The sequence below is a fragment of the Mesorhizobium sp. M0030 genome (assembly GCF_040323695.1).
GTDB lineage: Bacteria > Pseudomonadota > Alphaproteobacteria > Rhizobiales > Rhizobiaceae > Mesorhizobium.
In genome coordinates this window covers 1-84,090 of the sequence record NZ_JAMYVE010000018.1, presented here as the reverse complement: position 1 = coordinate 84,090, position 84,090 = coordinate 1, and the positions used below count along the sequence as shown (strand labels likewise).

Annotated in this window: 85 protein-coding genes, 2 tRNA genes, 1 pseudogene and 2 riboswitches; of the genes and pseudogenes, 50 read left to right on the top strand and 38 right to left on the bottom strand. The window is 63.8% G+C overall.

The window, feature by feature from the left end:
* The 3 genes from NKJ80_RS28405 to NKJ80_RS28395 form a co-directional block, all read left to right on the top strand.
* A partial coding sequence (locus NKJ80_RS28405) for a KUP/HAK/KT family potassium transporter (protein ID WP_502900880.1) occupies positions 1-254 on the top strand: 254 nt, incomplete at its 5' end.
* A 141-nt stretch (positions 255-395) separates the two neighbouring features.
* On the top strand, positions 396-2,315 hold the full coding sequence (locus NKJ80_RS28400; protein ID WP_352498763.1) for a potassium transporter Kup: 1,920 nt from the start codon (positions 396-398) through the stop codon (positions 2,313-2,315).
* Positions 2,316-2,351: 36 nt separating this feature from the next.
* Positions 2,352-3,392: an SDR family oxidoreductase gene (locus NKJ80_RS28395; protein ID WP_023668370.1), complete on the top strand. Its 1,041-nt coding sequence runs from the start codon at positions 2,352-2,354 to the stop codon at positions 3,390-3,392.
* A gap of 50 nt (positions 3,393-3,442) precedes the next feature.
* On the opposite strand, the gene NKJ80_RS28390 is transcribed toward NKJ80_RS28395, so the two are convergent.
* The gene (locus NKJ80_RS28390; protein ID WP_023668371.1) at positions 3,443-4,333 is read right to left on the bottom strand and encodes an SDR family oxidoreductase; all 891 of its coding nucleotides are present in this window, start codon (positions 4,331-4,333) and stop codon (positions 3,443-3,445) included.
* Between the two features lie 138 nt (positions 4,334-4,471).
* Between NKJ80_RS28390 and NKJ80_RS28385 the strand changes: the two genes are divergently transcribed.
* Both NKJ80_RS28385 and NKJ80_RS28380 read left to right on the top strand, forming a co-directional pair.
* A complete protein-coding gene (locus NKJ80_RS28385; RefSeq protein WP_023668372.1) occupies positions 4,472-4,879 on the top strand; it encodes a winged helix-turn-helix transcriptional regulator in 408 nt (135 codons plus the stop codon).
* A gap of 75 nt (positions 4,880-4,954) precedes the next feature.
* Positions 4,955-6,190, top strand: a pseudogene (locus NKJ80_RS28380) (FAD-dependent oxidoreductase); the annotation flags it as partial.
* Here NKJ80_RS28380 and NKJ80_RS28375 read toward each other — a convergent pair.
* Both NKJ80_RS28375 and NKJ80_RS28370 read right to left on the bottom strand, forming a co-directional pair.
* Positions 6,153-6,893, bottom strand: a complete 741-nt coding sequence (locus tag NKJ80_RS28375) for a glutathione S-transferase family protein (protein WP_084630617.1) — start codon at positions 6,891-6,893, stop codon at positions 6,153-6,155. The pseudogene NKJ80_RS28380 and the gene NKJ80_RS28375 sit on opposite strands and share 38 nt — an antisense overlap.
* Position 6,894: 1 nt before the next feature.
* On the bottom strand, positions 6,895-7,200 hold the full coding sequence (locus tag NKJ80_RS28370) for a Rieske (2Fe-2S) protein (protein WP_023668375.1): 306 nt from the start codon (positions 7,198-7,200) through the stop codon (positions 6,895-6,897).
* A gap of 95 nt (positions 7,201-7,295) precedes the next feature.
* On the opposite strand from NKJ80_RS28370, the gene NKJ80_RS28365 reads away from it, so the two are divergent.
* The 3 genes from NKJ80_RS28365 (at position 7,296) to ilvC (ending at position 9,606) form a co-directional block, all read left to right on the top strand.
* Entirely contained in the window at positions 7,296-7,754 is a 459-nt protein-coding gene (locus tag NKJ80_RS28365; RefSeq protein ID WP_023668376.1) for a MarR family winged helix-turn-helix transcriptional regulator, read from the top strand.
* Between the two features lie 143 nt (positions 7,755-7,897).
* Entirely contained in the window at positions 7,898-8,563 is a 666-nt protein-coding gene (locus tag NKJ80_RS28360) for a TetR/AcrR family transcriptional regulator (RefSeq protein ID WP_352498762.1), read from the top strand.
* A 23-nt stretch (positions 8,564-8,586) separates the two neighbouring features.
* Positions 8,587-9,606, top strand: coding sequence for a ketol-acid reductoisomerase (gene ilvC / locus NKJ80_RS28355; RefSeq protein ID WP_013531065.1), 1,020 nt, complete (start codon positions 8,587-8,589; stop codon positions 9,604-9,606).
* Positions 9,607-9,687: 81 nt separating this feature from the next.
* Here ilvC and NKJ80_RS28350 read toward each other — a convergent pair whose 3' ends face one another.
* Both NKJ80_RS28350 and NKJ80_RS28345 read right to left on the bottom strand, forming a co-directional pair.
* Positions 9,688-9,972 carry a PilZ domain-containing protein gene (locus tag NKJ80_RS28350; RefSeq protein WP_023685169.1) on the bottom strand — a complete coding sequence of 95 codons (285 nt, stop codon included), beginning with the start codon at positions 9,970-9,972 and terminating at the stop codon, positions 9,688-9,690.
* Between the two features lie 169 nt (positions 9,973-10,141).
* The gene (locus NKJ80_RS28345) at positions 10,142-10,720 is read right to left on the bottom strand and encodes a BA14K family protein (protein WP_023805505.1); all 579 of its coding nucleotides are present in this window, start codon (positions 10,718-10,720) and stop codon (positions 10,142-10,144) included.
* Between the two features lie 157 nt (positions 10,721-10,877).
* On the opposite strand from NKJ80_RS28345, the gene NKJ80_RS28340 reads away from it, so the two are divergent.
* Positions 10,878-11,990, top strand: coding sequence for an endonuclease/exonuclease/phosphatase family protein (locus NKJ80_RS28340; RefSeq protein WP_023746877.1), 1,113 nt, complete (start codon positions 10,878-10,880; stop codon positions 11,988-11,990).
* A gap of 5 nt (positions 11,991-11,995) precedes the next feature.
* Positions 11,996-12,715 carry an NUDIX hydrolase gene (locus NKJ80_RS28335; RefSeq protein WP_023712689.1) on the top strand — a complete coding sequence of 240 codons (720 nt, stop codon included), beginning with the start codon at positions 11,996-11,998 and terminating at the stop codon, positions 12,713-12,715.
* Here NKJ80_RS28335 and NKJ80_RS28330 read toward each other — a convergent pair.
* The 4 genes from NKJ80_RS28330 to NKJ80_RS28315 all read right to left on the bottom strand — a co-directional run bounded on the left by NKJ80_RS28330 (position 12,712) and on the right by NKJ80_RS28315 (position 16,293).
* Positions 12,712-12,954 carry a hypothetical protein gene (locus NKJ80_RS28330; RefSeq protein WP_023690325.1) on the bottom strand — a complete coding sequence of 81 codons (243 nt, stop codon included), beginning with the start codon at positions 12,952-12,954 and terminating at the stop codon, positions 12,712-12,714. The two genes, NKJ80_RS28335 and NKJ80_RS28330, sit on opposite strands and share 4 nt — an antisense overlap.
* Positions 12,955-13,083: 129 nt before the next feature.
* The gene (locus NKJ80_RS28325; RefSeq protein WP_352498761.1) at positions 13,084-14,301 is read right to left on the bottom strand and encodes an ABC transporter permease; all 1,218 of its coding nucleotides are present in this window, start codon (positions 14,299-14,301) and stop codon (positions 13,084-13,086) included.
* Complete coding sequence (locus tag NKJ80_RS28320; protein ID WP_023685174.1) at positions 14,298-15,002, bottom strand: ABC transporter ATP-binding protein; 705 nt, start codon at positions 15,000-15,002, stop codon at positions 14,298-14,300. Before NKJ80_RS28320 ends, NKJ80_RS28325 begins: the two co-directional genes overlap by 4 nt.
* 4 nt (positions 15,003-15,006) lie before the next feature.
* Positions 15,007-16,293: an efflux RND transporter periplasmic adaptor subunit gene (locus NKJ80_RS28315; protein WP_023698352.1), complete on the bottom strand. Its 1,287-nt coding sequence runs from the start codon at positions 16,291-16,293 to the stop codon at positions 15,007-15,009.
* Positions 16,294-16,406: 113 nt separating this feature from the next.
* On the opposite strand from NKJ80_RS28315, the gene NKJ80_RS28310 reads away from it, so the two are divergent.
* Entirely contained in the window at positions 16,407-17,315 is a 909-nt protein-coding gene (locus tag NKJ80_RS28310) for a PhzF family phenazine biosynthesis protein (protein WP_023668384.1), read from the top strand.
* A 352-nt stretch (positions 17,316-17,667) separates the two neighbouring features.
* Here NKJ80_RS28310 and NKJ80_RS28305 read toward each other — a convergent pair whose 3' ends face one another.
* Positions 17,668-18,750 carry a transposase gene (locus NKJ80_RS28305; protein ID WP_502902242.1) on the bottom strand — a complete coding sequence of 361 codons (1,083 nt, stop codon included), beginning with the start codon at positions 18,748-18,750 and terminating at the stop codon, positions 17,668-17,670.
* Between the two features lie 244 nt (positions 18,751-18,994).
* On the opposite strand from NKJ80_RS28305, the gene NKJ80_RS28300 reads away from it, so the two are divergent.
* Positions 18,995-19,070 (top strand) — tRNA-Lys (locus NKJ80_RS28300).
* Positions 19,071-19,268: 198 nt separating this feature from the next.
* Here the strand turns inward: NKJ80_RS28300 and NKJ80_RS28295 are convergent.
* The 8 genes from NKJ80_RS28295 to NKJ80_RS28260 form a co-directional block, all read right to left on the bottom strand.
* Complete coding sequence (locus NKJ80_RS28295; RefSeq protein ID WP_023690936.1) at positions 19,269-19,538, bottom strand: hypothetical protein; 270 nt, start codon at positions 19,536-19,538, stop codon at positions 19,269-19,271.
* Between the two features lie 74 nt (positions 19,539-19,612).
* Positions 19,613-20,623 carry a nicotinate-nucleotide--dimethylbenzimidazole phosphoribosyltransferase gene (gene cobT / locus NKJ80_RS28290; RefSeq protein WP_023727705.1) on the bottom strand — a complete coding sequence of 337 codons (1,011 nt, stop codon included), beginning with the start codon at positions 20,621-20,623 and terminating at the stop codon, positions 19,613-19,615.
* A gap of 24 nt (positions 20,624-20,647) precedes the next feature.
* Positions 20,648-21,415, bottom strand: coding sequence for an adenosylcobinamide-GDP ribazoletransferase (locus NKJ80_RS28285; RefSeq protein WP_352498760.1), 768 nt, complete (start codon positions 21,413-21,415; stop codon positions 20,648-20,650).
* Complete coding sequence (locus NKJ80_RS28280) at positions 21,412-22,725, bottom strand: cobyrinic acid a,c-diamide synthase CobB (RefSeq protein WP_352498759.1); 1,314 nt, start codon at positions 22,723-22,725, stop codon at positions 21,412-21,414. The genes NKJ80_RS28285 and NKJ80_RS28280 overlap by 4 nt, the downstream gene beginning before the upstream one ends.
* Positions 22,722-23,534, bottom strand: a complete 813-nt coding sequence (cobA, locus tag NKJ80_RS28275) for a uroporphyrinogen-III C-methyltransferase (RefSeq protein ID WP_023690317.1) — start codon at positions 23,532-23,534, stop codon at positions 22,722-22,724. Before cobA ends, NKJ80_RS28280 begins: the two co-directional genes overlap by 4 nt.
* Positions 23,531-24,295 carry a precorrin-4 C(11)-methyltransferase gene (gene cobM / locus NKJ80_RS28270; RefSeq protein ID WP_023690316.1) on the bottom strand — a complete coding sequence of 255 codons (765 nt, stop codon included), beginning with the start codon at positions 24,293-24,295 and terminating at the stop codon, positions 23,531-23,533. The genes cobA and cobM overlap by 4 nt, the downstream gene beginning before the upstream one ends.
* On the bottom strand, positions 24,292-24,678 hold the full coding sequence (locus tag NKJ80_RS28265) for a cobalamin biosynthesis protein (RefSeq protein WP_352463128.1): 387 nt from the start codon (positions 24,676-24,678) through the stop codon (positions 24,292-24,294). The genes cobM and NKJ80_RS28265 overlap by 4 nt, the downstream gene beginning before the upstream one ends.
* Entirely contained in the window at positions 24,675-25,901 is a 1,227-nt protein-coding gene (locus NKJ80_RS28260) for a bifunctional cobalt-precorrin-7 (C(5))-methyltransferase/cobalt-precorrin-6B (C(15))-methyltransferase (RefSeq protein WP_023690314.1), read from the bottom strand. Before NKJ80_RS28260 ends, NKJ80_RS28265 begins: the two co-directional genes overlap by 4 nt.
* Positions 25,902-26,109: 208 nt before the next feature.
* Between NKJ80_RS28260 and NKJ80_RS28255 the strand changes: the two genes are divergently transcribed.
* On the top strand, positions 26,110-26,883 hold the full coding sequence (locus NKJ80_RS28255) for a cobalt-precorrin-6A reductase (RefSeq protein WP_033001520.1): 774 nt from the start codon (positions 26,110-26,112) through the stop codon (positions 26,881-26,883).
* Here the strand turns inward: NKJ80_RS28255 and NKJ80_RS28250 are convergent.
* From NKJ80_RS28250 to NKJ80_RS28210, 9 genes are all read right to left on the bottom strand, one after another.
* Positions 26,847-27,611: a precorrin-3B C(17)-methyltransferase gene (locus NKJ80_RS28250; RefSeq protein ID WP_023670833.1), complete on the bottom strand. Its 765-nt coding sequence runs from the start codon at positions 27,609-27,611 to the stop codon at positions 26,847-26,849. The two genes, NKJ80_RS28255 and NKJ80_RS28250, sit on opposite strands and share 37 nt — an antisense overlap.
* Positions 27,608-28,381: a precorrin-2 C(20)-methyltransferase gene (locus NKJ80_RS28245; protein ID WP_031197672.1), complete on the bottom strand. Its 774-nt coding sequence runs from the start codon at positions 28,379-28,381 to the stop codon at positions 27,608-27,610. The genes NKJ80_RS28250 and NKJ80_RS28245 overlap by 4 nt, the downstream gene beginning before the upstream one ends.
* Positions 28,378-29,010, bottom strand: coding sequence for a precorrin-8X methylmutase (locus tag NKJ80_RS28240; RefSeq protein ID WP_352498758.1), 633 nt, complete (start codon positions 29,008-29,010; stop codon positions 28,378-28,380). The genes NKJ80_RS28245 and NKJ80_RS28240 overlap by 4 nt, the downstream gene beginning before the upstream one ends.
* Positions 29,011-29,012: 2 nt before the next feature.
* Positions 29,013-30,476 carry a precorrin-3B synthase gene (gene cobG, locus NKJ80_RS28235; protein ID WP_023733812.1) on the bottom strand — a complete coding sequence of 488 codons (1,464 nt, stop codon included), beginning with the start codon at positions 30,474-30,476 and terminating at the stop codon, positions 29,013-29,015.
* Positions 30,473-34,153 (bottom strand): cobaltochelatase subunit CobN, encoded by a 3,681-nt coding sequence (gene cobN, locus NKJ80_RS28230; RefSeq protein WP_352498757.1) that lies wholly within the window; start codon positions 34,151-34,153, stop codon positions 30,473-30,475. The genes cobG and cobN overlap by 4 nt, the downstream gene beginning before the upstream one ends.
* Positions 34,154-34,171: 18 nt before the next feature.
* Positions 34,172-35,224: a cobalamin biosynthesis protein CobW gene (gene cobW, locus NKJ80_RS28225; protein ID WP_023829424.1), complete on the bottom strand. Its 1,053-nt coding sequence runs from the start codon at positions 35,222-35,224 to the stop codon at positions 34,172-34,174.
* Between the two features lie 2 nt (positions 35,225-35,226).
* A complete protein-coding gene (locus NKJ80_RS28220; RefSeq protein ID WP_023685191.1) occupies positions 35,227-35,652 on the bottom strand; it encodes a DUF1636 family protein in 426 nt (141 codons plus the stop codon).
* A gap of 38 nt (positions 35,653-35,690) precedes the next feature.
* A riboswitch (cobalamin riboswitch) is annotated at positions 35,691-35,897 on the bottom strand.
* 58 nt (positions 35,898-35,955) lie between these two features.
* Entirely contained in the window at positions 35,956-36,648 is a 693-nt protein-coding gene (locus NKJ80_RS28215) for a DUF6348 family protein (protein WP_023690307.1), read from the bottom strand.
* A 29-nt stretch (positions 36,649-36,677) separates the two neighbouring features.
* Positions 36,678-37,901, bottom strand: a complete 1,224-nt coding sequence (locus NKJ80_RS28210; RefSeq protein ID WP_286438805.1) for a winged helix-turn-helix domain-containing protein — start codon at positions 37,899-37,901, stop codon at positions 36,678-36,680.
* 327 nt (positions 37,902-38,228) lie between these two features.
* Here NKJ80_RS28210 and NKJ80_RS28205 point away from each other — a divergent pair, with 327 nt between their 5' ends.
* From NKJ80_RS28205 to NKJ80_RS28075, 27 genes are all read left to right on the top strand, one after another.
* A complete protein-coding gene (locus tag NKJ80_RS28205) occupies positions 38,229-38,594 on the top strand; it encodes an NADH-quinone oxidoreductase subunit A (RefSeq protein WP_023670825.1) in 366 nt (121 codons plus the stop codon).
* Positions 38,585-39,166, top strand: a complete 582-nt coding sequence (locus tag NKJ80_RS28200; protein ID WP_023670824.1) for a NuoB/complex I 20 kDa subunit family protein — start codon at positions 38,585-38,587, stop codon at positions 39,164-39,166. Before NKJ80_RS28205 ends, NKJ80_RS28200 begins: the two co-directional genes overlap by 10 nt.
* 4 nt (positions 39,167-39,170) lie before the next feature.
* Positions 39,171-39,773: an NADH-quinone oxidoreductase subunit C gene (locus NKJ80_RS28195; RefSeq protein WP_023685194.1), complete on the top strand. Its 603-nt coding sequence runs from the start codon at positions 39,171-39,173 to the stop codon at positions 39,771-39,773.
* 33 nt (positions 39,774-39,806) lie between these two features.
* Positions 39,807-40,184 (top strand): four helix bundle protein, encoded by a 378-nt coding sequence (locus tag NKJ80_RS28190; protein ID WP_031193090.1) that lies wholly within the window; start codon positions 39,807-39,809, stop codon positions 40,182-40,184.
* A gap of 66 nt (positions 40,185-40,250) precedes the next feature.
* Positions 40,251-41,441: an NADH-quinone oxidoreductase subunit D gene (locus tag NKJ80_RS28185; protein WP_023685196.1), complete on the top strand. Its 1,191-nt coding sequence runs from the start codon at positions 40,251-40,253 to the stop codon at positions 41,439-41,441.
* On the top strand, positions 41,441-41,953 hold the full coding sequence (locus NKJ80_RS28180; protein WP_352498756.1) for a DUF7674 family protein: 513 nt from the start codon (positions 41,441-41,443) through the stop codon (positions 41,951-41,953). Before NKJ80_RS28185 ends, NKJ80_RS28180 begins: the two co-directional genes overlap by 1 nt.
* Positions 41,954-43,285 (top strand): NADH-quinone oxidoreductase subunit E, encoded by a 1,332-nt coding sequence (locus NKJ80_RS28175; RefSeq protein WP_023733805.1) that lies wholly within the window; start codon positions 41,954-41,956, stop codon positions 43,283-43,285.
* Entirely contained in the window at positions 43,285-43,488 is a 204-nt protein-coding gene (locus NKJ80_RS28170) for a hypothetical protein (RefSeq protein ID WP_352463135.1), read from the top strand. Before NKJ80_RS28175 ends, NKJ80_RS28170 begins: the two co-directional genes overlap by 1 nt.
* Positions 43,489-43,491: 3 nt before the next feature.
* Complete coding sequence (gene nuoF, locus NKJ80_RS28165; RefSeq protein WP_023670819.1) at positions 43,492-44,796, top strand: NADH-quinone oxidoreductase subunit NuoF; 1,305 nt, start codon at positions 43,492-43,494, stop codon at positions 44,794-44,796.
* Positions 44,797-44,868: 72 nt separating this feature from the next.
* Complete coding sequence (locus NKJ80_RS28160) at positions 44,869-45,561, top strand: helix-hairpin-helix domain-containing protein (protein ID WP_023830502.1); 693 nt, start codon at positions 44,869-44,871, stop codon at positions 45,559-45,561.
* Positions 45,510-45,854 carry a pentapeptide repeat-containing protein gene (locus tag NKJ80_RS28155; protein WP_352498755.1) on the top strand — a complete coding sequence of 115 codons (345 nt, stop codon included), beginning with the start codon at positions 45,510-45,512 and terminating at the stop codon, positions 45,852-45,854. The genes NKJ80_RS28160 and NKJ80_RS28155 overlap by 52 nt, the downstream gene beginning before the upstream one ends.
* Positions 45,854-47,935, top strand: a complete 2,082-nt coding sequence (nuoG, locus tag NKJ80_RS28150; RefSeq protein WP_352498754.1) for an NADH-quinone oxidoreductase subunit NuoG — start codon at positions 45,854-45,856, stop codon at positions 47,933-47,935. The genes NKJ80_RS28155 and nuoG overlap by 1 nt, the downstream gene beginning before the upstream one ends.
* 2 nt (positions 47,936-47,937) lie before the next feature.
* Positions 47,938-48,981, top strand: coding sequence for an NADH-quinone oxidoreductase subunit NuoH (gene nuoH, locus NKJ80_RS28145; protein WP_023685202.1), 1,044 nt, complete (start codon positions 47,938-47,940; stop codon positions 48,979-48,981).
* On the top strand, positions 48,981-49,472 hold the full coding sequence (gene nuoI, locus NKJ80_RS28140; RefSeq protein WP_023815530.1) for an NADH-quinone oxidoreductase subunit NuoI: 492 nt from the start codon (positions 48,981-48,983) through the stop codon (positions 49,470-49,472). The genes nuoH and nuoI overlap by 1 nt, the downstream gene beginning before the upstream one ends.
* A gap of 123 nt (positions 49,473-49,595) precedes the next feature.
* Positions 49,596-50,216, top strand: coding sequence for an NADH-quinone oxidoreductase subunit J (locus tag NKJ80_RS28135; RefSeq protein WP_023690957.1), 621 nt, complete (start codon positions 49,596-49,598; stop codon positions 50,214-50,216).
* A gap of 1 nt (position 50,217) precedes the next feature.
* Positions 50,218-50,526, top strand: coding sequence for an NADH-quinone oxidoreductase subunit NuoK (gene nuoK, locus NKJ80_RS28130; protein WP_023670810.1), 309 nt, complete (start codon positions 50,218-50,220; stop codon positions 50,524-50,526).
* A gap of 10 nt (positions 50,527-50,536) precedes the next feature.
* Positions 50,537-52,510: an NADH-quinone oxidoreductase subunit L gene (gene nuoL / locus NKJ80_RS28125; protein ID WP_352498753.1), complete on the top strand. Its 1,974-nt coding sequence runs from the start codon at positions 50,537-50,539 to the stop codon at positions 52,508-52,510.
* A complete protein-coding gene (locus tag NKJ80_RS28120; RefSeq protein ID WP_023690959.1) occupies positions 52,510-54,015 on the top strand; it encodes an NADH-quinone oxidoreductase subunit M in 1,506 nt (501 codons plus the stop codon). The genes nuoL and NKJ80_RS28120 overlap by 1 nt, the downstream gene beginning before the upstream one ends.
* A gap of 18 nt (positions 54,016-54,033) precedes the next feature.
* On the top strand, positions 54,034-55,470 hold the full coding sequence (gene nuoN, locus NKJ80_RS28115; RefSeq protein WP_352498752.1) for an NADH-quinone oxidoreductase subunit NuoN: 1,437 nt from the start codon (positions 54,034-54,036) through the stop codon (positions 55,468-55,470).
* A gap of 4 nt (positions 55,471-55,474) precedes the next feature.
* Complete coding sequence (locus NKJ80_RS28110; RefSeq protein WP_352498751.1) at positions 55,475-56,296, top strand: biotin--[acetyl-CoA-carboxylase] ligase; 822 nt, start codon at positions 55,475-55,477, stop codon at positions 56,294-56,296.
* Positions 56,297-56,328: 32 nt separating this feature from the next.
* Positions 56,329-58,002, top strand: a complete 1,674-nt coding sequence (locus NKJ80_RS28105; protein ID WP_023690300.1) for a ribonuclease J — start codon at positions 56,329-56,331, stop codon at positions 58,000-58,002.
* 97 nt (positions 58,003-58,099) lie between these two features.
* Entirely contained in the window at positions 58,100-58,504 is a 405-nt protein-coding gene (gene mce / locus NKJ80_RS28100; protein WP_352498750.1) for a methylmalonyl-CoA epimerase, read from the top strand.
* Positions 58,501-58,785, top strand: a complete 285-nt coding sequence (locus NKJ80_RS28095) for a DUF1467 family protein (RefSeq protein ID WP_023823104.1) — start codon at positions 58,501-58,503, stop codon at positions 58,783-58,785. The genes mce and NKJ80_RS28095 overlap by 4 nt, the downstream gene beginning before the upstream one ends.
* 731 nt (positions 58,786-59,516) lie before the next feature.
* Complete coding sequence (gene proS / locus NKJ80_RS28090) at positions 59,517-60,845, top strand: proline--tRNA ligase (RefSeq protein ID WP_023735912.1); 1,329 nt, start codon at positions 59,517-59,519, stop codon at positions 60,843-60,845.
* Positions 60,842-62,173: a lipoprotein-releasing ABC transporter permease subunit gene (locus NKJ80_RS28085; RefSeq protein WP_352498749.1), complete on the top strand. Its 1,332-nt coding sequence runs from the start codon at positions 60,842-60,844 to the stop codon at positions 62,171-62,173. The genes proS and NKJ80_RS28085 overlap by 4 nt, the downstream gene beginning before the upstream one ends.
* Positions 62,170-62,853: an ABC transporter ATP-binding protein gene (locus NKJ80_RS28080; protein ID WP_023685211.1), complete on the top strand. Its 684-nt coding sequence runs from the start codon at positions 62,170-62,172 to the stop codon at positions 62,851-62,853. Before NKJ80_RS28085 ends, NKJ80_RS28080 begins: the two co-directional genes overlap by 4 nt.
* A gap of 460 nt (positions 62,854-63,313) precedes the next feature.
* The gene (locus NKJ80_RS28075; RefSeq protein ID WP_352498748.1) at positions 63,314-64,564 is read left to right on the top strand and encodes a site-2 protease family protein; all 1,251 of its coding nucleotides are present in this window, start codon (positions 63,314-63,316) and stop codon (positions 64,562-64,564) included.
* Positions 64,565-64,583: 19 nt separating this feature from the next.
* Here NKJ80_RS28075 and lipB read toward each other — a convergent pair whose 3' ends face one another.
* Positions 64,584-65,327, bottom strand: a complete 744-nt coding sequence (gene lipB, locus NKJ80_RS28070) for a lipoyl(octanoyl) transferase LipB (RefSeq protein WP_023727687.1) — start codon at positions 65,325-65,327, stop codon at positions 64,584-64,586.
* 254 nt (positions 65,328-65,581) lie between these two features.
* Between lipB and NKJ80_RS28065 the strand changes: the two genes are divergently transcribed.
* A tRNA-Leu gene (locus NKJ80_RS28065) sits at positions 65,582-65,666 on the top strand.
* A 200-nt stretch (positions 65,667-65,866) separates the two neighbouring features.
* Here the strand turns inward: NKJ80_RS28065 and NKJ80_RS28060 are convergent.
* A complete protein-coding gene (locus NKJ80_RS28060) occupies positions 65,867-66,100 on the bottom strand; it encodes a GcrA family cell cycle regulator (RefSeq protein WP_081726058.1) in 234 nt (77 codons plus the stop codon).
* Between the two features lie 235 nt (positions 66,101-66,335).
* The gene (locus NKJ80_RS28055; protein WP_023685214.1) at positions 66,336-67,415 is read right to left on the bottom strand and encodes a sensor histidine kinase; all 1,080 of its coding nucleotides are present in this window, start codon (positions 67,413-67,415) and stop codon (positions 66,336-66,338) included.
* A gap of 400 nt (positions 67,416-67,815) precedes the next feature.
* Here NKJ80_RS28055 and NKJ80_RS28050 point away from each other — a divergent pair, with 400 nt between their 5' ends.
* Positions 67,816-68,748, top strand: a complete 933-nt coding sequence (locus NKJ80_RS28050) for a TauD/TfdA dioxygenase family protein (protein WP_023727685.1) — start codon at positions 67,816-67,818, stop codon at positions 68,746-68,748.
* A 27-nt stretch (positions 68,749-68,775) separates the two neighbouring features.
* Here NKJ80_RS28050 and sucD read toward each other — a convergent pair whose 3' ends face one another.
* The 5 genes from sucD to NKJ80_RS28025 all read right to left on the bottom strand — a co-directional run bounded on the left by sucD (position 68,776) and on the right by NKJ80_RS28025 (position 73,994).
* Positions 68,776-69,675 carry a succinate--CoA ligase subunit alpha gene (sucD, locus tag NKJ80_RS28045; RefSeq protein WP_023712719.1) on the bottom strand — a complete coding sequence of 300 codons (900 nt, stop codon included), beginning with the start codon at positions 69,673-69,675 and terminating at the stop codon, positions 68,776-68,778.
* A 128-nt stretch (positions 69,676-69,803) separates the two neighbouring features.
* On the bottom strand, positions 69,804-70,988 hold the full coding sequence (locus tag NKJ80_RS28040; protein ID WP_023731222.1) for a malate--CoA ligase subunit beta: 1,185 nt from the start codon (positions 70,986-70,988) through the stop codon (positions 69,804-69,806).
* A gap of 18 nt (positions 70,989-71,006) precedes the next feature.
* Positions 71,007-71,981, bottom strand: a complete 975-nt coding sequence (locus NKJ80_RS28035; protein ID WP_352498747.1) for an HpcH/HpaI aldolase/citrate lyase family protein — start codon at positions 71,979-71,981, stop codon at positions 71,007-71,009.
* Positions 71,982-71,991: 10 nt separating this feature from the next.
* Positions 71,992-73,182: an aminotransferase class V-fold PLP-dependent enzyme gene (locus NKJ80_RS28030; protein ID WP_023731220.1), complete on the bottom strand. Its 1,191-nt coding sequence runs from the start codon at positions 73,180-73,182 to the stop codon at positions 71,992-71,994.
* Between the two features lie 146 nt (positions 73,183-73,328).
* Positions 73,329-73,994, bottom strand: a complete 666-nt coding sequence (locus tag NKJ80_RS28025) for a response regulator transcription factor (RefSeq protein ID WP_023670791.1) — start codon at positions 73,992-73,994, stop codon at positions 73,329-73,331.
* Positions 73,995-74,260: 266 nt separating this feature from the next.
* Here NKJ80_RS28025 and mgtE point away from each other — a divergent pair, with 266 nt between their 5' ends.
* On the top strand, positions 74,261-75,679 hold the full coding sequence (gene mgtE / locus NKJ80_RS28020; protein WP_023670790.1) for a magnesium transporter: 1,419 nt from the start codon (positions 74,261-74,263) through the stop codon (positions 75,677-75,679).
* 158 nt (positions 75,680-75,837) lie between these two features.
* Positions 75,838-76,224, top strand: a complete 387-nt coding sequence (locus tag NKJ80_RS28015; protein ID WP_006203215.1) for a MerR family transcriptional regulator — start codon at positions 75,838-75,840, stop codon at positions 76,222-76,224.
* A 311-nt stretch (positions 76,225-76,535) separates the two neighbouring features.
* Here NKJ80_RS28015 and NKJ80_RS28010 read toward each other — a convergent pair whose 3' ends face one another.
* Together NKJ80_RS28010 and NKJ80_RS28005 are read right to left on the bottom strand one after the other, a co-directional pair.
* Positions 76,536-77,042, bottom strand: coding sequence for a methyltransferase family protein (locus NKJ80_RS28010; RefSeq protein ID WP_023670789.1), 507 nt, complete (start codon positions 77,040-77,042; stop codon positions 76,536-76,538).
* Entirely contained in the window at positions 77,039-78,049 is a 1,011-nt protein-coding gene (locus tag NKJ80_RS28005) for an acetyltransferase domain-containing protein (protein ID WP_023670788.1), read from the bottom strand. The genes NKJ80_RS28010 and NKJ80_RS28005 overlap by 4 nt, the downstream gene beginning before the upstream one ends.
* A 233-nt stretch (positions 78,050-78,282) precedes the next feature.
* Between NKJ80_RS28005 and NKJ80_RS28000 the strand changes: the two genes are divergently transcribed.
* Complete coding sequence (locus NKJ80_RS28000) at positions 78,283-79,482, top strand: MFS transporter (RefSeq protein ID WP_023670787.1); 1,200 nt, start codon at positions 78,283-78,285, stop codon at positions 79,480-79,482.
* 7 nt (positions 79,483-79,489) lie between these two features.
* On the opposite strand, the gene NKJ80_RS27995 is transcribed toward NKJ80_RS28000, so the two are convergent.
* On the bottom strand, positions 79,490-80,665 hold the full coding sequence (locus NKJ80_RS27995) for an aromatic ring-hydroxylating oxygenase subunit alpha (RefSeq protein ID WP_023670786.1): 1,176 nt from the start codon (positions 80,663-80,665) through the stop codon (positions 79,490-79,492).
* Positions 80,666-80,799: 134 nt separating this feature from the next.
* On the opposite strand from NKJ80_RS27995, the gene NKJ80_RS27990 reads away from it, so the two are divergent.
* The 5 genes from NKJ80_RS27990 to cobO all read left to right on the top strand — a co-directional run bounded on the left by NKJ80_RS27990 (position 80,800) and on the right by cobO (position 83,910).
* The gene (locus NKJ80_RS27990; protein WP_031199063.1) at positions 80,800-81,492 is read left to right on the top strand and encodes a gamma-glutamylcyclotransferase; all 693 of its coding nucleotides are present in this window, start codon (positions 80,800-80,802) and stop codon (positions 81,490-81,492) included.
* Positions 81,493-81,559: 67 nt separating this feature from the next.
* A riboswitch (cobalamin riboswitch) is annotated at positions 81,560-81,754 on the top strand.
* Positions 81,755-81,790: 36 nt separating this feature from the next.
* Positions 81,791-81,970, top strand: coding sequence for a CbtB domain-containing protein (locus tag NKJ80_RS27985; protein ID WP_023670784.1), 180 nt, complete (start codon positions 81,791-81,793; stop codon positions 81,968-81,970).
* 15 nt (positions 81,971-81,985) lie between these two features.
* Positions 81,986-82,789, top strand: a complete 804-nt coding sequence (locus NKJ80_RS27980; protein ID WP_352498746.1) for a CbtA family protein — start codon at positions 81,986-81,988, stop codon at positions 82,787-82,789.
* The gene (gene cobU / locus NKJ80_RS27975; protein WP_023731213.1) at positions 82,782-83,294 is read left to right on the top strand and encodes a bifunctional adenosylcobinamide kinase/adenosylcobinamide-phosphate guanylyltransferase; all 513 of its coding nucleotides are present in this window, start codon (positions 82,782-82,784) and stop codon (positions 83,292-83,294) included. Before NKJ80_RS27980 ends, cobU begins: the two co-directional genes overlap by 8 nt.
* Before the next feature lies 1 nt (position 83,295).
* On the top strand, positions 83,296-83,910 hold the full coding sequence (gene cobO / locus NKJ80_RS27970) for a cob(I)yrinic acid a,c-diamide adenosyltransferase (protein WP_352498745.1): 615 nt from the start codon (positions 83,296-83,298) through the stop codon (positions 83,908-83,910).
* The last annotated feature ends 180 nt before the right edge of the window (positions 83,911-84,090 follow it).

The following is an 84,090-nucleotide window of genomic DNA, read 5'->3' as shown; positions in this document are numbered from 1 at the left end:
CCTTCGGCTATATGGAGCAGCCCAACATTCCGCGCGCGCTGGCGATCTGCCGCAAGCAGGGCTGGAAGTTCGACATCATGACGACTTCGTTCTTCCTGTCGCGGCGCTCGCTCAAGGCATCGCCCAATTCCGGCATGCCGGTGTGGCAGGACAAGCTGTTCATCGGGCTCGCCCGCTCGGCGGCCGATGCGACGGAGTATTTCCAGATCCCGACCGGACGTGTGGTCGAGATCGGCACGCAGGTGGCGATCTGAGGTTTCCGGCAGCCTTTGACGCCACGCACCGGTCATTGCGGGGCAAGCCCTGCGCTGGGAACATGGTAGCCCTACCGTCACGGCACTTGATATTGCATCGCAGCAAGCGTAGAGCACCGCGCGCTTATCGGAGTGTCGTCCATGGCCCTTACCAATGCTGGTATTGAGGCAGAACCCGTCGAACAATCGAGCCATCCCGAAATCGAACAGCACAGCACCAAAGTTCTGATGCTGGGCGCGCTCGGTGTGGTCTATGGCGACATCGGCACCAGCCCGATCTACGCCTTCCGGGAAGCGCTTGTTGCGTCCTCCGGCGGGGAAACCGCCGAGCGCGGCGATATTCTGGGCGTGCTGTCGCTGATCATCTGGTCGTTGACGATTATCGTCACCATCAAATACATCATGTTCGTGCTCAGAGCCGACAACCGAGGCGAGGGCGGCGTGCTGTCGCTGATGGCGCTGGCGCGCGGCAGTTTCCCGACCCGCTCGGCGATCATCCTGGCCATCGGTGTTGTCGGCGCGTCATTGTTCTTCGGTGACGCCGTCATCACGCCGGCAATCTCGGTGCTTTCGGCGGTTGAAGGCATGAATGTCGTTACCCCGACCTTCCAGCCCTATGTCGTGCCGCTGACGCTGGTCATCCTGGCGATCCTGTTTTCGGTGCAGCGCTTCGGCACCGGCGGCGTGGCGCTGATCTTTGGCCCGATCACGGCGGTCTGGTTCCTGGCCATCGGTCTTTCGGGCTTGAACCACATCATCGCCGATCCCGAAATCCTGTGGGCGGTCAGCCCGCACTACATCGTCGCCTTCCTGATCAATTCGCCCGATGTCGCCTTCGTCACCATCGGCGCCATCTTCCTCGCCGTCACCGGCGCCGAAGCGCTTTATGCCGATCTCGGCCATTTCGGCCGCAAGCCCATCGTGCTCGCCTGGCTGGCCATCGTGTTTCCCTGCCTGCTGCTAAACTATGCCGGGCAGGGCGCTTTCGTGCTGGCGAAGAACGGTCACGTCGGCCATCCATTCTTCGAGATGAACGAAGGCTGGACGCTGATCCCGATGGTGGTATTGGCAACCGCGGCGACGGTCATCGCCAGCCAGGCGGTCATATCGGGCGCCTTCTCGCTGACCAGGCAGGCGGTGCAGCTCAATATGCTGCCGCGCCTCGAAATCCTGCACACGTCGGAACGGCAGTCGGGCCAGATCTACATGCCGCGCGTCAATGTTTTGCTGGCGTTGGCGGTGATGTTGCTGGTCGTCGGTTTCGGCGAATCGAGCAAGCTCGCCTCCGCCTATGGCATCTCGGTGACCGGCAACATGTTGGTGACGACGGTGCTGCTGTTCGTCGTCATGACCCGCATCTGGAAATGGCGGCTGTGGGTGGCGGTCGCCATGACGGCGCTGTTCGGCTTCATCGACATCGGCTTCTTCGCCTCCAACATCGTGAAGGTGTTCGAGGGCGGCTGGGCGTCGCTTGCGGTGGCCTTCACCATCGTTCTGGCGATGTGGACCTGGGTGCGCGGCAGCCGCTATCTGTTCGACAAGACCCGGCGCAACGAAATCCCGCTCGATTTCCTCGCCGGCAATCTGCTGAAGAAGAAGCCGCAGCTGGTGTCCGGCACCGCCGTGTTCCTGACCAGCGATCCGCAAAGCGCGCCGACAGCGCTGATGCACAGCCTGAAGCACTACAAGGTGTTGCACGAGCAGAACGTCATTCTGTCGGTGGTCACCGCACCGCAGCCGCTGGTGCCCGACAGCGAGCGGGTCAAGATGGAGACAGTCAACGAGTTGTTCATGCGGGTGACGCTGACCTTCGGCTATATGGAGCAGCCCAACATTCCGCGCGCGCTGGCGATCTGCCGCAAGCAGGGCTGGAAGTTCGACATCATGACGACGTCGTTCTTCCTGTCGCGGCGCTCGCTCAAAGCATCGCCCAATTCCGGCATGCCGGTGTGGCAGGACAAGCTGTTCATCGGGCTCGCCCGCTCGGCGGCCGATGCGACGGAGTATTTCCAGATCCCGACCGGACGTGTGGTCGAGATCGGCACGCAGGTGGCGATCTAAGGGGTCTCGAAGGGATAAATCGTCGAGGAGGCTAATATGAGCGGCGAATTGGTGCTGGTCACCGGCGGGTCCGGCTTCCTCGGCGCTCACTGCATCCTCGAACTGTTGAAGGCCGGCTACCGCGTCCGCACCTCCGTGCGATCGGCCAGGCGCGAAGCCGATGTGCTCGCCATGCTCAAGGCAGGTGGCACGGAGCCCGGTGACGCCCTTTCATTCGCCCATGCCGATCTGATGGCCGACGCAGGCTGGCCGGCGGCGGTGGCCGGCTGCGATTACGTGCTGCATGTCGCATCGCCTTTTCCGCCCGGCGTGCCCACGCATGAGGATGACCTGATCCTTCCGGCGCGCGAGGGCGCGTTGCGCGTGCTGCGGGCGGCGCGGGATGCCGGGGTCAGGCGCGTCGTGCTCACCTCATCCTTCGCGGCCGTCGGCTATGGCAAGATGCGCGCGGATGGGCAGCCTTTCAACGAGGAAAACTGGACCGATCCGGCAGGCAAGGTCAGCGCCTATGTGAAGTCCAAGACGCTCGCCGAGCGCGCGGCCTGGGATTTCATCGCCGAGCAGGGCGGCGCGCTGGAGCTTGCGGTCGTCAATCCCGTTGGCATCTTTGGACCGGTGCTCGGCGCGGACCATTCGACCTCGACCGAATTTGTCCAGCGCATGCTGAACGGCGCCGTGCCTGGGCTGCCGCGCCTGTCCTTCGGCGTCGTCGACGCGCGCGACGTGGCGGATCTGCATGTTCGCGCCATGACCCACCCCGCCGCCAAGGGCGAACGGTTCCTCGCTGTCGCCGGCGATTTCATGACAGTGCGCGAGATCGCGCAGACCCTGAAGACGCGGCTCGGGCCGGCGGCGTCGCGCGTCTCGACGCGGGAGTTTCCCGATTGGCTGGTGCGCATCATCGGGCTGTTCAATCCGGAAGCGGCACAACTCGCAACGGAACTGGGCAAGATCAAGAACGCCACCAACGCCAAGGCGGTGCGCGTGCTCGGCTGGGCGCCACGCTCGCGCGAAGATGCGTTGACTGCCACGGGCGAAAGCCTGATCCGGCTGGGACTGGTCAAGCGACGTAAGTAATTGTGCGGGAGGCCGAACCTTAAGGGCTCGGCGTCCCGCAACGGCAGCTTTCAGCCGGCCAGTGCAGCCTTGTTCGTCTCCAGAAACTGCTTCAGCGGCACCGACTTTCGGCCGGAGAGTTTTTCGACCGCGTCGGTCACCATGCCGAGGTCACCGGCGCGGGCGGCGGCGTCGAATGAAACCAGCACCTTGGCGAAGGGTTCAGGCAGGCCGGCCGACTTCATTCCCTCGGTCAGGGCTTCGTCGGAAAGCTGGATGACCTTGATCGGCTTGCTGGTGACCTCGGTGACCAACGCCGCCACTTCGGCAGCCGTATACGCACTGGGGCCGGTGAGCGTGTAAGTCGCGCTTTCGCTGCTGTCCGAGGCGAGCCCCGCTGCGATCGCCGCCGCGAAATCGTCGCGCGTGCCGTAGGAAATGGCGCCGTCGCCGGCGGAGGTGTACCACTGACCCGACGCCAGAACCTGCGGCAACGCCATGAACAGGTTCTCGTTATACCAGCCGTTGCGGAATATCGTGTAGGGGATCCCGCTCGCCTTGATCGCCTGTTCGGTGTCGTAGTGGTCGGGCGCGAAAACAACCGGCGAACCAGGCTCGGGGTTGGGCATCGAGGTGTACAGCAGGTGGCCGACGCCAGCCTGTTTGGCCGCCGTCACCGCCGCAAGCTGCTGCTCGCGCCGCTTCCCCTGTACCTCAAGTTCGTTGGTCGAGATGACGAGTGCCCGGTCGGCTCCCGCGAAGGCCTCGGCAAGCGATTGCGGGTCGTTGAAGTCAGCGGCTCTGACGACGACGCCGCGCACCGCCAGATCGGCAAGGTTGGCGGGTGTACGGGTGGTGGCGATGATGCGGTTTGCGGGGACCTTTAATGTGTCCAGCAGGTGGTTGATGACGCCGCGGCCAAGCTGGCCGGAAGCGCCGGTGACGAGAAGGGTTGCGGTCATGGGGGATCCTGAAATTGCGCCGGGTGGCGGGTGCTTCTGACAGTCTCAAAAAGAGACCAGCACTAAAATAAGAATTGACCGGCCACCGTAAAGAAGGCAGTTTTTAGGGAGGTAGGCACCGCCAGGGAACCAGCAGCCATGGACGGCAAGGTCGTCAATCTGAGAACCAAGCTCAATATATTCAAAGCCACCAGCGATGGCGCAAACATTGCCGATTGCCCGGTTCGCGACGTGATGCAGGGCGTGAACGGCAAATGGAGTTCGCTGCTGATGGCGGCGCTCGCAGAGCAGCCCTATCGTTTCGGCGAGTTGCGGCGCCTGGTGCCCGACATCTCGCAGCGCATGCTCACCCAGACGCTCCACGATCTGCAGCGCGACGGCTTTGTTCATCGCGAAGTGTTCCCGACCAAGCCGCCAAGCGTCGAATACAGCCTGACCGATCTCGGCCGTTCGATGTTCGGCGCCTTGCATCAATTGATCCTGTGGGCCGAACTCAACCATGGTGCGGTGCGCACGGCGCGCGCTTCCTTCGACGCCGGTGGCTGATATTTTGGTCCATGCAGCAAAGGCTTGATTTGACAATGGCGCTGAAGGATTGTCCGGCCAGTGGTTGGGCGGGCAATGGAAAAATCTCTCGACATCGCGATTGCGGGCGCCGGCCCGGCGGGGCTCGCCACCGCGCTCTATCTCAAGCGCGCGGGCCACAACGTCACCATCTTCGAACGTTTCGAGGAACCCAAGCCCGTCGGCTCCGGACTGATCCTGCAGCCGACCGGGCTGAGCGTGCTCGCCGATCTCGGCCTGCTCGACGACATTCTGGCGCTGGGGAGCCGCATCGAGCGTCTGCATGGCGCCGATGCCTCGACCGGCCGCACCGTGCTCGCCGTGCGCTACGATGAGCAGCCTGGCGGCTGTTTCGGGCTGGCGGTACACCGGGCGGCATTGTTCAACGTGTTGTTTCGCGCCGCGCAGCGCCAAGGTATCGCCATCGAAACCAGTGTCGAGATCGAGGCGCTGGACGTCGGTGAGCGGGCGATCCTGATCTTCGACAAGAGCCGAACGGTGGGGGGCCGCAGGGCAGGGCCGTTCGACCTCGTGGTCGACGCCAGCGGCTCGCGTTCGAAGCTGCGCCGGTGCCTCAACGATCCGGCCCAGCCGCGGCAGCTCACTTACGGCGCGTTCTGGGCCTCGCTCGGCTGGCGCGAAGGCTTCGACGAAAATGCGCTGCTGCAGCGCTACGACAAGGCCAGCGTGATGATCGGCGTCCTGCCGATCGGCCGACCGGAGCCGGGCGGGGAAAAGATGGCGGCGTTCTTCTGGAGCCTGAAGCCGGCGGATGCCGAAAACGTGCGCGCGGCAGGGCTCGACGCCTGGAAGGCGAGACTGGTCTCGCTGTGGCCACAGTGCGAGGCGTTCACCAGCCAGATCGACAGCTTCGACCAGCTGTCGCTGGCGCGCTACGGCCACCACACGATGAAGCTGCCGGCCGGCCGCAGGCTGGCCGTCATCGGCGATGCCGCGCATTCGACCAGCCCGCAGCTCGGGCAAGGCGCCAACATGGCGCTGCTCGACGCGGCAGCACTCAGCCATGCCTTGGCACAAACGGGCAACGTCGAGGCAGCGCTGGAAAGCTACGCCCGGGCGCGGCGATGGCATGTCCGAATCTTCCAGCTGCTGTCGCTGGCGCTGACGCCGTTCTACCAGTCGGACGGCACGATGCTGCCCTTCTTCCGCGACAGGCTGGTGGCAACCATCGCAAAGGTGCCGCCACTGCCAAGCGTGCTCGCCTCGATGGTGGCCGGCACTTTGATCGATCCGTTCAGGCGGATCGGGCTAGAGGAGGTGCACTGGCCAGATCATCCGGCGAGATCAGGGTCGAGAGAAACGAATTTCTCGCACGCAGGAATAGACGCAGCCGCTGCGGATAGTCCGGCGCCACGGCACCCTTGATCGAGGCGCGTTCGCTCAACGCCTTGCGCCAGGCCTGGACCAATGGCTTGCCGTCCAGAATGCCGAAATTGCCGATCCGGTAGAAGGCGTCGAGATAGCGGAAGACCGGGCCGTAGACGGCATCGACGAGGCAAAAGCGCTGGCCGCTGAACCACGGTCCGGCCTGGTCGGCCAGTTCGTCCTCCAGACGATCGAACATGGCCGAAAGTGCCGTGGACTCTGCCAGGAAGGCGGCCTCCGTCGAAGCCGAGTAGAACCGGCCGATGGTGTTCAATGTCGCCGAGCCGAACTCGATCCAGGCGCGATGCCGGGCACGGGCGTAGGCGTCGGCCGGATGCAGAGGATTGGCTTGCGTCTCCTCGAGGAATTCGAGAATGACGGCGGATTCGAAGATCACCGTCTCCTCGCCATTTGCCTGGACGATCAGCAGCGGCACCTTGCCCAGCGGCGAGATCGCCTTGAACCAGTCCGGCTTGTTGGCGAGGTCGATGGTGACGCGTTCGAACGGCACGCCCTTCTCAGTCAGCGAGATCGCGGCGCGCTGGACATAGGGGCACAGATGGTGGCTGACCAGAATGAGCTTGCCAGTCATTTCATTCTTCTCAGGCATGTCACTCTCCCCAGACATAGTTCAACGCGCCGTCCTCTACGCGCGTCGACAGGAACATCAGTCGCGACGCTTTTGGCGCCGGACCTTCAAGCCGATCGCCGCTTTCCATATCGAAGGCGGCACCGTGCCATTGGCAGACCAGCTTGCCGTCCTTGCAGTCGAGCGGCCCGCCGAAATGCAGGCAGACATTGGCGGCGGCACGGACACGCTCGCCGCTGCGCCAGACATGGACCTCGCGGCCGAAGAACGGTGCGATCAGGCTGCCCGTCTGTGGGACGTCGGCGACTTTGCAAATTTCGTGTTTCATGGATCTTTCCCGGATCGATGCAGTTGCATGCATATAGATGCAAGTGCATTGACCGTCAAGCTTGATGCAACTGCATCTACCGCCTAGGATGGGTCATGACCAAAACAACCACGCCTTCGCCCGAAGCCGTCAAGGCCTGGGCCCGCCTGATGCGGGTTTCGCGCCAGCTCATCGAAAAGGCGGAAGAGGCTTTGAAGACTAGCGGCTTGCCGCCGCTCGACTGGTATGACGTGCTGCATGAACTCGCCGAGGCGGGTGAGGGCGGGCTGCGGCCATTCCAGCTGACTGAGCGCACACTGTTTGCGCAGTATAACATCTCGCGGCTTCTGGCGCGCCTCGAGGCAGACGGACTGGTCGAGAAGCTCAGGGCTGCCGATGACGGCCGCGGCCAGACCATCCGCATCTCGGCCAAGGGCCGTCAGACGCGGCGACGGATGTGGGCTGTCTATGGACGGTCGATTGCGGAATTGGTCGGCGCAAAACTCTCCGCGGAGGAGCTGAAGATACTGGCGAGCCTGCTTGGAGAGCTGCGCCATCCGCCCGCCGATGATTGATCCGTCAGAATCTCGTGGTTTGCTCGGCGGCTCTCACGTCGACGATTTTTCTACCTGACCCCTTGCGTCGAGCATAGGATTGCGCAATATGCCGAACCGTAACGTACGGTACGCCGTTTGAGGCGACCCGGCGACCTCATCGAATGGGCAGGAAATTGTTGCAGGCAAGGGCCGAGATCGATACCAGCGAAGTGCTGACAGAGCGGCAAAAGGCCGTCCTGGACGCGGCCTTGCGGCTGCTGGTCGAGGAGGGCGACAATCTGACCATGACGGCGGTGGCGCGCCGCGCCAGCTGCTCGAAGGAAACGCTCTACAAATGGTTCGGCGACCGCGACGGACTGCTGACGGCGACCGTGCAGTGGCAGGCATCGAAAGTGCGCGTGGTGCCGGTCGACGGTGAGCGGCTCGATCTTGCCTCGCTGACGGCAAGCCTGGAAGGCTTCGCCTCGGACTGGCTGAAGGTGATTTCGAGCGATACCTCGATCGCGCTGAACCGCGTCGCGGTCGGCCATGCCGGATCCGGAAAGGACGATCTCGGCGCCATCGTGCTGGAGAATGGCCGTTTCGCGCTGGCCAGACGGCTGAAGCCGGTGCTGCTTGCCGGCAAGCAGGCCGGGCTGCTCGACTTTACGGATGCCGAAATCGCGTTCCGGACCTTTTTCGGGCTGGTCGCCCGCGACGTGCAGATCCGTCTCCTGCTCGGCGACAGGCTGGAATTGACTGAAGCGGCGATCGGCGGCGATGCCGTCCGGGCAACGCAGCAGTTTCTCGCTCTTTATGGAGCAAAAACCGGGCCGCAAGGCCTCTAATCTCTACGGGAAGGAAGCAAAAGATGCGTGTCTATTACGATCGCGACGCCGATCTCAATCTGATCAAGGGCAAGAAGGTCGCCATCATCGGCTATGGCAGCCAAGGCCGGGCGCATGCGCTCAACCTCAAGGATTCGGGCGCCAAGGAAATCGCCATCGGCCTCAAGGCGGGATCGGCGACGGCCAAGAAGGTCGAGGCCGACGGGCTCAAGGTGATGAGCGTGGCGGACGCTGCCAAATGGGCCGATTTGATGATGATGGCGACGCCTGACGAATTGCAGGCCGACATCTACAAAAACGAAATCGCGCCGAACATTCGTGACGGCGCCGCGATCGCCTTCGCGCATGGCCTCAACGTGCATTTCGGCCTGATCGAGCCGAAGTCGACCGTCGACGTCGTTATGATCGCGCCGAAAGGGCCCGGACACACGGTGCGCGGCGAATACCAGAAGGGCGGTGGCGTGCCTTGCCTGGTCGCCGTCAACCAGGATGCTTCCGGCAACGCGCTCGATCTCGCTCTGTCCTACGCCTGCGGCGTCGGCGGCGGCCGTTCGGGCATCATCGAGACCAATTTCCGCGAGGAATGCGAGACCGATCTGTTCGGCGAGCAGGTCGTGCTCTGCGGCGGCCTGGTCGAACTGATCCGCGCCGGTTTCGAGACGCTGGTGGAAGCCGGCTATGCGCCCGAAATGGCCTATTTCGAGTGCCTGCACGAGGTCAAGCTGATCGTCGACCTGATCTATGAAGGCGGCATCGCCAACATGAACTACTCGATCTCGAACACAGCCGAATGGGGCGAATATGTCTCTGGCCCGCGCATCATCACCGCCGAGACCAAGGCCGAGATGAAGCGCGTGCTGAAGGATATCCAGACCGGCAAGTTCACCTCGGAGTGGATGCAGGAATACCGCGCCGGCATGTCGCGCTTCAAGGGCATCCGCCGCAACAATGACAGCCACCAGATCGAGGAAGTCGGCGCCAAGCTGCGCGCCATGATGCCCTGGATTTCCAAGAACAAACTGGTCGACAAGGCCAAGAACTAACCCGCAATCTTCAGGATTGGGAGCAAGGAGCCGGCGGAGCGATCCGCCGGCTCTTTCATGCCGGTTTATCGATCAGGACGCTCAGCCATAGTGCCAATGCGGCTTCGGCTCGGTGCCGGTGAACTCGACGCCGATGCGGTCGTCGCGGCGCCAGCGCACGATGGCCTTGTAGCCGATGCCGTCGACCGGCACATAGAGCAGGAACTCGTCCGGCACGCGCGCGTCTATCGACACTTTCAGTTCGGCGCCGCCGGCATGCATGTTGCGGACCGTGCACTTGACCTCGGAATTGGTGAGGCCGGTCAGAATCGTCGCGCCTTTCAGCACGCGCTGCCGGTGTTTGTTTCGCAACTCGTTGTCGGCCATGACGGCACGTCCTTCGCGACCGGATCGGCGCGATCGTCAGATGGGGCACGATATCACGGATAGGCTGAGCCGATAAACATATGGTTAGCGGTGACCGAGACCAGCCGTCTTTCCCAAATGAAAACGGCGCCGCGATGGGGCGGCGCCGTCGTGTATTGTCGTTTATAGTTCAGCTGTAGGGCGACCAGCATTGCTGGCGCGGGCCACCATAGGGCTGGAACGTGTTGTCCCAGGCCCGGTAGGACCGATAGCGGTCGTAGCACCACTGTACATGGGCGCTGGACAGACGCTGCGTGCGGTAATAGCGGCGGGGCGCCGGCTGCACGTAGTAGCCGTCATTGTAATAGCCGTTGTTGTAGTAGCCGTTGTTGTAGATACTGCCGAGGCCCAGACCCAGGCCGAGGCCGAGAACTGCTGCGGCGCCGGTGTCAAAATCACGGCCGCGATGGTGGCGGTGATGGCGCCAGCGCCAGTTGTCGCCGCCGTTCCAGTTGCCGTTGTTCCAGTTGCCTGACCGGGCAAAGCGACGGCCGTCGTGGCGGCGCCACTGCCAATCGTTGAAGGAGCGGCGGTCATTGCCGCCCGCCCAGCTGTCGCGAACCGGTGTGATGTCAGACAATGCGGTGCTTGCCGGCACCGACAAGTCCGGCTGCAGGATCGGGCCCGCGGCGGATGGCGCCGTGAGACCCGAGAAAAGACCGAGCGCTAACAGCCCGGATTTGACTGTGGACGAAAAGAGCGAGCTCATTGCACTCTCCAAGTGATACAGGCCCCACGCCCGGATACCCCAGGGAAGTGGCCTATTGATGGACCTTGGCGTCTGAACGGAGGATGAACAGAAAGGTTCCATCAGCCATGACGAGCAGCCCTTGTTTTCATTGGCGCTTGCAGGCAAAGGTCAGTCCATGTCGCTGCGCCTCGCCACTTTCAATGTCGAAAACCTGATGAACAGGTTCGATTACTCGGGCTTCCGCAACCAGCTCAACGAAGACCGCACGCTGGCGCTTTTCGACATCCAGAGCGAAGCCGAATACCGGATGCTGGAGCAGGCGCGCGCCATCGCGCAATCCGACGATACGCGCCAGTTGACCGCGCTCGCCATTGCCGCCACCCGTGCGGACATCATCTGCATGCAGGAGGTCGACAACATCGAGGCGCTGAAGGCCTTCGAGTACGGCTATCTCTTCAAGATGGTGGGCGAGGGTTACCGGCAGAAATACACCACCGCCGGCAATGATTCGCGCGGCATCGACGTTGCCGTGATGATGCGCAACGAGACCGCGCAAGGTCAGCCGATCGAGTTCGTGCGCATGACCAGCCATGCCTATGTCACGTTCGAGCAGTTCGGATTGCACACGCCTGAACTCGAGGCGCTCGGCAACCTGGCCAATGAACGCATCTTCCGGCGCGACTGCCTGGAGGTCGACATCAAGGTCGGCGGCGTGCCGCTGACGCTTTACCTCGTCCATTTCAAATCGATGGGCTCGCCGCGCAATGGGCTCGACGGCCGCGAGGCGACGATGCCGGTGCGCATCGCCGAGGCGCAAGCGGTGCGCCGCATTATCGACGAGCGCTTCGGCAAAGAGCACGCAGCCGACAAAAACTGGGCGATCTGCGGCGACATGAACGACTACCGGCAGCGGGTGAAGATCGAGGGCGACGCTATCGACGGCTACCGCTTCCAGGTGATCGACGAGAGCCAGTCCTGTATCGATGTGCTCACCGCCGGCGGCTTTTGCGAGAATGTCGTCGAACGCCGGCCGGAGATGGACCGCTGGAGTTTCTACCACACGCGCGGGCCGAAGGAGCGGCATCTGTGCCAGCTCGACTACATCCTGCTGTCGAAAGGGCTGGCGGCGAAGAATGCGACGGCGGTTCCCGACATCATCCGCAACGGCCAGCCCTGGCGCACCATCTTTCCGGCCGGACAGGCGGTGGAGCGCTTTCCGCGCGCCGGCTGGGACCGGCCGAAGGCGTCGGACCATTGTCCCGTCGCAATTACCCTGGACATGGCTTGAGCACGGTGAGCTTCGACCTGCCGCGCAACGTCATCCTGCCCGTCGACGAAATCGACGTCCGGCTCGACCCCGGCCCGCATCCGTTCGAGCGCGACAACGCGCAGGCGATCACTGACAACTGGCGGCGCGAGGTCACGGCCAATCCGGCGTTGTTCGACGGCACGGTGGTGCTGCTCTCGGCGCTCGCCTGGCGCGACAAGCGGATCGTCGGGCGTTGTCACGCGGTGAAGTACTCGACCTTCCTGCTGTGGCGAAAGAACCGGCAGGGGACGGGCGCCGAGCATGCCTATGGCCACGCCATGCTGGTCGCCGGCGACAACGCCCTGGTGGCGATCCGCATGGGCGCGCACACGGTCCCGGCCGGCAGTGTCTACTTCGCTGCCGGCTCGTTCGAGCCGATCGATTTTCGCGATGGCCGCGTCGATGTCGATTTCAACATGATCCGTGAAGTGCGCGAGGAGACCGGGCTTGACCTGACAGGCGCTGCGCGCGGCAAGCGCTACCATGCGCTGTCGACTTCGACCGGCACGGTCCTCTTCCGCCGCTACCACGTCGATGCGCCGGCCGACGAGGTTGCGCGGCGCATCGGCGCCTTCGTCGCGACCGAGACCGAGCCGGAGATCGAGGGGCCGGTGATCATCCGCCACGCCGCCGACCTGCCGGAAGGGCTGGCACCGCATATGAAGCCGCTGGTCGAGTGGCATTTTGGCGGTGGCGGGGGCTAACGGCGCGGATTGTTCTGCGCCGCCTTGCGGTCGTTGCGGGCGGCGACGAGGAACAGGATAACGCCGATGCCCAGCAATCCACCCATGACCATGCCCATCGTCTGGCCGACGACTGCCTGAAAATCGGCGGTGACACGATCGGGATTGGCCATGCCGTAGCGGGCGAGATACCACCAAAGTCCCGCAAGGGCGCCTTCGATGATCACCATCGTCAGAATTAGCCGCGCCTTCTTGCTCATTGCAACTCCTTGACTAGATGCTTTGCTCTAAAATTAGCATCGCAGACCGGACGACAACAAGTATTGCCGATGTCGACAAGCACCCATCCTTGTGGATAGCGGTTGGTTGCGGTGGAGCTGATCTGGCGCTTATTCGTGGCGCAGCGCGTCGATCGGGTCGAGCCTGGCGCCGCGCAGCGCCGGGAAGAAGCCGAACACCATGCCGATCAGCGCCGAAAAACCGACGGCGAGCAGGATGACCGCCGGGCTCGGCGCAAACGGTATGGCCAGCGTTGCCGAGGCGAGGCCGGCCAGCGCCAGGCCGATCAGGATGCCGATAATGCCGCCGAGCAGCGACAGCACCGTCGCCTCGACCAGGAACTGGATGAGGATGTGCTTTTCATGCGCGCCGATGGCGAGCCTGATGCCGATCTCGCGGGTGCGCTCAGTGACCGAGACCAGCATGATGTTCATGATCCCGATGCCGCCGACCAGCAGGCTGACGCCCGCGACGGCGCCCAGCATGCCGGTCATGGTGGTGGTGGCGCTGGCCATGGCGTCGGCGATCTGGGTCATGTCGCGGATCGAGAAATCCTCTTCGCGGTCCGGCGTGATGCGGCGGGTGTCGCGCAAAATGTCCTCGACTCGCGGCTGCAATTCGGTGGTCGGCGTGCGGTCGTCGGCGGCGACGTAGATGTTGTCGATGTCGCGGTTGCCGGCGATGCGGCGCTGATAGGCGGCAAGCGGCATCAAAACGACATTGTCCTGGTCCTGGCCGAAGCCGGTATAGCCCTTGGGTTCGAGCAGGCCGATGATCTTGCACGAGGTGCGGTTGACGCGGATGATCTCGCCCTCGGGTTCGCCGGCGCCGAAGAATTGCTGGCGCACCGTCTCGCCGATCAGGCAGACGCCGGTGCCCGAGCGTGTCTCCGAATCGCTGAATGGGCGGCCCGACACCAGCTTCCAGTCGCGGGCGTCGAGATAGGCGCTGTCGGTGCCGGTGACGCCCGAGGTCAGGCTCTCGGTGCCGAAGATGACGCGGACTTGTTTCTGCGACGCCGGCGCGATGGCGCGCGCACCGGTCAGGTGGGCTACGAGGGCGGCTACATCCTTGTCGGCCAGAGGCCGTACCGCCTGGTCGAGCCCGCCTGGTCCGCCAGTGCCTGCCGGGCGGCCGGAACGGACGACGAGCAGGTTCGAGCCGAGCTTGGCGATGTCCGACTTGACCTTGGCGGTGGTGCCGGAGCCGATGGTCAGCATGGCGATGACGGCGGCGACACCGATGACGATGCCGAGCAGCGTCAGGAACGAGCGCAGCACATTGCGGCGGATGGAGCGCAGAGAGAGGCGGACGGTTTCCCAGATCATGACGCCAACTCCGACTTGGCCGTGTCGGACGCGACGTGGCCGTCGAGGAAGCGGATGGTGCGCTCGGCATAATCGGCGACATCGGCCTCGTGGGTGACCATGGCGATGGTCAAGCCGAGCTCCCGGTTCAGCCGCGTCAACAGCTCCATGATCTCATGCGTGCGGGCGGTGTCGAGATTGCCGGTCGGCTCGTCGGCGACGAGCAGCGTCGGCCTGGTGACGATGGCGCGCGCGATCGCCACGCGCTGTTGCTGACCACCGGAGAGTTCGGCCGGCGTGTGATGTTCGCGCCCGACCAGGCCGACCTCCGCCAGCGCCTGCATGGCAAGATCGCGGCGCTCGCGGGCCGGCGCGCCGCGATAGATCAGCGGCAGCTCGACATTTTCCGCCGCCGTGGTGCGCGGCAACAGATTGTAACCCTGGAAGACGAAGCCGATATAGAGATTGCGCAGAAGCGCCCGGCGGTTGCGGTCGAGCCGCCCGGCGTCGATGCCCATGAAGGAGTAGGTTCCGGCCGTCGGTGTGTCGAGGCAACCGATGATGTTCATCGCGGTCGATTTGCCCGAACCGGACGGGCCCATGATGGCGACGAATTCGCCACGCTGGATGGCGAGGTCGACGCCGGCCAGCGCATGGACCTTGGCTTCGCCCTGGCCATAGCTCTTCCAGACCGTGTCGAAACCGATGAGGCCCGCGGCCATGGCGTCAGCTCCGCAGCTGCGAGGTCGTGATAACCTCTGCACCTTCATCCAGCCCGGAGGTGATCTCGGTCAGTTCGCCGTCGGTGGAGCCGATCTTGACGTTGACCGGGTGCGGCCGGCCGTTCTCCAGCACATAGAGCGTGCGTGAGCCGTCGGTGGGCGCCTTCACCGGCTGGCGGCGGTTGCCGCCACGACCCATGCGGCCGGTGAACAGATCGCTGAGGCTCCACGTGCGGGCAGCAGGTGCCGATGGCCGATAGCGAAACGCTGTTGAAGGCACGGTGAGCACGCTCTTGGCCTGCCTGGTGACGACCGAAACCGTGGCGGTCATGCCGGGCCGCAGCAAAAGCTCGTTATTGTCGACTTCCAACCGTGCATTGTAGGTGACGACGCCGTCGGTGGTGACCGAGGCGTAGGAGATGTCGCGGATCTCGGCGTCGAACGGCCGCTCCGGAAAGGCATCGACGGTGAAGCGTGCATGCTGGCCTGGTTTGACCGCGCCGATATCGGCCTCGTCGACCGCCGCCACCAATTCCATGTTCCTCAAATCGGCGGCGATGATGAACAGAACCGGCGCCTGCAGCGAGGAGGCGACCGTCTGGCCGGGGTCGACGGAACGCGTCAAGACGATGCCGTCGATCGGCGCATAGATGGTGCTCTTGGCAAGGTCGGTCTGCTGCGCCTTGAGATCGGCCTGGGCGATGGCGAGATTGGCCTGCGCACTATCGAGCGCCGCCTTGGAGCGGTCGCGCGTGGCAGTCGCCGCCTCGAGCGACTGATCGGTCGCCATGCCACGCCTGGTCAGTTCGGCCGCGCGGGTGAGGGCGCTTTCGTTCTCCTTCAGGGTTACCGTGGCGTCCTCGACATTGGCGGCAGCGGCCTTGGCCGAGGCTTCGGCGCGTTCGATCTGGACCTCAAGTTTCACCGTGTCGAGCGTCGCCAGCACATCGCCCTTCTTGACCTGCTGGTTCTCTTCGGCCGACACCGAGCGGATGATGCCGGACAGTTCGCTTGAAATGTCGACCTGGGTGAGGGGCTGCAGCGTGCCGGTCGCCGATACCGCGACGGTGAGGTCGGCAATGGTGGCCGGCGTTGTGGTGTAGTCGATCTTGGCCGGGGAGCCGGCATACCATTGGAAGCCGGCGAGGCCGCCGGCAACGGCGATCAGCGCCAGCAGCGCGTAAAGCCAGCCACGACGGCGCGTCTTGCGCACACCACTCTGGTCAAGCCCAAGCGCCGCCTCGATGGCGGAATCCGATTCCGTCTTTGGCAGATTGACAAGCTGGTCCACGCCGGACCCCTATGAAAGCGTAATGTCCCTATATGTGCACAGATCAGGCTTGGTGGTTCGAATATCAAATTAAATTTCGGCCATGTTCGGATTGAGGCGGAAGGTTTTTCAAGATGCAGACCCGCAATTACTTGCTCTACGATGTGTTTACGACGGAGCGGCTGGCCGGCAATCCGCTGGCTGTCGTGCTCGACAGCCAAGGGCTGGATACAGCCGCCATGCAGGCCATTGCGCGCGAGTTCAACCTGTCCGAATCGGTCTTCGTGCTGCCGCCGGACAATCCAAAACATCGCAACCGCATCCGCATTTTCACGCCCGACTATGAGATGCCGTTCGCCGGACATCCGACAGTTGGCGCCGCGATCGCGCTGGCCGAACTGACAGGCGAGGGCGAAGCCGGCATCTTCGTGCTGGAGGAGAATATCGGCCCGGTGCGCTGCGCCGTCAGCCGGCACGATGGCGCCACCTTTGCCGAGTTCGACCTGGCGAAGCTGCCGGAGCCGCTGAAGCTCGATGCCGACCCGGAGGCGATCGGCGCCGCCCTCGGGCTGGCGCCGCACGAGATCGGCTTCGAGAATCACCTGGTGTCGTTCTGGTCGGCAGGCGTGCCTTACGTCACCATTCCGGTTGCCAATCTGGAGGCTGCCGGCCGGATCAAGCTCGACAACCAGGTCTGGTCGGAACTGGCGCCGCGCAAGAGCGAATGGGCCTTCGCCAGCCCGTATGTCTATTGCCGCCAGACGGTGAACCATGACAGCGCCTTCCATGTCCGCATGATCGTGCCGGGCACGCCGTCCTATGAAGACCCGGCGACCGGGTCGGCGGCGGCGGCCTTTGCCGGCGCCATCATGCAGTTCGATGGCCCGACCGACGGCATTTCGCAGCTGTGGATCGAGCAGGGGCTGGAGATGGGCCGGCCATCGCGTATCCGGCTCGAACTCACTGTCGAGGGCGGAAAACTGGCCTCGGCGCGCATCGGCGGCCATGCGGTAAAGGTGGCGGAAGGCAAGCTGTTCGTTTGAGTGGCCCGTGGCTGAGATCGTCGCTGTCGGCGATCCTTCACGCCCCCCTCTGTCCTGCCGGACATCTCCCCCACGAGGGGGGAGATCGGATGTCGCATTGGCTTTCGCCAATCTCCAACGCCGAAAGACAGGCGAAACGGCAAGGCTGCCAATCTCCCCCCAAGTGGGCATAGGCGCTAAGATAGCTTTGGCATGGACTGAAACTTGCGCTTTCGTGGTGGTTCGCGCCAGCGATATCGCAAGGCATGGAGATTTTGGCGCAGGGCCGCCAAGGAAGGTTGAGTAAAGATGGTAGCGATCAGAGAGGCGACGATCTGGCGGGTGGCGCGCCACAGCAGCGGGCGCCCGTCGCTCAAGGGGGAGAGACACCCAACTCCTGCGAGAGGGGTTCGGTCACAAGCGCGATGAGGAAGTGTGCAAGGATCCAAGGCTTTGCGATCCTTGGGTCTTTGGCGGGAGGAGAGCGCAGCCCGATCAGGCTCTTCAGTCGCTTGAAGGCGAGTTCGATGCGCCAGCGCATGCGGTAGAGCTTGAGGACCGTATCGGCGGGAAACTCCTCCCGGTCAAGCGAGGTCACAAGCAGGACGAAGCCGGCCGCAATCAGCGTCTGCGGTTGAACCTTGTTGCCCTTGGCCCTGGCTTCCTTGTTGATTTTGCGCCGCGCTTCTTGTGCCGCGGCCTCGGATTTGCGCAAGGCGATCAGGCGCATATTCACAGGCTCGCCCTTCTTGAGTGCCAGCCGGGCAGGCGTTTCGCAGACTTCCTCCCGGCAGCTCTCCAGGTAGCCGATGAGATCGAACGCCCTGCCGTTGGCGTCGAGCCATCGCGCGTTTTTCCACGACGCGCGCACAACAACATCGCCGCCTTGCGCCATCACCTTTGCGATCCGCTCGGCCTGCAGATAGGCGCGGTCACCGATGCGGATCTCGCCCGGCACCACCGGCACGCGGTCGATCAACTCGGCCTCGCTCTGATCGGTGATCTCGATGAAGTCGAACTGCTCGCGCTCAAGCTCGAAGGTGCAGTGCATGCGCCAAAGACCATTGTTCTTCTTCTCATACGCACCGGCCTTGGCAACCGCTGTCGCATCGAGGATGCGAACCAGTCGGCCTTTGGCCAAACCTGCATCCTCGCGCTTCAAAAGGTGCCCAATCAACTGCTGCAGCCATGGTCCTGCATTGCGCAGCCGGCCAAGCAACGCCACGTCCGAAATGTCGGCAATCCCGCTCGCCGCCGCCCAGGCCACGACGCCCCGCATGCCAACCTTGCCAAGGCAGTAAGCCAGTGTCAGGCGCAACAGATCGCTCGCCGACCTGACGCCCCGCGGGCGCAGGAACGCCTTCGTCTCGCGGGCACTTCCTGCGATCAACTCTTCGCCGCCCAGAAGCTCAATCGTCTCGGCCCAGCCGTCACCAACAAGCGATTCGTGTGTCATCGCAGCGTAGAATCACACCCGATTCAGCAGGGCAATACCTATCTTAGCGCCTATGCCCTTGCGGGGGAGATGGCCGGCAGGCCAGAGGGGAGTGCTGTCCCGCCGACGACTCTGGTTTTTTTCTTCGCTGCAACACTCGAAACCGAAGCCCGGAGCGATTTGTCGGGAAATGATTCCGGCAGGGCTGGACAGGACCGGTATCGGCGGCTATATGCCCGCCAACGCCGGTTTTTGCCGGCCGAGTGGGTGCGTAGCTCAGTTGGTAGAGCAGCTGACTCTTAATCAGCGGGTCCACAGTTCAATCCTGTGCGCACCCACCAAATTTCTAGAAAAGTTGGTGGAAGACCTTGGTATCAGAGACGCTTTAACGCGTCTTCGGCATGCGTCGGTGGTGGCGCGAGCCTGCCGAGGGCATTCCGGTGTAGACTTGCTATTCCGGTGATCCTCTGAGCCGCGCGCCCAGAAACGAGGCGACCGGTTCCACGGCGCAATGTCATTTCGGCCTACAATTTGCCGTGTCAAAGGCCGCGATTGCTACGTCGAAAAACCCGACGCAGAAATCTGCCGAACCGAAAAGCGATCCCGCCATCCGTGCTCTGACGTCCATCAGCATCGACGCGGGCTTTTCTTCTTGAGAAGTCGCTGATCAGCCACCAGAAGAATACCAGAAAGACAACGAGGATAGCGGTGTCGAGCGGTCCATAGGTTGTGTATCCGCTACGCCGATACACACCGGCAAGAACCGCGGCGATAGCTATAGCAGCAGCAAGCGGACGGAGCTTCATCATCCTCCAACTCTACTGAAGAGTTTTCAGGAATAAAAGATGCTTCTTACCAAGGCGGTCCCCTAAACCGCTCTGGTTTACTTCTCCGACACGCCAGCCTCGGCAAAACTCGCCATCCTCGCATGGCATTCCAGTGCCGAGCGGACGATGTTGACGGCGAGGCAGGCGCCGGAGCCTTCGCCGAGCCGCATGCCGAGGTCGAGCAGCGGCGGCAGGCCGAGCGCTTCGAGCAGGCGGCGGTGGCCGGATTCGGCCGAGACATGGGCGGCGATGGTGTGGGCAAGGCCGTTGGGGTGCAGCCGCGCCAGGGGTGCTGCGGCGGCCGTGCAGACGAAGCCGTCGAGCAGCACCGGGACGTTCTTGCGGCGGGCGGCGAGCGTGGCGCCGAAGATGGCGGCGAGTTCGCGGCCGCCAAGGGCGGCGGCGATCTTCAGCGGGTCGGACAGCGCGTCGGCATGGCGCTTGAGGCCGGATTCAATGGCGGTGACCTTGCGCTTCAGCCCGGCATCGTCGACGCCGGTGCCGCGCCCGGTCCATTTTTCAGCGCCGCCGCCGAACAGGGCGGTCGAGATGGCGGCCGCCGGCGTGGTGTTGCCGATGCCCATCTCGCCGAAACAGACGAGGTCGAGGTCGTTCGTCACCGCGTCGTAGCCTGCCGAGACGGCGGCGAGGAAGGTTTTTTCGTCCATTGCCGGCACGTCAGTGAAGTCGCCGGTCGGATGATCGAGATCGAGCGGGATGACGTCGAGTTCCGCGCCGGCGATGCGGGCCAGCTGGTTGATGGCGGCGCCGCCGCCGGCGAAATTCGCCACCATCTGCACCGTCACTTCCGACGGGAAGGCCGACACGCCTTGCGCCGTCACACCGTGGTTGCCGGCGAACACGAAGACTTTGACGCGGTCGAGTTTCGGCATGTCGCGACCCTGCCAGCGCGCCAGCCAGGCGGCGAGAGTTTCCAGCCGGCCCAGGCTGCCTTGCGGCTTGGTCAGCGTGTCTTGGCGGCGGGCGACGGCGTTGGCGGCGGTATCGCTGCCGGCAGGCAGATCGAGACAGGCGGCGCGCAGTTCGTCGAATGATTTGAATGGCATGGGGAAGGAATCTCCGGGGAAGAATCAGGACAGGGAAACGGAAGCGACGAGCAGGACAGTGATCTCGCCCAGCTGCTGCAGGGCGCCGATCGTGTCACCGGTGTGGCCGCCGATCTGGTTGAGGGAGAGCGCGCGCAAGGCGCTGAACACGAGAGCGAGCAGGATCAGTGCGGCACAGGCGCCGCCGAGCCCCAGCGTCAGAAGGGGGATGGCGCCGAGCACGGCGCCGAGAACAGCTGTCTGGGCCGAGACGGTCCCGGCGCCGGCAGACAGGCCGTCACTGCGCGCCGCCGGCGCCAGATGCATGAACGCGCCGAGCAGGCCGCGCGATGCGGCGTGGGCGGCGATCAGCGCGAAGAGCACGCCTGTCGGATTGGCCAGTTGCGACAGCGCGCTCCAGCGGATGAGCATCGACAGGCCAAGAGCTGCTGCGCCATAGGCGCCGATGCGGCTGTCGCGCATGATCTCCAGTTTTTTATCGCGTGTCTTGCCGCCGCCAAAGCCATCTGCGACATCGGAAAGCCCGTCCTCATGCAGGCAGCCCGTGGCGAGCAGGGTTGCTGCAAGCGCAAGGGCTGCTGCCGGGCCGGGGGCAAGGCCGAGCTGTACGCCCGCGGCGTAGACGACAGCACCAGCCACAGCGACGGCGAGGCCGGCGACAGGCGCCGCCCAGATCGCATCGGCCAGGCTGCGGCCACGAAGGTCGAAGACCGGCAGCGGCAGCCGGGTGAAGAAGACGAGGCAAAGCGCGACGTCGTCGAGCGCTTGCCGGGGCGAGGGCACGGAGGTCATGCACCCCTCGCAATGGCGTGGAAGAAGGTGCCGCTGACATGGCCGCGGCGATAGCCGGAGGCGCCGAGCGGATTGCCCTGACCGTCGGCGAGATCGGCCAATGGCTCGTCATTGCCGGTCGCAATCATCTGCGCATAGTGGAATTCATGGCCACGGATCAGCGCGCCTTGCGGCCCCAGCGGACAGGCGACGCGCAGGCGTGCCTCGCGGTAGCCGAGGTTCATCTTGCGCTTGGCAAAGCTGGTGGAATGGCCGAGCAGGCCAAGCATGGCGTGCGTCTCGCCGGCCGCGTCCTCCAGCGCTTCGCCCAGCACCATGAAGCCGCCGCACTCGCCATGGATCGGCTTGGTCTCGGCAAACCTGGCCATGCCAGCTCGGAAACTGGTCGCCGCCGCGAGGCTGCCGGAGTGGAGCTCGGGATAGCCGCCGGGCAGCCAGCAGACATCGCAATTCTGCACCGGTGCTTCGTCGGCTAGCGGCGAGAACGGCACGATCTCGGCGCCGGCCTGACGCCAGTGGGCGGCGACGTGCGGATAGAGGAAGGTGAAGGCGGCGTCTTCGGCGAGCGCGATTCGTTGGCCGGGCGGCTGCAAGGCATGTTCGAAACTGCCTGATGCCGGCGAAAACGGCGCGGCCAGCGCCATGATGGCGTCAAGGTCGAGGGATTTCTCGACCATGTCGGCGAGGCGGTCGAGATGCGTCATCAGGTCGGCATATTCGCCGGCCTGGACGAGGCCGAGATGGCGCTCCGGCAAATTGAGCGTGGGATCGCGCAGGATGGCGCCGACGACCGGCAGGCCGAGCGTTTCGATCGCCTCGCTGCACAGCTTGCGGTGGCGCTCGCTGCCGAGACGGTTGAGCACGATTCCGGCCATGCGCACATCCGGGTCGTAGGTGGCAAAACCCTTCGCGACGGCGGCCGCCGTCGTCGACTGTCCCGAGACGTCGAGCACCAAAAGCACCGGCAGGTGGTAGAGCCGCGCCAGATCGGCGGCCGAGCCGGTGCGGCCTTGTCCGGCCGGGATGCCGTCGAACAGGCCCATGGCGCTTTCGAGGAAGATAAAATCGGCGTCCTCGGTGGCATTGCTGGCCAACGCGTTGAGCAGGTCAGGCGACATCGCCCAGCTGTCCAGGTTGACGCCGGACAGGCCAGTGGCGGCGGTATGAAAACCCGGATCGATATAGTCGGGGCCGGACTTGGCGCCGCGCACCTTGATGCCGCGCCGGGCGAGCGCGCGCAAAATGCCGATGGTGACGCTGGTCTTGCCGGAGCCGGAACGCGGCGCGCCGATGATGATGGCGCGGGTCATGCGTTACCCGCCAGTGCTGCGCGCATGGCGACGATGCCGCCGACGACAATGAGGGCCGGCGAGGCCAATTCCGCCGCGGCGGCCGCTTCGGAAATGGTGGCGAGTGTCGCGACGACGGTCCGCTCCTGCGGTGTCGTCGCCGAAACGATGACAGCCGCCGGCGTCGACGGCGCCAGCCCGCCTTCGAGCAGCGACGCGGCGATAACAGGCAGATTGGCCATGCCCATATAGATGACCACCGGCTGGCCGGTGCGGGCGATCGCGCCCCAGTCGAGATCGTCATCTGTGCCGGCGGCATGACCTGTCGCCAGGATGATCGCCTTGTTGATGCCGCGCATGGTTGCGGGAATGCCGGTGGCGGCCAGCGCGCTCAGCCCCGATGTCAGGCCGGGCATGACGCGGAAAGGGATTTTTTCGCGCGCCAGCGCCAGCGCCTCTTCGCCGCCGCGGCCGAAAATATAGGGATCGCCGCCCTTCAGCCGGACGACGCGGCGGCCCTCGCGTGCCAGCCGCACCAGCAAAGCGGTGATATCGTCCTGCCTCATGGACGGTTTGCCGCCGCGTTTTCCTGCAAAGAACAGCTGGGCATTGTCCGCAACGGCGACAACGTCAGAGGAGACCAGCGCGTCATAGACCACAGCGTCGGCCTCGGCCAATGCCGCCAGCACTTCCAGCGTCAGGCAGCCGGGATCGCCGGGACCGGCGCCGGCCAGCCAGACATGGCCCGGCTCAAGCCGGCGCGGCTTGAAGTTCAGCCGTGCAAGCGCCTGTTCGAGCGTCGGGTTTTCGCTTTTGGTCTTGCCGCTCACAATCCGTCCCGCCCGCGAAAACGCCGCTGGTAGTGGGCGTCGTACAATGAACTCTCGCCAAAACCTTCCGCTGCCAGCGAGCGGCCGACGAAGATGATCGCCGTGCGCTCCATGGGATCGGCGGCGAGCAGCGCCTCGATGGTCGCTAGCGTGCCGGTCAGCACGCGCTCGTCCGGCCATGAAGCGCGAAAGACGATCGCCACCGGGCAATCGCCGCCATAATGCGGCGACAATTCGGCGACGACGCGATCGATGGCGTGGATGGCGAGATGAATGGCCAGTGTGGCGCCGGTGCGGCCGAAGCCGGCCAGCGTTTCGCCCGGCGGCATTTTCGAGGCGCGGCCGGAGACGCGGGTCAGCACCAGGCTTTGCGCCACCTCGGGAATGGTCAGTTCGCGGCGAAGGGCTGCGGCTGCGGCGGCGAAAGAGGGAACGCCCGGCGTCAGCGTGTAAGGAATGCCGTGTTTTTCCAGCCGGCGGATCTGCTCGGCCACGGCGCTCCACACCGAGAGGTCGCCGGAATGCAGGCGGGCGACATCGTGGCCGGCCTGGTGGGCTGTCACATATTCGACCTCGATTTCGTCGAGTGACATCGGCGCCGTATCGATCAGTTTGGTCCCCGGTGCGCAGTGTTGCAGCAATTCCGGCGCGACGATCGAGCCGGCATGCAGACAGACCGGGCAGCTTGCCAGCAGCTTGGCGCCGCGCAGTGTGATGAGGTCGGCGGCGCCGGGACCGGCGCCGATGAAATGCACGGTCATGGCGCGTCTCCGCTGATGGCGATGGCGCAGGTGACCGGGCCGAGCACGGTGCGTGGACCAAGCAGCTTTGCACCGGGGCCGGCAACGGCAAGGGCGGAGGCTTCTGAGACGGAGGGTGTGCCGGCGAGATCCTGCGAGAGATCGGATTTGCTGAGTGCCTCCGGCGAGACGGCCTGAAGTGCTGCGTCATCAACGATGATGACGGGAAGGTGAAGCGTGCGGCCAGCGGCAGAGATCGCTTCTTCGTCTTTCTTGAGCGCGGCGGTCGCCAAGGCCGACAGCGCCGTTATCGCCAGCCCGTGCGCTTCGAGGGCGGTTTCGATCGCCGCGAGCACGTCTTCGACGCTCACGCCCTTCCGGCTGCCGATGCCCGCCACCATCATGGCTTCACCCAGCTCCACTGGGTGACCGGCATGGCCGGGCGCCAGGCCTGCATCGAACCGACAGGAGAAGCGCGGGAAATGGTGATGCGGGTAAGGTCGCCGCCGCGCTTGATGTGCTCCGCGAGAAGCAGCGCCTCCATCTCCAGCGTCACCGCATTGGCAACGAGACGGCCACGGGATGGCAGCGCCTTGATGGCGGCGTTCAGTACGCCGGCGTCGCTGCCACCTCCGCCGATGAAGATCGCATCCGGCGTGTCCAGCCCGGCCAGTGCCTTGGGCGCCGACCCTTCCACCACGACAAGACCGGGCACGCCGCAATGCGCGGCGTTGCGGACGATGCGGGCGGCGCGGTCGCTGTTGGCCTCGATGGCGATGGCGCGCATCGAGGGGTGAGCGAGCATCCATTCGATGCCGATGGAGCCGGAACCGGCGCCGATGTCCCACAGCAATTCGCCACGCCTCGGCGCCAGCGCCGCAAGCGTGATGGCGCGGATGTCGTGCTTGGTGATCTGGCCGTCGTGCTCGAACAGATGGTCGGCGCGGCCAACGGTCAGCGGCAGGATGCGGGCCTCTTGTGTCGATTCAAGCTCAAACGCCAGCACGTTGAGCGGATTGATGTCTCTGAGATCGAAAGCGTCGGCACGTGCCGAGCGAAGCTTCTCGTTCGGTCCGCCCAGCGCTTCCAGAACGGTCAGCCGCGAACCGCCGAAGTCGAGCTCTACGAGCAGGCGCGCTATTGTCGCTGGCGCGTCGCCGTCCGATGTCAGCGCCAGGATGCGCGCCCTGGGATGCAGCAGCGGCCGGATCAGGTCGAGCGGCCTTCCATGCAGCGAGATCGTCTCGATGTCCTGCAACGCCCAGCCGAGCCGGGCGGCAGCCAGCGAAATCGCCGATGGCGCGGGGATGACATGCATCTCTTCAGGCTTGACCTTGCGGGCAAGGGTGGCGCCGACCCCGTGGAAGAATGGATCACCGGAGGCGAGCACGCAGACGCGCCGGCCGGCCAGCGCCAGCACGTCTGCCATGTCGGCATCGAATGGCACCGGCCATGGGCGCTGCTCACCCTTGATGAGCGAAGCCACCAGCGCCAGATGCCGCTTGCCGCCGAAGACGGTCTCGGCGTCAGCGATCTGCCGCTTGGCCTCGTCGCCGAGACCCGCTAAACCGTCCTCGCCGATGCCGACGATTGCGAGCCATTTTGGCGTGGGCTGTTTTTTTGACATGTCGCGCCGCCCCTCATTCGCCTGAGGCGTTCGTCGTTCGAAAAGTCAAGCAATTGACTTTTCGTCTGCCAGCCAGACCACTCCTCACCTCCCCGTGTGGTGACGGGGAGAAGGGAGACGCTCCGGCGCTGACGCCTCCCTCTCCCCGTTCTTCACGGGGAGAGGGTAGGGGTGAGGGGCAGCGCCGACGCTGTTCAACATGGTGCTCATGAAGAAGATTCTGATCCTTGGCGGCACGACAGAAGCGCGCCAATTGGCCGAAAAACTGGTGGAAGATTTCCGTGTCACCCTGTCGCTGGCCGGCCGCACCGAAAGCCCGGTCGCGCAAGGCGTGCCGGTGCGCAGCGGCGGATTTGGCGGCGCCGACGGGCTGGCCGCCTATCTCAGGGAGGCGGGCATCGACCTGCTGATCGACGCCACACATCCCTATGCGGCGCAGATATCCGCCAATGCGGCGCAAGCCTCGCGCCTGACCGGTGTGCCGATCCTGGCGCTGCGCCGTCCCGGCTGGAAGCCTGTCGACGGCGACCGCTGGACGCAGGTCGATAGGACAGGCGATGCGGTGCACGCGCTTGGATCGACGCCGCGCCGCGCCTTCCTGTCGCTCGGCCGGCAAGAGGTCGCGGCTTTCGAGGCGGCGCCGCAGCATCACTACCTCATCCGCAGCGTCGATCCGGTCGAGCCGAAACTGGCGGTGCCGGATGCGGCCTACCTGCTGGCGCGTGGGCCGTTTCGCGAGGCGGATGAACGCGCTCTGCTCGAGGAGCACCGCATCGATGTCGTCGTATCCAAGAACAGCGGCGGCGAGGCCACCTACGGCAAGATCGCCGCGGCGCGGGCGCTCGGTATCGAGGTGGTGATGGTGCGCAGGCCCTTCCTGCCGGAGGTGCCTTCGACCGAGACCGTCGATGAACTCGCCGCTCTTGTTGATAAATTTTGGGTCGATCATTTGCTCGACCCCGTCGCGGAGCGCGGCGTGTAGACCAGCGCCGGTTTGTCGCCGCGCTTGATGATCCGTGTTTCCGGCGAACCGATGATGATGCAGGTCGCCATGTCAGCTTTTTGCGCGTCGACATCGGCCAGCAAAAAGACCTCGATGCGCTCGTCCGGGCGGCCGGCGGCGCGGCCGAAGATGACCGGCGTGGTGCCGGGCAGGATGGCGGCCAGGCATTCGAAGGCACGGCCGAGCTGCCAAGGGCGCGCCTTGCTGATCGGGTTATAGAGCGCGATGACAAAGCCGGCGCCGGCCGCCGCCAGCAGGCGCAGTTCGATCAAGTCCCACGGCTTCAGATTGTCGGACAGCGAGATGGCGCAGAAATCATGGCCGAGCGGCGCGCCGATGCGGGCGGCAACCGCCAGCATGGCGGTGACGCCCGGCACGACAGTGACATCGACGGTGCGCCATTCGGCCGGACCGGCCTCGATCGCCTCGCAGACGGCGGCCGCCATGGCGAACACGCCGGGATCGCCGCCGGAGACGACGGCGACGTCATGGCCGTCCGCCGCCTTTACCAGCGCGTCCTTGGAGCGGGCGAGTTCCTCGCGATTGTCCGAGGCGACGCGGGTCTGGTCCGGGCGCAGCTCCAGCCGGTCGAGATAAGGCTTGTAGCCATAGAAGAACTTTGCCTCGGCGACGGCGCGGCTGGCTTGCGGCGTCACCTGATCGGCATTGCCGGGCCCAAGGCCGATGACGGTGAGGCGGCCGCTCATGGCTTGGCTCCCATAACGCCAGGCCGGCCGGACCAGCCGGCGACCAGCACGATGGCGAAATAGGGGGCCTTGTCGTCCGGCTTGTCGGCAAGCTTCATCGAGATGCTGCCGGCCATGGTGCCGCGCTCGACATAAACGGCGCGGGCGAGCTTGCCGGTGGCGTCCAGTGCCCGCCTGATCTTGGACAGATTGCGGCCGACCTTCATGATGACGGCGGCATCCGTGTCGGCGAGACGGCGTGTCAGCTCGAACTCGCTCATCGTGCCGGGCAAAACCGTCAGCACATCGTCGCCCTGGACGATAGGCACGCCGGTCTGCGACCAGCAGCCGGACATGGCGGTGACGCCGGGGATGACCTCGGTTGGGAAGCGATGGGCGAGGCGGACATGCAGGTGCATGTAGGAGCCGTAGAACAGCGGGTCGCCTTCGGAGAGCACGGCGACCATGCGGCCGGCTTCGAGGTGTTCGGCGACCTTCTCGGCCGACTCCTCGTAGAAATCGGTGATCTGCGAACGGTAGTCGTCGTGATCCTTGTCGATCTCGGTGGTGACGGGGTAGAGCAGCGGCAGTTCCAGCATATCCGGCCGGAAGCGCGCCTCGACGATGGCGCGCGCATTGCTGTTGTTGCCGCGCTTGGCGAAGTAGGCGACGACATCGGCCTCGGCCAGAACGCGCGCGGCCTTCAGCGTCAGCAGCTCGGGGTCGCCAGGCCCCGTGCCGACGCCGACAAGACGGCCTTTTGCCAGATCTTCTTTGACGGCTGCGTTCACAGGCCGGGCCTCGCCAGCGAATTGAGCGCGGCTGCGGTCATGGCGCTGCCGCCAAGCCTGCCGCGCACGATGGCGTAGGGTACGCCATAGGAATTCTCGGCCAGCGCATCCTTGGATTCGGCGGCACCGACGAAGCCGACCGGCATGCCGATGATGGCTGCCGGCTTCGGCGCGCCGTCGCGCAACTTTTCCAGGAGATAGAACAGTGCCGTCGGCGCATTGCCTATGGCGACCACCGAACCGGCCATACGCTCGCCCCACAGATCGATTGCCGCCGCCGAGCGGGTGTTGCCGATCTCCTTGGCGATGTCGTGCGTGCGCGGGTCGCGCAAGGTGCAGATCACCTCGTTGCCGGCCGGCAGCCTGGCGCGGGTGACGCCATGCGAGACCATTTCGGCATCGCAGAAGATCGGCGCGCCGGCCGCCAAGGCGCTGCGGGCGGCGGCGACGAAATCGCTGGAGAAGACAAAATGACTTGATGCTTCGACCTGGCCGCAGGCATGGATCATGCGGATGGCGACGTCGGCCTCGGCCTCGGAAAAGAGGGACAAATCGGCCTCGGCGCGGATGATGGCAAAAGAGCGCTCATAGATGGCGTTGCCGTCATGGATGTAATCGTAGGCGGCCATGCTTATTCCTGTCGGTAGCTTTCGGCGATTGCCGCCGGCCCGAGCCTTGTCAGGCAAGCGGCGGCGGTTTCGCCCTGAAATCGTGCGCTGCGGACCATCGCCGCGACGCGACTGACGCCGCGTGCGGCGTCATAGCCCGGCCTGTAGCCCGCAGGAAGGGCCTTTGCCGTCGCGTTCACGACAAGTCCGGCTCCGTTTTCGCCGCCGACGATTGTTAGCGCGGCAGAGCCGGGGTGAGCGCAGCCCTTGGCGCAGCCGGAAATGTGCAGTGTGAAGTCGAGGATATCAGCGTTTTCGGCGGCGATTGTCTCGGCGATGTCGCGCGTGGCGATGCGGCCGGAGGCACACGCAGGGGTGCCGGGGCAGGCGGCGATGCGGGTGCGCGGGTCGGCGGCGGTGGTGACGAAGCCGAGCGCGGTGGCGGTGGCTTGCAGGAGGTGGTTTGCGGACGATGGTTGGCCGAGGAAAAGCAAGGCGCGGCCGGGGGCGAGGCGGATTTCGGCGACGCCGAGGGACAGGGCGCTTTGGGCGAGGGCGATGAGTTTTTCGGCCGGCATGCTGCCATAGGGGAGGGCTATGCCGAGAGCGGTGGTGTCGTTGGATAAGGGGAAAAGACCGATAGGCCGGCGATCCTGCACACCCCCCTCTGTCCTGCCGGACATCTCCCCCGCTTGGGGGGAGATTGCGTCTTCGTGGGCGATTTCGCCAATTTTCAGCGTCGAAAGTGGAGAGCCGCCGGCGACCCTGCTGATCTCCCCCCTTGAGGGGGAGATGTCCGGCAGGACAGAGGGGGGTGCGAAGGAATGCCAGCTTGCGAGAGAGGCCAATTGCCTCTCCGACAAATCCCGAGAATGTGCGTCACGCCCCTTCTCGGCAACCATCCTCAGCACAGCAACCGCAATATCGCGCGCTGCATCCTCATCGGCCGTCGCAAGCGGCCTCGCGCTTTGGCCATCGCCGGCAACAGACAAAGCCCACAGAACGCTAGCGCTGAATCGCACCGCCTTCAGCCTGACATCGGCCGTCACCCCATCCATCGTCAACTGCCCGCCGCCATCGACAACCACCGAAACCTTCGGCCCGAGCCTTGGCGTCAGCCCAGCTTCCTCGACCGCAGCCCTGACCCGCTCAGCCAAAGATCGCGGATCGGCAATCTCCCGCGGATCGATGCCAGCCAGCGGCCCGGTCTCGACCGGCACGCCGGTACGCACTGCAATCCCCAGTGCATCGACCTCCGCCGCCAACAGCACCGCACTTTCCGCCGTCAGGCCGCGTATCTGCAGGCTGCCTCGTGCGGTCACTTCCATGATGCCGTTGCCGCGCTTCAAGGCGGATTCGCAGAGTCCGATCAGCGACTTGGGGGAAAGCCCTCCAGCAACCGGGTTGAGCCGCACCAGCAGGCCATCGCCGGTCTGCATCGGCGCCGAGAGAGCCGGACAGGCGCCGCGGCGCGAGAAGGCGTTCATGCCGCGACCCCGAGCGCCTCGGCCTCGGCGATCAACGCCGCGAGATCGTCGTCGATCGCGTTGCGCAAGGGATGCCAGAGACCACGCCGGCGCGCCGACAGGAAGCGTTCGGCGATGACTTTGGCTGCGGCCGGGTTTTCGCGCAGGATGAAGGCGCGGACATCGGGATCACCGACATAGGCATCATGCACGGCCTCGATCAGCGCGCCTGAAATGGCGTGCGTGGTTTCAGCGAAGCCGATGAGGCGGTCGACCGTTTCGGCGAATTCGGAGGCGCCGCGCGGGCCGTGCCGCATCTGGCCGGCGATGAAACGCGCATTGACGGCTCGCGCCCGCACAACCCGCGACACAGCCTCGCCGACCGAGCGCGGCTTCGGCTTGTGCGGGTCGGTGGTGTCGAGCACGATGACGTCGGCATTTCGGCCGAGCGTCGCAAGTGCAGCCGAAAAGCCGCCGATGAAGGCGACGTCGGCGGAGCCCTCGAGAATGTCGCGGCCGGGATCGTCGCCGGTGTGGACGAGCAGATCGGCCTCGGCGATGCGGGTCTCGAAAGCGCCGGGGGAGGCAATGCCTTCGCCCTCGGCGCCGCCATAGGCATGCGATGTCGCATCGAGATAGGCGCGGCCGATTTCTTCGCGCCCGACCCAGTCGCCGCTGGACAGCAGGTCCTCGACGCCGGCGCCGTAGGTGCCGGGCGAGGTGCCGAAGATGCGCGGGCCGATCTTGCCATCGGCGCGGGTTCTGGCGGCGAGCGGGTTTTCCGAATCGTCCTCGTCGCGCGCGGCTACGGCGTTGGCGGCGGCGTCGATCAGCGCGATCTGGGTCGGGAACATGTCGCGGAACAGACCCGAAATCCGCCAGGTGACATCGACGCGCGGGCGACCGAGCGTGGCCGGCGGCAGCACTTCGATGCCGGTGATGCGGCCGGTGGCACTGTCCCATTGCGGCCGGCAGCCCATCAGCGCCAGGCCTTGCGCGATCTCCTCGCCGCCGGTGCGCAGCGAGGCCGAGCCCCAGAGGTCGATGACCAGCGAGCGCGGCCAGTCGCCATGCGACTGCATATAGCCGCGCACGACTTCTTCTGCCGCCGCCTTTCCCAGATCGTAGGCGGTCGGCGTCGGCATGGTGCGCGGGTCGGAGGTGAACAGGTTGCGGCCGGTGGGCAGCACGTCGGAGCGGCCACGCGCCGGTGCGCCCGCCGGACCCGCCTTGATGTGACGGCCGTCGAGCGCGGCAAGAAGTGCTGCTTTCTCGGCCTCCGCGCTTTGCACGCGCATGGCGTCGGGCTCGTCGTCGGGAGCGCGGCCATAGATGTGCAGGCCGTCCTTGATGGCGAAATCCTTGAGGTCGCAGAGCCAGGCGTCGATGCGGCGCAGCGCCTCGTCGGGCGCATCGGTTCCGGCGACGCCGGCTTCGGAGGCGAAGCCGGTCTTTTGCGCCGTGTCGACGATCAGCTTGGCCAGACGATCGCGGCGGCGGCGGTCGAGGCCGTCGGCCTGGGCGTATTCGTCGACGAGGCGTTCGAGCTTGTGCTGCCCTTCGTCGAGGCCGGCACCGGTCAACGGCGGCGGCAGATGGCCAAGCGTGACGGCGGCGATACGCCGCTTCGCCTGCGCCGCTTCGCCGGGATTGGAGACGATGAAGGGGTAAATGACGGGCAACGAGCCGGTGACGATCTCGGGGAAGCAGTTTTGTGAGAGCGCTACCGTCTTGCCGGGCAGCCATTCCAGCGTGCCATGAGCGCCGACATGGATGAGAGCATGGATGCGGAGCGATTTGCGCAGCCACAGGCCGAAGGCGATGAGGTTGTGGCGGGGAGGGAGCGTCGGGTCGTGGTAATCGGCGCGGCGGTCGGCCGAGCGGCCACGGTCGGGGGCGAGAGCGACAGTGATGTTGCCGAAGGTGGCGGCGCGGAAGGGGAAGCCGCTCTTGCCCTCCCCCTTGTGGGGAGGGTGGCCCGCAGCGCCGGGTGGGGGTGGTGCACCGCTACCCCCACCCCGTTTCGCGCTATCCGCTTCGCGAATGTCGCGAACCGACCCTCCCCACAAGGGGGAGCGTGAAGGAGCGCCCCATGCCGCCTCGACTGCAGCCAGTGCCTGAGCCGGCAAATCCTTTGAGAAGTCCAGATACTCATCCAGCCCCAGCCCACCATCGCTCCGCCCCAACGCGTCCAGCAGCGCACGCGGCGTTTCTGGAATCCCGTCAACGCGATAGCCCTGCTCCTTCAGGTCATGCAGCATGGCCAGCACGCTGGACGGCACATCCAGGCCCACTGCATAGCCAGTGCGGCCGGGCGCGCTCGGATAGTCCGGAATGAGGATCGCCAACTTACGCGTCGCGCGGGGCGTCTGCTGCAACCGTGTGAACGCCGCTAGCCTGTCCGCCACTTGCGCCACGCGATCCGGTTCCGGGCGGTTGGCGAAAGCGCGGTGGCCGAGCGCCGGGTCGGTCTCGCTCTCGCCCTTGAAGGAAATCGCGCCGGCAAGGATACGGCCGTCGAGTTCGGGCAGCACGACATGCATGGCGAGGTCGGCGGGCGCCAGGCCGCGCTGGTTGTTGTCCCAGACGTCGCGGCGGGTGGTGGCGACGATGACCTGGAAGACCGGCACGCCGGCGCGGTCGAACAGGGTTTGGACGCCGGGTTCGGCGCCGGAGGCGAAGGCGGTTGCGGTGATGATGGCGGCGGGGTTGAGCGAGGCCAGTGCGGTTTCGACGAAGGCCAGGGAGGTCGGGTCTTTGAGGCTGGAGACGAAGATCGGGACCGGTCTCATGCCGCGCTGGCGGAGTGCATCAAAGAGGGCATCGATTGGCGCGACATCGGCGGCCAGCAGCATCGAGCGGTAGAAGAGGATGGGGATGATGGGAGAGTTGATGTTGTCTGCGCCGAGTTCCCGCCCACCCCCCTCTGTCCTGCCGGACATCTCCCCCGCAAGGGGGGAGATTGTGCTCTCATCGACGCTTTCGCCAATCGGGGATGTTGCAGAGGAATCTATTATCGGCTGGGCAGAAAAAGTGCCGAGGTCCGCGCCGGCTGATCTCCCCCCTTGCGGGGGAGATGTCCGGCAGGACAGAGGGGGGTGTGAAGGAACGCCGACATCGGCAAAATCCAACTTGCCTACGACGCCGCGGCCAGGCTCGTAGTAACCAGCTTTCGGCACGCTGACCGGCTCAGCCGCCGCCGCATCCTGCCCAGCCAACCCCGCCAGCCGCTGCATCAGTGCTGCCATATTCTCCGGTCCGCCCTCGCGGAAATAACCAAGCAGGACGTCCAGATCCTCGCGCGGCAGCGTCGAGGCTTCGATCAGCCTGAGATCCTCGTCGTGGCTCTCGCCCGGCAGCAGCGCCAGCTTGATGCCGTTCGCACGGGCAGTCGCGGCAAGCTGGTCGCAGCCATAGCGCCACCAGTCGTAGCCGCCGAGGATGCGCGCCAAAATCACCTTGGCGTGGCGGGCGACGCTGTCGATCCAGAGGTCCACGGACATGGGATGGCGCAGGTCGCGCAGCGCCGCCAGCCGCATCGACGGCAGGCGGGCGGCATCGGCCTTCCACGCCGCCGCGAGGCCGGCGAGGTCGCTGTCGGTGAAGGACAGCGCCACGATATCCGCCGGCGTCTGCCCGAGATCGACGGGCTCGGCGAGATCGTCGAGCGAGGCGGATGTGGTGGTGAGTATATGCATTTCGGCTCGTGGTTTGGATCAGCCGGCGAGTATACGCTCGATCGCCGGGCGGTTCAGTCCTTTCAGGCCAATGACGACAAGACGCGAGCGGCGGTCGTCCTCAGCCGCCCAGGCGCGGTCATAGTAATGATTGACGCGCGGGCCGACGGCCTGCAGCAAAAGCCGCATCGGCTTGCCGCCGACATCGACGAAGCCTTTCACACGCAACACGTTTTCCTGTTCGGCGGCGGTGGCGACGCGCTTGGCCAGGTCGTCGGGATTGGCGATCGAGGGGATGTCGACGATGAAGGTGTCGAAATCGTCATGCTCGTGATCGAAAGCGCCGTCGTGATGCGACTTGCGGTTCTCGATGTCGTCTTCGACGGCGAGACCGAGGCCAAGCAGCACCGACGGGTCGACCTTGCCATGCGCAGTCGGCACGATTTTTACCGCGCGGGCGGAATGTTCATTGATGATGGCGTTGGCGCGGGCCGAACCGGCTGAATCCATCAAATCGCTCTTCGACAGGATGATCAGGTCGGCGCAGGCGATCTGGTCCTCGAAGACTTCTTCGACCGGATCGTCGTGGTCGAGCGTCTCGTCCTGAGCGCGCTGTGCCTGCAAAGCGTCCATGTCGTTGGCGACGCGGCCTTCGGCCAGCGCCGGGCCGTCTACCACGGCGATGACACCGTCGACGGTTACCCGGCTCTTCACGCTCGGCCACTGGAACGCCTGGACCAGCGGCTTGGGCAGAGCCAGGCCCGAGGTCTCGATCAGGATGTGGTCGACCCTCGGTGTCAGCGCGAGGATCTTGTCGAGGGCGGGCACGAAATCGTCGGCGACTGTACAGCAGATGCAGCCATTGGCCAGTTCGACGATGTTTTCCTCGGGGCAGGTGTCGATGCCGCAGCCTTTCAGGATTTCCCCGTCGATGCCGATGTCGCCGAACTCGTTGACGATGATGGCGATGCGCTTGCCGCCGGCATTTTCCAGGAGATGGCGGACCAGCGTCGTCTTGCCGGCGCCGAGGAAGCCTGTAACGACAGTGCAGGGAACACGGGAGAGGTTGGCGGCCGGGTTTGAAGCGTTCATCGTCAGTCCTTCAGCATGTCGAGGGGTGGGATGCGGGCAACGAGGCCGCGCTTGAGGCTATCGGGCCGGCCGCGCCACGGGATGAGGCCGTCGGCCGAAGTCGCGAAGAGCTTTGCGCCGGTAACGAGGTCGGCGCCGCTGGTTGCGGTCAGATCGCCGAAGACATAGCTCCAGCAGCCATCGCGCAGGATCGCGGCGCTGAGGCGGCGCTTGCAATTGCCGAGACATTCGGCGGTGCGGACCCGGATATCGCCGGCAGCGGCGCGGCCTGTGTCCTCAGCCAGCAATTCGCCGGCGCGCGGATGGGCGTCGGAACCGGTCTCATCGCGGCAGGAGGCGCAGACGATGACGGTCACGCCGGTCAGGGCGTCGTTGTCGCCGGACGCAATGTCCGTTGTGCCAGCCGAAAAACTGCTGTTCTGGTCCAAAAACCGTGCTCCTTGCCCGGAAACCCGCCAGGCGATCGGATACTTTGTCTCAGACGGCAGGTCTCCTGGCTCGCGAGTCATTGCCTTGGTTAGCCGCCTTCCCGGTGTTACCCAGTGGCTTTCGGCCTTGGCTCTTCGCTTACAGTTGCGGGGACAGCCGCGGATTTGGGATTTTTTCGTCCCGCACCGCATTCCCTCTTGGCCCTTGCCGTTGCGGGCAGGGGACCGTCTGGAGCGGATTTAGGCTTTTGCAGGCAGCGGTGTCAACGCACGGCTACGACATGGCGATGTCGGCAGGGGCTGTCATGTCCCGGCTTCCGGCAGTGCCAGGATGACCTGTCGGATAGCTTGATAGCCATCGCTATAGTCCCAGTCATGACCGACAGCCAGATTCTGTCCCTCATGCCAAACCGCGTTGTCCAGAAGGACTTCGGCACTAATCAGCGTGCCCTTCAAGCCTGCCAGAAAGGTCCGGACAAAATGGCTTCCGGGGGGTACCGAAGCTGTGAACAGCTTTTCCAGCTTGGCATAGAATGCTGGATAGCCTGGTGTCAGCGAGCATAGCTCGGTTGTGGCCTGGGAAATGACCGGGCCGCTATAGATTTTCCAGCGGGCATCTTTTCGCCAGATCTTCCAACTGGCGCTGCTTCGCTGCCAAAGCTCTATTTCGGCCTGCATGTTCTCGCAGACGTGATCGGCCAGTCCCTCAATGGCCACATGGAAAACACCACGGAGAAACTTTTCAAACGCCTGGTTCAGTTCCTGTTCGCGCGTGTCGCCGAAGCCAGCAAAGGATTCAATGACCGGCTGAACATCAAGCAGCGGAGAAAAAATGTAGATTTCCAGGACCAGCCGGTCAGAACTCGTCTCGAACACCTCAGCCTCAAACCGAAGCTGCTTCGATTGGAGCATGACGTCCCTATCTCTGCGGACTGCATCTATTCCATGCGCAATGAGGGCGCCATGGATCATGTCGAGCACTTTGTCCGATGCCATTGCACAACCTACGAGGCTTATTGAGGCGTCTATGACAGACGCTGCAAGGGTTGGCCATCTCTCTCGCTAGCCAATGCCGGCCCCAGATTGCCGGCCGGCGTCACTTCGATGCGCTCAAGGCCAAGCCAGCCCTGCATCTCCTTTAGTTCCTCGAAAAGCTGTGCGGTGGTCTCAGGCGGTGCGCCTGCTTCGGCATAGGCGGCGTGGACGCGTAAGACACTCGCAGGCCGGTCGGCCTTGAGGTCGACGCGGGCGACGATCTTGTCGCCGAGCAAGAAAGGCAGCACGTAATAGCCATATTGCCGCTTGTCGGCCGGGGTGTAGATCTCGATGCGGTAGCGGAAATCGAAGAGACGCTCGGTGCGCGCGCGCTCGAAGACCACCGGATCGAAGGGGGCCAGCAAGGCGCGGGCCTCGATCTTTCGCGGCAGGCGGGCGTCCCTATAGAGGTAAGCCGGCTTGTCCCAACCTTCGACGTTTACCGGCAGCAACTCGCCCATCTCGACCAGTTCCTCCAACCGGCCCTTCATGTCGGCCGGCGACAAGCGGAAATAATCGCGCAGGTCACCCGACGTCGCGATGCCGTGGGCGCGGGCAGAAATGCGCAGCAATTCGCGGTGCGCGTCCTCGGCGGCCGGCACCGGCAGATCGAGGATCGCCTGCGGCAGCACGCGCTCGGGCAGGTCATAGAAGCGTTCGAAGCCACGGCGGTGCGCCGTGGTGATGCGTCCGGCCCAGAAGAGCCATTCGAAGGCGTGCTTGGCGTGGCTCCAGCCCCACCAGCCGCCCGAACCTTTCTGGCCTTCCAGTGCCGAAGCGGCAATCGGGCCGCGCTCGGCGACCGCGCGGTAGATCTCTTCGATATAGGCGGCGTGCTCGCGGCCCCATTTGGCGAGGCCGAGATACATTTCGTCGCCTTGCTCGGCCCGCTGCATGCGCCAGCGCATCAGCGGGTAGGTCTCGACCGGCAGGAACGAGGCCTCATGCGCCCAGTATTCGAACACCGTGCGTTTGCGGGTGATGGCCGCATTGTCGAGCAAAGCCAGCGGGTAGGGGCCAAGCCGCGAATAGAGCGGCATATAGTGGGCGCGCACCACCGCGCTGACGGAATCGATCTGCAGCAAGCCGGTGCGCGACAGCACGCGGGCGAGGTGGCGGCGATCGGGCGTGCCGACCGGGCGGGGATCGAGAAATCCTTGCGCGGCGAGCGCGATGCGCCTGGCCGCGGGGAGTGAGATTTTGTCCTTCGTCAAAGTGTCTTGCCTCGAACCATTTTCCCGACTTTAGCCGGCGATTCCGGTCATGCTAGCAGGCAAATGGCGGGAGATGTGTCAGGAGACAAAAGTGGAGTGAAAGATGAAGGAAATCAAACAGGAGGAGATCGGACCAGTTTTTCCCGGCCTGCCGTCCAGCACTGTCTTTTGAACAAGGTTTGACTTGCTTCGCTGAAAGCCGTGCGCTAACCCTCGCCGCGTTGCAGCAAAGGCACCTAAAACGGTTCAGCGGTTAAACTGTCGCGCTTCCGCATTAGGGTTGGTTGCTGTAATCAAAGTGGATTGGCCGCCAACGGAAAGCCGAGCATGAACGTACTCCTCAGTTCATACCTGCCCATCGTCCTCTTCATCGCCGTGGCCGCAGTTGTAGGCCTGGCGCTTATCATCGCGCCGTTCCTGGTGGCTTATCGCAATCCCGATCCGGAGAAGCTTTCCGCCTACGAGTGCGGGTTCAACTCGTTCGACGATGCCCGGATGAAATTCGACATCCGCTTCTACCTGGTGTCGATCCTGTTCATCATCTTCGATCTGGAAGTGGCCTTCCTGTTTCCGTGGGCGGTGTCGTTCTCGAAGATCGGCATGCTCGGTTTCTGGTCGATGATGGTGTTTTTGGCGGTGCTGACCATCGGCTTTGCCTATGAGTGGAAAAAAGGAGCGCTGGAATGGGATTGAACGACAGTTCCGGAACGCTCGTCGCGCCGAAGCCCAAAGGCCTGATCGACCCCAATACCGGACGTCCGGTCGGTTCCGACGATCCGTTCTTCCTCGAGATCAACAATGAACTGGCCGACAAGGGTTTTCTGGTCACCTCGACCGAGGCGCTGATCACCTGGGCACGCAGCGGCTCGCTGATGTTCATGACCTTCGGTCTCGCCTGCTGTGCCGTCGAGATGATCCACACCTCGATGCCGCGCTATGATTCGGAGCGGTTTGGCGTGGCTCCTCGCGCGTCGCCGCGCCAGTCGGACATAATGATCGTGGCGGGAACGCTGACCAACAAGATGGCCCCCGCTTTGCGCAAGGTCTACGACCAGATGCCGGAGCCGCGCTACGTCATCTCGATGGGCTCCTGCGCCAATGGCGGCGGCTATTATCACTATTCCTATTCGGTGGTGCGCGGCTGCGACCGCATCGTGCCGGTCGACATCTATGTGCCCGGCTGCCCGCCGAGCGCCGAAGCGCTGCTCTACGGCATTCTTCTCCTGCAGAAGAAGATCCGCCGCACCGGCACGATCGAACGGTAGACCCATGGCCGCATCCCTGAGCGAACTGTCGACCTATCTCGGCGAAAAGCTGCCGGGCCGCGTCACCGATGCGGTGCTTGCCTATGGCGAACTGACGATCTCGGTTGCTACAGACAATCTGATCGAGGTGACAAGCTTCCTGCGTGACAATTCGGGCTGCCAGTTCATTTCGATCATCGATATCTGCGGCGCCGACTACCCGTCGCGCGTCAAGCGTTTCGATGTCGTCTATCATTTGCTTTCGCCGAAGCAGAATTTGCGCATCCGCATCAAGGTGCAGGCCGACGAAGAGACGCTGGTGCCGTCGCTCACCGCTGTCTATCCCGGCGCCGACTGGTATGAGCGCGAGGCCTACGATCTCTATGGCGTGCTGTTCTCCGGCCATCCGGACCTGCGCCGCATCCTCACGGACTACGGTTTCGAGGGCCATCCCCTGCGCAAGGACTTCCCGCTGACCGGTTTCGTCGAGGTGCGCTACGACGACGAAGCCAAGCGCGTGATCTACGAGCCGGTGGAATTGAAGCAGGAATTCAGGAACTTCGATTTTCTCTCGCCATGGGAAGGGACGGACTACGTCCTGCCGGGCGATGAGAAGGCGAAACAGTGAGTAGGAAGTAGTGAGTAGTCAGTAGCAAAAGATTTGGAGCAACGGATCGAATCTTATCGCGACTTGAAGGTGTGGCAATCGGCGATGACGCTTGCTGAGGATTGCTACCGTTTCACCAAAGAGTTTCCGAGGGATGAGATTTACGGCATGACCTCTCAGATGCGCCGATCGGCGGTTTCGGTCGCAGCGAACGTCGCGGAGGGATACGGTCGGGAGAACAGAGGGTCGTTCGTTCAATTTTTGCGCATGGCGCAAGGCTCGTTGAAGGAACTGGAGACACACATACTGCTGGCATGTCGGGTTGGCCTGCTGCGAAAAGACAATGAGATTGAGCTGCTGCTGCGATGCGAAGAGATTGGAAAAATGATGAGATCTCTTATCCGAACGGTGCAGGCCAAGCAGGCGGAATGAAGCAGGCATTGAGATTGATGATCACTACTCACTACTCACTACTGACTCTTCGCCAGAGGCGCCAGAATGGCTGAAACCTCCGTCCGCAACTTTAACATCAACTTCGGACCGCAGCACCCTGCGGCGCACGGTGTTTTGCGTCTTGTGCTGGAGCTTGACGGCGAGGTGGTCGACCGCGTCGATCCGCATATCGGCTTGCTGCATCGCGGCACCGAAAAGCTGATCGAGCACAAAACCTATCTGCAGGCAGTGCCCTATCTCGACCGGCTCGACTATTGCGCACCGATGAACCAGGAGCATGCCTTCGCGCTCGCCACCGAGCGGTTGCTCGGCATCGAAGTGCCGAAGCGCGGCCAGTTGATCCGCGTGCTCTATTCCGAGCTCAGCCGCATCATGTCGCACATCCTCAATGTGACGACGCAGGCGCTGGATATCGGCGCGCTGACGCCGCCGCTGTGGGGTTTCGTCGAACGCGAAAAGCTGATGGTGTTTTATGAGCGCGCTTCCGGTTCGCGCATGCATGCGGCCTATTTCCGTCCCGGCGGCGTGCACCAGGATCTGCCGGCGAAGCTGGTCGAGGACATCGGCAAGTGGATCGACCCGTTCCTGAAGTCGCTTGACGACCTCGACAGGCTGCTTACCGGCAACCGCATCTTCAAGCAACGCAATGTCGATATCGGTATCGTGTCGCTTGCCGACGCCTGGGCCTGGGGCTTTTCCGGCGTCATGGTGCGCGGCTCGGGTGCGGCCTGGGATTTGCGCAAGTCGCAGCCTTATGAATGCTATTCCGAGATGGATTTCGACATCCCGATCGGCAAGAACGGCGACTGCTACGACCGTTATCTCGTGCGCATGGAAGAGATGCGCCAGTCGGCGAAAATCATGCGCCAGTGCGTCGACCTTCTGCTCGGCAAGGAGAGCACCGGGCCGGTGTCGAACCTCGACGGCAAGGTGGTGCCGCCGAAGCGCCAGGCGATGAAGCGCTCGATGGAAGCGCTGATCCATCATTTCAAGCTCTACACCGAGGGCTATCGCGTGCCGGCCGGCGAGGTCTATGCTGCCGTCGAGGCGCCGAAGGGCGAGTTCGGTGTCTATCTCGTCTCCGACGGCACCAACAAGCCCTATCGCTGCAAGCTGCGCGCGCCCGGCTTCGCGCATCTGCAAGCCATGGATTTCCTCTGCCGCGGCCACATGCTGGCCGACGTCACTGCCGTCCTGGGTTCCCTCGATATCGTCTTCGGGGAGGTTGATCGGTGATGGCGGCAGCCAATCCTACAGTGCGCTCTCAGGTCGGTGTTCGAGGGAATGCCGACGCTGCCCTACCGCGGTGGCGCGAATTGGCAAAAGCCATGCTGCCGGTCGAGTTCGCAGAGGCTTCTTACAACTCGACTCAGCACTGTTCGATCTATGACTTCTTTTTTACCCTGCTACCCAAGACGCGCCTTGCCCACCGCGAGAATGACGTCGACAAGCTGGGTAGAATGCATGGGTTCGCCCAATGGGCTGCCGTTCACCCGAACAAACAGATTTGGAATGCGGCTGGTGTCGCTTTTTACGAGCACTTGTTCGACGATGACATCGACGCTGATGCGGTCATGGCATGGATCTCGCCTCAAGTAAGGCAAACCGTTCTGGGACTGTGGCAATACACGTTGCCCGCAGAGCGATTTGCGAGTGTTGCTCGATCTGCCGAACGCATTCCGTTTTCTCATCAGAAAGAATGTGAAACCGCAATAGCTCTCGTAGCAGAGCAGGGGCCCGATCGCTAAATGTCAGTCCGCCGTCTCGCAGATGCAAGCGTCCAGCCAGCCACCTTCGCCTTCAACCGGGCGAATGCGGCGGTCGCGAAGCAATGGATCAAGAAATATCCGAAGGGTCGCGAGCAGTCGGCGATCATTCCCTTGCTGATGATTGCGCAGGAGCAGGAAGGCTGGGTCACCAAGGCGGCGATCGAGACGATTTCGGATATGCTCGGCATGCCGCGCATTCGCGGGCTTGAGGTCGCGACCTTCTACACGCAGTACCAACTCAATCCGGTCGGCACGCGCGCGCATATACAGGTCTGCGGCACCACGCCCTGCATGCTGCGCGGCTCGGAAGCGCTGATGGATGTGTGCCGCTCGAAAATCCATCACGACCAGTTCCACACCAACGACAAGGGCACACTGTCGTGGGAGGAAGTCGAATGCCTCGGCGCCTGCGTCAACGCGCCGATGGTGATGGTCTTCAAGGACACGTTCGAGGATCTGACGCCTGAGCGGCTGGCCGAAATCATCGATCTTTATGATGCAGGCAAGGGGGCCTCGGTTCCCACGGGACCGCAAAATGGCAGAACCGGCTCGGAGCCGGCGCCTGGCCTGACGACGCTGAAGAGCGAAAAGGCGATCCTCAAAGCGACGCGCGACAAGGAAGCCAGGGCGGCGAGCAAGGCTGCCCACGCGGCGCCCGACGCGATCATTGCAGCGCCTGTTCCGGCGCCTGCCGCTCCTGCAGCGGCCGCCCCGGTCGCGCCATCCAACGCCGGCAAACCGAAAACCGATGCGCCGGAAACCAGCTCGGCGTTGAAGTCGCCCTCCAGGGCCAAGGTTGCACCGGCGGCGGAAAAAGCGGCGAGCGTCCCGGCGCCCCTGCATTCGGCCGCCAACGCCAACACCGCGGCGCCTGAAGTCGAGAAGGTCGCCAAGCAGCGTAATGGCCCGAAGACCACCTCCACGCCGGCAGCTGCCTTCATCGCTCCGGAATTCAAGGCGCCAGCGGCCAACGCCCCGGTGGCCCCGACCGTCAAGGCGCCGACAGCCAGACCCGCAAAGCCGTCGCTCGAGGACAAGAACCGTCCGGCCGGAATCGACAGGCCGGCCGCGGTCGACGATCTCAAGCTGATCTCGGGCATCGGCCCGAAGATCGAGGGCATCCTTCATTCGCTTGGCATCTTCACCTTCACACAGGTCGCATCCTGGAATAAGGCCGAGCGCGACTGGGTGGATGGATATCTCGCTTTCCAGGGCCGCATCGAGCGCGACGACTGGGGCAAGCAGGCCAAGGCGCTCGCCAAGGGCGGCGTCGCCGAATACATCCGCGTCTTCGGCAAGGAGCCACGTTGATGGCTGAAGCGCAAAGCACCGGATCTTTGCTGACGCTGCGCAGCATTGTCATCGGCGTTGTCTGCATCGCTGCTGCCAACATCCTTCTGGAGGGGCTTCGGCGCCTCGTCGAATTGCCGTTTTCGGATACCCTGGAATCGATGGCCGCGACCGGCATAGGCGTGCTGGTGTGGTTTTCGATCGTCTTGCGGGGAAAGAGGTAAGTCATGCTGGCTGACAAAGACCGCATCTTCAACAACATCTACGGCCTCTTCGACAAGTCGCTGGCCGGCGCGATGGCGCGCGGCGCCTGGGACAACACGCCCGGCATCATCGCCAAGGGGCGCGAGTGGATCGTCAACGAGATGAAGGCGTCCGGCCTGCGTGGCCGCGGCGGCGCCGGCTTCCCGACCGGGCTGAAATGGTCGTTCATGCCCAAGCAAAGCGACGGAAGGCCGAGCTATCTCGTTGTGAACGCCGACGAATCCGAGCCCGGCACGTGCAAGGACCGCGATATCCTGCGCAACGATCCGCACACGCTGGTCGAGGGCTCGTTCATCGCCGGCTTCGCCATGGGCGCGGTCGCCGCCTACATCTATGTGCGCGGCGAGTTCATCCGCGAGCGCGAGGCACTGCAGCGCGCCATCGACGAGGCCTATGAGGCCAGGCTGATCGGCAAGAACAACACGTCCGGCTACGATTTCGACATCTACATGCATCACGGCGCCGGCGCCTATATATGCGGCGAGGAAACAGCGCTGCTCGAAAGCCTCGAAGGCAAGAAGGGCCAGCCCCGGCTGAAGCCGCCATTCCCAGCCAATGTCGGCTTGTACGGTTGTCCGACAACCGTGAACAATGTCGAGTCCATCGCGGTCGCGCCGACCATTTTGCGCCGTGGCGCCGCCTGGTTCTCGTCCTTCGGCCGCCCCAACAATGTCGGCACCAAGCTGTTTTGCATCTCGGGCCATGTCAACAATCCGTGCACCGTCGAAGAGGCGATGTCGATCCCGTTCCGCGAGCTGATCGAAACCCATTGCGGCGGCATTCGCGGCGGCTGGGACAATCTCCTGGCGGTCATTCCGGGCGGCGCTTCGGTGCCGCTGGTGCCGGCCGAGCAGATCATCGATGCGCCGATGGATTTCGATGCTTTGCGCGACCTGAAATCCGGCCTCGGCACGGCGGCTGTCATCGTCATGGACAAGTCGACCGATATCGTGAAGGCGATCGCCAGGCTGTCCTATTTTTACAAGCATGAGAGCTGCGGCCAGTGCACACCGTGCCGCGAAGGCACCGGCTGGATGTGGCGGGTGATGGAGCGGCTGGTGCGCGGCGAGGCGCAGAAGCGCGAGATCGACATGCTGCTCGACGTCACCAAACAGGTGGAGGGTCATACGATCTGCGCGCTGGGCGATGCCGCGGCATGGCCGATCCAGGGCCTGATGCGGCATTTCCGCGGCGAGGTGGAGCGGCGCATCGACGAGTTTTCGCGCAACGCGCACCGGGCCGAACCGGTGATGGTGGCTGCTGAGTAGATTGAAATCGGGCGCAAGCCCCGGACGGAAATATAGGGGCGGGGCTGACGAAGAAACGACCAGGAGATGTCTATGGCGCCCTATTCGAACCCTTTGATGCCCAATTTGGACCAGCTTGAGAAGATGAACCAGGATTTGACAAGGATGATGCCGAAGGAGATGGCCAGCGCCGTCAACCTTCTCGCGCATCCTGTCGCTGGTGCCGCCGCCATGTCGGCGCTGGGCTTCGGCCTTGCCAACCATGCCTTTGGCGTGTGGCTAGGCGCCTTGTCGGGTGCTGCCGAGGCATCGCAGCGGATTTTCCAGCCGATCATCGACGATTTCGAACAGCGCAGCCAAGGGTTCGCCGAGACCGCCCCCGCCACCAAGGCGCGCGCGGCGACCAGAACCCTGATCGCCGAGGCGCAGAGTTTTGCCCAGGATGTGACCGATATTGCCGCTCTCACCGTCGATGCCGAGCCGGAGAAGACCGAGGCCGTCGCCGAAGGCGCGACGATCGGATTGATGCCGGAGGATTTCAGACAGCCCAAGGCCGTGGCTCGTCCGGCCAAGCCGTCGGATCTCAAGGCGATCACCGGCGTTGGGCCGAAGCTGGAAAAGGTGCTGAACGGCCTCGGCATCTGGACCTTTGCCCAGATCGCCGCCTGGGCGCCAGAAGAGATCGCCTGGGTCGAGGACTACCTGTCGCTCACCGGCCGTATCGGCCGCGACGAGTGGACCCGCCAGGCCGCGGCGCTGACGCTGGCCGCCAAGGCGAAGAAGTAGGGGTGGCAGGCATGGAGATCCACGACAGGAGCGATGTTCTCGATGTGCGCAATGCCATCGTCAGCAACTCCAGATTTGACGATGTGAACTTGTCGAACACGCAGTTTCACAAGGTCGACCTGTCGGCGGCCGTTGTGGAGGACGCGAACCTCTCGGACGCGTTTTTCAGCAATGTGAATATGAGCAATTTGAAGATAGAAAACGCTGAAGTCGCCGGCATGATGATCAATGGCATCAGGCTGAGCGATCTGTTTCAGGCATATGAGACGGCGCAGACCGCCAGGGGCAATTGATGGCAAAGCTCAAGGTCGACGGGAAAGAGATCACTGTACCCGACCACTACACGCTGCTGCAGGCGGCCGAGGACGCCGGCGCGGAAGTGCCGCGCTTCTGCTTCCATGAGCGGCTGTCGATTGCCGGCAATTGCCGCATGTGCCTGATCGAGGTGAAGGGCGGGCCGCCCAAGCCGCAGGCCTCCTGCGCCATGAATGTGCGCGACCTGCGTCCGGGACCCAATGGCGAGGCGCCTGAAATCTTCACCAACACGCCGATGGTCAAGAAGGCCCGCGAAGGCGTGATGGAATTCCTGCTGATCAACCATCCGCTGGATTGCCCGATCTGCGACCAGGGCGGCGAATGCGACCTGCAGGACCAGGCGATGGCCTTCGGCGTCGATTCCTCGCGCTATCACGAGAACAAGCGCGCGGTCGAAGACAAGTATATCGGCCCACTGGTCAAGACGGTGATGAACCGTTGCATCCACTGCACGCGCTGCGTTCGCTTCACCACGGAAGTTGCGGGCATTTCCGAGCTTGGCCTGATCGGCCGCGGTGAGGATGCCGAGATCACCACCTATCTCGAAAGCGCCATGACCTCCGAGCTGCAGGGCAATGTCATCGACCTCTGCCCGGTCGGCGCGCTGACCTCCAAGCCTTTCGCCTTTCAGGCACGGCCGTGGGAGCTGACCAAGACAGAATCCATCGACGTCATGGACGCCGTCGGCTCGGCAATCCGCGTCGACAGCCGTGGCCGCGAGGTGATGCGCATCCTGCCGCGCGTCAATGAAGCGGTGAACGAGGAGTGGATTTCCGACAAGACCCGCTTCATATGGGACGGATTGCGCACGCAGCGCCTCGACCGCCCCTATGTCCGCAAGGACGGAAAGTTGGCGCCGGCCAGCTGGGCCGAAGCGTTCGTTGCGATCAGGGATGCGGTGTCGAATGCTGCGCCCGAGAAAATCGGCGCGATTGCGGGCGATCTTGCCGCCGTCGAGGAAATCTACGCGCTGAAGCAGCTTATGGCTGCGTTGGGCTCGAAGAACACCGATTGCCGCCAGGACGGCGCCGCACTCGATCCCGCGCTCGGCCGCGCCAGCTACATCTTCAACCCCACCATCGAGGGCATCGAGCAGGCCGACGCGGTGCTGATCATCGGCGCCAATCCGCGCTTCGAGGCCTCGGTGCTCAATGCCCGCATCCGCAAGCGCTGGCGGATCAGCAATCTGCCGGTCGGCGTCATCGGCGAGGTCGGCGACACGCGTTACGACTACGAACAGCTCGGCGCCGGCCCGGAGTCGCTGAAAGACCTGGCCGACGGCAACGGGAAGTTCTTCCAGGTGCTGAAGAAGGCGACGCATCCGCTGATCATCGTCGGCCAGGGCGCGCTGTCGCGTGCCGACGGCGCGGCGGTGCTCGGCCAGGCGGCGAAACTCGCCACCGCCGTCAACGCTGCCCGCGCCGACTGGAACGGCTTTGCCGTGCTGCACACTGCGGCCGCGCGCGTCGGCGGTCTCGATGTCGGCTTCGTGCCTGGCAAGGGCGGCAAGAACGTTGCCGGCATGCTGGGGGAGAGCGAGGTTCTGTTCCTGCTCGGCGCCGACGAGATCGACATGTCCAAGACCGGCGGCGCCTTCGTCGTCTATGTCGGCACGCATGGCGACGCCGGTGCGCACCGTGCCAATGTCATCCTGCCGGGAGCCGCCTACACCGAAAAGTCCGGCACCTATGTCAACACCGAGGGACGCGTGCAGCAGACCAACCGCGCGGGCTTCGCGCCGGGCGACGCGCGCGAAGACTGGGCGATCCTGAGGGCGCTGTCGGATGTGCTGGGCAAGAAACTACCCTTCGATTCGCTGCAGCAGTTGCGCGCCAAACTCTATGGCGAATACCCGCATCTCGCCCGCATCGATCATGTCGAAGCCGGCAATGCCGATGACGTCGCTAGGGTGGCGAAGCTCGGCGGGCGGCTGAACAAGGGCACTTTCACCTCGCCGGTCACGGATTTCTATCTGACCAACCCGATTGCGCGGGCCTCCGCCGTCATGGCGGAATGCTCGGCGCTGGCGAAAAACGGCTTCAGGCAGGCGGCAGAGTAGACATGGACACCTTCTTCTCCTTCTACGTGCTGCCGACGCTGATCATCCTTTTAAAGTCGGTCGTGCTGATCGTCGTTTTGCTGATCGGGGTTGCCTACCTGCTTTACGCCGACCGCAAGATCTGGGCGGCGGTACAATTGCGCCGCGGCCCGAACGTCGTCGGCCCGTGGGGCACGCTGCAGGCTTTCGCCGATCTGCTAAAATTCGTCTTCAAGGAACCGGTCATTCCGTCCGGCGCCAACAAGGGCGTGTTCCTGCTGGCGCCGCTGGTGTCGGCCGTGCTGGCAATCTCGGCCTGGGCGGTCATTCCCGTCAATGCCGGCTGGGGGATCGCCAACGTCAATGTCGGCATCCTCTACGTCTTCGCCATCTCCTCGCTCGAGGTCTATGGCGTGATCATGGGCGGCTGGGCGTCCAACTCGAAATACCCGTTCCTCGGCGCGCTGCGCTCGGCGGCGCAGATGGTGTCCTACGAAGTCTCGATCGGCTTCGTCATCGTCACCGTGCTGCTCTGCGTCGGCTCGCTCAACCTGTCGGACATCGTGCTGTCGCAGCAGGATGGGCTGGGCACCAAGCTTGGCCTGCCCAACAGCTTCCTCGACTGGCACTGGCTGGCGCTGTTCCCGATGTTCGTCATTTTCTTCATCTCGGCGCTGGCCGAGACCAACCGCCCGCCCTTCGACCTGGTGGAAGCTGAGTCGGAACTCGTCGCCGGCCATATGGTCGAATACTCCTCGACGCCGTTCCTGTTGTTCTTCCTCGGCGAATATGTCGCCGTGGTGATGATGTGCGCGCTGGCCACCATCCTGTTCCTCGGCGGCTGGCTGCCGCCCTTCGACTTCGCCCCCTTCACCTGGGTGCCCGGCGTGATCTGGTTCGTGCTCAAGATCTGCCTGATGTTCTTCATGTTCTCCATGGTGAAGGCCTTCGTGCCGCGCTACCGATACGACCAGCTGATGCGGCTCGGCTGGAAAGTGTTTTTGCCGATCTCGCTGTTCATGGTCGTTGCCACCGCGGCCTTCCTCAAGATCACGGGGTTTGCGTGATGTCCGCTCTTGGCCAGGCCGCCAAATCGCTGCTGCTGCAGGATTTCGTCAGCGCCTTCTTCCTGTCGATGCGCCAGTTCTTCGCGCCGAAGGAGACGATCAACTATCCGCACGAAAAGGGGCCGATCAGCCCGCGCTTCCGGGGCGAGCATGCTTTGCGCCGTTACCCCAATGGCGAAGAGCGCTGTATCGCCTGCAAATTGTGCGAAGCGATCTGTCCGGCGCAGGCGATCACCATCGAGGCCGGCCCGCGCCGCAATGACGGCACGCGCCGCACCGTGCGCTACGACATCGACATGGTGAAGTGCATCTATTGCGGCTTCTGCCAGGAAGCCTGCCCGGTCGACGCCATCGTCGAGGGGCCGAATTTCGAGTTCGCGACGGAGACGCGCGAAGAGCTTTACTACGACAAGGACAGGCTGCTGGCGAATGGCGACCGCTGGGAGCGCGAACTGGCGCGCAACATCTCGCTGGACTCGCCCTATCGCTGACATTTGACGCATGGACGGGGCGAGGGGCCTCGTCTAAGGACAACGCAACTTGCCGGCCGGAGGCGGTCGCAGAAATCAAACAGGACGGGTGTCCTGTTTGGACAGGAACCCGGGGGATCCCCAATGCTGAGTGGACTAGAGGCGGCCTTTTTCTACCTCTTCGCCTTTGTCGCGGTGGCGTCGGCCTTCATGGTCATTTCGTCGCGCAACCCCGTGCATTCCGTGCTGTTCCTGATCCTGACCTTCTTCAACGCCGCCGGCCTGTTCATGCTGACCGGCGCCGAGTTCCTGGCGATGATCCTGCTCGTCGTCTATGTCGGCGCGGTCATGGTGCTGTTCCTGTTCGTCGTCATGATGCTCGATGTCGACTTCGCCGAGATGAAGGAAGGCGCCCTGCAATATGCGCCGATCGGCGCGCTGGTCGGGCTGATCCTGGCGGCCGAGCTGATCGTGGTGCTCGGCGGCTACACCTTCGCGCCGCAACTGGCCTCGACGGTCTCCAAACCCATCCCGGATCTTGCCGCGCGGACAAACACCGCAGCACTCGGCGACATCCTTTATACGGACTACCTCTACTACTTCCAGATTTCGGGCCTCATCCTGCTGGTCGCCATGATCGGCGCCATCGTCCTGACGCTGCGCCACAAGGAAGGGGTCAAGCGGCAGTCGATCGCCGCCCAGGTCGGCCGCACGCCGGCGACAGGCATGGAAATCCGCAAGGTCAAGTCGGGCGAGGGGCTCTGAGATGGTCGTCGGCATCGCACATTACCTGACCGTATCGGCGATCCTGTTCACGCTCGGCGTGTTCGGCATCTTCCTGAACCGCAGGAACATCATCGTCATCCTGATGTCGATCGAGCTGATCCTTTTGGCGGTCAACATCAATTTCGTTGCCTTCTCGGCGGCATTGGGCGATCTCGTCGGCCAGGTGTTTGCCCTGTTCGTGCTGACGGTCGCCGCCGCCGAAGCGGCCATCGGTCTTGCCATTCTCGTCGTCTTCTTCCGCAACCGCGGCTCGATCGCGGTCGAAGACGTGAACCAGATGAAGGGTTGACGGGGCTAACATGTATCAAGCGATCGTCTTCCTTCCGCTGCTCGGCTTCCTGATCGTCGGCCTGTTCGGCAATTCGCTGGGCGCCAAGGCATCGGAATACATCACCTCGGGCTTCCTGGTGATCTCGGCCGTGCTGTCCTGGGTCGCCTTCTTCTCCGTCGGCTTCGGCGAGGGCGAGGTGTTCACCGTGCCGGTACTGCGCTGGATCCAATCCGGCGGGCTCGACGCGTCCTGGGCGCTCAGGATCGATACGCTGACGGTGGTCATGCTGGTGGTGGTCAACACGGTGTCGGCGCTGGTCCACATCTATTCGATCGGCTACATGCACCACGATCCGAACCGGCCCCGCTTCTTTGCCTATCTGTCGCTGTTCACCTTCGCCATGCTGATGCTGGTGACGGCCGACAATCTGGTGCAGATGTTCTTCGGCTGGGAAGGGGTGGGTCTCGCCTCCTATTTGCTGATCGGCTTCTGGTACAAGAAGCCGTCGGCCAATGCCGCTGCGATCAAGGCCTTCGTCGTCAACCGCGTCGGCGATTTCGGCTTTGCGCTCGGCATTTTCGGCGTCTTCGTTTTGTTCGGCTCGGTCAATCTCGGCACCATCTTCGCCAATGCCGCGACGTTCATTCCGGCTGAAGGCGCACCACAAGGCGCCGCCGTGCTGACCTTCCTCGGCTATGCGCTGGACAAGCAGGCGGCCATGACCATCGTCTGCCTGCTGCTGTTCATGGGCGCTATGGGCAAGTCGGCGCAGGTGCCGCTGCACACCTGGCTGCCGGACGCGATGGAAGGCCCGACCCCGGTCTCGGCACTGATCCATGCCGCCACCATGGTGACGGCCGGCGTGTTCATGCTGGCGCGGCTGTCGCCGCTGTTCGAACTGTCGCATTCGGCGCTGACCGTGGTGACCTTCATCGGCGCCTTCACCGCCTTCTTCGCGGCGACCGTCGGCCTGGTCCAGAACGACATCAAGCGCGTCATCGCCTATTCGACCTGTTCGCAGCTCGGCTACATGTTCGTCGCGCTCGGCGTCGGCGCCTATGGCGCGGCGATCTTCCATCTGTTCACGCACGCCTTCTTCAAGGCGCTGCTGTTCCTGGGCTCGGGCTCGGTCATCCATGCCGTCTCCGACGAGCAGGACATGCGCAAGATGGGCGGCCTGCGGAAGCTCATTCCGAAGACCTACTGGATGATGGTGATCGGCACGCTGGCGCTGACCGGCGTCGGCATTCCGGTGACCGTCATCGGCACCGCCGGCTTCTTCTCCAAGGATGCCATCATCGAGGCTGCCTTTGCCGGCCACAATTCGGTCGCCGGCCTCGCTTTTGTCCTGCTGGTCATCGCCGCCTGCTTCACCTCCTTCTACTCCTGGCGGCTGATCTTCATGACCTTCCACGGCGAGCCGCGGGCGAGCCACGACGTCATGCACCATGTCCATGAATCGCCGCCGGTGATGCTGGTGCCGCTGTTCATCCTGGCCGCGGGCGCGCTGTTTGCCGGCGTTATCTTTCATGGCGCCTTCATCGGCGAAGGCTATGCCGAATTCTGGAAGGCGTCGCTGTTCACGCTGCCGGACAACCACATCCTGCACGACATCCATGAATTGCCGCTGTGGGTCGAGCTGGCACCGTTCGTCGCCATGGTCATCGGCTTTGCAGTCGCCTGGAAGTTCTACATCCGCTCGCCGGAACTGCCCCGGAGTGTCGCCGCCAACCATCGGCTGCTGTATGCCTTCCTGCTCAACAAATGGTACTTTGACGAGCTCTACGACGTCCTGTTCGTGCGGCCGGCAAAGGCGCTGGGCAGGTTCTTGTGGAAGACCGGCGACGGCACCATCATCGACGGGCTCGGTCCTGACGGCATTTCGGCGCGCGTCGTCGACGTCACCGACCGCGTCGTCAAGCTGCAGACCGGCTATCTCTATCACTATGCCTTCGCCATGCTGATCGGCGTGGCCGCACTCGTCACCTGGATGATGCTCTGATGACCGCCTGGCCAATCCTCTCGCTGGTCACCTTCCTGCCGCTCGTAGGTGTGCTGATGATCCTGTTCATCAGGGATGACAGCCCGAATGCGCGTCGCAACATCCGCGCCATCGCGTTCACGACGACTGCGGCCACCTTCATCATCTCGCTGTTCATCTGGACCGGCTTCGACAATTCGCAGGCCGGCTTCCAGTTCGTCGAGAAGTTTGCCTGGCTGGATTCCGGCATCTCCTACCATATGGGCGTCGACGGCATTTCGATGCTGTTCGTCATCCTGACGACGTTCCTGATGCCGCTCTGCATCCTGGCGTCGTGGGAAGCGATCGACAAGCGCGTCAAGGCCTACATGATTGCCTTCCTGCTCTTGGAAACGCTGATGATCGGCGTGTTCTGCGCGCTCGACATCGTGCTGTTCTACGTCTTCTTCGAGGCCGGCCTGATCCCGATGTTCATCATCATCGGCGTCTGGGGCGGCAAGCGCCGCGTCTATGCCTCGTTCAAGTTCTTCCTCTACACGTTGGCCGGCTCGGTGCTGATGCTGCTCGCCATCATGGCGATGTTCTTCCAGGCGGGCACCACCGACATCCCGACGCTGCTGACCCACAACTTCCCGGCCCACATGCAGACATGGCTATTTCTGGCCTTCTTCGCCTCCTTCGCGGTGAAGATGCCGATGTGGCCGGTGCACACCTGGCTGCCCGACGCCCACGTCGAAGCGCCGACGGCGGGCTCGGTGATCCTGGCCGGCATCCTGTTGAAAATGGGCGGGTACGGCTTCCTGCGCTTTTCCCTGCCGATGTTCCCGCTGGCCTCGGAAATGTTCGCGCCGCTGGTGTTTACGCTGTCGGTCGTCGCCATCATCTACACCTCGCTGGTGGCGCTGATGCAGGAGGACATGAAGAAGCTGATCGCCTATTCCTCCGTCGCCCATATGGGCTTCGTCACCATGGGCATCTTCGCCATGAACCAGGAAGGCGTGCAGGGCGCGATCTTCCAGATGCTGAGCCACGGCCTCGTCTCGGGCGCGCTGTTCCTGTGCGTCGGCGTCATTTACGACCGCATGCACACGCGCGAGATCGACGCCTATGGCGGCTTGGTCAACAACATGCCGAAATACGCCACGGTGTTCCTGATCTTCACCATGGCCAATGTCGGCTTGCCGGGCACGTCAGGTTTCGTCGGCGAGTTCCTGACCATGCTCGGCGTGTTCCGGGTCAACACCTGGGTGGCTTTCTTCGCCGCCACCGGCGTCATCCTGTCGGCGGCCTACGCGCTCTGGCTCTACCGCCGGGTGATCTTCGGCGCGCTGACCAAGGAAAGCCTGAAGGGCCTGCTCGATCTGTCGACGCGCGAGAAGGCGATCATCTACCCGCTGGTCGTGCTAGTCATCTTCTTCGGCGTCTATCCCGCTCCCGTCTTCGATGCCACGGCCCAGTCGGTCAAGGCGCTCGTCACCAATGTCACCGCATCCATCGGCGCCGCGCAGACCGCGGCGGCGAACTGACCAGAGGTTTTGCGAACCATGACGCCGGACCTTTATTCCAGCCTTTCGCTCTCGACGCCGGAGCTGATCCTCGCCATCGGCGCGCTGGCGCTGTTGATGGTGGGCGCCTATTCGCGCGCCAACACTGCCATTCTGGTGACTGTCCTTGCCGTCGCCGTGCTGGTGATCGCAGGCCTATGGCTGATCTTTCCCACGGGACAGGGCGCAGCCTACGGCAACGCCTTCATCCAGGATCCGTTCTCCCGCTTCATGAAGGTGCTGTCGCTGATCGGTTCGGCGGTGACGCTGGTGATGTCGATGCGCTTCGCCAGGCAGGAGCATTTCGACAAGTTCGAATACCCGGTGCTGATCCTGCTCTGCACGCTCGGCATGATGCTGATGATCTCGGCCAACGGCATGATCGGGCTCTATCTCGGCCTCGAGCTGCAGTCGCTGGCGATTTACGTGCTGGCCGCGATCAATCGCGACAATCTGCGTTCGACCGAGGCCGGTTTGAAGTATTTTGTGCTCGGCGCGCTATCGTCGGGCATGCTGCTTTACGGAATCAGCCTCATTTACGGCTACACCGGCAATGTAGGCTTCCAGGAAATTTCCTCCGCGCTGGGCAGCGGCGAGCGCCAGCTCGGCCTCGTCGTCGGCCTGGTCTTCGTTTTGGCCGGCCTTGCCTTCAAGATTTCCGCGGTGCCGTTCCATATGTGGACGCCCGATGTCTACGAGGGCGCGCCGACGCCGGTCACCGCTTTCCTGGCGGCTGCCCCCAAAATGGCGGCGATGGCGCTGATCGTGCGCGTCACCATGGGCGCCTTCAAGCCGATCGCTTCCGACTGGCAGCAGATCATCGTCTTCATCTCGATCGCCTCGATGGCGCTCGGCTCCTTTGCCGCCATCGGCCAGACCAACATCAAGCGGCTGATGGCGTACTCCTCGATCGGCCATATGGGGTATGCGCTGGTCGGCCTTGCCGCCAACAGCCAGGCCGGCGTGCGCGGCGTCGCCATCTACATGCTGATCTATCTCGTCATGACGCTCGGCACCTTCGCCTTCATCCTCGCCATGCGGCGCAAGGAAGGCAATGTCGAGCAGATCAGCGATCTCGCCGGTCTGTCGTCGACCAATCCGATCATGGCGACGATCCTGACCATCCTGATGTTCTCGCTGGCCGGCATCCCGCCGCTCGCCGGCTTCTGGGGGAAATGGTACGTCTTCCTCGCCGCCATCAACGCCAACCTCTATGCGCTGGCGATCATCGGCGTGCTGGCCTCGGTCGTGGGCGCGTTCTACTATCTGCGTATCATCAAGATCATGTGGTTCGACGAACCGGCCGGTGGCTTCGTGCCGATGGCGGTTGAGCTGCGCCTCGTGCTTGGTGTCTCCGGCGCTTTCGTGCTGTTCTATGTGCTGATCGGCGGTCCGATCGCGACCTACGCCGAAGCCGCCGCCAAGACATTTTTCTGACCGGATGGCATTTCGGCTGGCTCCGACCTCTGAGACGGAAGGGTTCCGGCTCGAGGCGCATGACAGTGTGGGTTCCACCAACACGCTGGCGCTGGACCATGCAAGGGCAGGCGATCCCGGCAAATTGTGGGTCGTTTCCAAGAAGCAGGAAAGCGGCCGTGGCCGCCGCGGCAGGGCCTGGGTATCGCCCGAGGGCAATCTGGCGGCGACATTGCTGGTCATCACCGGCGGTGAGTTGCGTCTGGCGGCGACGCTGGGCTTCGTCGCCGGCCTGTCGCTGGCCGATGCGCTCGACGCCGTGGTGCCGAAGGGCAGGATCGCTGTCGGCCTCGACGGCGCCAGCCAGGGGCAGAACCGCTTCGAGCTGAAATGGCCGAACGATGTGCTGGCCTCCGGCGCCAAATTGGCCGGCATCCTGCTGGAATCGGCCATTCTCGATGGCGGCCGTTTCGCGGTGGCGGTGGGCATCGGCGTCAATGTGGTGGCGCATCCGCCGGATTTGCCGTATCCGGCGACATCGCTTCAGGCACTGGGCGCGACATGCGACGCCGAAACGCTGTTCTTGGCGCTGTCCGATGCCTGGACCGACAATGCCCGGCTGTGGGACGACGGACGCGGGCTCGACGCCATCCGGCGTCGCTGGCTGGCGCGCGCGGCGGGGCTTGGCGGCGAGGTTGCTGTCAGGATTGACGGGAATGTGGTGCGCGGTACCTTCGAGACCATTGACGCGGACTGCCGTTTCGTGATCCGCGATGATGAGGGGTCGGTCGTGACGGTAGCCGCCGGCGACGTGCATTTCGGCGCCGTCGCGTCGGCAAAGATTTAGGGCTGGTCGCAAGGGCCGGGAAGGGAAATTTGATGGCGAAAGCGCAAAACGCCGAACTCGTCTTCGTGCCGCTCGGCGGCGTCGGCGAGATCGGCATGAACTTCGCCCTTTACGGCTATGGGCCGCCTAGCGCGCGCGAGTGGATCGTCGTCGATGTCGGCGTGACCTTTCCCGACGCGGCGCATCCGGGCGTCGACCTGATCCTGCCCGATACGCGCTTCATCGAGGAGAACCTCGCCGGCCTGCGCGGCATCATCATCACCCATGCGCATGAAGACCATTACGGGGCGCTGCTCGACATCTGGCCGAAGCTGAAGGCGCCGGTGTGGATGACACCGTTCAGCGCCGGCCTGCTGGACGCCAAGCGCCAGGGCGAGCAGGGCGCGCCGAAGAAAATTCCGGTGACGATCTACCGGGCAGGCGAAACATTCACTGTCGGCCCGTTCTCGATCGAGGCCATTCCGGTGGCGCACTCGATTCCCGAGCCGATGTCGCTGGCGATCACCTCGCCGGCCGGCACCGTCATCCATACCGGCGACTGGAAGATCGATCCGGAACCGACGATCGGCCCCAAGACCGACGAGGCGCGGTTTCGCGCCTATGGCGACAAGGGTGTGCTGGCGCTGGTCTGCGATTCCACCAATGCGCTGCGCGAAGGCGAATCGCCGTCGGAGGTGGCGGTGGGCGAAGGCCTCAGGGGCGTCATCCAGAGCGCTGTCGGCCGTGTCGCCGTCACCACCTTCTCCTCCAACGTCGGACGCATCGTCTCCATCGCCAAGGCGGCGCGCGATGCCGGCCGCCAGTGCCTGGTACTCGGCCGCTCGCTCAAACGCGTCATCGATGTCGCCGGCGAGCTCGGCTACATGGACGGGCTGCCGGAGTTCATCGCCGAAGAGGATTTCGGCTTCATCCCGCGCGAGAACCTGGTCATCATCTGCACCGGCAGCCAGGGCGAGGCGCTGGCGGCACTGGCAAAACTGTCGCGCGACGAGATGAAATCGGTGTCGCTGACGGCCGGCGACACGGTGGTGTTTTCCTCACGCACCATTCCCGGCAACGAGAAGGCGATCCTCGAGATCAAGAACCGCCTCATCGACCTCGGCATCAAGATCATCGAGGATGGCGACGCGCTTGTGCATGTCTCCGGCCATCCCCGCCGCAGCGAATTGCGCAGGATGTATGAGTGGGTGCGGCCGCAGATCGGCGTTCCCGTGCATGGCGAAGCCGCGCATCTGGTGGCGCAGGGATCGCTGATGTCGACGTCGGGCATCGGCCAGGTGGCGCAGGTGCGCGACGGCGACATGCTGCGGCTGGCGCCGGGTCCGGCCACGATCATCGACCAGGTGCCGTTCGGCCGCATCTACAAGGACGGCAGGCTGATCGGCACCGACCAGGCGATGGGCATACGCGACCGGCGCAAGCTATCCTTCGCCGGCCATGTCGCGGTCAATGTCGTGCTCGACGACAAATATGAGCTCGCCGGCGATCCCGATCTGGTCGCCATCGGCGTCGCCGAGGCCGATGCCCGTGGCGAAAACATGGAAGATCTGATGCTCGACGCGGCCGTCGGCGCGGTAGACTCGATCCCTCGCCAGCGCCGCAAGGACCTCGATCTGGTGCAGGAAGCGGTGCGCCGCGCCGTGCGCGGCGCCGCCAACGAGGCCTGGGGCAAGAAGCCGCTGGTGACGGTGTTTGTGACGAGGTGAGGGAATAGGCAGTAGGCGGTAGGCAGTGGAGAAAAATGCAGATGTATCACTACTGCCTACTGCCCATTCCCTACTCCCTTAACTTGTGGAGCACTTCATGCTGGGACGCCTGAACCATGTAGCACTTGCCGTGCCGGACCTGGCCGCGGCGATTGCGGCCTATCGCGATACGCTTGGCGCGAAGGTCACCGCGCCGCAAGCGCTGCCCGAGCATGGCGTTACCGTGGTGTTCGTCGATGTCGGCAACACCAAGATCGAACTCCTGGAGCCGCTGGGCGAGGGGTCGCCGATCGCGGCCTTTCTGGCGAAGAACCCCTCGGGTGGCATGCATCATGTCTGCTACGAGGTCGACGACATCCTTGCCGCGCGCGATCACCTCACAGCAAGCGGCGCCCGCGTGCTGGGCGACGGCAATCCCAAAACCGGCGCTCACGGCAAGCCGGTGCTGTTCCTGCACCCCAAGGATTTCTTCGGCACGCTGGTCGAACTGGAGCAGCCATGAGCTGGATTTCGTTCGCCGCGCTGTTCTTCATCACATGGTGGCTGATGCTGTTCATCGTGCTGCCGTTCAGCGTTAAGACGCAGGATGACGACCATGACGTGACGCTGGGCACGGTTGCGAGCGCGCCGCGCGGACCGCATATGCTGCGCGCCGTGATCCGCACCACCATCGTCACGGCTGTCGTCATGGGGGTTTTCTATAGCCTGACGCACGGGCTGGGCTACAGCCTCGACGAAGTCCCGCACATCATCCCCGAAGCCAGCCAGGCACCTGCAAACTAACCACTTTCCCGCCGGCAGATCGGGTGGGGTGTTCGTGCCTGTTTTCGGAGCGCCAAACTCAGGTTTTGGCTCACCAGCTTGCGATGCGCAATCGGCGGCCAGGCATGGCCCACCCGCATTAGAATCACGCCTTGGTGTCAGGCTGACGCAAGCTCACGTGATTTGGGAACAGGTTGATCTAACCAGATGATCGGGCAAAAAAAATGCAAGGCACAAGGCCTTGCAATTTAAACGCGTTCCGATCTGTTTTCCGGTTTCCGGCGGCAGCGGGTAACCGCGCCTAGATCGCATCCTCCCAAGACTTTGACCGCGTAGGAGAGCAGATTTTTCTCCACCCTCTCGGTTATCGGGGCACACTAGCCTAACCCTGATGAAATTGTCACGCAGAATTTTGCCCGCAATCGGGCAATCTGTGCTGCAGTGCACAATAGTGCGGCAGGCTTTGCTTGCGAAACGAACAACACCGGGGCTGCCGCCTTAATCTGGTCAGGTGTGCCGCGTCGCCCGGACGCGCAAAGCGTGTGTGAGCACTTCGGAGTCAGGGTCATCATTTTGCATCAAAAGCATTATCGTTTTCGGTGCGAAGGTCTTTGGAAGAAGAATCGATTTTTGCGATTTCGGACCGATGCGGCCGGTCGGGTTTCCATTCCGTCACGAAATAGCTATGAAGCCGGGGCAAGCAAGCCAGCCGCGCCGATTCCGGCGCAGCCTCCTCTCTCACGGACCTGTCCATGCGTTTGTCGCAGTTTTTCCTGCCCATCCTGAAAGAAAATCCGCGCGAGGCCGAGATCGTCTCGCACCGGCTGATGCTGCGTGCCGGCATGATCCGCCAGCAGGGGCAGGGCAGCTTTTCCTGGCTGCCGCTAGGCAAGCTGGTGCTCGACAAGGTCTGCCGCATCATCCGCGAGGAGCAGAACCGCGCCGGCGCTCTGGAAATCCTGATGCCGACCATCCAGTCGGCCGATCTGTGGCGCGAAAGCGGCCGCTATGACGACTATGGCAAGGAGATGCTGCGCATCAAGGACCGGCAGGACCGCGACATGCTCTACGGTCCGACCAATGAGGAAGTGGTCACCGAGATCGTGCGCGCCTACGTCAAGTCCTACAAGGACTTGCCGCTCAACCTCTACCACATCCAGTGGAAGTTCCGCGACGAGGTGCGGCCGCGCTTCGGCGTCATGCGCTCGCGCGAATTCCTGATGAAGGACGCCTATTCCTTCGACCTCGATTTCGAGGGCGCCAAAGCCGCCTACAACCGCATGTTCGTATCCTATCTCCGGACGTTCACGCGCATGGGGCTGCAGGCCATTCCGATGCGGGCCGACACCGGGCCGATCGGCGGCGATCTCAGCCATGAATTCATCATCCTGGCCGACACCGGCGAGAGCCAGGTCTATTGCGACCGCGAATATCTGTCGCTCCAGGTGCCCGGCGAGAAAACCGACTTCGGCAATGACGGCGAGATCGCCGACATCGTCAAGACGTGGACGACGCCTTACGCCGCCACCGACGAGATGCATGACGAGGCGGCCTGGGACAAGCTTGGCGAAGCCGACCGGGTCTCGGCACGCGGCATCGAGGTCGGCCACATCTTCCATTTCGGCGACAAATATTCCAAGCCCATGGGCGCCAAGGTGACCGGGCCCGACGGCAAGGATCATTTCGTTTCCGGCGGCTCCTACGGTATCGGTCCGTCGCGGCTGGTGGCGGCGATCATCGAGGCCAGCCATGACGACAACGGCATCATCTGGCCGGAAGCGGTGACGCCGTTCGACATCGGCCTGATCAACATGAAGGCCGGCGACGCCGAGTGCGACCGCGTTTGCGGCGAGCTCTACGCCGCCTTCACCGGCGCCGGTAAGGATGTGCTTTACGACGACACCGACCAGCGGCCGGGCGGCAAGTTCGCCACCGCCGACCTGATCGGCCTGCCCTGGCAGGTGATCGTCGGGCCGCGCGGCGTGGCCGCCGGCGAGATCGAGATTAAGAACCGCCGGACCGGCGAGCGCGAGACGCTGCCGGTCGCGGAGGCCAGGAAACGCTTCGGTGCAACCGCATGAGCGAAGCCGCGGCAGCGAAGTCTTCGGTAGCCCAGTCTCCGGTTGGCAAGTCTCCGGTCGCCAAGTCTCCGGTCGCCGGCCCGTTCTCCATGTTCGAACGCATGGTCGCCTGGCGTTATTTGCGGTCGCGCCGCAAGGAGACGGTGATCTCGGTCATCGCCTCGATCTCCTTCCTCGGCATCATGCTGGGCGTCGCCACGCTGATCGTCGTCATGGCTGTCATGAACGGGTTTCGAGCCGAACTTCTGACCCGCATCCTCGGCGTCAACGGCCATCTGATCGTGCAGCCGCTGGATTCGCCGCTTGAGGACTATGCGCAGGTCGCAGCCCGCATCAACGGCGTGGCAGGCGTCAAATACGCGATACCGCTGATCGACGGCCAGGTCCTGGCGCAAGGCAATGTCGGCGGCGGCATGGGCGCGCTAGTGCGCGGTATCAGGGCCGAAGACCTCGGCAAGATCGCCATCGTCGCCCAAAACGTCAAGCAAGGCACGCTTGACGGCTTCGACTCCGGCGAGGGCGTCGCCATCGGCAAGCGCATGGCGGAGAATCTCGGCCTTGTGCTCGGCGACACCATCACGCTGATCTCGCCGGACGGCGATGTGACGCCGATGGGCACGACGCCGCGAATGAAGGGCTACAAGGTGGCGGCGATCTTCGAGGTCGGCATGTCGGAATATGACAGCTCAATCGTCTACATGCCGTTTTCCGAAGCGCAGCTCTATTTCAACATGGACGGCAGGGCGCAGACGATCGAGATCTATGTCGACAATCCCGATGATGTCGACGCGCTGAAACCGCTGGTCGATGCGGCGGCGCAACGGCCGATCGACATGGTCGACTGGCGCCAGCGCAACGAGACGTTCTTCTCAGCGCTGCAGGTCGAGCGCAATGTCATGTTCATGATCCTGACGCTGATCGTGCTGGTGGCGGCGCTCAACATCATCTCCGGCCTGATCATGCTGGTGAAGGACAAGGGCCACGACATCGCCATCCTGCGCACGATGGGCGCCTCACGCGGCGCCATCCTGCGCATCTTCCTGATGACGGGTGCTGCGATCGGCGTCACCGGCACGCTCGCCGGCGTGCTGCTCGGGGTGCTCATCTGCACCAACATCGAATCCATCCGCCAGTTCTTCTCCTGGATGACCGGCAAGGTGCTGTTCAATCCGGAACTCTATTTCCTCAGCCAACTGCCGGCAAAGATGGACCCGCGCGAGACCACCTACGTCATCCTGATGGCGCTCGGCCTGTCCTTCCTGGCAACCGTGTTTCCGGCATGGCGCGCCGCACGGCTCGATCCGGTCGAGGCCTTGAGATACGAATGAAGTCCGAGATCATTATCGAGCTGAAGAGCGTCGAGCGGCACTATGTCCAGGGGCCGCGCAAGCTCACCATTTTGAACGGCGCCGACTTTTCGCTGAAGCGCGGCGAGATGGTGGCGCTGGTGGCGCCGTCGGGCACCGGCAAGTCGACGCTGCTCCATACGGCGGGCCTGCTCGAGCGCCCCGACGCCGGTGACGTCATTCTGGCCGGCCGCGCCTGCGGACGGCTCTCCGACGACGAACGCACGGCGATCCGCCGCAACGATGTCGGCTTCGTCTATCAGTTCCATCATCTGCTGCCGGAGTTTTCGGCACTGGAAAACATCATGATGCCGCAGCTGATCAAAGGGCTTTCGCGCAAGGAGGCGTCGGAGCGCGCAGCACAGCTGCTCGACTATATGCAGATCGGCAAGCGCGCGTCGCACCGTCCGTCGGAGCTGTCCGGCGGCGAGCAGCAGCGCGTCGCCATTGCCCGCGCGGTCGCCAATGCGCCCTTGCTGCTGCTCGCCGACGAGCCGACCGGCAATCTCGACCCGGTCACCGCCTCCTATGTCTTCGAGGCGCTTGGCGCGCTGGTCAAGCAGTCCGGCCTTGCCGCGCTGATCGCGACCCACAATCACGAACTCGCCTCGCGCATGGACCGCCGGGTGACGTTGGCGGATGGCAAGGTCGTTCCGTTGTAGGCCCCAACTTCCTCATCCTAGGGTCTGCGCCGCGTCGCTGCGCTCCTTGCTCCGCCCTAGGATCACGAAGGGATTGGTGCGTGTCCCGATCGCAAAGGCATGCGATGCGCCCTGCGTCAGCACTGCCGTCACCCCGTCAACCTTTCCTTAACCCTGCCCAAACCGGCTGTCAGGATTCGTCGGCCTGCCGCATTCCGCTCATTGACTTTCGAACAAAGTTAGAACAAAATACGAACATATCAACAACAGGAGAGAGTTATGAGCGATCTTGTTCAGGACGTCGTTTCGTTGGTGTGCATGAGTGCGTTTCTGGTTTCCATGGCTGTCTGGATCGGCGCCATGTGATGCAACTGCGGTTCGCCGCACTGTTTTAGGCGGGCAGGAAGGCGCTGTGCCGTTAAGCCTTTCTTGCCGCCATGACGCTAGGCTGCCCCGCCAAGACAGGGAGCAAAAACCTCAGGTGTCGCCGATCGTGACGGCCCTTCTCGTGGCCGGTAATCTCGGACTGATTTTCCTTCTGATGACCGCGCCGCTCGGTTTGCGCACGGTGAGGCTCAGCCGCGTGATTACGATGGACCGGCAGCGCCTCTGGCAGGCGCTGTGGCCGCTAGGCAGCGATGCCGGCTGGTCCGGCGAGATACTCTCGGCCCAGCCGCTGGACGGGCGGGGCACGGCCCGCATCCTGCTGTCGTGGGAAGGCCGCGACGGCCAGCCGATCGAGCGCAGGTCGCGCTTCGAGGACGTCGTCGAAGGCAGTCGTTTTTCGATGCGGGTCATCGAGGATACCGCGCTCGACGCGTCGTTCTGGAAGGATTTTTGTGAGACCACCGAACTCACCTCGGAAGGTGCCGGCACGCGGGTGACGCTCAGCCAGACCGATCGCTATCGCGGCGTCGCCTTCCTGGTGTTCCGCTACTTCGCCATGCGCCGCGAGCTCGGCAAGCTGGAGGTCTGGGCGAGGACCGGACAGTATCGCAAGGGCGGCTGGTTCGAGCATCCGCTGAGCCAGGTCGGTTTCGCCGTTCTGTCGGCTTTCATTCTTTGGCCGTTCTTCGGGCTCAATCTCGGCGGCATGGCGCTGGCCGCGATCCTGACCTCGGTGGTCGCCCTGCATGAGCTCGGCCACGTGGCGGCCTTTCGGCTAACCGGTCATCGCAAGGCGCGGATGATCTTTATCCCGCTGCTCGGCGGCATCGCCATTGGCGGCCGGCCTTATGACAGCCGCTTCGAGGTCGCCTTCGTGGCGCTGATGGGCGCTGGTTTTTCCGCGTTCCTGGTACCGCTGCTGATCGTCGCCAGCGGGCTCGCATCCGGCGAGGGACATCGGCTCGCCGCGGCCCTTCTGGCGACGCTTGCCGGCTTTGCCGCGCTGTTCAACATCGCCAATCTGGTGCCGGTGTGGAAATTCGACGGCGGCCAGGTACTGCGCCAGATCTGCCCGGGGCCGGTCGCCCTGGCGCTCGCCTCGTTTTCCCTGCTCTCGGCCTTGCTGTGGCTTGGCTGGCTGGCCGGCTTTTCCCAAACCTTTCTGCTGGTGGCGGGCGCCGTCTTTGCCATCCTCAGCCTGATGACAGTGGGTAGCGGGGTAAAACCGCGCCACGAATTGAAGCCGATCCGCATCTTCGACCGTTTCGCCATGGCCGGCGCGCTGCTGGCCGTCTTCGCCATTCACGGTTTCGGGCTGTTGTGGGCCTCGGCGCGGTTGCTTTGAGCGTTGGTCGAGGCGAGACTCAGCCGGCCTTGCGAGCCGGTTCTGCAGAAGTTGACTCCGCTGCCCCGAAAACATCCTCGAAGGCGGATTTCAGCGCCAGGTCGAAATCGGCCATGGTCACGGGCAGGCCGAGGTCGACGAGGCTGGTGACGCCGTGATCCGGCACGCCGCATGGCACGATGCCGCTGAAATGGCTGAGATCCGGCTCGACATTGACGGCAATGCCATGAAAGCTCACCCAGCGCCGCAGCCGGATGCCGATGGCCGCGATCTTGTCTTCAGCCGGCGAGCCGTCGGGCAGGGACGGGCGCTCGGGCCGCACCACCCAGACTCCGACGCGGTCCTCGCGGCGTTCGCCGCGTACATTGAAGGCGGCAAGCGTGCCGATGATCCACTGCTCGAGCGCGGCGACGAAGGCGCGCACATCCTCGCGCCGGCGCTTCAGGTCAAGCATGACATAGGCAACCCGCTGCCCCGGCCCGTGATAGGTGTATTCGCCGCCGCGCCCCGCGGCAAACACCGGGAAACGGTCGGGGTCGATCAAATCCTCGATGCGGGCGCTGGTGCCGGCGGTGTAAAGCGGCGGATGCTCGACCAGCCAGACCATCTCGGCGGCCGCACCCGTGCGGATCGCCTCGGCGCGCGCTTCCATCAGGGCCAGCGCATCGGTGTAGCCGGCCAGGCCAGGCTCGATGCGCCATTCGACCGGCGCTGACCCGGGCAAGGGCAGGAACGACGTGGCGATCTGGCTGCGTTCGGTCATGGCTTTTCGTTTTTCGCTTAATGCACGCCGCTTGGCAAAACCGCCTTGCGCTCTGGGGCGGAATGCATTCGCCCTTCATATGGCGGTATCCGGCTGAAACGTCCAGTTCGCCGTCCTTTGCGCGTACCACAGGACGCGCGGCGCTGTAGAGGCCGATATGCCAATTCGCGGCGATTATTGCGCGCCGCGCCCTTGTTTCGCAGGAAACGATTTGCTACACGCCGCGAGCCGGTTCGTTCCGGCTCCTACCACGGGCGGTCGTGGCGGAATTGGTAGACGCGCAGCGTTGAGGTCGCTGTGGGGCAACCCGTGGAAGTTCGAGTCTTCTCGACCGCACCATAATTTTTCGGCCATTGAAATCATTGCGGCTTCTCAGGCCGTCGACGCCAAATCATCGCCTTTGGCGCTTGAACCGGCCGCAGCAGAGTTGCAACAAGAGGTCGCAGAGCCGCACGCGAACGCCGCTTGGCTCGCACCGGCCAGCCTCCTGCACCTGAGTCCCCGGCTTTGCCGGTGGCGGGGCAGGGGATGTGGTTGACCTAAGCGGCGCGTCGTTGCGGGAAATGGAGACCCGGACGGGCTCGACGAGGGTCAACGGCCGTCACGACGGTGTGGTGGTGATCGCAGTAGACGCGATCCGGCGACGTCGGCCCGGCACAAAACCGGTAACCACCGGGTACCGACCGGTCTTCGCTCACCGGGAAGCGGCACTGGTGCAGGCCTAGCTGAATGAGGGGGACGTCTCTCGACGCTGGTCTGATATTTTCACGCATGATGGTTTTCAGTTTCCTGGTTCATAGCCATTGCCGGCTGACGGCCGCGATGCGACCGGTCGGAGCGAGCTTCTCTCGTTTTGGAGGGCTGTGGACCACATATGGTGCTGATAGCACCGTCAAAGAAGCCCGGCGCCCCGCTTCTGCAGCCAAATCGTTTGCGACTTAAGGCCACACCCGCGAGCGCCCGAAGCACCTGTCCGGCCGGGATTTGCCGGCGCGCCGTTGCATAGCCTCAGTCCGTCGCCGCCGATCGCTTGAAGACGATGGTGACCCTGGTTCCCTCGCCGGCACTCGACTTGACGTCGAATTGCGCCTTGGCATTTTCGGTCAGCGACCGCGCGATCAAGGAGCCGAGCTTGCCGGGCCTGGGCCAGGTCTCACCCGTCGGCAGACCGATCCCATCATCGGCGACAGTCACCCGGCAACCATCGCCGCTGACGACGCTGTGCAGCGTGATCGTGCCGCCATCGCGCCCGACGAATGCATGTTTGAGAGCGTTGGTCAGCAACTCATTGACGACCAGGCCTGTCGGCATGGCAACGTTGATGGATACCGGATAGGTATCCACCTTAAGGTCGAGGCGGATACCTTCGACTGCGTGCGACGCCATGACGGCGGACGCGATCTGGCTAAGGTACACGCCAAGATCCACCTCATCCTTCTGCTGGTCAGCCGACAATGTCTGGTAGAGGATTGCCAATGCGTCTACCCGGCCGGCAAGCCTTTCGAAACGCTTCTGGTCCGGTTCGGTGGCGTTGCGGGTTTCCATCCGGATCAAAGCGGTGATCATCTGCAGATTGTTTTTCACCCGATGCTGCAGTTCGCGCAACAGGGTGTCCTTCTCCCGGATGAGCTCCTCCGCGGGTCGCGCGTCCTCGGTCTCACCGTGTGCCGTGACGTCGACAAGCGCCACCAGCCGGAAGCAGAGCTTGCCGTTGTCGTCCTCGATAACGTTGGAATAAACGTCGACGATTGCCGGCTTGTCCTCGCCGCGCTCGAGGCGAAACGTGCCGACGAAATCGGTGTCTTCAACGACAGCCTCGGCGAGCGGCCTGTCCTTCTGCCGATGAAGCCCCCTGCCGGAAAGGGCCGCCCAGTTTTCCCGCGCAAGCTTCGGCGCCTTGAGGTCCGAGAGCTTCTCGAATTCGGGATTGGCGTAGACGACACGTTCCTTCGCGATCAATTCCGAGACGGCGATCGCGATCGGCATCTGGTCGAGAAATTTCTTGAACTGGTCGCTTTCCAGCGCGGTGGCGAGGTCAGGCGTATCGAGCAATTGCTCGACAGCGTCAGCCTTATCGGAGTCTGTCATCTCGGCGCCTGCGTGATGCGTGGAAGCCATCAATATCAGGCATGCAATTCACCCGCCATCTCCAATATCGAAGGGGATACGACAGCGTCACTACTGGTGCGGGCCGCGTCGCGCAGCGCTCCACCGCCTGCCGCTCACGAACGAATTGGACAGAAGGCATTTTTCTCAGGGCCGCCGAACTTTGAAAAGAAATGTCTATGGAATTTGTAGAATTACGCTTTGAATGGGATCTCGGTACTGCTCGCAAGCCTTGGCGGCCTTCGCCTCCTGAGTTGAGATCAGTGCTCTCGTTGCCAAGCAAGTCGGCTCCCGATGAGGGAGTTGCTCCGCCGATCGCTATGCGGCCGGCAGACGGCGGAGCATTGCCAGCAGCCCCGCGGCTTTAGAGGAAGAGTTTCCCATGACCAGACTTACCCCCGTAGAGCAGATCATCCCGGATGCCGATATTGTCCCGCTTACCGGACGCGTCGGCGCAGAGATCAGGAACATTCGGCTCTCCGGCGACCTGCCGCAGCAGACGGTCGCGGCGATCAACCAGATCCTGTTGCGGCACAAGGTGGTGTTCTTCCGCGACCAGGCGCATCTCGACGATGCCGGGCAGGAGCGCTTTGCCCAGCGTCTCGGCGACCTCGTCCCGCATCCGACCCAAGGTCCCGTCAAGGGAACGGCGTCCATTCTCGAACTCGATTCCAGCCGTGGCGGCGGTCGCGCCGACCAATGGCATACCGATGTCACCTTCGTCGACGCCTATCCGAAATTCTCCGTTCTTCGCGGCGTCGTCATACCGCCGGCCGGCGGCGACACCATCTGGTCGAACACCGCGGCCGCCTATCAGGACCTGCCCGAGCCGTTGAAGCTGCTGGCCGACAATCTCTGGGCGGTGCACAGCAACGCTTACGATTACGCCGCGGTGCGGCCGCGTGCGAGTGCTGCGGAAAAGAAGCACTTCGAGGAAATCTTCACCTCGACGATCTACGAGACCGAGCATCCCGTTGTCCGCGTCCATCCCGAAACAGGCGAGCGCTCGCTGCTGCTCGGCAATTTCGTGCAACGGCTGATCGGTCTTTCCAAAAGCGATTCGGCGAAGCTCTACGAGGTGTTCCAGTCCTATGTCACGGCGCCGGAGAACACCGTGCGCTGGCGCTGGAAGGCCGGCGATGTGGCGATCTGGGATAACCGCGCGACGCAGCACTACGCCGTCAACGATTACGGCGACCAGCACCGGGTGGTGCGTCGCGCCACGGTCGACGGCGACATTCCGGTCAGCGTCGACGGCCGCCGCAGCGCCACCCGCACCAAGGTCGCGAAGCCGGCAGCCGACAAGGCGGCATGAGGCGCGGTCGAACGCGAAGGCCGCTGTTCAGGCGGCCTTCTTCATACGTGATAGTGTCTCTGCAACCACCTCGCCAAACGACGACGGCGTCGGCACGATGATCACCCCGGCGTCCTTTAGAATCTCGACCTTCTCCTGCGCCGACTCGCCGAAGGCCGAGATGATGGCGCCGGCGTGGCCCATGCGGCGGCCTTTGGGGGCGGAGAGGCCGGCGATGTAGGCGATCAGGGGCTTGCGCATATTATCGCGCGCCCAGATGGCCGCTTCGGCTTCCTGCGGTCCGCCGATCTCGCCGATCATCACCACCGCGTCGGTGTCGTCATCCTGTTCGAACAGTTTCAGCATGTCCTTGAAGGACGAGCCGTTGATCGGGTCGCCGCCAATGCCGACGCTGGTCGAGACGCCGATGCCGAGCGACTTCATCTGCGACGCCGCCTCGTAGCCGAGCGTTCCGGAGCGGCCGACAATGCCGACGCGGCCAGGCAGATAGATGCTGCCGGGCATGATGCCCATCAGCGCCTGTCCGGGCGTGATGACGCCGGCGCAGTTCGGGCCGATCAGCCGCATGCGGTCCTCGTAGCGGTAGCGCAGCATGTAGCGCTTGACCTGCATCATGTCCTGCGACGGGATGCCGTCGGTGATGCAGACGCAGAGTTTAATGCCGGCGTCCGCCGCTTCCATGATCGAATCGGCGGCAAAGGGCGGCGGCACGAAGACGATGCTGGCCTCGGCGCGGGTCTCGCGCACCGCGCCCTTGACCGTGTTGAAGACGGGCAGGCCGAGATGCTTCTGGCCGCCCTTGCCGGGCGTGACGCCGCCGACCAGCTTGGTGCCGTAGCGCTTCATGTCTTCGGCATGGAAGCTGCCGATCTTGCCGGTGAACCCCTGGACGATGACGCGGGTGCTGCGGTTGAGCAGGATTGCCATTTTCTCGACCTCCCTAGAGCATGATGCCGAAAAGTGTGAAGCGGTTTTCGGACGACATCATGCTCCATCTGTTTGATTTTAGAGACGGATTCAGATTTCAGGTCGATTCGACCTGAAATCATCCGGCTCTAGGCTGCTTTTTTCTTGGTGGCCGCGCGCCATGCGGCGACGGCTTTTTCGGCGGCTTCTGCAAGCGTGTCGGCAACGATTACCGCCTCGCCGGAATCGGCCAGGATCCGGCGTCCTTCCTCGGCCCTGGTGCCGGAGAGACGGACCACCAGCGGCACGTTGACGCCGACTTCGCGGATCGCCTTGATGACGCCTTCGGCGACCCAGTCGCAGCGGTTGATGCCGGCAAAGATGTTGACCAGGATGGTCTCGACATTCTTGTCGCCGAGCACGGCGCGGAAGGATTTCGCCACCCGCTCGGGCGAGGCGCCGCCACCGATGTCGAGGAAGTTGGCCGGTTCGCCGCCGGCGATCTTGATCATGTCCATGGTCGCCATGGCGAGACCGGCGCCGTTGATGATGCAGCCGATGTTGCCGTCGAGGCCGACATAGGAGAGGCCGCGATCGCTGGCGAAGGTTTCGCGCGGATCTTCCTGGCTTTTGTCGCGCAGCTCGGAGATTTCCGGCCGTCGGAACAACGCGTTCTCGTCGAACGACATCTTGGCGTCGAGCGCGATCAAATTGCCGTCGCGGGTCACCACCAGCGGATTGATCTCCAGCATCGAGGCGTCGTAGTCGCGGAACACCTGATAGCAGGCGAAAATGGTTTCGGTCGCCTTGCCGATCAGATTGTGGTCGAGGCCGAGCCCGAAGGCGATCTCGCGTGCCTGAAACCGTTGCATGCCGACGCCAGGATCGACCGATGTGCGCAGGATGGAGTTCGGCGCCTTTTCGACGATGTCCTCGATCTCCATGCCGCCGGCAGCCGAAGCCACGATCATGACGCGCTCTTCCTTGCGGTCGAGGACGAAGCCGACATAGAGCTCCTGCGCTATGTCGACGGCTTCCTCGAGATAGAGGCGCGAAATCAGCTTGCCGCGCGGGCCGGTCTGCTGTGTCACCAGCTTGCGGCCGAGCATGCCCTCGGCCGCGCTGGAAATCTCCTCGTCATTGGCGCACAGCTTGATGCCGCCGGCCTTGCCGCGGGCGCCGGAATGCACCTGCGCCTTCAGCACCCATTTGGCGCCGCCGATCTCGCGGGCCCTGTAGGTCGCCTGCTCGGGGCTGTAGGCCAGCCCGCCGCGCGGCACATGCACGCCGTGGCGTGCCAGCAGTTCCTTGGCCTGATATTCGTGGATGTCCATTTTGTCCTCCCTGAACAGTCAATGCGTGGCGACGCGCGGCTCGCTAGAGAATTGGCTGGCCCGTTCGATTGCCTCGTTGACCACCAGAACATTGCGCGCCATGCGTTCCGACGCTGCGTCGATCATCTTGCCGTCGAGTGCGGCCGCTCCCTTGCCCTGCGCCTCCGCCTCCTTCAGCACTTCGAGGACTCGCCTGGCACGGGTCACCTCTTTTTCCGGTGGAGAGAATACGCCGTTGGCGAGCGCGATCTGCGAGGGATGGATTGCCCATTTGCCTTCGATACCGAGGGCCGCCGCGCGCCTGGCCCCGGCGACGTAGCCCTCCGGATCGGAGAAGTCGCCGAACGGTCCGTCAATGGCGCGCAAGCCATAGGCGCGGCAGGCGACGGTCATCCGCGACAAAGCGAAATGCCACTGGTCGCCGGGATAGTCGGGGTTGAGGCCACCGATGTTGACGGTGCGCGCCTTGCAGCTTGCCGCATAGTCGGCGACGCCGAAATGCATGGCTTCCAGCCGGCCGGGTGTCGCGGCAATCGCCTCGACATTGGCCATGCCGAGCGCGGTCTCGATCAGCGCTTCGAGGCCGACGCGGGTCTTGAAACCTTTGGCCATTTCGATCTGGTTGACCATGGCCTCGACCATGTAGAGATCGGCCGGCACGCCGACTTTCGGCACCAGGATCGTGTCCAGCCTGTCGCCTGCCTGTTCCATGACGTCGACCACGTCGCGATACATGTAATGGGTGTCGAGGCCGTTGATGCGCACCGAGACGGTCTTGCCCTTGGCGCGCCAGTCGATGTCGTTGAGCGCCTGGATGATGTTCTTGCGGGCGCGTTCCTTGTCGGGCGGGGCGACCGCATCCTCGATGTCGAGGAAGATGAAGTCGGCGGCGCTGTTGGCCGCCTTGTCGATCATTTCCGGGCTGGAGCCTGGAACCGCCAGCTCGCTGCGCTGCAGCCGTAATTTCTTGAGGTGGTTGATGGTGTGGCTCATTGTCGGCTCCTCAGGCGGCTTCGGCGACCGGCACGGCGGCCGAGGCGCGGAAGTGCTGGATGGCGGCGCCGACGCCGGAGCCGGGCGCCAGCCGTACGCCGCAGTCGAGCAGCGCCATTTCGGCGGCCGAGAGCGAGGCCAGCACCATCACCTCGTTCAGCCAGCCGAGATGGCCGATGCGGAAGACCTTGCCGATCACCTTGTTGAGGCCGCCGCCGAGCGCGGTCTGGTATTTCTGGTAGGCGCGCTTGACCACATCGCCGCTGTCGACGCCGTCCGGCACCAGGATGGCGCTGACGGTGTCGGAGTGCCATTTAGGCGTCTTGGCGCAGAGCTTCAGGCCCCAGGCGTCGACCGCCTTGCGCACGCCTTCGGCGAGGCGATGGTGACGGGCGAAGATGTTTTCCAGCCCTTCCTCGGCGATCAGGTCGAGCGAGGCGCGCAGGCCGCGCAGCAGCTGAGTAGCCGGCGTATAAGGGAAATAGCCGGCGTCGTTGGCGCGGATCATATCTTCGAAGGAGAAGAAACAGCGGCGGTGGGTGGCGCTCCGCGAGGCCACCAGCGCCTTCTTGCTGACGGAGAGGAAACCGAGGCCGGCGGGCAGCATGAAACCCTTCTGCGAGCCGCTGACCGCGCAATCGACGCCCCATTCCTCCTGGCGAAAGTCGATCGAGCCGATCGACGAGACGCCGTCGACGAAGAGCAAAGCAGGGTGGTTGGCGTCATCGAGCGCGGCGCGGCAGCCGGCGACGTCGCTGGTCACGCCGGTCGCGGTCTCGTTTTGGGTGCAGAAGACTGCCTTGATGCGGTGCGCCTTGTCGGCCCTGAGCCGCTCGGCATAGAGCTCGAGCGGCACGCCGGTTCCCCATTCGCAGTCGATGACATCGACCTCGAAGCCGAGCCGTTCGGCCATGTCGACCCACAGATGCGAGAACTGGCCGAAGCGCGACATCAGCACGCGGTCACCGGGGCTGAGCACATTGGTCATCGCCGCTTCCCAGGCGCCGGTGCCGGAGGAGGGATAGATGAAGACGCGGCCGGTCTCGTTCTTGAACACCGTCTTGATGTCTTCGAACAGCGGTAGCGTGAGATCGGGGAAGGATGCTGCACGCATGTCCTCCATCGGCAGGTTCATCGCCTGGCGGACCTGTTCGGGAATGTTGGTCGGTCCGGGAATGAAAAGATGGGTGAAACCGGCCATGTCGCGAACTCCTCCTGATCCAGCAAAGCGGTGATGGGGAGTTTCGTTTCGACGGCTAATGGCAACAACACCTCAAGAGGTAACATCTTGCCGCGCGCGGGTGGGGGTTGCCTACCCGGGTGACCTACCCGCGGCTCATCGCTTTCCTACCCGAACGGCTGCTTCTGGGTACGCCGCTCGCGCGCATAGAGCGCGACGGCCATCGCCCGGTTGCGGACGTCGAGCTTGTCGTAGAGATTCTTGAGGTGATACTTCACCGTGTTCTCGGAAATCCCCGTACGCGTCGCGATCTGCAAATTGGTCCAGCCGTCGGACAGCACGGCCAGCAGTTCGCGCTCGCGCACGGTGAGCAGCGACAAGGGCGTGTCGTTGACCTTGTTGATGTCGATGTAGGGGATGCAGATGCGTCCATGCGCGACGGCCAGGATGGTCTCGAAGATGATCGCTGGATCGTCGAACTGGAAGCAGTAGCCCTGGGCGCCGAGGCGCACGCACTGCTTCAGGATGCCGATGTCGTGGTCGTTGGAAAACACCGCGATGCGCACGCCGAGCTTGCGGCTGTGAACCTCGGCCAGCACATCGGCGCCGTCCATGTCGGCAAGCTTCCACCCGATGATTGCGACGTCGAATTCGCCTTCCGCTGCCAACTCAAGAAAATGCCTGCCGCTTTGCACGCAGGCCAGGAGCTCGAAGCGCCCGTCGCAGTCCAGCATGTCGCGCAGCGCCGATATCACGAGCGGATTGCGTTCGGCCACGACCACGCGCACGCGCCGTTCCTCGATTGCTTTCTGCGTCTGCGACCTGATCTTCAAGGGCTTCCGGCTGTTCTGGTTGTCGCCTGGGCGGGTCCGGCCTTTGCCTGAACCTGCATCATGACAATTCTGCCCCAACCGTGCTGGGGTGCTCTTTCCCCAGCGACATGCGCTGTCGCGCCGCCTGAATCCTGGGCGGCGTCATATCCTGATGAAATCGCTCTCGCCCATATGCAGGGCGGGGCGCATTTCGTTTGATATTACCGTGCGTTGCGCGCTAGACCTGACAGGCACCTTTTCCGAAATTCCCATGGCGGGAGCCGCTGGTGGAACGCCAGGACGACCACACGACCGGCGCCAAAGCCGCTGACGATGCCCACGCCGACATCTATGGCGAGGACGGCGCCGTTCTGTCATCATTCCTCGCCCAGATCGGGGCGGCGATCGCCGATCGCGATACGCTGACGCTGAAGCGCGAAGTCGACGACCTGCACCAGTCGGAACTTGGCGATCTGCTCGAGGCCCTGCACCCCGAACAGCGTCGCGCCCTTGTCGAACTGCTCGGCGCCGACTTCGACTTCTCGTCGCTGACCGAGGTCGACGAGGCGATCCGCCGCGATATCGTCGACAATATGCCCAATGAGCAAATTGCCCAGGGCATGCAGGACCTCGATTCCGACGACGCGGTCTACATTCTCGAAGATCTTGAAAAGGAAGACCAGGACGAGATCCTGTCGCAGCTGCCGTTCACCGAGCGGATCAGGCTGCGCCGCTCGCTCGACTACCCGGAAGAGACCGCCGGCCGCCGCATGCAGACCGAGTTCGTCGCCGTGCCGCCGTTCTGGACCATAGGCCAGACCATCGACTACATGCGCGAAGACAAGAACCTGCCCGAGCGGTTCAGCCAGATCTTCGTCATCGATCCAAGCTTCAAGTTGCTCGGCGCCATCGACCTCGACCAGATCCTGCGCACCAAGCGCACGACCAAGGTCGGAGACGTGATGCACGAGACGAGGCACGCCATTCCGGCCACCATGGACCAGGAAGAGGCGGCGCGGGACTTCGAGCAATACGATCTTCTGTCCGCCGCCGTCGTCGACGAGAACGAGCGGCTGGTCGGCGTGCTGACCATCGACGACGTCGTCGACGTCATCCAGCAGGAGGCCGAGGAAGATCTGCTGCGCATGGGCGGCGTCGGCGACGAAGAGTTGTCCGACAGCATTCTTTCGACCTCGCGCTCGCGCGTTCCCTGGCTGCTGGTCAACCTGTTGACGGCGTTCCTGGCGGCGTCGGTGATCGGCCTGTTCGACCGCACCATCGAGCACATCGTGGCACTGGCCGTGCTGATGCCGATCGTGGCCGGCATGGGCGGCAATGCCGGTTCGCAGACCATGACCGTCACGGTACGCGCGCTGGCGACCAGGGATCTCGACATCTACAATGCCGGCCGCATCATCCGCCGCGAAATGGGCGTGGGTTCCATCAACGGCATCATCTTCGCCGTGCTGATCGGCATCGTCGCGGCCGTCTGGTTCCGCGATGCCAATCTGGGCGGCATCATAGCGGCGGCGATGATCATCAATATGTTCGTGGCAGCCCTTGCCGGTATCCTGATCCCGCTATTGCTCGACCGGTTCAAGATCGACCCGGCGGTGGCGTCGGCGGTTTTCGTCACCACCGTCACCGACGTCGTTGGCTTCTTTGCTTTCCTGGGGCTGGCCACCTGGTGGTTCGCTATCCCTTGAGAAAGAGGCGTTGCGGGCTCAATTGACTTTTACGTAAATGTGGTGCGAGGCTTGCGCGGGGTTCCATGCCGAGTCCGGCTTGGAACGGGGTTGATCGGAATGCGTTGGAAATCCCGGGCGACCGGGCGTTTTCCGATGTTCCGACATTTGGAGCAAAGATGCGGGAATATTATTCGATCACCGAACTGACCCGCGAATTCGACGTGTCGACGCGGACGCTGCGCTTCTACGAGGATGAGGGGCTGGTGCAACCGGTCCGGCGGGGCCGCACAAGGCTGTTTCGCCCATCTGACCGGCATCTGATCCGCCAGATCATGCGCGGGAAACGGCTCGGCTTCTCGATCAACGAAATCCGCGAAATCATCCAGATGTACAAGGAACCGCCCGGCGAGGTCGGTCAACTCAAGCTGATGATCAAGCGCATCGAGGAGAAGCGCGAGGATTTGCGCCAGAAGCGCCGCGATCTCGAGGAGACGCTGGCGGAGCTCGACCAGGCTGAGGAGTCATGTGTTGAGCGGCTGGTGGAGCTGGGGGTTAATACCTGAGCGGACCGTCGAGCGTTTGCGCGCGCCCGTCGCAAACGTTCGTGATTAGCCGGAGCCCTTCCGCACTTCGTCATTCTAGGGCGAAGCAGGAGCGAAGCTCCGTCGCGGAGACCCTAGAATCCATTCCGTGACATCGGTCGTGGAGTGCGGCGGTAGCGAATTCTGGACCATAGCAACGCTCTGGAGTCCCGGCATGGATCCTCGGGTCTGTGCTGCGTCGCTACGCTCCTTACTCCGCCCGTGGATGATGAAGAGATGGGCGTTCGGCTAGTCGCCAAGGCATGCGAACCCTGCCAGCGATCACACCCGCCTCAAATCCACCGGCGCACCCGCTTCGTATAGTCGCGGTACTTCTTGCCGAATTTGGCGAACAGCACCTTCTCCTCGCTCTCGATGGCGACCTTCTGCGTTGCAAAAGCCGCGATCAGGGCCAGCGGCAGGAACCATATGATCCCCGAGACGAAGGCGACGCCGATCAAAAGCAGCGTGTTGGCCAGATACATCGGGTTGCGCGTCACGCCGAACGGGCCAGACGTCACCAGATGCTCCGGCAAGCCATTGGGGTTCATCGTCGTTTTGGCCCGGATCATGGCGCGGATAGCGGTGAACCAGAGGGCTGCGACGGCAAACAGCACCACAAAGCCGGCGGCAAACAAAAGGTCGCCCAAGAGGTCGCCGATCCAGGGCAGGGGATAGAACAGGCCGAGCACGATGCTGATGGCGATGGCGGCGATGTAGATCAGTGGCGGCCACGGGATCAGCCGTGGTCTCGATAGATCGGGTTTTGCCAGCCCGGGTTTTGTGAGCTTGTCGGTCATTGTTGCCCTCCCTGCGTCATCGGGCTCTCCTCCGTCCTGGCGGTGCAGATGCCGGCGAGTTCACCGAGATGCGCTTTGAACTCCGGGGTCTGGTCGCCATTGTAGAGCCGGTCGAATGCCGCTTCGCTTTGCAGCGTGTCCAGCATGCACACACAATAGCTGGTGCAGAACTCCGTGTCGCGCTGCTGTTCGCAAGATACCTGGCATTCCTTGAGGAAGATCACTTCCCTTGTTTCGACGGGCGCCGGCGCAATCTGCGAGAACAGCCAGACGCAGCCGAACAGCAGCGGCTGGTGGATCAGGTAGAAAGCCAGGCTGTGGCGGCCGATGAAGGTGAGCGGCCTGGTCCAGCTTCCTGATCCCAGCGTGGCCAGCCGCGCCAGCAGGCCGGTGGTGGACGCAAACTTTGCCGCGGCGATGCCGAGAAGTACGGCGCCGAACCAGGGAAACAGCGGCACGTAATCGTTGGAGCGCGGGTTGATCGCCGACAGGCCGACCCACCACAGCGCCGGATGATCGAAGGCTTCGGATCGGAGATAGAGGGGGACTGCGATCACCAAAGCTGCCACGAAAAGCGTCAGCAAGGACGGCAGCCGCAAGAACAAAAGGCCGAGCAGGCTGGCCAGCGCGATCTCGTGCAGGATGCCGAAGAAGATGAAGCTGTCCGGCGTGATGAAGTACGTGACCGCCGATATAGCGGCGGCCGCGACGGCGACCATGGCAAAGCGTTTCCAGAAGCCGGTCCAGCGGATCTGCCTGCCATGCGCGAGAAACAGGCTGACGCCGACCAGGAACAGGAAGGTCGAGGCGATGCAGCGCGCATAGATCTTCCACCAGCCGACGGCGGTGAGGCCGGGATCGGTGTAGTGGAAATTTTCGAGATCCCAGGTGAAGTGGTAGCTCGCCATGGCGATCAGCGCGATGCCGCGTACGACATCGATGGCGACGATGCGCTTCGGTTGATCTCGCTTCAGTTGATCTCCAGGGGGTGCGGTATGGATGCTCATGGTCTCGCGATCTGATTCAGCCCCAAAGACGACTATCACGGTTGCACCGGACAAAAGAAGGCCGCCCTCTACGCTCCGGGTCGCGCCGTGCGGCTGCATCGGGCGGCGCTTTAGGCCAGAGCCGGAAAGCCTTTGGCCGAATTCGCTTTTTGCCGGGAAGGGGTCGGTTTCCTGTTACCGGCGGAGGAAGCGCCAGCGCAGATTTGACGCCGCGAGTCTGATTTGGGGATCAAATGTCCACCCATGTGCGCCATCCGATCTGGCTTCCGGCCCTGCGTCCGGCGGATGCCCGCACCTTTGCCTCGCTCTATGCGGTCGAATCCTTCGCCCGCGCCACGGTATCGAGCGTCATCCCGATCCAGGCTTATGAGATTCTGCACAACGAGCAGATCGTCTCGATCCTCTACACCATCGTGGCGCTGCTCGGCCTGTCGATGACCTTGTTCATGCCGATGTTGATCCGCAGGTTTGCCCGGCGCTGGGTCTATACCGCCGGCGCCTGCCTGCTGGCGATAGGCTCTCTGTTCTTCGTCACCCACACGCTTGCCGGGCAACTGACAGGCATGCTGTGCCGCGTCATGGGGGCGAGCGCCCTGTCGATCACGCTCAACCTCTACATCATGGACCACATCCGCAAGACCGATTTCATGCAGGCCGAATCGCTGCGCATGGCGTGGTCGATGCTGGCCTGGACCGGCGGGCCGACACTCGGCATCTTCCTCTACACACGCTACGGCATCTATGCCGCGCATGGCGCGGTCGCGGTGTTTGCGTTGGCCTTGCTGGCGCTGTTCTGGACCTACAGGCTGGGCGACAACCGGTCGATCCGGCCGGGCAAGACACGGCCGGCCAATCCGCTGGCCAATATCGGCCGCTTCGTAGCACAACCCAGGCTCAGGCTGGCCTGGCTGATCGCCTTCGGCCGCTCCTGCTTCTGGACGACGTTCTTCGTCTACGGGCCGCTGTTCATGGTGATTACCGGCGAGGGCAAGCTTGCCGGCGGCCTGCTGGTTTCGGCCGGCAATGCGCTGTTGTTCATGGCGATCTTCTGGGGCAAAGCGGGAAAACGCTTCGGCGGCCGGCGCACCATGACCTTCGCCTATTTCGCGATGTCGGCGACGCTGCTTGCGGCGGGCGCGGTCGGCACTACCGCGCCGCTGCTTACGGGCTTTTTCCTGCTCTGCGGCGCCTTCTTCACCATCGCGCTCGATGCACTGGGCTCGACCGCCTTCATGCGCTCGGTGCGGTCCTATGAGCGGGCGCAGATGGCCGCGGTCTACCGCACCTATCTCGACTTTTCCGAGCTGACGCCGCCGCTGGTCTATTCGGTGGTGCTGGCGTTTTTCGGCCTCGGCTCGGTGTTCGTGACGCTGGGCATTCTGGCCGCTGTTTGCGGCTTTATCACCTGGCGCTATCTGCCGAAGTCGCTTTAGTCGCCGATCAGGCGGTTGCCTCAAGCGCTGCATGCCGCTCGCGCACCCAGTTGTGGAAGCGGTGCAGATCGTACTCCTCCGGCATCAGCACGCCGGCCGCGTGACGCATGGAGCGCAGGCCTTTCTGGTTGATCTCGCAGATCGCGGCATCCTCCTCCAGCACCTGGGTGCCGAAGGCGACGACATTGTCGATGTCCGTCTCAGCCAGCGCCTCGGGCGCGAACAGCCATTCGGCGGTGAGTTCGGTCTGTTCGGGACCGAGCGGCATCAGTCGCACCGTCCTGACATAATCGACATGGCCGACGATGAACATCGAGGGCAGGCTGGTGGCATAGGTCTGTCCGGCCGCACGCTCGGCTGGCGTCAGGCCCGGGAAGACCGGGCCATGGGCATGTCCGTCGCGCGACCAGGTCTCGGCGCCGGCGCGCAGGCCACCCGAAAACTCCGGTGCGTCATTGTCGGCATGGCGGACCCAGTCGGGGTCGTCGTGCCGGCTCATCAGGCCGCGGCCGTATATCGGCACCAGCCGAGACAGGTCCTTGTGGACGCCTGGGCAATGCAGGCACTCGTTGAAGTTCTCCCAGAAGATTTTCCAGTTGCAGTTCATCACCTTGCGCAGGACATGGCCTGATACCAGCGTTTCCAGCGGCCAGTTGGCGAGGTCGCCGGATGCGGGATCGAAGGAGGTCTCGGCGGAGCCGGCCGTCGCCTGCTGAAGGTTCACAAAGACAAAGCCGCGCCACACCGACAGCGCCACCCGGTAGAGCGGATGATCTGCCTTGTCGAAACCATCTGGCAGCGATTTCGAGGGAACGCGCACGAGATCGCCGCGCAGCGAGTAGGACCAGGCATGGTAGGGGCAAGTGATGAGCCGCGCTTTCAGCCGGCCCTCGCTTTCCTGGCAAAGCTGCGAGCCGCGATGCCGGCAGGTGTTGTGGAAGGCGCGCAACTCGCCGGTGTCGTCGCGCAGCACGACGATTTCCTGCGTGCCGACGCGGAATGTCCTGAATGCCAAAGGCTGGGCAAGATCGGCCTCGCGGCAGACGAGCAGCCAGCTTTTGTACCAGATGGCCTCGAGATCGCGCTGGTAAGCCTCGCTATCCCAATAGGCCGATGACGGTAGCGTCGGTTCGGCCCGGCTCAGGCCGTTATAGGGGTCGCGCTCGCTCGGGTTGGGATGCATGGCTGGCTTCCTATGAAGCGTCAGCCGACACCCCGGCAAATCGTTTGTCAATCAGAGTGCCGCATTGCCGGTTGCAGGCGCGGCGCATAATCATGTCGTGGACATGGGACATTCGGAATTGGGGGGATTCGGACGTGGCCGCACGACAGATGTCGCTTACGCCGGAGCTGGTCGCGCGCTGCTGGCGCGAGATCAGGGACCCCGGGCCTGATCCGGACGCGATGCATCTCGATGAAGCCGACTATGACGCGCTTCTGGATGAATTGCAGGTCGAACTCCCGGATAGCGAACCGCTATGGCTGTTCGGCTATGGATCGCTGATCTGGAAACCGGAAATAGATTATGTCGAGGACCGCGTTGCGCTGGCGCGCGGCTGGCATCGGTCCTTTTGCATGAACATGACGCGCTGGCGCGGCACCAAGGTCAGCCCCGGCCTGATGATGGCGCTGGACCGTGGCGGACAATGCAAGGGCGTCGCCTTTCGGCTGACCGACAATAACCGGCGCGAGCAGTTGGGCCGGCTTTTCCGGCGCGAAGTCACGCTGAAGCCGACAAGCTACCGGCCGCGCATGCTGAAGCTTGCAAGCGAGGCCGGACCGCTCAGGGCATTGGCCTTCGTGATCAACCGCAACGGCCTGACCTATTCCGGCCCGCTCGACGAAGGCAAGATCGTCGAAAGGCTGGCCACGTCCTGCGGGCACTGGGGATCGGGCGCCGACTATCTCTACAACACGGTGAAAAACCTTGAAGAGCGCGGCATTCACGATCGCCATCTGTGGCGGCTGCAGCGGCTGGTTGCCGAGCGGATCACCGCGTTGAACCCGTAACGCCGCATGGCGCATTCGCGCTGTTGGCCGGCGGAATTTGGTTTGCCGGATGCGGCCGTTTCAGCCTATAGTCATGCATGTCGTCGGTTCCGTTAGGGACCAAGAGGGAATGCGGTGAGGGCTGACTTGTTGCCCAATGCCGTGGCTGCCCCCGCAACTGTGTGCGGTAGTCCTCTCCAAGCCACTGAGGATTTTTCCTCGGGAAGGTGGGGAAGGGCGCTGATCCGCGAGCCAGGAGACCTGCCGGCGACAGGGAACTGACTTCGATGCCCTCGGGTGGAGGGCGAAAGGACAAGATATGAATACCGCTTCCGTCTCCCTCGGCGCATCCGTCTCCTCGCAGTCGCGCTTCATGCAGCTCGTGCTTAGCGCGTTTCTGGGCATTTTCGTCGTCGGCGTTGTCGGTTTCTCGCATATCGATGCGGTCCACAATGCGGCGCACGACTATCGCCATTCGATGGCGTTTCCCTGCCACTGACGAGGATCTGACATCATGAACCTGTTTCGCAACGTCGTGTTCATCGCGGCGATCGCAGGGCTCGTGGCGGGTGTCGCTCTCGCCTGCATGCAGGCCTACGCCACCGTGCCGCTGATCCTCAAGGCGGAGGTCTACGAAAAGGCTGGTGGCGGCCATGAGCATCAGCATGCCGCGGCGCCCGCCGCCAACGCTGCGGACACCGATGCCATGAGCACCGCCGCGCCGGCGGAAAATGCGGTGAGCAGCGCAGCACCGGCTGAAGCAGCCGCGCCGGCGGAGGACGAAGGCTGGGCGCCGGCCGACGGCTTCGAGCGTTTCGCCTTCAGTGTCGTCGCCAATATCGTCACCGGCATCGGCTTCGCGCTGGTCCTGGTGGCGGTTTCCGAGTTCGCCGGCGGCATCGGCAGCTGGCGCCAGGGCGTGTTCTGGGGCTTGGCCGGCTTTGCCGTGTTCACGCTGGCGCCGGGCCTCGGCCTGCCGCCGGAACTGCCGGCAATGCCGGCGGCCGATCTCATGCAGCGCCAGATCTGGTGGTGGGCAACGGTGATGACAACGGCGATCGGTCTTGCCCTTATCACCTTCCGCACGTCGGCGCCCCTGACCGTGCTCGCCGTCGTCCTGATCGTCGCCCCGCATATTGTCGGCGCGCCGCAGCCTGACAGTTTCGTAACGCCGATCCCGGAGGGCCTGCATCATCAGTTCGTGGTGGCGGTGACGCTGACCAATCTGGTGTTCTGGCTGGTGCTCGGCGCAGTTGTCGGCATAGTGCACTCGCGCTTCACCGGCACCGCGACCAGCCTGCGCGACAGCTTTGCCTGATCGCAGTTTGACCTTCATCATCGGCGGTGCGCGCTCCGGCAAGAGCGCGCATGCCGAAACTTTGGCGACGGCGTTGCCGCCGCCATGGGCCTATATCGCCACCGCGCAAGCCTATGACGGCGAAATGCGCGAGCGCATCGCGCAACACCGCTCGCGCCGCGGCGAGGGATGGGCGACCATCGATGCCCCGCTTGATCTTGCCGGTGCGCTCGAGGCATTGCCGGACAACCAGCCGGTGCTTGTCGACTGCCTGACGCTTTGGCTGACCAATCATATGCTGGCCGATCATGATCTAGAGGGGGAGTGCCGGCGGCTGGCCGATGTGCTTTCGCGGCCGCGCGGGCCGTGGTTCGTGGTCTCCAACGAAGTCGGACAAGGCATTGTGCCCGACAATGCGCTGGCACGCCGGTTCCGCGATGCCGCCGGCAGGCTCAACCAGCAGATCGCGGTGGTAGCTGATATGGTGCTTCTGATGGTGGCGGGGCTGCCGCTCAAGGTGAAATGAGATGACCGTTATCGACGCAAAAGATGAAGAGCGCCATCGCGCCAAGATGGCCAAGCGCAAGGCGGTGCAGGACGCCGAGGTCGCGGAAAAGACGGTCGAGAAGGGGCTGCTGATCGTCAACACCGGACCCGGCAAGGGCAAGACCACGGCTGCCTTCGGGCTGGCGCTACGCATGCTCGGCTATGGCAAGCGCGTCGGAATCGTCCAGTTCATCAAGGGCAAATGGCACACCGGCGAGAAGGATGCCTTCGCGGCGTTTGGCGACCGCGTCGTCTGGCACACGATGGGCGAGGGTTTCACCTGGGAGACGCAGGATCTGAAGCGCGACATTAAGGCGGCCGAAGCCGCCTGGGCCAAGGCGCTGGAGCTGATCGCCGATCCCTCGATCAGCCTCGTCGTGCTGGACGAACTGAACATCGCGCTGCGTTACGACTATCTCGATCTCTACAGAGTGGTGGCGGCGCTGAAAGCGCGGCGCGAAGGTCTGCATGTCGTCGTCACCGGCCGCAACGCCAAGCCGGCGCTGGTCGAGGCGGCGGATCTGGTGACGGAGATGGGCGTGACGAAGCATCATTTTTCGGCCGGCGTGAAGGCGCAGCAGGGGATCGAGTTTTGAGGGGTTTCGTACCCTCCCCCTTGTGGGGAGGGTCGATCCGCGAAGCGGATCGGGGTGGGGGTTCTCGTAGGGCGCAGTGGCCCCCCCCCCGGCGGGGGGGGCCGCCCCCCCCCCAACGCGGGCGGGGAAACAGGCCGCGGGGGGGCCCCGCAAACTCGACCCGCGAGAACCCCCCCCCCC

Coding starts and splice junctions, on each gene's coding strand:
- nuoK (WP_023670810.1), top strand. CDS start 50,218: ATGGTCGTCGGCATCGCACATTACCTGACCGTATCGGCGATCCTGTTC.
- NKJ80_RS28195 (WP_023685194.1), top strand. CDS start 39,171: ATGGCCGCATCCCTGAGCGAACTGTCGACCTATCTCGGCGAAAAGCTG.
- NKJ80_RS27985 (WP_023670784.1), top strand. CDS start 81,791: ATGAATACCGCTTCCGTCTCCCTCGGCGCATCCGTCTCCTCGCAGTCG.
- NKJ80_RS28375 (WP_084630617.1), bottom strand. CDS start 6,893: ATGCCTGAGAAGAATGAAATGACTGGCAAGCTCATTCTGGTCAGCCAC.
- cobG (WP_023733812.1), bottom strand. CDS start 30,476: ATGAACGCCTTCTCGCGCCGCGGCGCCTGTCCGGCTCTCTCGGCGCCG.
- nuoL (WP_352498753.1), top strand. CDS start 50,537: ATGTATCAAGCGATCGTCTTCCTTCCGCTGCTCGGCTTCCTGATCGTC.
- NKJ80_RS28320 (WP_023685174.1), bottom strand. CDS start 15,002: ATGGCCGCGGGCCTCATCGGTTTCGACACGGTCTGGAAGAGCTATGGC.
- NKJ80_RS28110 (WP_352498751.1), top strand. CDS start 55,475: ATGGCATTTCGGCTGGCTCCGACCTCTGAGACGGAAGGGTTCCGGCTC.
- NKJ80_RS28160 (WP_023830502.1), top strand. CDS start 44,869: ATGGCGCCCTATTCGAACCCTTTGATGCCCAATTTGGACCAGCTTGAG.
- proS (WP_023735912.1), top strand. CDS start 59,517: ATGCGTTTGTCGCAGTTTTTCCTGCCCATCCTGAAAGAAAATCCGCGC.
- NKJ80_RS28060 (WP_081726058.1), bottom strand. CDS start 66,100: ATGCGTGAAAATATCAGACCAGCGTCGAGAGACGTCCCCCTCATTCAG.
- NKJ80_RS28005 (WP_023670788.1), bottom strand. CDS start 78,049: ATGAGCATCCATACCGCACCCCCTGGAGATCAACTGAAGCGAGATCAA.
- NKJ80_RS28180 (WP_352498756.1), top strand. CDS start 41,441: ATGGCGGCAGCCAATCCTACAGTGCGCTCTCAGGTCGGTGTTCGAGGG.
- nuoH (WP_023685202.1), top strand. CDS start 47,938: ATGGACACCTTCTTCTCCTTCTACGTGCTGCCGACGCTGATCATCCTT.
- NKJ80_RS28105 (WP_023690300.1), top strand. CDS start 56,329: ATGGCGAAAGCGCAAAACGCCGAACTCGTCTTCGTGCCGCTCGGCGGC.
- sucD (WP_023712719.1), bottom strand. CDS start 69,675: ATGGCAATCCTGCTCAACCGCAGCACCCGCGTCATCGTCCAGGGGTTC.
- NKJ80_RS28170 (WP_352463135.1), top strand. CDS start 43,285: ATGGCTGAAGCGCAAAGCACCGGATCTTTGCTGACGCTGCGCAGCATT.
- NKJ80_RS28295 (WP_023690936.1), bottom strand. CDS start 19,538: ATGATGAAGCTCCGTCCGCTTGCTGCTGCTATAGCTATCGCCGCGGTT.
- NKJ80_RS28050 (WP_023727685.1), top strand. CDS start 67,816: ATGACCAGACTTACCCCCGTAGAGCAGATCATCCCGGATGCCGATATT.
- NKJ80_RS28120 (WP_023690959.1), top strand. CDS start 52,510: ATGACCGCCTGGCCAATCCTCTCGCTGGTCACCTTCCTGCCGCTCGTA.
- NKJ80_RS28305 (WP_502902242.1), bottom strand. CDS start 18,750: ATGACACACGAATCGCTTGTTGGTGACGGCTGGGCCGAGACGATTGAG.
- cobT (WP_023727705.1), bottom strand. CDS start 20,623: ATGCCATTCAAATCATTCGACGAACTGCGCGCCGCCTGTCTCGATCTG.
- nuoI (WP_023815530.1), top strand. CDS start 48,981: ATGTCCGCTCTTGGCCAGGCCGCCAAATCGCTGCTGCTGCAGGATTTC.
- mce (WP_352498750.1), top strand. CDS start 58,100: ATGCTGGGACGCCTGAACCATGTAGCACTTGCCGTGCCGGACCTGGCC.
- cobM (WP_023690316.1), bottom strand. CDS start 24,295: ATGACCGTGCATTTCATCGGCGCCGGTCCCGGCGCCGCCGACCTCATC.
- NKJ80_RS28385 (WP_023668372.1), top strand. CDS start 4,472: ATGGACGGCAAGGTCGTCAATCTGAGAACCAAGCTCAATATATTCAAA.
- NKJ80_RS28015 (WP_006203215.1), top strand. CDS start 75,838: ATGCGGGAATATTATTCGATCACCGAACTGACCCGCGAATTCGACGTG.
- NKJ80_RS28135 (WP_023690957.1), top strand. CDS start 49,596: ATGCTGAGTGGACTAGAGGCGGCCTTTTTCTACCTCTTCGCCTTTGTC.
- NKJ80_RS28200 (WP_023670824.1), top strand. CDS start 38,585: ATGGGATTGAACGACAGTTCCGGAACGCTCGTCGCGCCGAAGCCCAAA.
- NKJ80_RS28360 (WP_352498762.1), top strand. CDS start 7,898: ATGGGCAGGAAATTGTTGCAGGCAAGGGCCGAGATCGATACCAGCGAA.
- NKJ80_RS28345 (WP_023805505.1), bottom strand. CDS start 10,720: ATGAGCTCGCTCTTTTCGTCCACAGTCAAATCCGGGCTGTTAGCGCTC.
- NKJ80_RS28390 (WP_023668371.1), bottom strand. CDS start 4,333: ATGACCGCAACCCTTCTCGTCACCGGCGCTTCCGGCCAGCTTGGCCGC.
- NKJ80_RS28000 (WP_023670787.1), top strand. CDS start 78,283: ATGTCCACCCATGTGCGCCATCCGATCTGGCTTCCGGCCCTGCGTCCG.
- NKJ80_RS28215 (WP_023690307.1), bottom strand. CDS start 36,648: ATGGCATCGGACAAAGTGCTCGACATGATCCATGGCGCCCTCATTGCG.
- NKJ80_RS28085 (WP_352498749.1), top strand. CDS start 60,842: ATGAGCGAAGCCGCGGCAGCGAAGTCTTCGGTAGCCCAGTCTCCGGTT.
- NKJ80_RS28035 (WP_352498747.1), bottom strand. CDS start 71,981: ATGAGCCACACCATCAACCACCTCAAGAAATTACGGCTGCAGCGCAGC.
- NKJ80_RS28255 (WP_033001520.1), top strand. CDS start 26,110: ATGAAGAAGATTCTGATCCTTGGCGGCACGACAGAAGCGCGCCAATTG.
- nuoF (WP_023670819.1), top strand. CDS start 43,492: ATGCTGGCTGACAAAGACCGCATCTTCAACAACATCTACGGCCTCTTC.
- NKJ80_RS28265 (WP_352463128.1), bottom strand. CDS start 24,678: ATGATGGTGGCGGGCATCGGCAGCCGGAAGGGCGTGAGCGTCGAAGAC.
- NKJ80_RS28280 (WP_352498759.1), bottom strand. CDS start 22,725: ATGACCCGCGCCATCATCATCGGCGCGCCGCGTTCCGGCTCCGGCAAG.
- NKJ80_RS28395 (WP_023668370.1), top strand. CDS start 2,352: ATGAGCGGCGAATTGGTGCTGGTCACCGGCGGGTCCGGCTTCCTCGGC.
- nuoG (WP_352498754.1), top strand. CDS start 45,854: ATGGCAAAGCTCAAGGTCGACGGGAAAGAGATCACTGTACCCGACCAC.
- cobO (WP_352498745.1), top strand. CDS start 83,296: ATGACCGTTATCGACGCAAAAGATGAAGAGCGCCATCGCGCCAAGATG.
- NKJ80_RS27980 (WP_352498746.1), top strand. CDS start 81,986: ATGAACCTGTTTCGCAACGTCGTGTTCATCGCGGCGATCGCAGGGCTC.
- NKJ80_RS28285 (WP_352498760.1), bottom strand. CDS start 21,415: ATGACCTCCGTGCCCTCGCCCCGGCAAGCGCTCGACGACGTCGCGCTT.
- NKJ80_RS28310 (WP_023668384.1), top strand. CDS start 16,407: ATGCAGACCCGCAATTACTTGCTCTACGATGTGTTTACGACGGAGCGG.
- lipB (WP_023727687.1), bottom strand. CDS start 65,327: ATGACCGAACGCAGCCAGATCGCCACGTCGTTCCTGCCCTTGCCCGGG.
- NKJ80_RS28350 (WP_023685169.1), bottom strand. CDS start 9,972: ATGGCCGACAACGAGTTGCGAAACAAACACCGGCAGCGCGTGCTGAAA.
- NKJ80_RS28330 (WP_023690325.1), bottom strand. CDS start 12,954: ATGAGCAAGAAGGCGCGGCTAATTCTGACGATGGTGATCATCGAAGGC.
- NKJ80_RS28365 (WP_023668376.1), top strand. CDS start 7,296: ATGACCAAAACAACCACGCCTTCGCCCGAAGCCGTCAAGGCCTGGGCC.
- NKJ80_RS28370 (WP_023668375.1), bottom strand. CDS start 7,200: ATGAAACACGAAATTTGCAAAGTCGCCGACGTCCCACAGACGGGCAGC.
- NKJ80_RS28250 (WP_023670833.1), bottom strand. CDS start 27,611: ATGAGCGGCCGCCTCACCGTCATCGGCCTTGGGCCCGGCAATGCCGAT.
- cobW (WP_023829424.1), bottom strand. CDS start 35,224: ATGAACGCTTCAAACCCGGCCGCCAACCTCTCCCGTGTTCCCTGCACT.
- NKJ80_RS28205 (WP_023670825.1), top strand. CDS start 38,229: ATGAACGTACTCCTCAGTTCATACCTGCCCATCGTCCTCTTCATCGCC.
- NKJ80_RS28260 (WP_023690314.1), bottom strand. CDS start 25,901: ATGTCAAAAAAACAGCCCACGCCAAAATGGCTCGCAATCGTCGGCATC.
- NKJ80_RS27995 (WP_023670786.1), bottom strand. CDS start 80,665: ATGCATCCCAACCCGAGCGAGCGCGACCCCTATAACGGCCTGAGCCGG.
- nuoN (WP_352498752.1), top strand. CDS start 54,034: ATGACGCCGGACCTTTATTCCAGCCTTTCGCTCTCGACGCCGGAGCTG.
- NKJ80_RS28240 (WP_352498758.1), bottom strand. CDS start 29,010: ATGGCCGCCTACGATTACATCCATGACGGCAACGCCATCTATGAGCGC.
- NKJ80_RS28325 (WP_352498761.1), bottom strand. CDS start 14,301: ATGATCTGGGAAACCGTCCGCCTCTCTCTGCGCTCCATCCGCCGCAAT.
- cobN (WP_352498757.1), bottom strand. CDS start 34,153: ATGCATATACTCACCACCACATCCGCCTCGCTCGACGATCTCGCCGAG.
- NKJ80_RS28340 (WP_023746877.1), top strand. CDS start 10,878: ATGTCGCTGCGCCTCGCCACTTTCAATGTCGAAAACCTGATGAACAGG.
- NKJ80_RS28095 (WP_023823104.1), top strand. CDS start 58,501: ATGAGCTGGATTTCGTTCGCCGCGCTGTTCTTCATCACATGGTGGCTG.
- NKJ80_RS28080 (WP_023685211.1), top strand. CDS start 62,170: ATGAAGTCCGAGATCATTATCGAGCTGAAGAGCGTCGAGCGGCACTAT.
- NKJ80_RS28400 (WP_352498763.1), top strand. CDS start 396: ATGGCCCTTACCAATGCTGGTATTGAGGCAGAACCCGTCGAACAATCG.
- NKJ80_RS28040 (WP_023731222.1), bottom strand. CDS start 70,988: ATGGACATCCACGAATATCAGGCCAAGGAACTGCTGGCACGCCACGGC.
- NKJ80_RS28175 (WP_023733805.1), top strand. CDS start 41,954: ATGTCAGTCCGCCGTCTCGCAGATGCAAGCGTCCAGCCAGCCACCTTC.
- NKJ80_RS28055 (WP_023685214.1), bottom strand. CDS start 67,415: ATGACAGACTCCGATAAGGCTGACGCTGTCGAGCAATTGCTCGATACG.
- NKJ80_RS28010 (WP_023670789.1), bottom strand. CDS start 77,042: ATGACCGACAAGCTCACAAAACCCGGGCTGGCAAAACCCGATCTATCG.
- NKJ80_RS28030 (WP_023731220.1), bottom strand. CDS start 73,182: ATGGCCGGTTTCACCCATCTTTTCATTCCCGGACCGACCAACATTCCC.
- NKJ80_RS28185 (WP_023685196.1), top strand. CDS start 40,251: ATGGCTGAAACCTCCGTCCGCAACTTTAACATCAACTTCGGACCGCAG.
- ilvC (WP_013531065.1), top strand. CDS start 8,587: ATGCGTGTCTATTACGATCGCGACGCCGATCTCAATCTGATCAAGGGC.